General features: G+C 51.4%; 98 protein-coding genes, 2 tRNA genes and 1 pseudogene. 64 read left to right on the top strand and 37 right to left on the bottom strand.

The features are described 5' to 3' along the window. Positions 1 to 2: 2 nt before the first annotated feature. Together FQZ95_RS05165 and orn are read right to left on the bottom strand one after the other, a co-directional pair. A tRNA-Gly gene (locus FQZ95_RS05165) sits at positions 3 to 78 on the bottom strand. Positions 79 to 288: 210 nt separating this feature from the next. Then, on the bottom strand, positions 289 to 834 hold the full coding sequence (orn, locus tag FQZ95_RS05160) for an oligoribonuclease (RefSeq protein WP_001353514.1): 546 nt from the start codon (positions 832 to 834) through the stop codon (positions 289 to 291). A gap of 94 nt (positions 835 to 928) precedes the next feature. Between orn and rsgA the strand changes: the two genes are divergently transcribed. The 3 genes from rsgA to mscM all read left to right on the top strand — a co-directional run bounded on the left by rsgA (position 929) and on the right by mscM (position 6391). Then, on the top strand, positions 929 to 1981 hold the full coding sequence (gene rsgA, locus FQZ95_RS05155) for a small ribosomal subunit biogenesis GTPase RsgA (RefSeq protein ID WP_160529950.1): 1053 nt from the start codon (positions 929 to 931) through the stop codon (positions 1979 to 1981). A gap of 96 nt (positions 1982 to 2077) precedes the next feature. Beyond that, on the top strand, positions 2078 to 3046 hold the full coding sequence (gene asd / locus FQZ95_RS05150) for an archaetidylserine decarboxylase (protein ID WP_032185738.1): 969 nt from the start codon (positions 2078 to 2080) through the stop codon (positions 3044 to 3046). 21 nt (positions 3047 to 3067) lie between these two features. Continuing rightward, entirely contained in the window at positions 3068 to 6391 is a 3324-nt protein-coding gene (gene mscM / locus FQZ95_RS05145) for a miniconductance mechanosensitive channel MscM (RefSeq protein WP_160529949.1), read from the top strand. Positions 6392 to 6419: 28 nt separating this feature from the next. Here the strand turns inward: mscM and FQZ95_RS05140 are convergent, their stop codons facing one another. The 3 genes from FQZ95_RS05140 to epmA form a co-directional block, all read right to left on the bottom strand. Then, positions 6420 to 6734, bottom strand: coding sequence for a YjeO family protein (locus FQZ95_RS05140; RefSeq protein WP_160529948.1), 315 nt, complete (start codon positions 6732 to 6734; stop codon positions 6420 to 6422). Positions 6735 to 6831: 97 nt separating this feature from the next. Further along, the gene (yjeM, locus tag FQZ95_RS05135; protein ID WP_160529947.1) at positions 6832 to 8334 is read right to left on the bottom strand and encodes a glutamate/gamma-aminobutyrate family transporter YjeM; all 1503 of its coding nucleotides are present in this window, start codon (positions 8332 to 8334) and stop codon (positions 6832 to 6834) included. Positions 8335 to 8552: 218 nt separating this feature from the next. Further along, the gene (gene epmA, locus FQZ95_RS05130; RefSeq protein WP_000004771.1) at positions 8553 to 9530 is read right to left on the bottom strand and encodes an elongation factor P--(R)-beta-lysine ligase; all 978 of its coding nucleotides are present in this window, start codon (positions 9528 to 9530) and stop codon (positions 8553 to 8555) included. Between the two features lie 324 nt (positions 9531 to 9854). Here epmA and frdA point away from each other — a divergent pair, with 324 nt between their 5' ends. The 6 genes from frdA (at position 9855) to blc (ending at position 14984) form a co-directional block, all read left to right on the top strand. Then, entirely contained in the window at positions 9855 to 11663 is a 1809-nt protein-coding gene (frdA, locus tag FQZ95_RS05125) for a fumarate reductase (quinol) flavoprotein subunit (protein WP_001192973.1), read from the top strand. Continuing rightward, positions 11656 to 12390, top strand: a complete 735-nt coding sequence (gene frdB / locus FQZ95_RS05120) for a fumarate reductase iron-sulfur protein (protein ID WP_000829498.1) — start codon at positions 11656 to 11658, stop codon at positions 12388 to 12390. Before frdA ends, frdB begins: the two co-directional genes overlap by 8 nt. A gap of 10 nt (positions 12391 to 12400) precedes the next feature. Beyond that, entirely contained in the window at positions 12401 to 12796 is a 396-nt protein-coding gene (frdC, locus tag FQZ95_RS05115; protein WP_000208757.1) for a fumarate reductase subunit FrdC, read from the top strand. A 10-nt stretch (positions 12797 to 12806) separates the two neighbouring features. Beyond that, a complete protein-coding gene (gene frdD / locus FQZ95_RS05110; RefSeq protein WP_000609663.1) occupies positions 12807 to 13166 on the top strand; it encodes a fumarate reductase subunit FrdD in 360 nt (119 codons plus the stop codon). A 62-nt stretch (positions 13167 to 13228) separates the two neighbouring features. After that, positions 13229 to 14362, top strand: a complete 1134-nt coding sequence (locus FQZ95_RS05105) for a BlaEC family class C beta-lactamase (RefSeq protein ID WP_160529952.1) — start codon at positions 13229 to 13231, stop codon at positions 14360 to 14362. A gap of 88 nt (positions 14363 to 14450) precedes the next feature. Then, positions 14451 to 14984: a lipocalin Blc gene (gene blc, locus FQZ95_RS05100; RefSeq protein ID WP_001238369.1), complete on the top strand. Its 534-nt coding sequence runs from the start codon at positions 14451 to 14453 to the stop codon at positions 14982 to 14984. On the opposite strand, the gene sugE is transcribed toward blc, so the two are convergent. The 4 genes from sugE to efp all read right to left on the bottom strand — a co-directional run bounded on the left by sugE (position 14981) and on the right by efp (position 16473). Next, on the bottom strand, positions 14981 to 15298 hold the full coding sequence (sugE, locus tag FQZ95_RS05095) for a quaternary ammonium compound efflux SMR transporter SugE (protein WP_000118482.1): 318 nt from the start codon (positions 15296 to 15298) through the stop codon (positions 14981 to 14983). The genes blc and sugE overlap by 4 nt on opposite strands. A 174-nt stretch (positions 15299 to 15472) precedes the next feature. Beyond that, positions 15473 to 15619: a lipoprotein toxin entericidin B gene (gene ecnB, locus FQZ95_RS05090; RefSeq protein WP_000239596.1), complete on the bottom strand. Its 147-nt coding sequence runs from the start codon at positions 15617 to 15619 to the stop codon at positions 15473 to 15475. 110 nt (positions 15620 to 15729) lie between these two features. Beyond that, positions 15730 to 15855, bottom strand: coding sequence for a lipoprotein antitoxin entericidin A (gene ecnA, locus FQZ95_RS05085; RefSeq protein ID WP_000977757.1), 126 nt, complete (start codon positions 15853 to 15855; stop codon positions 15730 to 15732). A gap of 51 nt (positions 15856 to 15906) precedes the next feature. Continuing rightward, complete coding sequence (efp, locus tag FQZ95_RS05080; protein WP_000257278.1) at positions 15907 to 16473, bottom strand: elongation factor P; 567 nt, start codon at positions 16471 to 16473, stop codon at positions 15907 to 15909. A 41-nt stretch (positions 16474 to 16514) separates the two neighbouring features. On the opposite strand from efp, the gene epmB reads away from it, so the two are divergent. Both epmB and FQZ95_RS05070 read left to right on the top strand, forming a co-directional pair. Further along, complete coding sequence (gene epmB, locus FQZ95_RS05075; protein ID WP_000940518.1) at positions 16515 to 17543, top strand: EF-P beta-lysylation protein EpmB; 1029 nt, start codon at positions 16515 to 16517, stop codon at positions 17541 to 17543. Between the two features lie 234 nt (positions 17544 to 17777). Next, a complete protein-coding gene (locus FQZ95_RS05070) occupies positions 17778 to 18647 on the top strand; it encodes a YjeJ family protein (protein ID WP_160529946.1) in 870 nt (289 codons plus the stop codon). A gap of 49 nt (positions 18648 to 18696) precedes the next feature. Here FQZ95_RS05070 and FQZ95_RS05065 read toward each other — a convergent pair whose 3' ends face one another. The 3 genes from FQZ95_RS05065 to FQZ95_RS05055 form a co-directional block, all read right to left on the bottom strand. Further along, positions 18697 to 19050: a DUF4156 domain-containing protein gene (locus FQZ95_RS05065; protein ID WP_000558209.1), complete on the bottom strand. Its 354-nt coding sequence runs from the start codon at positions 19048 to 19050 to the stop codon at positions 18697 to 18699. A 137-nt stretch (positions 19051 to 19187) separates the two neighbouring features. After that, positions 19188 to 20834: a chaperonin GroEL gene (gene groL / locus FQZ95_RS05060; RefSeq protein ID WP_000729117.1), complete on the bottom strand. Its 1647-nt coding sequence runs from the start codon at positions 20832 to 20834 to the stop codon at positions 19188 to 19190. A gap of 43 nt (positions 20835 to 20877) precedes the next feature. Beyond that, entirely contained in the window at positions 20878 to 21171 is a 294-nt protein-coding gene (locus FQZ95_RS05055; RefSeq protein WP_001026276.1) for a co-chaperone GroES, read from the bottom strand. A gap of 275 nt (positions 21172 to 21446) precedes the next feature. On the opposite strand from FQZ95_RS05055, the gene yjeH reads away from it, so the two are divergent. Continuing rightward, on the top strand, positions 21447 to 22703 hold the full coding sequence (yjeH, locus tag FQZ95_RS05050; RefSeq protein WP_088541571.1) for an L-methionine/branched-chain amino acid transporter: 1257 nt from the start codon (positions 21447 to 21449) through the stop codon (positions 22701 to 22703). A 15-nt stretch (positions 22704 to 22718) separates the two neighbouring features. Here yjeH and FQZ95_RS05045 read toward each other — a convergent pair whose 3' ends face one another. Continuing rightward, the gene (locus FQZ95_RS05045) at positions 22719 to 23195 is read right to left on the bottom strand and encodes an FxsA family protein (RefSeq protein WP_001267448.1); all 477 of its coding nucleotides are present in this window, start codon (positions 23193 to 23195) and stop codon (positions 22719 to 22721) included. 336 nt (positions 23196 to 23531) lie between these two features. Here FQZ95_RS05045 and aspA point away from each other — a divergent pair, with 336 nt between their 5' ends. The 11 genes from aspA (at position 23532) to lysS (ending at position 38673) form a co-directional block, all read left to right on the top strand. After that, positions 23532 to 24968 (top strand): aspartate ammonia-lyase, encoded by a 1437-nt coding sequence (aspA, locus tag FQZ95_RS05040; RefSeq protein ID WP_000069437.1) that lies wholly within the window; start codon positions 23532 to 23534, stop codon positions 24966 to 24968. A 117-nt stretch (positions 24969 to 25085) separates the two neighbouring features. Further along, positions 25086 to 26387 carry an anaerobic C4-dicarboxylate transporter DcuA gene (gene dcuA, locus FQZ95_RS05035; RefSeq protein ID WP_000961959.1) on the top strand — a complete coding sequence of 434 codons (1302 nt, stop codon included), beginning with the start codon at positions 25086 to 25088 and terminating at the stop codon, positions 26385 to 26387. 114 nt (positions 26388 to 26501) lie between these two features. Continuing rightward, on the top strand, positions 26502 to 26840 hold the full coding sequence (cutA, locus tag FQZ95_RS05030) for a divalent cation tolerance protein CutA (RefSeq protein WP_000883400.1): 339 nt from the start codon (positions 26502 to 26504) through the stop codon (positions 26838 to 26840). Next, positions 26816 to 28513, top strand: a complete 1698-nt coding sequence (gene dsbD, locus FQZ95_RS05025) for a protein-disulfide reductase DsbD (RefSeq protein WP_160529945.1) — start codon at positions 26816 to 26818, stop codon at positions 28511 to 28513. The genes cutA and dsbD overlap by 25 nt, the downstream gene beginning before the upstream one ends. A gap of 36 nt (positions 28514 to 28549) precedes the next feature. Then, entirely contained in the window at positions 28550 to 29125 is a 576-nt protein-coding gene (locus FQZ95_RS05020) for a transcriptional regulator (protein WP_001188520.1), read from the top strand. A 106-nt stretch (positions 29126 to 29231) separates the two neighbouring features. Continuing rightward, positions 29232 to 29307: transfer RNA gene (locus FQZ95_RS05015), tRNA-Phe, on the top strand. A 631-nt stretch (positions 29308 to 29938) separates the two neighbouring features. Next, on the top strand, positions 29939 to 31477 hold the full coding sequence (gene cadC / locus FQZ95_RS05010; RefSeq protein ID WP_001187201.1) for a lysine decarboxylation/transport transcriptional activator CadC: 1539 nt from the start codon (positions 29939 to 29941) through the stop codon (positions 31475 to 31477). A 364-nt stretch (positions 31478 to 31841) separates the two neighbouring features. Next, positions 31842 to 33176 (top strand): cadaverine/lysine antiporter, encoded by a 1335-nt coding sequence (cadB, locus tag FQZ95_RS05005; RefSeq protein WP_000092915.1) that lies wholly within the window; start codon positions 31842 to 31844, stop codon positions 33174 to 33176. Between the two features lie 79 nt (positions 33177 to 33255). Then, on the top strand, positions 33256 to 35403 hold the full coding sequence (cadA, locus tag FQZ95_RS05000; protein WP_160529944.1) for a lysine decarboxylase CadA: 2148 nt from the start codon (positions 33256 to 33258) through the stop codon (positions 35401 to 35403). A 58-nt stretch (positions 35404 to 35461) separates the two neighbouring features. Next, complete coding sequence (gene dtpC, locus FQZ95_RS04995) at positions 35462 to 36919, top strand: dipeptide/tripeptide permease DtpC (RefSeq protein ID WP_105279063.1); 1458 nt, start codon at positions 35462 to 35464, stop codon at positions 36917 to 36919. Positions 36920 to 37155: 236 nt separating this feature from the next. After that, a complete protein-coding gene (gene lysS, locus FQZ95_RS04990) occupies positions 37156 to 38673 on the top strand; it encodes a lysine--tRNA ligase (RefSeq protein ID WP_000003806.1) in 1518 nt (505 codons plus the stop codon). A 118-nt stretch (positions 38674 to 38791) separates the two neighbouring features. Here the strand turns inward: lysS and ghoT are convergent, their stop codons facing one another. The 4 genes from ghoT to yjdI form a co-directional block, all read right to left on the bottom strand. After that, positions 38792 to 38965, bottom strand: a complete 174-nt coding sequence (ghoT, locus tag FQZ95_RS04985; protein ID WP_001173343.1) for a type V toxin-antitoxin system toxin GhoT — start codon at positions 38963 to 38965, stop codon at positions 38792 to 38794. 27 nt (positions 38966 to 38992) lie between these two features. Continuing rightward, entirely contained in the window at positions 38993 to 39289 is a 297-nt protein-coding gene (ghoS, locus tag FQZ95_RS04980) for a type V toxin-antitoxin system endoribonuclease antitoxin GhoS (RefSeq protein WP_000398619.1), read from the bottom strand. A gap of 228 nt (positions 39290 to 39517) precedes the next feature. After that, positions 39518 to 39790 carry a GNAT family N-acetyltransferase gene (locus FQZ95_RS04975; protein ID WP_115738400.1) on the bottom strand — a complete coding sequence of 91 codons (273 nt, stop codon included), beginning with the start codon at positions 39788 to 39790 and terminating at the stop codon, positions 39518 to 39520. A gap of 11 nt (positions 39791 to 39801) precedes the next feature. After that, positions 39802 to 40032: a 4Fe-4S mono-cluster protein YjdI gene (gene yjdI / locus FQZ95_RS04970; protein WP_160529943.1), complete on the bottom strand. Its 231-nt coding sequence runs from the start codon at positions 40030 to 40032 to the stop codon at positions 39802 to 39804. Positions 40033 to 40212: 180 nt separating this feature from the next. On the opposite strand from yjdI, the gene FQZ95_RS04965 reads away from it, so the two are divergent. The 5 genes from FQZ95_RS04965 to FQZ95_RS04945 all read left to right on the top strand — a co-directional run bounded on the left by FQZ95_RS04965 (position 40213) and on the right by FQZ95_RS04945 (position 46965). Next, entirely contained in the window at positions 40213 to 41844 is a 1632-nt protein-coding gene (locus FQZ95_RS04965) for a sensor histidine kinase (protein ID WP_001216471.1), read from the top strand. Further along, complete coding sequence (gene dcuR, locus FQZ95_RS04960) at positions 41841 to 42560, top strand: two-component system response regulator DcuR (RefSeq protein ID WP_000611290.1); 720 nt, start codon at positions 41841 to 41843, stop codon at positions 42558 to 42560. Before FQZ95_RS04965 ends, dcuR begins: the two co-directional genes overlap by 4 nt. A 567-nt stretch (positions 42561 to 43127) precedes the next feature. Continuing rightward, positions 43128 to 44468: an anaerobic C4-dicarboxylate transporter DcuB gene (gene dcuB, locus FQZ95_RS04955; protein ID WP_000899522.1), complete on the top strand. Its 1341-nt coding sequence runs from the start codon at positions 43128 to 43130 to the stop codon at positions 44466 to 44468. A gap of 77 nt (positions 44469 to 44545) precedes the next feature. Further along, complete coding sequence (fumB, locus tag FQZ95_RS04950) at positions 44546 to 46192, top strand: class I fumarate hydratase (RefSeq protein ID WP_160529942.1); 1647 nt, start codon at positions 44546 to 44548, stop codon at positions 46190 to 46192. 122 nt (positions 46193 to 46314) lie between these two features. Beyond that, positions 46315 to 46965, top strand: a complete 651-nt coding sequence (locus FQZ95_RS04945; protein WP_160529941.1) for a DUF2238 domain-containing protein — start codon at positions 46315 to 46317, stop codon at positions 46963 to 46965. Here FQZ95_RS04945 and melA read toward each other — a convergent pair. Further along, a complete protein-coding gene (gene melA / locus FQZ95_RS04940) occupies positions 46962 to 48317 on the bottom strand; it encodes an alpha-galactosidase (protein ID WP_000986594.1) in 1356 nt (451 codons plus the stop codon). The genes FQZ95_RS04945 and melA overlap by 4 nt on opposite strands. Before the next feature lie 258 nt (positions 48318 to 48575). Between melA and melR the strand changes: the two genes are divergently transcribed. The 7 genes from melR to pmrB all read left to right on the top strand — a co-directional run bounded on the left by melR (position 48576) and on the right by pmrB (position 58046). Further along, positions 48576 to 49508 carry a transcriptional regulator MelR gene (melR, locus tag FQZ95_RS04935; RefSeq protein WP_265743900.1) on the top strand — a complete coding sequence of 311 codons (933 nt, stop codon included), beginning with the start codon at positions 48576 to 48578 and terminating at the stop codon, positions 49506 to 49508. Between the two features lie 198 nt (positions 49509 to 49706). Then, the gene (gene adiA, locus FQZ95_RS04930; RefSeq protein WP_160529951.1) at positions 49707 to 51974 is read left to right on the top strand and encodes an arginine decarboxylase; all 2268 of its coding nucleotides are present in this window, start codon (positions 49707 to 49709) and stop codon (positions 51972 to 51974) included. 323 nt (positions 51975 to 52297) lie between these two features. After that, positions 52298 to 53059: a DNA-binding transcriptional activator AdiY gene (gene adiY / locus FQZ95_RS04925; protein WP_001217059.1), complete on the top strand. Its 762-nt coding sequence runs from the start codon at positions 52298 to 52300 to the stop codon at positions 53057 to 53059. A 136-nt stretch (positions 53060 to 53195) separates the two neighbouring features. Then, positions 53196 to 54533 (top strand): arginine/agmatine antiporter, encoded by a 1338-nt coding sequence (gene adiC / locus FQZ95_RS04920; RefSeq protein WP_000093154.1) that lies wholly within the window; start codon positions 53196 to 53198, stop codon positions 54531 to 54533. A gap of 103 nt (positions 54534 to 54636) precedes the next feature. Further along, complete coding sequence (gene eptA, locus FQZ95_RS04915) at positions 54637 to 56280, top strand: phosphoethanolamine transferase EptA (protein ID WP_160529939.1); 1644 nt, start codon at positions 54637 to 54639, stop codon at positions 56278 to 56280. Then, positions 56277 to 56945, top strand: coding sequence for a two-component system response regulator BasR (basR, locus tag FQZ95_RS04910; protein WP_032185719.1), 669 nt, complete (start codon positions 56277 to 56279; stop codon positions 56943 to 56945). Before eptA ends, basR begins: the two co-directional genes overlap by 4 nt. Beyond that, the gene (gene pmrB, locus FQZ95_RS04905; RefSeq protein WP_160529938.1) at positions 56946 to 58046 is read left to right on the top strand and encodes a two-component system sensor histidine kinase PmrB; all 1101 of its coding nucleotides are present in this window, start codon (positions 56946 to 56948) and stop codon (positions 58044 to 58046) included. Here the strand turns inward: pmrB and pmrR are convergent. The 4 genes from pmrR to crfC all read right to left on the bottom strand — a co-directional run bounded on the left by pmrR (position 58022) and on the right by crfC (position 63092). Further along, on the bottom strand, positions 58022 to 58111 hold the full coding sequence (gene pmrR / locus FQZ95_RS04900) for an LpxT activity modulator PmrR (protein WP_000797657.1): 90 nt from the start codon (positions 58109 to 58111) through the stop codon (positions 58022 to 58024). The two genes, pmrB and pmrR, sit on opposite strands and share 25 nt — an antisense overlap. A gap of 111 nt (positions 58112 to 58222) precedes the next feature. Beyond that, a complete protein-coding gene (gene proP, locus FQZ95_RS04895) occupies positions 58223 to 59725 on the bottom strand; it encodes a glycine betaine/L-proline transporter ProP (RefSeq protein ID WP_001298520.1) in 1503 nt (500 codons plus the stop codon). 263 nt (positions 59726 to 59988) lie between these two features. Next, the gene (locus FQZ95_RS04890) at positions 59989 to 60867 is read right to left on the bottom strand and encodes a diguanylate cyclase regulator RdcB family protein (RefSeq protein ID WP_160529937.1); all 879 of its coding nucleotides are present in this window, start codon (positions 60865 to 60867) and stop codon (positions 59989 to 59991) included. Continuing rightward, positions 60864 to 63092 carry a clamp-binding protein CrfC gene (gene crfC / locus FQZ95_RS04885; RefSeq protein WP_160529936.1) on the bottom strand — a complete coding sequence of 743 codons (2229 nt, stop codon included), beginning with the start codon at positions 63090 to 63092 and terminating at the stop codon, positions 60864 to 60866. The genes FQZ95_RS04890 and crfC overlap by 4 nt, the downstream gene beginning before the upstream one ends. A 401-nt stretch (positions 63093 to 63493) precedes the next feature. Here crfC and FQZ95_RS04880 point away from each other — a divergent pair, with 401 nt between their 5' ends. The 16 genes and pseudogenes from FQZ95_RS04880 to phnP all read left to right on the top strand — a co-directional run bounded on the left by FQZ95_RS04880 (position 63494) and on the right by phnP (position 75461). Further along, positions 63494 to 63829: a zinc ribbon domain-containing protein YjdM gene (locus FQZ95_RS04880; RefSeq protein WP_001300891.1), complete on the top strand. Its 336-nt coding sequence runs from the start codon at positions 63494 to 63496 to the stop codon at positions 63827 to 63829. A gap of 239 nt (positions 63830 to 64068) precedes the next feature. Next, on the top strand, positions 64069 to 64512 hold the full coding sequence (gene yjdN, locus FQZ95_RS04875; protein ID WP_001131334.1) for a VOC family metalloprotein YjdN: 444 nt from the start codon (positions 64069 to 64071) through the stop codon (positions 64510 to 64512). Positions 64513 to 64644: 132 nt separating this feature from the next. Beyond that, positions 64645 to 65433 carry a phosphonate ABC transporter ATP-binding protein gene (phnC, locus tag FQZ95_RS04870; protein ID WP_001193403.1) on the top strand — a complete coding sequence of 263 codons (789 nt, stop codon included), beginning with the start codon at positions 64645 to 64647 and terminating at the stop codon, positions 65431 to 65433. A gap of 24 nt (positions 65434 to 65457) precedes the next feature. Continuing rightward, on the top strand, positions 65458 to 66474 hold the full coding sequence (gene phnD, locus FQZ95_RS04865; protein WP_039021442.1) for a phosphonate ABC transporter substrate-binding protein: 1017 nt from the start codon (positions 65458 to 65460) through the stop codon (positions 66472 to 66474). 125 nt (positions 66475 to 66599) lie between these two features. Next, positions 66600 to 67296, top strand: a pseudogene (locus FQZ95_RS04860) (PhnE/PtxC family ABC transporter permease). A gap of 20 nt (positions 67297 to 67316) precedes the next feature. After that, positions 67317 to 68042, top strand: a complete 726-nt coding sequence (gene phnF, locus FQZ95_RS04855) for a phosphonate metabolism transcriptional regulator PhnF (protein WP_001400506.1) — start codon at positions 67317 to 67319, stop codon at positions 68040 to 68042. Further along, complete coding sequence (gene phnG / locus FQZ95_RS04850) at positions 68043 to 68495, top strand: phosphonate C-P lyase system protein PhnG (protein WP_115739063.1); 453 nt, start codon at positions 68043 to 68045, stop codon at positions 68493 to 68495. Then, the gene (gene phnH, locus FQZ95_RS04845) at positions 68492 to 69076 is read left to right on the top strand and encodes a phosphonate C-P lyase system protein PhnH (RefSeq protein ID WP_160529935.1); all 585 of its coding nucleotides are present in this window, start codon (positions 68492 to 68494) and stop codon (positions 69074 to 69076) included. Before phnG ends, phnH begins: the two co-directional genes overlap by 4 nt. Beyond that, positions 69076 to 70140 carry an alpha-D-ribose 1-methylphosphonate 5-triphosphate synthase subunit PhnI gene (gene phnI / locus FQZ95_RS04840; RefSeq protein ID WP_160529934.1) on the top strand — a complete coding sequence of 355 codons (1065 nt, stop codon included), beginning with the start codon at positions 69076 to 69078 and terminating at the stop codon, positions 70138 to 70140. Before phnH ends, phnI begins: the two co-directional genes overlap by 1 nt. Then, positions 70133 to 70978: an alpha-D-ribose 1-methylphosphonate 5-phosphate C-P-lyase PhnJ gene (phnJ, locus tag FQZ95_RS04835; protein ID WP_000002289.1), complete on the top strand. Its 846-nt coding sequence runs from the start codon at positions 70133 to 70135 to the stop codon at positions 70976 to 70978. The genes phnI and phnJ overlap by 8 nt, the downstream gene beginning before the upstream one ends. Beyond that, positions 70975 to 71733 (top strand): phosphonate C-P lyase system protein PhnK, encoded by a 759-nt coding sequence (phnK, locus tag FQZ95_RS04830; protein ID WP_097498322.1) that lies wholly within the window; start codon positions 70975 to 70977, stop codon positions 71731 to 71733. The genes phnJ and phnK overlap by 4 nt, the downstream gene beginning before the upstream one ends. A 176-nt stretch (positions 71734 to 71909) precedes the next feature. After that, complete coding sequence (gene phnL / locus FQZ95_RS04825) at positions 71910 to 72590, top strand: phosphonate C-P lyase system protein PhnL (protein ID WP_032304315.1); 681 nt, start codon at positions 71910 to 71912, stop codon at positions 72588 to 72590. Then, on the top strand, positions 72587 to 73723 hold the full coding sequence (gene phnM / locus FQZ95_RS04820; RefSeq protein WP_160529933.1) for an alpha-D-ribose 1-methylphosphonate 5-triphosphate diphosphatase: 1137 nt from the start codon (positions 72587 to 72589) through the stop codon (positions 73721 to 73723). Before phnL ends, phnM begins: the two co-directional genes overlap by 4 nt. Continuing rightward, entirely contained in the window at positions 73723 to 74280 is a 558-nt protein-coding gene (gene phnN / locus FQZ95_RS04815) for a ribose 1,5-bisphosphokinase (RefSeq protein ID WP_160529932.1), read from the top strand. Before phnM ends, phnN begins: the two co-directional genes overlap by 1 nt. Beyond that, positions 74267 to 74701, top strand: coding sequence for an aminoalkylphosphonate N-acetyltransferase (gene phnO, locus FQZ95_RS04810; protein ID WP_001110490.1), 435 nt, complete (start codon positions 74267 to 74269; stop codon positions 74699 to 74701). The genes phnN and phnO overlap by 14 nt, the downstream gene beginning before the upstream one ends. Position 74702: 1 nt before the next feature. Next, entirely contained in the window at positions 74703 to 75461 is a 759-nt protein-coding gene (gene phnP, locus FQZ95_RS04805) for a phosphonate metabolism protein PhnP (RefSeq protein WP_160529931.1), read from the top strand. Positions 75462 to 75495: 34 nt separating this feature from the next. Here phnP and yjdP read toward each other — a convergent pair whose 3' ends face one another. Together yjdP and FQZ95_RS04795 are read right to left on the bottom strand one after the other, a co-directional pair. Beyond that, a complete protein-coding gene (gene yjdP, locus FQZ95_RS04800; protein ID WP_000819739.1) occupies positions 75496 to 75825 on the bottom strand; it encodes a DDRRRQL repeat protein YjdP in 330 nt (109 codons plus the stop codon). A gap of 68 nt (positions 75826 to 75893) precedes the next feature. Continuing rightward, positions 75894 to 76211 (bottom strand): RpiB/LacA/LacB family sugar-phosphate isomerase, encoded by a 318-nt coding sequence (locus FQZ95_RS04795; RefSeq protein WP_001183291.1) that lies wholly within the window; start codon positions 76209 to 76211, stop codon positions 75894 to 75896. Positions 76212 to 76463: 252 nt separating this feature from the next. Between FQZ95_RS04795 and yjcS the strand changes: the two genes are divergently transcribed. The 7 genes from yjcS to yjcO all read left to right on the top strand — a co-directional run bounded on the left by yjcS (position 76464) and on the right by yjcO (position 86625). Continuing rightward, positions 76464 to 78449 (top strand): alkyl sulfatase YjcS, encoded by a 1986-nt coding sequence (yjcS, locus tag FQZ95_RS04790; protein WP_160529930.1) that lies wholly within the window; start codon positions 76464 to 76466, stop codon positions 78447 to 78449. Between the two features lie 208 nt (positions 78450 to 78657). Continuing rightward, positions 78658 to 78933 (top strand): YtcA family lipoprotein, encoded by a 276-nt coding sequence (locus FQZ95_RS04785; protein WP_001305715.1) that lies wholly within the window; start codon positions 78658 to 78660, stop codon positions 78931 to 78933. Between the two features lie 18 nt (positions 78934 to 78951). Then, the gene (mdtN, locus tag FQZ95_RS04780; protein ID WP_000446358.1) at positions 78952 to 79983 is read left to right on the top strand and encodes a multidrug efflux transporter periplasmic adaptor subunit MdtN; all 1032 of its coding nucleotides are present in this window, start codon (positions 78952 to 78954) and stop codon (positions 79981 to 79983) included. Beyond that, entirely contained in the window at positions 79983 to 82034 is a 2052-nt protein-coding gene (mdtO, locus tag FQZ95_RS04775) for a multidrug efflux transporter permease subunit MdtO (RefSeq protein ID WP_160529929.1), read from the top strand. The genes mdtN and mdtO overlap by 1 nt, the downstream gene beginning before the upstream one ends. Further along, the gene (gene mdtP / locus FQZ95_RS04770; protein ID WP_032185696.1) at positions 82031 to 83497 is read left to right on the top strand and encodes a multidrug efflux transporter outer membrane subunit MdtP; all 1467 of its coding nucleotides are present in this window, start codon (positions 82031 to 82033) and stop codon (positions 83495 to 83497) included. The genes mdtO and mdtP overlap by 4 nt, the downstream gene beginning before the upstream one ends. A gap of 197 nt (positions 83498 to 83694) precedes the next feature. Beyond that, positions 83695 to 85842, top strand: coding sequence for a formate dehydrogenase subunit alpha (gene fdhF / locus FQZ95_RS04765; RefSeq protein ID WP_089679047.1), 2148 nt, complete (start codon positions 83695 to 83697; stop codon positions 85840 to 85842). A 93-nt stretch (positions 85843 to 85935) separates the two neighbouring features. Next, positions 85936 to 86625, top strand: a complete 690-nt coding sequence (gene yjcO / locus FQZ95_RS04760) for a Sel1 family TPR-like repeat protein YjcO (protein ID WP_000719893.1) — start codon at positions 85936 to 85938, stop codon at positions 86623 to 86625. A gap of 78 nt (positions 86626 to 86703) precedes the next feature. Here the strand turns inward: yjcO and gltP are convergent, their stop codons facing one another. From gltP to nrfA, 8 genes are all read right to left on the bottom strand, one after another. Continuing rightward, complete coding sequence (gltP, locus tag FQZ95_RS04755) at positions 86704 to 88017, bottom strand: glutamate/aspartate:proton symporter GltP (RefSeq protein ID WP_000789589.1); 1314 nt, start codon at positions 88015 to 88017, stop codon at positions 86704 to 86706. 341 nt (positions 88018 to 88358) lie between these two features. Then, a complete protein-coding gene (gene nrfG / locus FQZ95_RS04750) occupies positions 88359 to 88955 on the bottom strand; it encodes a heme lyase NrfEFG subunit NrfG (RefSeq protein ID WP_105277334.1) in 597 nt (198 codons plus the stop codon). After that, complete coding sequence (gene nrfF, locus FQZ95_RS04745) at positions 88952 to 89335, bottom strand: heme lyase NrfEFG subunit NrfF (RefSeq protein WP_001032540.1); 384 nt, start codon at positions 89333 to 89335, stop codon at positions 88952 to 88954. Before nrfF ends, nrfG begins: the two co-directional genes overlap by 4 nt. Then, positions 89328 to 91046 (bottom strand): heme lyase CcmF/NrfE family subunit, encoded by a 1719-nt coding sequence (locus tag FQZ95_RS04740; RefSeq protein WP_105277333.1) that lies wholly within the window; start codon positions 91044 to 91046, stop codon positions 89328 to 89330. The genes nrfF and FQZ95_RS04740 overlap by 8 nt, the downstream gene beginning before the upstream one ends. Before the next feature lie 19 nt (positions 91047 to 91065). Further along, positions 91066 to 92022 (bottom strand): cytochrome c nitrite reductase subunit NrfD, encoded by a 957-nt coding sequence (gene nrfD / locus FQZ95_RS04735; RefSeq protein ID WP_000195167.1) that lies wholly within the window; start codon positions 92020 to 92022, stop codon positions 91066 to 91068. Further along, positions 92019 to 92690: a cytochrome c nitrite reductase Fe-S protein gene (nrfC, locus tag FQZ95_RS04730; RefSeq protein WP_032185690.1), complete on the bottom strand. Its 672-nt coding sequence runs from the start codon at positions 92688 to 92690 to the stop codon at positions 92019 to 92021. Before nrfC ends, nrfD begins: the two co-directional genes overlap by 4 nt. Then, on the bottom strand, positions 92687 to 93253 hold the full coding sequence (gene nrfB, locus FQZ95_RS04725; protein ID WP_001296647.1) for a cytochrome c nitrite reductase pentaheme subunit: 567 nt from the start codon (positions 93251 to 93253) through the stop codon (positions 92687 to 92689). Before nrfB ends, nrfC begins: the two co-directional genes overlap by 4 nt. Positions 93254 to 93298: 45 nt before the next feature. Next, a complete protein-coding gene (nrfA, locus tag FQZ95_RS04720) occupies positions 93299 to 94735 on the bottom strand; it encodes an ammonia-forming nitrite reductase cytochrome c552 subunit (RefSeq protein ID WP_160529928.1) in 1437 nt (478 codons plus the stop codon). A gap of 392 nt (positions 94736 to 95127) precedes the next feature. Here nrfA and acs point away from each other — a divergent pair, with 392 nt between their 5' ends. The 4 genes from acs to FQZ95_RS04700 all read left to right on the top strand — a co-directional run bounded on the left by acs (position 95128) and on the right by FQZ95_RS04700 (position 100729). Next, positions 95128 to 97086 (top strand): acetate--CoA ligase, encoded by a 1959-nt coding sequence (acs, locus tag FQZ95_RS04715; protein ID WP_088541550.1) that lies wholly within the window; start codon positions 95128 to 95130, stop codon positions 97084 to 97086. A 212-nt stretch (positions 97087 to 97298) separates the two neighbouring features. Beyond that, entirely contained in the window at positions 97299 to 97613 is a 315-nt protein-coding gene (locus FQZ95_RS04710; protein WP_001014565.1) for a DUF485 domain-containing protein, read from the top strand. Then, positions 97610 to 99259, top strand: a complete 1650-nt coding sequence (actP, locus tag FQZ95_RS04705; RefSeq protein ID WP_032185687.1) for a cation/acetate symporter ActP — start codon at positions 97610 to 97612, stop codon at positions 99257 to 99259. The genes FQZ95_RS04710 and actP overlap by 4 nt, the downstream gene beginning before the upstream one ends. Positions 99260 to 99436: 177 nt before the next feature. After that, positions 99437 to 100729 (top strand): pentapeptide repeat-containing protein, encoded by a 1293-nt coding sequence (locus FQZ95_RS04700; protein ID WP_160529927.1) that lies wholly within the window; start codon positions 99437 to 99439, stop codon positions 100727 to 100729. A 167-nt stretch (positions 100730 to 100896) separates the two neighbouring features. Here FQZ95_RS04700 and FQZ95_RS04695 read toward each other — a convergent pair whose 3' ends face one another. The 3 genes from FQZ95_RS04695 to soxR all read right to left on the bottom strand — a co-directional run bounded on the left by FQZ95_RS04695 (position 100897) and on the right by soxR (position 105056). Beyond that, positions 100897 to 102546 carry a Na+/H+ antiporter gene (locus tag FQZ95_RS04695; protein ID WP_000402207.1) on the bottom strand — a complete coding sequence of 550 codons (1650 nt, stop codon included), beginning with the start codon at positions 102544 to 102546 and terminating at the stop codon, positions 100897 to 100899. 150 nt (positions 102547 to 102696) lie between these two features. Then, the gene (gene ghxP, locus FQZ95_RS04690) at positions 102697 to 104046 is read right to left on the bottom strand and encodes a guanine/hypoxanthine transporter GhxP (protein WP_000106871.1); all 1350 of its coding nucleotides are present in this window, start codon (positions 104044 to 104046) and stop codon (positions 102697 to 102699) included. A gap of 545 nt (positions 104047 to 104591) precedes the next feature. Next, positions 104592 to 105056, bottom strand: a complete 465-nt coding sequence (gene soxR / locus FQZ95_RS04685) for a redox-sensitive transcriptional activator SoxR (RefSeq protein ID WP_000412424.1) — start codon at positions 105054 to 105056, stop codon at positions 104592 to 104594. A gap of 85 nt (positions 105057 to 105141) precedes the next feature. On the opposite strand from soxR, the gene soxS reads away from it, so the two are divergent. Then, positions 105142 to 105465, top strand: coding sequence for a superoxide response transcriptional regulator SoxS (gene soxS, locus FQZ95_RS04680; RefSeq protein WP_000019358.1), 324 nt, complete (start codon positions 105142 to 105144; stop codon positions 105463 to 105465). A gap of 2 nt (positions 105466 to 105467) precedes the next feature. Here the strand turns inward: soxS and pdeC are convergent, their stop codons facing one another. After that, positions 105468 to 107054: a c-di-GMP phosphodiesterase PdeC gene (gene pdeC / locus FQZ95_RS04675; protein WP_160529926.1), complete on the bottom strand. Its 1587-nt coding sequence runs from the start codon at positions 107052 to 107054 to the stop codon at positions 105468 to 105470. A 429-nt stretch (positions 107055 to 107483) separates the two neighbouring features. Here pdeC and FQZ95_RS04670 point away from each other — a divergent pair, with 429 nt between their 5' ends. After that, on the top strand, positions 107484 to 107765 hold the full coding sequence (locus FQZ95_RS04670; RefSeq protein WP_001295689.1) for a YjcB family protein: 282 nt from the start codon (positions 107484 to 107486) through the stop codon (positions 107763 to 107765). A gap of 99 nt (positions 107766 to 107864) precedes the next feature. Here the strand turns inward: FQZ95_RS04670 and ssb1 are convergent, their stop codons facing one another. Continuing rightward, positions 107865 to 108401, bottom strand: a complete 537-nt coding sequence (gene ssb1, locus FQZ95_RS04665) for a single-stranded DNA-binding protein SSB1 (protein WP_000168305.1) — start codon at positions 108399 to 108401, stop codon at positions 107865 to 107867. Positions 108402 to 108597: the final 196 nt, after the last annotated feature.

Genomic DNA, 108597 nt, shown 5'->3' with positions numbered 1-108597 from the left:
TTTGGAGCGGGAAACGAGACTCGAACTCGCGACCCCGACCTTGGCAAGGTCGTGCTCTACCAACTGAGCTATTCCCGCGTACTACTTAATTTTGCTTTCGTAATTTTCGCATTTCTGCGTCGTTACGGGAGGCGCATTATACGAGAAATCTTTTCCTCTGCAACCCCCCTAAAAATTTTTTTTTGAGTTTTTATCTCAAGTGCTGAAATTATCAGCAAGACGTTCAATTTAGCGTCAAAATCACGCCGCCGCAAGTGGATTCCGGCGCTTACGTGACCAGGAAAAATTTTACAGCTTGATAAAATGCTCGCGGTAGTAAGCCAGTTCTGCCACCGACTCACGGATATCATCCATCGCCTGATGCGTCCCCTGTTTGGTAAAACCATCAAGAATTTCCGGCTTCCAGCGGCGCGCCAGCTCTTTCAGTGTGCTGACATCCAGATAACGGTAGTGGAAGTAGGCTTCCAGCTCCGGCATGTATTTAAACAGGAAGCGACGGTCCTGGCCGATGCTGTTACCACAGATCGGCGATTTACCCGCAGGCACCCACTGTTTTAAAAATTCGAGCGTCGCCAGTTCCGCTTCCCGATCGCCCATCGTGCTCGCTTTCACGCGATCCACCAGCCCGCTGGCGGTATGAGTACGGACATTCCAGTCATCCATCAGCGCCAGTTGTTCATCGGACTGGTGTACTGCAATGGTCGGCCCTTCTGCCAGAATATTCAGGTTGGCGTCGGTCACCAGCGTGGCAATCTCAATAATGCGATCGCGCTCGGGATCCAGACCGGTCATCTCAAGATCGATCCAAATCAGGTTGTTTTCATTGGCACTCATGCTATTTTCCACCCATTCACAGTGACTATATTGATCCACAATTGCGTGTATCATAGATGTTTTGCCCATCAGGGGCGACCAGGAGTCAGTACGATTGAGTAAAAATAAACTCTCCAAAGGCCAGCAGCGCCGCGTGAACGCCAATCACCAGCGTCGTCTTAAAACGTCTAAGGAGAAGCCCGACTACGACGACAATCTGTTTGGCGAGCCTGATGAAGGTATCGTCATCAGCCGCTTTGGTATGCACGCTGATGTGGAATCCGCCGATGGCGACGTTCACCGCTGCAATATTCGCCGTACCATCCGTTCGCTGGTGACCGGCGATCGCGTAGTCTGGCGTCCGGGTAAACCGGCGGCAGAAGGCGTAAATGTCAAAGGGATCGTGGAAGCGGTGCATGAGCGCACCTCAGTGTTGACGCGCCCGGATTTCTACGACGGTGTGAAACCCATTGCTGCCAACATCGACCAGATTGTCATTGTCTCCGCGATTTTGCCGGAGCTGTCGCTCAATATTATCGACCGTTACCTGGTGGCCTGCGAAACCTTGCAGATTGAGCCGATTATTGTGCTCAACAAGATAGACCTGCTGGACGACGAAGGCATTGAATTCGTCAACGAGCAGATGGATATCTACCGCAATATCGGTTATCGCGTATTGATGGTTTCCAGTCATACTCAGGATGGACTGAAACCGCTGGAAGAGGCGTTGACCGGGCGCATCAGTATTTTTGCCGGGCAGTCTGGCGTCGGCAAATCCAGCCTGCTGAACGCGTTGCTGGGGCTGCAAAAAGAGATCCTGACCAACGACGTCTCGGATAACTCGGGGCTTGGTCAGCACACCACGACTGCCGCGCGGCTGTATCACTTCCCGCACGGCGGTGATGTGATTGATTCCCCAGGTGTGCGTGAGTTTGGTCTCTGGCATCTGGAACCGGAACAAATTACTCGGGGTTTTGTCGAATTCCATGACTACTTAGGTCTGTGTAAATATCGCGATTGCAAACACGATACCGATCCGGGCTGCGCTATCCGGGAAGCGGTTGAGGAAGGGAAAATCGCGGAAACCCGTTTCGAAAACTATCACCGTATTCTGGAAAGCATGGCGCAGGTAAAAACGCGTAAAAACTTTTCTGATACGGATGACTGACAATTAAGCTAACCGTCGTTAGAATCGTCCCCTTTTTTTCAGGATCCGGCATGTAGGCCGGATCAGGAACGACAAAACAATGGCCTGGAGGCTACCTTGTTAAATTCATTTAAACTTTCGCTACAGTACATTCTGCCGAAATTATGGCTTACTCGCCTGGCGGGTTGGGGCGCAAGCAAGCGGGCAGGATGGCTGACAAAACTGGTTATCGATCTGTTCGTTAAATACTACAAGGTCGACATGAAAGAGGCGCAAAAGCCGGACACCGCCAGCTACCGCACCTTTAACGAATTCTTTGTCCGTCCGCTGCGTGACGAAGTACGCCCAATCGATACCGATCCTAATGTACTGGTCATGCCTGCCGATGGCGTTATCAGCCAGTTAGGTAAAATCGAAGAAGATAAAATCCTGCAAGCTAAAGGCCACAACTACAGCCTCGAAGCTCTGCTGGCAGGGAACTATCTGATGGCGGATCTTTTCCGTAACGGTACGTTTGTGACCACTTACCTCTCCCCGCGTGACTACCACCGCGTACACATGCCGTGCAACGGTATTCTGCGTGAGATGATCTATGTGCCGGGCGATCTCTTCTCCGTTAACCATCTCACCGCTCAGAACGTGCCGAATCTGTTTGCCCGTAACGAACGCGTGATCTGCCTGTTCGATACCGAATTTGGCCCGATGGCGCAGATTCTGGTCGGGGCGACGATTGTTGGCAGCATTGAAACTGTCTGGGCGGGCACCATTACGCCGCCGCGCGAAGGCATCATCAAGCGCTGGACCTGGCCTGCCGGAGAAAACGACGGTTCTGTGGCGCTGCTGAAAGGCCAGGAAATGGGTCGCTTTAAACTCGGCTCTACCGTTATCAACCTGTTTGCACCGGGTAAAGTTAATCTGGTTGAGCAACTGGAAAGCCTGTCTGTCACGAAAATTGGTCAGCCACTGGCAGTATCTACCGAAACCTTTGTTGCGCCAGACGCAGAACCTGCCCCGCTTCCTGCTGAAGAGATCGAGGCAGAACACGACGCCAGCCCATTGGTTGACGATAAAAAAGACCAGGTCTAATCCATCAAAGGAAACGCTGACGTGCGCCTGATTATCACTTTTCTGATGGCCTGGTGCCTCAGTTGGGGGGCGTACGCCGCGACGGCCCCCGATAGTAAACAAATCACCCAGGAACTGGAGCAGGCAAAAGCGGCGAAACCCGCGCAGCCGGAAGTCGTAGAGGCACTCCAGTCCGCCTTAAATGCGCTTGAGGAACGAAAAGGTTCCCTTGAGCGCATCAAGCAATATCAAGAAGTCATTGATAATTACCCGAAACTCTCCGCTACTCTGCGCGCGCAATTAAACAACATGCGTGACGAGCCGCGCAGCGTTACGCCGGGAATGTCTACCGACGCGCTGAATCAGGAAATTCTCCAGGTCAGCAGTCAGTTACTGGATAAGAGCCGTCAGGCCCAGCAAGAGCAAGAGCGCGCCCGCGAGATTGCCGATTCGCTGAATCAACTGCCGCAACAGCAAACTGACGCCCGCCGCCAGTTGAATGAAATCGAGCGCCGCCTTGGAACGCTTACCGGCAATACCCCGCTTAATCAGGCGCAAAATTTTGCTTTGCAATCTGACTCTGCACGACTGAAGGCGCTCGTTGATGAACTGGAATTGGCGCAGCTGTCTGCCAATAACAGGCAAGAATTAGCGCGCTTGCGCTCAGAGCTGGCGGAAAAAGAGAGCCAGCAACTGGATGCGTATTTGCAGGCCTTGCGTAATCAGTTGAACAGCCAACGCCAGCTTGAGGCGGAACGGGCGCTGGAAAGCACCGAACTTCTGGCGGAAAACAGTGCCGATTTGCCGAAAGATATAGTCGCGCAATTCAAAATTAACCGCGAGCTGTCGGCGGCGTTGAATCAACAGGCGCAGCGGATGGATCTCGTTGCCTCGCAACAACGTCAGGCTGCCAGCCAGACGTTACAGGTCCGGCAGGCGTTGAATACGCTGCGTGAACAATCACAATGGCTGGGATCGTCCAACCTACTCGGTGAAGCGTTGCGGGCGCAGGTGGCACGGCTACCGGAAATGCCGAAACCACAACAGCTTGATACCGAAATGGCGCAGTTGCGTGTGCAACGGTTACGTTATGAGGATCTGCTTAATAAACAGCCGCTGCTACGACAAATCCATCAGGCCGACGGTCAACCGCTGACCGCCGAGCAAAACCGTATTCTGGAAGCACAGCTACGCACTCAGCGTGAGTTGCTGAACTCATTGTTGCAGGGTGGCGACACGTTACTGCTGGAGCTGACCAAGCTGAAAGTCTCCAACGGGCAACTGGAAGATGCGCTGAAAGAAGTGAATGAAGCGACGCACCGCTACCTGTTCTGGACTTCTGACGTGCGCCCGATGACCATCGCCTGGCCGCTGGAGATCGCTCAGGATCTGCGTCGTCTCATTTCGCTGGACACCTTCAGTCAGTTGGGCAAAGCCAGCGTAATGATGCTGACCAGCAAAGAGACGATTTTGCCGCTGTTTGGCGCGTTGATTCTGGTCGGTTGCAGTATTTACTCACGCCGCTATTTCACCCGTTTTCTTGAACGTTCGGCGGCGAAAGTCGGCAAAGTGACTCAGGATCACTTCTGGCTGACGTTGCGCACCCTTTTCTGGTCGATTCTCGTCGCATCACCGCTACCGGTGCTGTGGATGACGCTGGGTTACGGCTTGCGCGAGGCGTGGCCTTATCCGCTGGCGGTCGCAATTGGTGATGGCGTAACGGCCACCGTACCGCTGCTGTGGGTAGTGATGATTTGCGCCACCTTTGCCCGTCCGAACGGCTTGTTTATCGCTCATTTCGGCTGGCCACGCGAACGGGTTTCCCGCGGGATGCGTTACTACCTGATGAGCATCGGGCTTATTGTGCCGCTGATTATGGCGCTGATGATGTTCGATAACCTCGACGACCGTGAATTCTCCGGTTCGCTGGGACGGCTTTGTTTTATCCTCATTTGCGGTGCACTGGCGGTGGTCACCCTCAGCCTGAAAAAGGCCGGGATTCCGTTGTATCTCAACAAAGAAGGCAGCGGCGACAACATTACCAACCATATGCTGTGGAACATGATGATTGGCGCGCCGTTGGTAGCCATCCTGGCGTCGGCGGTGGGTTATCTGGCAACGGCGCAGGCACTGTTAGCAAGGCTTGAAACCTCAGTTGCCATCTGGTTCCTACTATTAGTGGTTTATCACGTTATCCGCCGCTGGATGCTGATCCAACGCCGCAGGCTGGCGTTTGACCGGGCGAAGCATCGCCGGGCAGAGATGTTAGCGCAGCGTGCGCGTGGCGAAGAGGAAGCGCATCATCACAGTAGCCCGGAAGGGGCAATTGAAGTCGATGAAAGTGAAGTCGATCTCGATGCTATCAGTGCACAATCCTTGCGGCTGGTGCGCTCAATCCTGATGTTGATCGCCCTACTTTCAGTCATTGTGCTGTGGTCAGAAATCCATTCCGCTTTCGGCTTCCTCGAAAATATTTCGCTGTGGGATGTCACTTCCACGGTACAGGGCGTGGAAAGCCTGGAGCCGATTACCCTCGGTGCGGTGCTAATTGCCATTCTGGTGTTTATCATCACCACGCAGCTGGTGCGCAACCTGCCCGCGCTGCTGGAATTGGCGATTTTGCAGCACCTCGATTTAACGCCGGGCACTGGTTACGCCATCACCACCATCACCAAATATCTGCTGATGCTGATTGGCGGGCTGGTCGGCTTCTCAATGATTGGTATTGAGTGGTCGAAATTGCAGTGGCTGGTCGCCGCGCTCGGTGTTGGTCTGGGCTTTGGTTTACAGGAGATTTTCGCCAACTTTATCTCTGGCCTGATTATCCTGTTCGAAAAACCGATTCGTATTGGCGATACGGTGACGATCCGCGATCTCACCGGTAGCGTGACGAAAATTAACACCCGCGCCACCACCATCAGCGACTGGGACCGCAAAGAAATTATCGTGCCGAACAAGGCGTTTATTACCGAGCAGTTTATCAACTGGTCGCTCTCTGACTCGGTCACGCGCGTGGTGTTGACGATTCCGGCCCCTGCCGATGCCAACAGTGAAGAAGTGACGGAAATCCTGCTCACCGCAGCGCGTCGCTGCTCGCTGGTGATCGACAACCCGGCACCGGAAGTCTTCCTGGTGGATCTGCAGCAGGGGATTCAGATTTTCGAGCTGCGTATTTACGCCGCTGAGATGGGTCACCGTATGCCGCTACGCCATGAGATCCACCAGCTGATTCTGGCTGGCTTCCACGCCCACGGTATCGATATGCCATTCCCGCCCTTCCAGATGCGTCTGGAAAGCCTCAACGGTAAGCAAACGGGGAGAACATTAACTTCTGCAGGCAAAGGTCGTCAGGCAGGAAGTTTGTAAGGTTTTGTGCCGGATGAACCCATCCGGCTCACAAACAAAACTGATAGCGCAGAAAAAACTGCCACAGCCAATAGCCGAAAATAGCCAGTGCGGTGGCGTACATAAACCAACCGCGTTTTTTTTGCCACAGCGTGAACCAAAGAAAGGGGAAAAAGAGCGGTAACGTTATTATCACACCAACATCTCGGGTATCGTCATCTTCGAGATACATCAACACATCGCAGACGTTGTTAATCCCGCGTCCATCAATCATCCACTCTTTGTCCAGCGCGGAGGTAATGGTTATCCAGAGGAACGCCACAATGAACCAGATGCAGCACAAGACAAACATGCGCGCACTCATGAGATAACCCGTAGTTTAATTTCGCTATAGCACATACGAAATCCCACTAATTCCCTGTCATTGCGCCCTATCGTCAGGCAGACGATAGGGCATCGGGTTATTCCACCGCCCACTGCGGATTTTTTGCCACTCTGCTGCAATAGTTCTGGTAAATCGCCATCGCTAACAGCGAGAAGAAGACAGGGCCGCCAATCATCCACAATGTGCTGTCCCAGTCTCCGGCTTCAACCACAGGCTGAATGATGGTGAACACGTTCGCAAATGTCACCACCAGTACGACAACCACTGTCGCAATCATTGCCGACATATGTGTTTTGAAAATCACAAACGGTCTGTCGAGATCCTGACGTGCTTTAAAGAACGGGAAAGCCAGTGCAAGGAACAGGTAAGGAAGCGTCATAGACACGTTCGCCATCAGCGTTAGCTTGTTAAAGAATGCCGATGCGGTGCCACCACCAAACGAAACCAGCAGGATGAAGACAGTAACCAACCCGCACTGCATCCACATCGCGATAGATGGCATGCCCATCGCATTCAGCCGCGTCATCGGTTCCGGCCACAACGCTTTCGGCGTCCCCTGGATGATAGCTTTCAACGGTGAATAGCAAAGCGTAAAGAACGCGCCAGTGTAAGCGAGGAACATCGAAAGTCCGGTAATACGCGCAAACCATACGCCCAGCGACAATGACGCTTCAGGTGACAAATGCAGTGCGTTACCCAGCGTCATCCCGAGGCTCTTCATCAGCACATAGGTAATATTGCCAAGGTTAACGGAACCATTACTTAATACCTGCTGCCAGTTTGTGCTGACGCCCCATAAAAATATTGCCAGCGAATAACCGATTGAAATAACAATAGCGGCAAAAACAATACCTTTGGCAAAGTTCTTTTCTGGATTTTCCGTTTTATCGACCAGACCACCAACCGCTTCAATTCCGCCATAGGCAAAAATAGCAAATACCACAAACGATAGCATCGCCAGACCGGACTGATAACCTGGATTCGGTGATGTCAGGAAATTAATATCCTGCGCGAAATGCCCACCATTTAATAACAAAATAGCAATGCTTACTAACAGCAATACTAAATTCAGGCACATTACTGCAATACCGCCCACCGCAGTAATGCGGGCAATTTTATTAATCCCTTTTGAAGCAACGACGGTGACCAGAATCATCCATGCCACTGCCAGCAGACCAACCACCTGCGTAGGTTCCAGTCCGGCAATACGCCAGTGCTGGGTCATGTCGCTACCGTAGAGAAATGTTGAGAACGGTACCCAAACTTTCGCGGAGGTGCTCACCATCCAGATGATATAAGAGGAAAACCACATAAACGTACCAATGAAGGCAAAACGGGGTCCGACACTATTATTCATCCAGGAATAGATACCGCCTTCTTCTTTGCGATACGCAGCGCCCATTTCAGCCATCATTAAGGCGAATGGAATAAAGAATAACAATGCAGAAAATATATAAAAGGGAATCGCACTATAACCCATTAAGTAATAAGCCGATGGGCTATTGGCAAATCCAAATACGGAAGTAAAGATCATCAATATGAGTCCTATCAGACTCATCTTTTTTATCGTGTGAGGCATGAAACCATCCTTCATTTCAGCGCGTGTATAAAACGCGCCCACTGAACTGCACCGCCCAACATTGAGCGGGCAGCGTAAAAACCAATACAGAATTGATACCTGGATGATATCAAATATCCAGTCTTAAATTGTGGCCTTTAGCGGAAAAATGAAAACATATGCTACAGAATGGCGCTCATCACGCCATTCTTCGCGGTTAATTCAGTAATTTTTCAGAATTATGCCCGGTCAACGCTAAAGGCGATGACTTCAGCCAGTGTCTCCGCGCCCAGCGCCAACATCACCAGACGATCAACGCCTAATGCCACGCCGGAACAGTCAGGCATACCGACTTTCAAGGCTTCAATAAGATTCTGGTCAATGGGGTGCTGCGGCAAACCGCGCGCCGCGCGCTTACGGTTATCTTGTTCAAAACGTTGTTGCTGCTCACGGGCATCCGTCAATTCATGGAAACCATTCGCCAGCTCAATACCTTTATAATAAACCTCAAAGCGTTCAGCGACCCGATGATCTTCGGTACTGATTTGCGCCAGTGATGCCTGGCTGGCCGGAAAGTGGTACACAAAGGTCGGTTTTTCTTTGCCAATATTTGGCTCTACGCCAAAGGTAAACAGCAGTTGTAGCAGCGTGTCGCGGTCTTCTTCGGTATCGGCAACGTTGCTCAAATCCAGTTTCGCTGCCACTTCCCGCAGTTGCGTTTTGTCGGCAGAGAGCGGGTCAATTTCCAGATAACGCAAGAAAGCTTGTTGATAAGAAAGACTTTCTGCTGCCGGGCAGTCAAGCACCTGTTGTAAGAGATCGTCCACCTCGTTCATCAACCGGTACATATCATAGTGCGGTCGATACCACTCCAGCATAGTGAATTCAGGGTTGTGATAACGCCCCATCTCTTCATTACGGAAGCTGCGACACAGCTGGAAAACCGGCCCACAACCGGCAACCAGCAGGCGTTTCATATGGTATTCCGGGCTGGTCATTAACCAGAGATTCATCCCCTGCGAATGCCCGGGGCCAACGAAACGCGTCTCAAACGGGACCAAATGAATATCGGTTACCGTCGCCTGGCTCATACAAGGCGTCTCCACCTCCAGCACTCCACGATCGGCAAAGAAACGACGGATCTCCGCCATAATCGCCGCGCGTTTTAATAAGTTAGGAATGGATGCGCTCGGCTGCCAGGATGCCGTTTCGCTCATAGTTAAATCTCCATTTTTTGACAAGGGCACGAAGTCTACTCGCAACGCGGCGGCGAGACAAATTTTACGCAGGTATCAATCAACGGTGGGCGGTGACTAAAAAAAGCACGATCTGATGGTTTAGTAATTAAATTAATCATCTTCAGTGATAATTTAGCCCTCTTGCGCACTAAAAAAATCGATCTCGTCAAATTTCAGACTTATCCATCAGACTATACTGTTGTACCTATAAAGGAGCAGTGGAATAGCGTTCGCAGACCGTAACTTTCAGGCACTTACCCTGAAGTACGGGGCTGTGGGATAAAAACAATCTGGAGGAATGTCGTGCAAACCTTTCAAGCCGATCTTGCCATTGTAGGCGCCGGTGGCGCGGGATTACGTGCTGCAATTGCTGCCGCGCAGGCAAATCCAAATGCAAAAATCGCACTAATCTCAAAAGTATACCCTATGCGTAGCCATACCGTAGCTGCAGAAGGGGGCTCCGCCGCTGTCGCGCAGGATCATGACAGCTTCGAATATCACTTTCACGATACAGTAGCGGGTGGCGACTGGTTGTGTGAGCAGGATGTCGTGGATTATTTCGTCCACCACTGCCCAACCGAAATGACCCAACTGGAACTGTGGGGATGCCCATGGAGCCGTCGCCCGGATGGTAGCGTCAACGTACGTCGCTTCGGCGGCATGAAAATCGAGCGTACCTGGTTCGCCGCCGATAAGACCGGCTTCCATATGCTGCACACGCTGTTCCAGACCTCTCTGCAATTCCCGCAGATCCAGCGTTTTGACGAGCACTTCGTACTGGATATTCTGGTTGATGATGGTCATGTTCGCGGCCTGGTGGCAATGAACATGATGGAAGGCACGCTGGTGCAGATCCGCGCTAACGCGGTCGTTATGGCTACCGGCGGTGCGGGTCGCGTTTATCGTTACAACACCAACGGCGGTATCGTTACCGGTGACGGTATGGGTATGGCGCTAAGCCACGGCGTTCCGCTGCGTGACATGGAATTCGTTCAGTATCACCCAACCGGTCTGCCAGGTTCCGGTATCTTGATGACCGAAGGCTGCCGCGGTGAAGGCGGTATTCTGGTCAACAAAAATGGCTACCGTTATCTGCAAGATTACGGCATGGGCCCGGAAACTCCGCTGGGCGAGCCGAAAAACAAATATATGGAACTGGGTCCACGCGACAAAGTTTCTCAGGCCTTCTGGCACGAATGGCGTAAAGGCAACACCATCTCCACGCCGCGTGGCGATGTGGTTTATCTCGACCTGCGTCACCTCGGCGAGAAAAAACTGCATGAACGTCTGCCGTTCATCTGCGAACTGGCGAAAGCGTACGTTGGCGTCGATCCGGTTAAAGAACCGATTCCGGTACGTCCGACCGCGCACTACACCATGGGCGGTATCGAAACCGATCAGAACTGTGAAACCCGCATTAAAGGTCTGTTCGCCGTGGGTGAATGTTCCTCTGTTGGTCTGCACGGTGCAAACCGTCTGGGCTCCAACTCCCTGGCGGAACTGGTGGTCTTCGGTCGTCTGGCCGGTGAACAAGCGACAGAACGTGCAGCAACTGCCGGTAATGGCAACGAAGCGGCAATTGAAGCGCAGGCAGCTGGCGTTGAACAACGTCTGAAAGATCTGGTTAACCAGGATGGCGGCGAAAACTGGGCGAAGATCCGCGACGAAATGGGCCTGGCAATGGAAGAAGGTTGCGGTATCTACCGTACGCCGGAACTGATGCAGAAAACCATCGACAAGCTGGCTGAGCTGCAGGAACGCTTCAAGCGCGTGCGCATCACCGACACCTCCAGCGTGTTCAACACCGACCTGCTCTACACCATTGAACTGGGTCACGGTCTGAACGTTGCTGAATGTATGGCGCACTCCGCAATGGCACGTAAAGAGTCCCGCGGCGCGCACCAGCGTCTGGACGAAGGTTGCACCGAGCGTGACGACGTCAACTTCCTCAAACACACCCTCGCCTTCCGCGATGCTGATGGCACAACTCGCCTGGAGTACAGCGACGTGAAGATTACTACGCTGCCGCCAGCTAAACGCGTTTACGGTGGCGAAGCGGATGCAGCCGATAAGGCGGAAGCAGCCAATAAGAAGGAGAAGGCGAATGGCTGAGATGAAAAACCTGAAAATTGAGGTGGTGCGCTATAACCCGGAAGTCGATACCGCACCGCATAGCGCATTCTATGAAGTGCCTTATGACGCAACTACCTCATTACTGGATGCGCTGGGCTACATCAAAGACAACCTGGCACCGGACCTGAGCTACCGCTGGTCCTGCCGTATGGCGATTTGTGGTTCCTGCGGCATGATGGTTAACAACGTGCCAAAACTGGCATGCAAAACCTTCCTGCGTGACTACACCGACGGTATGAAGGTTGAAGCGTTAGCTAACTTCCCGATTGAACGCGATCTGGTGGTCGATATGACTCACTTTATCGAAAGTCTGGAAGCGATCAAACCGTACATCATCGGCAACTCCCGCACCGCGGATCAGGGTACTAACATCCAGACCCCGGCGCAGATGGCGAAGTATCACCAGTTCTCCGGTTGCATCAACTGTGGTCTGTGCTACGCCGCGTGCCCGCAGTTTGGCCTGAACCCAGAGTTCATCGGCCCGGCTGCCATTACGCTGGCGCATCGTTATAACGAAGATAGCCGCGACCACGGTAAGAAGGAGCGTATGGCACAGTTGAACAGCCAGAACGGCGTATGGAGCTGTACTTTCGTGGGCTACTGCTCCGAAGTCTGCCCGAAACACGTCGATCCGGCTGCGGCCATTCAGCAGGGCAAAGTAGAAAGTTCGAAAGACTTTCTTATCGCGACCCTGAAACCACGCTAAGGAGTGCAACATGACGACTAAACGTAAACCGTATGTACGGCCAATGACGTCCACCTGGTGGAAAAAATTGCCGTTTTATCGCTTTTACATGCTGCGCGAAGGCACGGCAGTTCCGGCTGTGTGGTTCAGCATTGAACTGATTTTCGGGCTGTTTGCCTTGAAAAATGGCCCGGAAGCCTGGGCGGGATTCGTCGACTTTTTACAAAACCCGGTTATCGTGATCATTAACCTGATCACTCTGGCAGCAGCTCTGCTGCACACCAAAACCTGGTTTGAGCTGGCACCGAAAGCGGCCAATATCATTGTAAAAGACGAAAAAATGGGACCAGAGCCAATTATCAAAAGTCTCTGGGCGGTAACCGTGGTTGCCACCATCGTAATCCTGTTTGTTGCCCTGTACTGGTAAGGAGCCTGAGATGATTAATCCAAATCCAAAGCGTTCTGACGAACCGGTATTCTGGGGCCTCTTCGGGGCCGGTGGTATGTGGAGCGCAATTATTGCGCCGGTGATGATCCTGCTGGTGGGTATTCTGCTGCCGCTGGGGCTGTTTCCGGGTGATGCGCTGAGCTACGAGCGCGTTCTGGCGTTCGCGCAAAGCTTCATTGGTCGCGTATTCCTGTTCCTGATGATCGTTCTGCCACTGTGGTGTGGTTTACACCGTATGCACCACGCGATGCACGATCTGAAAATCCACGTGCCTGCAGGCAAATGGGTTTTCTACGGTCTGGCTGCTATCCTGACAGTTGTCACGCTGATTGGTGTCGTTACAATCTAACGCATCGCCAATGTAAATCCGGCCCGCCTATGGCGGGCCGTTTTGTATGGAAACCAGACGCTATGTTCAAAACGACGCTCTGCGCCTTATTAATTACCGCCTCTTGCTCCGCACTTTCCGCCCCGCAACAGCTCAACGAGATTGTGCATCGCACAATTACCCCGCTTATAGAGCAACAAAAGATCCCCGGTATGGCGGTGGCGGTGATTTATCAGGGCAAACCTTATTACTTTACCTGGGGCTATGCGGACGTAGATAAAAAGCAGCCCGTCACGCAGCAAACGCTGTTTGAGTTAGGCTCGGTCAGCAAAACATTTACGGGCGTGCTTGGTGGCGACGCTATTGCGCGAGGGGAAATCAACCTAAGCGATCCCGCAACAAAATACTGGCCTGAACTTACCACTAAACAGTGGAATGGGATCACACTATTACATCTTGCGACCTACACCGCTGGCGGCCTGCCATTACAGGTGCCGGATGACGTTAAATCCTCAAGCGACTTGCTGCGCTTCTATCAAAACTGGCAGCCTGAATGGGCTTCAGGAACACAACGTTTGTATGCCAACGCCAGTATCGGTTTGTTCGGCGCACTGGCTGTGAAGCCGTCTGGTTTAAGTTTTGAGCAGACGATGCAAACTCGTGTCTTCCAGCCTCTCAAACTCAACCATACGTGGATTAATGTGCCGCCCGCAGAAGAAAAGCATTACGCCTGGGGATATCGCGAAGGTAAGGCAGTGCATGTTTCGCCAGGAGCATTAGATGCTGAAGCTTATGGTGTGAAGTCGACAATTGAAGATATGGCCCGCTGGGTGCAAAGCAATTTAAAACCCCTTGATATCACTGAGAAAACGCTTCAACAAGGGATACAACTGGCACAATCTCGCTACTGGCAAACCGGCGATATGTATCAGGGCCTGGGCTGGGAAATGCTGGACTGGCCGGTAAATCCTGACATCATCATTAACGGCAGTGACAATAAAATTGCACTGGCAGCACGCCCCGTAAAAGCGATTACGCCCCCAACTCCTGCAGTGCGCGCATCATGGGTACATAAAACGGGGGCGACCGGCGGATTTGGTAGCTATGTCGCGTTTATTCCAGAAAAAGAGCTGGGCATTGTGATGCTGGCTAACAAAAACTATCCCAATCCAGCGAGAGTTGCCGCCGCCTGGCAGATTCTCAACGCTCTACAGTAAAATTTCATCGGGTCCGAATTTTCGGACCTTTTCTCCGCTTTTCCTTGCTGTCATCTACACTTAGAAAAAAACCAGTAAGGAAACATTTATGCGCCTGCTCCCTCTCGTTGCCGCAGCGACAGCTGCATTTCTGGTCGTTGCCTGCAGTTCTCCTACGCCGCCGCGTGGCGTGACAGTAGTGAATAATTTCGACGCCAAACGTTATCTCGGTACCTGGTATGAGATTGCCCGTTTTGATCACCGCTTTGAACGTGGACTGGAAAAAGTCACCGCAACATACAGCCTACGAGATGACGGCGGCCTGAATGTCATTAATAAAGGCTATAACCCTGACAGAGAAATGTGGCAGCAGAGTGAAGGGAAAGCGTACTTTACCGGCGCGCCTACCCGCGCTGCGCTGAAAGTGTCATTCTTTGGTCCTTTCTATGGCGGTTATAACGTTATTGCACTCGATCGGGAATACCGCCATGCGCTGGTTTGCGGCCCGGACCGCGACTACCTGTGGATACTCTCCCGCACGCCAACCATTTCTGACGAAGTGAAACAGGAGATGCTGGCAGTCGCGACCCGGGAAGGGTTTGATGTCAGTAAGTTTATTTGGGTACAGCAGCCCGGTAGTTAGTGAGTGCTAAGTTTCAGGCCAATAATCCCCAATACGATTAACGCCAGACTCGCCAGGCGCATCGGATTAGCGGACTCACCGAGCAGCACAATGCCGGTGATAGCCGCGCCGACTGCGCCAATCCCCGTCCACACAGCATAAGCCGTCCCCACCGGTAACGATTTCATCGCCCAGGCAAGTAACGCCATACTGACAATCATCGCCGTCACGGTAATAACACTTGGCGTCAAACGACTAAAGCCGTGGGTATATTTCAGGCCAACGGCCCATACCACTTCCAGCAGACCAGCAATAACTAAGATAATCCAGGACATATCAGGCTCCGGAGAATTGGGGCCGTCCCCGGTGAAAAGATGCGTTTGCAGGTCGTCCTGCAAAGCTAATGGTTGAACGGGTATTTTGCCAGGTGGCAGGGGAATTTCAACTATTACCTTAATGACTATCGCAAAAAAACAAACGGCACGACACAGCTGTCGTACCGTTATTGCTTATTGCTGTGCTTTTGTTGCTGCACCAGAAATCGCGTTACCGCCATCAGAGATATCTTCACCAACGCCACGCGTGGTGTTGCAAGCAGTTAATACTGTTGAAAGCACCAGAACAGAAAAGATCGCTGCAATTGTCTTCTTCACCATAACGTCTTCCTTTTAGGTAATGTTATTTATGTTTGCCTATAGCAAATTAATAATAGACAACATCGCCAAAAATGATGGAAATCTGATGATTTTTCGGAAGAGAAGAAAAATTAGCTGGCAGCGCGGGAGATGGAGTTGCCGAGATGTTTGATATCTTCACCGAAACCGCGAGCAGTGTTACAGCCCGTGAGCAGCGTGCTGGCAAGCAAAACAAGAACGATAAGGCGTTTCATCATCTCTGACCTGAATAAGTGATGGTGCAGCCTGCAGGCCGCACCACCACCGCATTACTTCACGCGAGAGACGTATTCACCAGAGCGGGTATCCACTTTGATGACTTCGCCGATTTGTACGAACAGCGGAACTTTAACCACAGCGCCAGTAGACAGGGTAGCCGGTTTGCCGCCAGTACCTGCGGTATCACCTTTCAGGCCCGGATCGGTATCCACGATTTCCAGTTCAACGAAGTTCGGCGGAGTAACGGAGATCGGCTGACCATTCCACAGAGTTACGATACACTCTGCCTGATCCAGCAACCATTTGGCGTTGTCGCCAATTGCTTTTGCATCAGCAGACAGCTGCTCGAAAGTTTCGTTGTTCATGAAGTGCCAGAACTCACCGTCGTTGTACAGGTAAGTCAGGTTCATATCGACAACATCAGCGCCTTCAGCGGAATCAGTAGATTTGAAGGTTTTTTCTACGCGAGTACCGGTCAGCAGACGACGCAGTTTAACGCGAGCAAATGCCTGGCCTTTACCCGGTTTTACGAATTCACTCGCTTCAACCGCGTAAGGTTCGCCGTCTAACATGATTTTAAGACCAGCACGAAAATCGTTGCTATAGTACGTTGCCATAAGGCCCTCTGAAATTTGTTAATTGGTAGCTAAGCCACAAAATGGCGCATATTGTAACCCTAAATACCCCATCCAGAGAAGATTGGTTAACGCAACTTGCCGATGTTGTGACCGATCCTGATGAACTTCTGCGTCTTTTGAATATAGACGCGGACGAAAAACTGTTGGCCGGACGCAGCGCCAAAAAGCTGTTTGCCCTGCGTGTGCCCCGCTCATTTATCGATCGCATGGAGAAAGGCAATCCGGACGATCCACTTTTGCGTCAGGTACTTACCTCGCAAGATGAGTTTGTCGTCGCGCCCGGATTCTCCACCGACCCACTGGAAGAACAGCACAGCGTAGTGCCAGGTTTGTTGCATAAATACCACAACCGGGCGCTTTTGCTGGTCAAAGGCGGCTGCGCGGTAAATTGCCGCTATTGCTTCCGTCGCCATTTCCCGTATGCCGAAAATCAGGGCAACAAGCGTAACTGGCAGACTGCACTTGAGTATGTTGCTGCGCATCCGGAACTGGACGAGATGATTTTCTCCGGCGGCGATCCGCTGATGGCGAAAGATCACGAGCTGGACTGGTTGCTTACACAACTGGAAGCCATCCCGCATATCAAACGTCTGCGGATTCACAGCCGTCTGCCGATTGTGATCCCGGCACGCATCACAGATGCGCTGGTTGAACGCTTTTCACATTCTACGCTGCAAATCTTGCTGGTGAATCACATCAACCATGCCAATGAGGTAGATGAAACATTCCGCCAGGCGATGGCTAAGTTGCGCCGGGTAGGCGTTACTTTGCTGAACCAGAGCGTTCTGTTACGTGGTGTGAACGATAACGCACAAACGCTGGCAAACCTGAGTAATGCGTTGTTCGATGCGGGCGTGATGCCGTATTACCTGCATGTGCTCGATAAAGTACAGGGCGCGGCGCATTTTATGGTGAGTGATGACGAAGCACGGCAGATTATGCGTGAGCTGCTGACGCTGGTATCTGGATATATGGTGCCGAAACTGGCGCGCGAGATTGGCGGCGAACCCAGTAAAACGCCGCTGGATCTCCAGCTACGCCAGCAGTAACTGATTAAACAGGGAAGTTTAATCTTTGCACGTTGCATAACCTTTAATTATTCATATATATTGCTGTTATTACTTTTTATATAACCAACACCAATAATTAACCTTTCTTTTCTGTTTATATAGAGTGAGCACGGCTATTTATGTTATTTTAACAACTATTACTACCAAGCCCATTTATCTGGCTTATAAATTAAAATTAATTATTTAATTGAGAAATGGTTAGGGAGAACCTACATGGCCATAAGCATCAAGGGAGTTAATACCGGTGTTATTCGCAAGAGTAATAATTTCATTGCACTGGCGCTGAAAATTAAAGAGCCTCGCAATAAAGAATCGTTGTTCTTTATGTCTGTCATGGAACTGCGCGACCTGCTGATTGCGCTGGAAAGCCGTCTGCATCAAAAGCATAAACTGGATGCTGATGCACGTCTTCAGTATGAGCAGACTCGCGATAAAGTTATTAAGAAAATGGCAGAAAATACCCCAGAAATTCTGGTTGATGAGCTTAAAAATGCCGATATTAATCGCCGAGTTAATATGCTGGAACTTACCGATAATCAGGGCGAAAATCTTAGCTTCGTATTAACGTTACATGACGGTAGCAAATGTGAGTTAGTCGTCAATGAGTTGCAGATTGAAATGCTGGCGCGAGCAATCATTCATGCAATTAATAATGCGGAAATGCGCGAACTGGCATTACGTATTACATCACTCTTAGATTTCCTGCCGTTATACGACGTTGACTGCCAGGACAATGGCAATCTGGAATATGACACCTATTCCCAACCGGAATGGAAACATAACTTGTTCAACCATTATCTGGCAGTGCTTTATCGCTTTAAAGATGAAAATGGCAAAGAGCAATTTAGCGGCGCGGTGGTGAAAACGCGTGAAGCAACGCCGGGTAAAGAAGTGGAGGCGATCACTCGCCGAATGCTTGATTTCAGCCCCAGACTGAAAAAACTCGCGGGTGTGCCATGTCAGGTCTATGTTCGCACCGTAGCGGCAAATAACACCCAACCGCTAACCCAGGATCAATGCTTACGCGCGCTGCATCACTTACGTGTTCAGTCCATCAGCAAAAGTGCACCACAAGCGAAATAATCTCATCTTTGCTAATGCGAGGCTGGAGTCATCCAGCCTCTGAATCACATCAATTCGGGCACTTATATACCTGGCCGATAATCTGGCTATCCGTCGGGACAAAACTGGACAACATTCCCTGCGACGGGCTGCTGATACCATAAATCACGTTACCACCCATTGCCGCTGCCTGGTTGCGCAGATCGTTTGCCGCACCACGCATAGAACCGCCTTCTTCACCGTGTTGCCCGGAAAGCCAGTTACTTTGCTTACCTGTCGCAGTACCAATCAGCTGGCACTCTGCGCCTGGCTGCTCGTCCACAATGCGTACACTCTGACCGGCAGCACTCAATTCGTTGCTGGAGCTACAACCCGCCATCAGTAGCGCGGCACCGACAATCCCTGCTAAGTATTTTACGTGCATGTTATTCCCCATAATCAATGAGCTGGACGCCACTCGCGTCGTCCGTGTCTGAATCTTATACTAGAAAGATGACCAAAAGAAAAACCCCCAGACATTTCTGCCCGGGGGTTTGTTTATTTCTGCGAGGTGCAGGGCAATTACATCATGCCGCCCATGCCACCCATGCCGCCCATACCGCCAGCAGCGCCTAAGTCAGCTGCATCGTTTTTCGGCAGGTCGGTAACCATGCACTCGGTGGTGATCATCAGACCAGCCACAGAAGCCGCGTACTGCAGAGCAGAGCGGGTTACTTTGGTTGGGTCCAGGATACCCATGTCGATCATGTTGCCGTATTCTTCGGTTGCTGCGTTGTAACCGTAGTTGCCGTCGCCGCCTTTAACGGTGTTAGCAACAACAGACGGTTCTTCGCCGCAGTTCAGGACGATCTGACGCAGCGGAGCTTCCATTGCACGCAGTGCAACTTTGATACCTACGTTCTGGTCTTCGTTCTGACCACGCAGGTCTGCCAGTTTAGACGCTACGCGGATCAGCGCAACACCACCACCAGCAACCACGCCTTCTTCTACCGCAGCACGGGTCGCGTGCAGGGCGTCTTCAACGCGTGCTTTTTTCTCTTTCATTTCAACTTCGGTAGCAGCACCAACTTTGATAACTGCAACGCCGCCTGCCAGTTTCGCTACGCGCTCCTGCAGTTTTTCACGGTCGTAGTCAGAAGTTGCTTCTTCAATCTGCTGACGGATCTGAGCAACACGGCCCTGGATTGCAGCTTCTTCACCCACGCCATCAATGATAGTGGTGGTGTCTTTGTTGATCACAACACGTTTAGCCTGACCCAGGTCTTCCAGGGTTGCTTTTTCCAGCTCCATACCGATCTCTTCAGAGATCACGGTACCGCCAGTCAGGGTTGCGATATCCTGCAGCATAGCTTTACGACGATCGCCGAAGCCCGGAGCTTTAACCGCAGCAACTTTCACGATGCCACGCATGGTGTTAACAACCAGAGTTGCCAGCGCTTCGCCTTCAACATCTTCAGCGATGATCAGCAGCGGTTTACCTGCTTTTGCAACGGCTTCCAGAACCGGCAGCATTTCACGGATGTTGGAGATTTTCTTGTCAGCCAGCAGGATGAACGGGCTTTCCAGTTCTACTGCGCCAGTTTCCGGCTTGTTGATGAAGTAAGGAGACAGGTAGCCACGGTCGAACTGCATACCTTCAACCACATCCAGTTCATCCTGCAGACCGGTACCGTCTTCAACGGTGATAACGCCTTCTTTACCGACTTTGTCCATCGCTTCAGCGATCAGTTTACCTACGGTTTCGTCGGAGTTAGCGGAGATGGTACCAACCTGAGCAATCGCTTTAGAGTCAGAGCACGGTACGGACAGCGCTTTCAGTTCTTCAACTGCAGCGGTAACAGCTTTGTCGATACCACGTTTCAGGTCCATCGGGTTCATGCCCGCAGCAACAGCTTTCAGGCCTTCAGTGATGATAGCCTGAGCCAGTACGGTTGCGGTGGTGGTACCGTCGCCTGCAGCGTCGTTCGCTTTAGAGGCAACTTCTTTCACCATCTGCGCACCCATGTTTTCGAACTTGTCTTCCAGTTCGATTTCACGAGCAACGGAAACACCATCTTTGGTGATGGTCGGTGCACCGAAAGATTTATCCAGAACTACGTTACGGCCTTTCGGACCGAGGGTAACTTTCACTGCATCTGCCAGTACGTTTACGCCGCGCAGCATTTTCACACGAGCGTCGTTACCGAATTTTACGTCTTTAGCTGCCATTATCTTTATTCCTTAAATTCGTATGTTCAGTGTCGTGCGCGGATTACGCTTCAACAATTGCCAGAATGTCGCTTTCGGACATGATCAACACTTCTTCATTGTCGATCTTCTCAGATTTCACACCGTAGCCATCGTTGAAAATAACGATGTCGCCAACTTTCACGTCCAGCGGCTTCACTTCGCCATTTTCAAGGATACGGCCATTGCCGACAGCCAGCACTTCGCCACGGGTAGATTTAGCCGCTGCAGAGCCGGTCAGAACGATGCCGCCAGCAGATTTAGTTTCAACTTCTTTACGCTTGACGATCACGCGATCATGCAATGGACGAATATTCATTGATAACTCTCCTTTGAGAAAGTCCGTATCTGTTATGGGTGACGCCGGACCTTACGTGGTTTCCCGGCTGGTGACCAGAGAAATGGGGGTGAGGCTTCGCCCCTTCAAGGGGGAAAATGAAAAAAAATTCTGATCAGCACAAAATCGGGTGAAAACACTGATTCACCTCACATTTCATCGCAATTTATTCATCGCCGTCATAAGCGAATCTGATTGTGCTACCATCGAAAATCTACGCAGTTGCCCAAGATTTGGGCGCAATCGGACATCAACCCATGAGTGGACTCAAACAAGAACTGGGGCTGGCCCAGGGCATCGGCCTGCTATCGACGTCATTATTAGGCACTGGCGTGTTTGCCGTTCCTGCGTTAGCTGCACTGGTAGCAGGCAATACCAGCCTGTGGGCGTGGCCCGTTTTGATTATCTTAGTGTTCCCGATTGCAATTGTGTTTGCGATTCTGGGTCGCCACTATCCCAGTGCAGGCGGCGTCGCACACTTCGTCGGTATGGCGTTTGGTTCGCGGCTTGAGCGAGTCACCGGCTGGTTATTTTTATCGGTCATTCCCGTGGGTTTGCCTGCCGCGCTACAAATTGCTGCCGGGTTCGGCCAGGCGATGTTTGGCTGGCATAGCTGGCAACTGTTGTTAGCAGAACTCGGTACGCTGGCGCTGGTGTGGTATATCGGTACTCGCGGTGCCAGTTCCAGTGCTAATCTACAAACAGTTATTGCCGGACTTATCGTCGCGCTGATTGTCGCTATCTGGTGGGCGGGCGATATCAAACCTGCGAATATCCCCTTCCCTGCACCTAGTAATATCGAACTTACCGGGTTATTTGCTGCGTTATCAGTGATGTTCTGGTGCTTTGTCGGTCTGGAAGCATTTGCCCATCTTGCCTCGGAATTTAAAAATCCAGAGCGTGATTTTCCTCGTGCTTTGATGATTGGTCTGCTGCTGGCAGGATTAGTCTACTGGGGCTGTACGGTAGTCGTCTTACACTTCGACGCCTATGGTGAACAAATGGCGGCAGCAGCATCGCTTCCAAAAATTGTAGTGCAACTGTTCGGTGTAGGAGCGTTATGGATTGCCTGCGTGATTGGCTATCTGGCCTGCTTTGCCAGTCTCAACATTTATATACAGAGCTTCGCCCGCCTGGTCTGGTCGCAGGCGCAACATAATCCTGACCACTACCTGGCACGCCTCTCTTCTCGTCATATCCCGAATAATGCCCTCAATGCGGTGCTCGGCTGCTGCGTGGTGAGCACGTTGGTGATTCATGCTTTAGAGATCAATCTGGACGCACTTATTATTTATGCCAATGGCATCTTTATTATGATTTATCTGTTATGCATGCTGGCAGGCTGTAAATTATTGCAAGGACGTTATCGGCTACTGGCGGTGGTTGGCGGGCTGTTATGCGTTCTGTTACTGGCAATGGTCGGCTGGAAAAGTCTCTATGCGCTGATCATGCTGGCGGGGTTATGGCTGTTTCTGCCAAAACGAAAAACGCCGGAAAATGGCATAACCACATAATCCGGCGTTTTGGCATTAATCCTGGCGATCGTCTTTATGATCAAGGCGGTCGCGCTCATCATCCTTTCGCTGGTACTCACCATCAAAAGTATTACCGCCACCGGTCCCGGCGCTAAAACCGCCGCCTGGCATGCGAGAAAAGCGCAAATGCGGCATCAACTTCACTGTCAGATGCTTTTGCACCGGCGGTAATAAAAGCAGAAGACCGAGGAAGTCGGTGAAAAAGCCCGGTAATAAAAGCAGCAAACCGGCAATGATCAGCGAAACACTTTTAATCATCTCCGCCGCTGGGTTTTCACCTGCCGCCATTTTTTGCTGCATCAGCACGAAATTCTTAAAGCCCTGGTTACGTACCAGTGACATACCAATAACTGACGTGAATATAACCAGCACGAGGGTCAGCAATACCCCCAATACATGGGCAACCTGAATAAAGATTGAAATCTCAATATAGACATAAAGGAAAATGGCAATAAAAGGTAACCAGCGCAAAGGTTTCTCCTGTAATAGCAGCCGGTTAAACCCGGCTACCTGAATGGGTTGCGAATCGCGTTTAGCTTATATTGTGGTCATTAGCAAAATTTCAAGATGTTTGCGCAACTATTTTTGGTAGTAATCCCAAAGCGGTGATCTATTTCACAAATTAATAATTAAGGGGTAAAAACCGACACTTAAAGTGATCCAGATTACGGTAGAAATCCTCAAGCAGCATATGATCTCGGGTATTCGGTCGATGCAGGGGATAATCGTCGGTCGAAAAACATTCGAAACCACATATATTCTGTGTGTTTAAAGCAAATCATTGGCAGCTTGAAAAAGAAGGTTCACATGTCAAACAACATTCGTATCGAAGAAGATCTGTTGGGTACCAGGGAAGTTCCAGCTGATGCCTACTATGGTGTTCACACTCTGAGAGCGATTGAAAACTTCTATATCAGCAACAACAAAATCAGTGATATTCCTGAATTTGTTCGCGGTATGGTAATGGTTAAAAAAGCCGCAGCTATGGCAAACAAAGAGCTGCAAACCATTCCTAAAAGTGTAGCGAATGCCATCATTGCCGCATGTGATGAAGTCCTGAACAACGGAAAATGCATGGATCAGTTCCCGGTAGACGTCTACCAGGGCGGCGCAGGTACTTCCGTAAACATGAACACCAACGAAGTGCTGGCCAATATCGGTCTGGAACTGATGGGTCACCAGAAAGGTGAATATCAGTACCTGAACCCGAACGACCATGTTAACAAATGTCAGTCCACTAACGACGCCTACCCGACCGGTTTCCGTATCGCAGTTTACTCTTCCCTGATTAAGCTGGTAGATGCGATTAACCAACTGCGTGAAGGCTTTGAACGTAAAGCTGTCGAATTCCAGGACATCCTGAAAATGGGTCGTACCCAGCTGCAGGACGCAGTACCGATGACCCTCGGTCAGGAATTCCGCGCTTTCAGCATCCTGCTGAAAGAAGAAGTGAAAAATATCCAACGTACCGCTGAACTGCTGCTGGAAGTTAACCTTGGCGCAACAGCAATCGGTACTGGTCTGAACACGCCGAAAGAGTACTCTCCGCTGGCAGTGAAAAAACTGGCTGAAGTCACTGGCTTCCCATGCGTACCGGCTGAAGACCTGATCGAAGCGACCTCTGACTGCGGCGCTTATGTTATGGTTCACGGCGCGCTGAAACGCCTGGCTGTGAAGATGTCCAAAATCTGTAACGACCTGCGCTTGCTCTCTTCTGGTCCACGTGCCGGCCTGAACGAGATCAACCTGCCGGAACTGCAGGCGGGCTCTTCCATCATGCCAGCTAAAGTAAACCCGGTTGTTCCGGAAGTGGTTAACCAGGTATGCTTCAAAGTCATCGGTAACGACACCACTGTTACCATGGCAGCAGAAGCAGGTCAGCTGCAGTTGAACGTTATGGAGCCGGTCATTGGCCAGGCTATGTTCGAATCCGTTCACATTCTGACCAACGCTTGCTACAACCTGCTGGAAAAATGCATTAACGGCATCACTGCTAACAAAGAAGTGTGCGAAGGTTACGTTTACAACTCTATCGGTATCGTTACTTACCTGAACCCGTTCATCGGTCACCACAACGGTGACATCGTGGGTAAAATCTGTGCCGAAACCGGTAAGAGTGTACGTGAAGTCGTTCTGGAACGCGGTCTGTTGACTGAAGCGGAACTTGACGATATTTTCTCCGTACAGAATCTGATGCACCCGGCTTACAAAGCAAAACGCTATACTGATGAAAGCGAACAGTAATCGTACAGGGTAGTACAAATAAAGAAGGCACGTCAGATGACGTGCCTTTTTTCTTGTGAGCAGTAACTTAAAAATAACAATCTAATATCAACTTGTTAAAAAACAAGGAAGGCTAATATGCTAGTTGTAGAACTTATCATAGTTTTGCTGGCGATCTTCTTGGGCGCCAGATTGGGGGGAATAGGTATTGGTTTTGCAGGCGGATTGGGGGTGCTGGTTCTTGCCGCTATTGGCGTTAAACCCGGTAACATCCCGTTCGATGTCATTTCCATTATCATGGCGGTTATCGCCGCTATTTCTGCCATGCAGGTTGCTGGCGGTCTGGACTATCTGGTTCATCAGACAGAAAAGCTGCTGCGCCGTAACCCGAAATACATCACGATCCTCGCACCGATCGTGACCTATTTCCTGACTATCTTTGCTGGTACTGGCAACATCTCTCTGGCGACACTGCCTGTTATCGCTGAAGTTGCGAAGGAACAAGGCGTTAAACCTTGCCGTCCGCTGTCTACTGCAGTGGTATCCGCGCAGATTGCGATCACCGCATCGCCAATCTCAGCAGCAGTGGTTTACATGTCTTCCGTGATGGAAGGTCATGGCATCAGCTACCTCCATCTGCTCTCCGTGGTCATCCCGTCCACCCTGCTGGCGGTTCTGGTGATGTCCTTCCTGGTCACTATGCTGTTCAACTCCAAACTCTCTGACGATCCGATTTATCGCAAGCGTCTGGAAGAGGGCCTGGTTGAACTGCGCGGTGAAAAGCAGATTGAAATCAAATCCGGTGCAAAAACGTCCGTCTGGCTGTTCCTGCTGGGCGTAGTTGGCGTTGTTATCTATGCAATCATCAACAGCCCAAGCATGGGTCTGGTTGAAAAACCGCTGATGAACACCACCAACGCAATCCTGATCATCATGCTCAGCGTTGCAACTCTGACCACCGTTATCTGTAAAGTCGATACCGACAACATCCTCAACTCCAGCACCTTCAAAGCAGGTATGAGCGCCTGTATTTGTATCCTAGGTGTTGCGTGGCTGGGCGATACTTTCGTTTCCAACAACATCGACTGGATCAAAGATACCGCTGGTGAAGTGATTCAGGGTCATCCGTGGCTGCTGGCCGTCATCTTCTTCTTTGCTTCTGCTCTGCTGTACTCTCAGGCTGCAACCGCAAAAGCACTGATGCCGATGGCTCTGGCACTGAACGTTTCTCCGCTGACCGCTGTTGCTTCTTTCGCTGCGGTGTCTGGTCTGTTCATTCTGCCGACCTACCCGACGCTGGTTGCTGCGGTACAGATGGATGACACGGGTACTACCCGTATCGGTAAATTCGTCTTCAACCATCCGTTCTTCATCCCAGGTACTCTGGGTGTTGCCCTGGCCGTTTGCTTCGGCTTCGTGCTGGGTAGCTTCATGCTGTAATGACCAATCGCGGGGCTTCAGGCCCCGCTTTCTTTCCCGCCGACTAACATCCTTCCCCCGTCCGTTGTATAGTGACCTCTCTCTTGCGGTTCCATCTGTTCTTGCGAGGTGTTTATGCTTGATGAAAAAAGTTCGAATACCGCGTCTGTCGTGGTGCTATGTACGGCACCGGATGAAGCGACAGCCCAGGATTTAGCCGCCAAAGTGCTGGCGGAAAAACTGGCGGCCTGCGCGACCTTGATCCCCGGCGCGACCTCTCTCTATTACTGGGAAGGTAAGCTGGAGCAAGAATACGAAGTGCAGATGATTTTAAAAACTACCGTATCTCACCAGCAGGCACTGCTGGAATGCCTGAAGTCTCATCATCCATATCAAACCCCGGAACTTCTGGTTTTACCTGTTACACACGGAGACACAGATTACCTCTCATGGCTCAACGCATCTTTACGCTGATCCTGCTACTTTGCAGCACTTCCGTTTTTGCCGGATTATTCGACGCGCCGGGACGTTCACAATTTGTCCCCGCGGATCAAGCCTTTGCTTTTGATTTTCAGCAAAACCAACATGACCTGAATCTGACCTGGCAGATCAAAGACGGTTACTACCTCTACCGTAAACAGGTCCGCATTACGCCGGAACACGCGAAAATTGCCGACGTGCAGCTGCCGCAAGGCGTCTGGCATGAAGATGAGTTTTACGGCAAAAGCGAGATTTACCGCGATCGGCTGACGCTTCCCGTAACCATCAACCAGGCGAGTGCGGGAGCGACGTTAACTGTCACCTACCAGGGCTGTGCTGATGCTGGTTTCTGTTATCCGCCAGAAACCAAAACCGTTCCGTTAAGCGAAATGGTCGCCAACAACGCAGCGCTACAGCCTGCATCTGTTCCGCAGCAAGAGCAGCACGCCGCGCAATTGCCCTTTTCCGCGCTCTGGGCGTTGTTGATCGGTATTGGTATCGCCTTTACGCCATGCGTGCTGCCAATGTACCCACTGATTTCTGGCATCGTGCTGGGCGGTAAACAGCGGCTCTCCACTGCCAGAGCATTGTTGCTGACCTTTATTTATGTGCAGGGGATGGCGCTGACTTACACGGCACTGGGTCTGGTGGTTGCCGCCGCAGGGTTACAGTTCCAGGCGGCGCTACAGCACCCATACGTGCTCATTGGCCTCGCTATCGTCTTTACCTTGCTGGCGATGTCAATGTTTGGCTTGTTTACCCTGCAACTCCCCTCTTCGCTGCAAACGCGCCTCACGCTGATGAGCAATCGCCAACAGGGCGGCTCACCTGGCGGTGTGTTTGTTATGGGGGCGATTGCCGGACTGATCTGTTCACCATGCACCACCGCACCGCTTAGCGCGATTCTGCTGTATATCGCCCAAAGCGGGAACATGTGGCTGGGCGGCGGCACGCTTTATCTCTATGCGTTGGGCATGGGCCTGCCGCTGATGCTAATTACCGTCTTTGGTAACCGCTTGCTGCCGAAAAGCGGCCCGTGGATGGAACAAGTCAAAACCGCGTTTGGTTTTGTGATCCTCGCACTGCCGGTCTTCCTGCTGGAGCGAGTGATTGGTGATATATGGGGATTACGCTTGTGGTCGGCGCTTGGTGTCGCATTCTTTGGCTGGGCCTTTATCACCAGCCTACAGGCCAAACGCGGCTGGATGAGCGTAGTGCAAATAATTCTGCTGGCATCAGCATTGGTTAGCGTGCGCCCACTTCAGGATTGGGCATTTGGTGCGACGCATACCGCGCAAACTCAGACGCATCTCAACTTTACACAAATCAAAACGGTAGATGAGTTAAATCAGGCGCTCGTTGAAGCCAAAGGCAAACCAGTGATGTTAGATCTCTATGCTGACTGGTGCGTCGCCTGTAAAGAGTTCGAGAAATACACCTTCAGCGACCCTCAGGTGCAAAAAGCTTTAGCAGACACGGTCTTACTTCAGGCCAACGTCACTGCCAACGACGCCCAAGATGTGGCGCTGTTAAAACATCTCAATGTCCTTGGCCTACCGACAATTCTCTTTTTTGACGGACAAGGCCAGGAGCATCCACAAGCACGCGTCACGGGCTTTATGGATGCTGAAACCTTCAGCGCACATTTGCGCGATCGCCAACCGTGAACGACACTTGCAGTGGGAAAGACGGAGGAAAATAGCGTGCAACGTGAAGATGTACTGGGAGAAGCCCTGAAATTATTAGAATTACAAGGGATTGCCAACACCACGCTGGAGATGGTTGCTGAACGTGTGGATTATCCACTGGACGAGCTACGCCGCTTCTGGCCAGACAAAGAGGCAATCCTCTATGATGCGCTGCGCTATCTTAGCCAACAGATAGATGTCTGGCGTCGTCAGCTGATGCTGGACGAAACGCAAACCGCCGAACAAAAGCTGCTGGCGCGTTATCAGGCGCTATCGGAGTGCGTTAAAAACAACCGCTATCCGGGCTGTCTGTTTATCGCTGCCTGTACGTTTTATCCCGATCCTGGCCACCCTATTCATCAACTGGCCGATCAGCAAAAAAGCGCGGCCTACGATTTCACCCACGAACTGTTAACCACACTGGAAGTTGACGATCCGGCGATGGTAGCGAAGCAGATGGAACTGGTGCTGGAAGGATGCCTGAGCCGGATGCTGGTGAATCGAAGCCAGGCGGATGTCGACACCGCCCACCGGCTGGCGGAAGATATCCTGCGCTTCGCCCGCTGCCGCCAGGGTGGCGCACTGACCTGACAGAAACACAGAAAAGAAGCGATTTGCCGCAATCTTAAGCAGTTGAATCGCTTTTACTGAAATTAGGTTGACGAGATGTGCAGATTACGGTTTAATGCGCCCCGTTGCCCGGATAGCTCAGTCGGTAGAGCAGGGGATTGAAAATCCCCGTGTCCTTGGTTCGATTCCGAGTCCGGGCACCAAATTCATATAAACGGACCTCCACGGAGGTCCGTTTTTCGTTTCAGGACGCCATGTGATTTAAGCGTTCTGCCTTCAAATCATTTCTAACAATCTCAACCAAATTTTCCCACATCGCCAGCATGTTGCGGGTATACCCCAGCTCTGGGAAATTTATCCCTAAGCTATGAATGACTCTCACGAAATGTCGTGCGGCTGCGTGATGCAGTTGAAAATCAAATGATGTCATCAAGAGCTTAACGGTATCGTTGCCGATGACATATATAAAGCACAACCTCGGGCAGAACGCCGACTGATGAGATTTTCTGAATGAGAACAAAGAGAAATGTATCAGTCCGCTTGCTCATGCAAAGACTAACAATCCATTAAAATAGTAAGCGCTCCGGGCAATTTTCCATGGATTATTTTCTGCACATTTTTCTTTAGCAAAGATGATGAATAATGATGGTAAGGTAAATTACTTCTGGTGCTCATTAAACTCCTTTCGTAATACTATGTAATCAAGAAGTTTATGGCGGGTAAAAATAACGTCTTACATTCACCAATAATATGTAAATAAACCCATCTATAGATGGTAAAAATAGGTCATGGCAATTATCATTGAACCATTCCCTTTTCGAATGAGTTTCTATTATGCAACAACCTGTAGTTCGCGTTGGCGAATGGCTTGTTACTCCGTCCATAAACCAAATTAGCCGCAATGGGCGTCAACTTACCCTTGAGCCGAGATTAATCGATCTTCTGGTTTTCTTTGCTCAACACAGTGGCGAAGTACTTAGCAGGGATGAACTTATCGATAATGTCTGGAAGAGAAGTATTGTCACCAATCACGTTGTGACGCAGAGTATCTCAGAACTACGTAAGTCATTAAAAGATAATGATGAAGATAGTCCTGTCTATATCGCTACTGTACCAAAGCGCGGCTATAAATTAATGGTGCCGGTTATCTGGTACAGCGAAGAAGAGGGAGAGGAAATAATGCTATCTTCGCCTCCCCCTATACCAGAGGCGGTTCCTGACACAGATTCTCCCTCCCAAAGTCTTAACATTCAAAACACCGCAACACCACCTGAACAATCCCCAGTTAAAAGCAAACGATTCACTACCTTTTGGGTATGGTTTTTTTTCCTGTTGTCGTTAGGTATCTGTGTAGCACTGGTAGCGTTTTCAAGTCTTGATACACGTCTTCCGATGAGCAAATCGCGTATTTTGCTCAATCCACGCGATATTGACATTAATATGGTAAATAAAAGTTGTAACAGCTGGAGTTCCCCGTATCAGCTCTCTTACGCGATAGGCGTGGGTGATTTGGTGGCGACATCACTTAACACCTTCTCCACCTTTATGGTGCATGACAAAATCAACTACAACATTGATGAACCGAGCAGTTCCGGTAAAACATTATCTATTGCGTTTGTTAATCAGCGCCAATACCGTGCTCAACAATGCTTTATGTCGGTAAAATTGGTAGACAATGCAGATGGTTCAACCATGCTGGATAAACGTTATGTCATCACTAACGGTAATCAGCTGGCGATTCAAAATGATTTACTGGAGAGTTTATCAAAAGCGTTAAACCAACCGTGGCCACAACGAATGCAGGAGATGCTCCAGCAAATTTTGCCGCATCGTGGTGCGTTATTAACTAATTTTTATCAGGCTCATGATTATTTACTGCATGGCGATGATAAATCATTGAACCGTGCCAGTGAATTACTAGGTGAGATTGTTCAATCATCCCCCGAATTTACCTACGCGAGAGCAGAAAAAGCATTAGTTGATATCGTGCGCCATTCTCAACATCCTTTAGATGAAAAACAATTAGCAGCACTGAATACAGAAATAGATAACATTGTTACACTGCCGGAACTGAACAACCTGTCCATTATATATCAAATAAAAGCGGTCAGTGCTCTGGTAAAAGGTAAAACAGATGAGTCTTACCAGGCGATAAATACTGGCATTGATCTTGAAATGTCCTGGCTAAATTATGTGTTGCTTGGCAAGGTTTATGAAATGAAGGGGATGAACCGGGAAGCAGCTGATGCATATCTCACCGCCTTTAATTTACGCCCAGGGGCAAACACCCTTTACTGGATTGAAAATGGTATATTCCAGACTTCTGTTCCTTATGTTGTACCTTATCTCGACAAATTTCTCGCTTCAGAATAAGTGACTCCCGGGTTGATTCATACTCGGGAATATTTGTTGTTGAGTTTTTGTATGTTATTGTTGGTATAATATGTTGCGGCAATTTATTTGCCGCATATTTTTTATAACAGAAATTTAACCGAAAAACATCTCTTAATTCATTGTAAATATTGAATGTTTATCTTTTCATGATATCAACTTGCGATCCTGATGTGTTAATAAAAAACCTCAAGTTCTCACTTACAGAAACTTTTGTGTTATTTCACCTAATCTTTAGGATTAATCTTTTTTTTTGAGTAATCTTGTCGCCAGTTTGGTCTGGTCAGTAAATAGTTACGCATCATGACCCGGACTCCAAATTCAAAAATGAAATTAGGAGAAGAGCATGAGTTCTGCCAAGAAGATCGGGCTATTTGCCTGTACCGGTGTTGTTGCCGGTAATATGATGGGGAGCGGCATTGCATTATTGCCTGCGAACCTTGCAAGTATCGGTGGTATTGCTATCTGGGGTTGGATTATCTCTATTATTGGTGCAATGTCGTTGGCTTATGTATATGCCCGACTGGCAACAAAAAACCCGCAACAAGGAGGCCCAATTGCTTATGCCGGAGAAATTTCTCCTGCATTTGGTTTTCAGACAGGTGTTCTTTATTACCATGCTAACTGGATTGGTAACCTGGCGATTGGTATTACCGCTGTATCTTATCTTTCCACCTTCTTCCCTGTATTAAATGATCCTGTTCCGGCGGGTATCGCTTGTATTGCTATCGTCTGGGTATTTACCTTTGTAAATATGCTCGGCGGTACCTGGGTAAGCCGTTTAACCACTATTGGTCTGGTGCTGGTTCTTATTCCTGTAGTTATGACTGCTATTGTTGGCTGGCATTGGTTTGATGCTGCAACTTATGCTGCTAACTGGAATACCGCAGGTACTACTGATGGTCATGCGATCATTAAAAGTATTCTGCTCTGCCTGTGGGCCTTCGTGGGTGTTGAATCCGCAGCGGTAAGTACTGGTATGGTTAAAAACCCGAAACGTACCGTTCCGCTGGCAACCATGCTGGGTACTGGTTTAGCAGGTATTGTTTACATCGCTGCGACTCAGGTGCTTTCCGGTATGTATCCGTCTTCTGTAATGGCAGGCTCCGGTGCTCCGTTTGCAATCAGTGCTTCTACTATCCTGGGTAACTGGGCTGCGCCGATGGTTTCTGCATTCACCGCTTTTGCGTGCCTGACTTCTCTGGGTTCCTGGATGATGCTGGTAGGTCAGGCAGGTGTGCGTGCCGCTAACGACGGTAACTTCCCGAAAGTTTATGGTGAAGTCGACAGCAACGGTATTCCGAAAAAAGGTCTGCTGCTGGCTGCAGTGAAAATGACTGCCCTGATGATCCTCATCACTCTGATGAACTCTGCCGGTGGTAAAGCATCTGACCTGTTCGGTGAACTGACCGGTATCGCAGTACTGCTGACTATGCTGCCGTACTTCTACTCTTGCGTTGACCTGATTCGTTTTGAAGGCGTTAACATCCGCAACTTTGTCAGCCTGATCTGCTCTGTACTGGGTTGCGTGTTCTGCTTCATCGCGCTGATGGGCGCAAGCTCCTTCGAGCTGGCAGGTACCTTCATCGTCAGCCTGATTATCCTGATGTTCTACGCTCGCAAAATGCACGAGCGCCAGAGCCACTCAATGGATAACCACACAGCGTCTAACGCACATTAATTAAAAGTATTTTCCGAGGCTCCTCCTTTCATTTTGTCCCATGTGTTGGGAGGGGCCTTTTTTACCTGGAGATATGACTATGAACGTTATTGCAATATTGAATCACATGGGGGTTTATTTTAAAGAAGAACCCATCCGTGAACTTCATCGCGCGCTTGAACGTCTGAACTTCCAGATTGTTTACCCGAACGACCGTGACGACTTATTAAAACTGATCGAAAACAATGCGCGTCTGTGCGGTGTTATTTTTGACTGGGATAAATATAATCTCGAGCTGTGCGAAGAAATTAGCAAAATGAACGAGAACCTGCCGTTGTACGCGTTCGCTAATACGTATTCCACTCTCGATGTAAGCCTGAATGACCTGCGTTTACAGATTAGCTTCTTTGAATATGCGCTGGGTGCTGCTGAAGATATTGCTAACAAGATCAAGCAGACCACTGACGAATATATCAACACTATTCTGCCTCCGCTGACCAAAGCACTGTTTAAATATGTTCGTGAAGGTAAATATACTTTCTGTACTCCTGGTCATATGGGCGGTACTGCATTCCAGAAAAGCCCGGTAGGTAGCCTGTTCTATGATTTCTTTGGTCCGAACACCATGAAATCTGATATTTCCATTTCAGTATCTGAATTGGGTTCTCTGCTGGATCACAGCGGTCCGCACAAAGAAGCAGAACAGTATATCGCTCGCGTATTTAACGCAGACCGCAGCTACATGGTGACCAACGGTACTTCCACTGCGAACAAGATTGTTGGTATGTACTCTGCTCCGGCAGGCAGCACCATTCTGATTGACCGTAACTGCCACAAATCGCTAACCCACCTGATGATGATGAGCGATGTTACACCAATCTATTTCCGCCCGACCCGTAACGCTTACGGTATTCTTGGTGGTATCCCACAGAGTGAATTCCAGCACGCTACCATTGCTAAGCGCGTAAAAGAAACACCAAACGCGACCTGGCCGGTACATGCCGTAATTACTAACTCTACCTATGATGGTCTGCTGTACAACACCGACTTCATCAAGAAAACACTGGATGTGAAATCCATCCACTTTGACTCCGCGTGGGTGCCTTACACCAACTTCTCACCGATTTACGAAGGTAAATGCGGTATGAGCGGTGGCCGTGTAGAAGGGAAAGTGATTTACGAAACCCAGTCTACTCACAAACTGCTGGCGGCGTTCTCTCAGGCTTCCATGATCCACGTTAAAGGTGACGTAAACGAAGAAACCTTTAACGAAGCCTACATGATGCACACCACCACTTCTCCGCACTACGGTATCGTGGCGTCCACTGAAACCGCTGCGGCGATGATGAAAGGTAATGCTGGTAAGCGTCTGATCAACGGTTCCATTGAACGTGCGATCAAGTTCCGTAAAGAGATCAAACGCCTGAGAACGGAATCTGATGGCTGGTTCTTTGATGTATGGCAACCGGATCATATCGATACCACTGAATGCTGGCCGCTGCGTTCTGACAGCTCCTGGCACGGCTTCAAGAACATCGACAATGAACACATGTATCTTGACCCGATTAAAGTCACCCTGCTGACCCCGGGGATGGAAAAAGACGGCACCATGAGCGACTTTGGTATTCCGGCCAGCATCGTGGCGAAATACCTCGACGAACATGGCATCGTTGTTGAGAAAACCGGCCCGTATAACCTGCTGTTCCTGTTCAGCATCGGTATTGATAAGACCAAAGCATTGAGCCTGCTGCGTGCTCTGACTGACTTCAAACGTGCGTTCGACCTGAACCTGCGTGTGAAAAACATGCTGCCGTCTCTGTATCGTGAAGATCCTGAATTCTATGAAAACATGCGTATTCAGGAACTGGCTCAGAATATCCACAAACTGATTGTTCACCACAATCTGCCGGATCTGATGTATCGCGCATTTGAAGTGCTGCCGACTATGGTAATGACTCCATATGCTGCGTTCCAGAAAGAGCTGCACGGTATGACCGAAGAGGTTTACCTCGACGAAATGGTAGGTCGTATTAACGCCAATATGATCCTTCCGTATCCGCCGGGAGTTCCTCTGGTAATGCCGGGTGAAATGATCACCGAAGAAAGCCGTCCGGTTCTGGAGTTCCTGCAGATGCTGTGTGAAATCGGCGCTCACTATCCGGGCTTTGAAACCGATATTCACGGTGCATACCGTCAGGCTGATGGCCGCTATACCGTTAAGGTATTGAAAGAAGAAAGCAAAAAATAATTAGCTCGTACAAGGGAAGTGGCTTGCCACTTCCCTTTTTTGCTCATAAGGAGAACACATGAAAACACCCTCACAGCCGCGCGCGATATACTATATCGTGGCGATCCAAATCTGGGAGTACTTCAGTTTTTACGGCATGCGTGCCTTACTCATTCTCTATCTCACCCATCAGCTTGGTTTTGATGATAACCATGCCATCAGCCTGTTCAGCGCATATGCATCTCTGGTTTACGTTACCCCTATTCTCGGCGGCTGGCTTGCCGACCGCCTGCTCGGCAATCGCACTGCAGTGATTGCCGGCGCGCTGTTAATGACCCTTGGCCATGTAGTGCTGGGCATTGATACAAATTCAACCTTTAGCCTGTATCTGGCGCTGGCAATCATTATTTGTGGCTACGGTTTATTCAAATCAAACATCAGCTGTTTGCTTGGCGAGCTCTACGACGAGAACGATCATCGACGTGATGGCGGTTTTTCGCTGCTGTATGCTGCGGGCAATATCGGTTCTATCGCAGCCCCCATCGCCTGCGGCCTGGCTGCTCAGTGGTATGGCTGGCATGTTGGCTTTGCCCTTGCGGGTGGCGGCATGTTTATCGGTTTGTTGATTTTCTTAAGCGGTCATCGTCATTTCCAGTCCACGCGTAGTATGGATAAGAAAGCGCTCACTCGCGTGAAATTTGCCTTACCAGTATGGAGCTGGTTAGTGGTGATGCTCTGTTTAGCCCCAGTATTTTTTACCCTGCTGCTGGAGAACGACTGGTCGGGATATTTGCTGGCGATCGTTTGCCTCATTGCCGCACAAATCATTGCCCGCATGATGATCAAATACCCCGAACACCGTCGTGCTCTTTGGCAAATAGTATTGTTGATGCTTGTCGGAACGTTGTTCTGGGTACTGGCACAACAGGGCGGCAGCACCATCAGCTTGTTTATCGATCGCTTTGTGAATCGTCAGGCATTCAATATTGAAGTGCCGACTGCGCTATTCCAGTCAGTGAATGCGATTGCAGTGATGCTCGCTGGGGTTGTTCTGGCCTGGCTGGCGTCGCCAGAAAGCCGCGGCAATTCAGCATTGCGCGTCTGGCTGAAGTTTGCCTTTGGCTTACTGCTGATGGCTTGTGGCTTTATGTTGCTGGCATTTGATGCCCGACATGCAGCGGCTGGCGGTCAAGCGTCAATGGGCGTGATGATATCCGGGCTGGCGCTAATGGGCTTTGCTGAACTCTTTATTGACCCGGTGGCGATTGCGCAAATCACGCGTCTGAAAATGTCTGGCGTATTAACCGGTATTTATATGCTGGCAACAGGCGCGGTTGCCAACTGGCTGGCAGGCGTCGTGGCACAGCAGACGACAGAGTCGCAAATTAGCGGAATGGCAATTGCAGCTTACCAGCGATTCTTTTCTCAGATGGGAGAGTGGACGTTGGCTTGTGTCGCGATCATCGTGGTATTGGCCTTTGCTGCCCGTTATCTGTTTAGCACGCCGACAAATATGATACAGGAGAGCAACGATTAACTGTCGTAAAAACAATTGGTTATGAATAAATTAACTTTCAGTTTATCACACTAGCAAATCGAGATTAATAAGTCATTTAAACCATTTTTATGGTTATTTATTAGTGATATCAACTTGAGGTAAGCGTTAGTTTCGATAAGATAAACTGAGTTATTAATAGTCGAGGCAGATAATACAGTGTACCGATCTGTCTCTTTATCTACGCTAAATTGAAAGCTGGATTTAGAGGAACCAAAATGTCTGAACGAGAAACACGGGGAGCCAATGAGGCTATTGATTTTAACGATGAACTGAGAAATCGCCGCGAAAAACTGGCAGCACTGCGTCAGCAAGGTGTGGCGTTTCCTAATGATTTTCGCCGCGACCATACCTCTGACCAGTTGCACGAAGAGTTTGATGCGAAGGATAACCAGGAACTGGAATCCTTAAACATTGAAGTCTCGGTTGCTGGCCGAATGATGACCCGTCGTATCATGGGGAAAGCCTCCTTTGTAACGTTGCAGGATGTCGGTGGCCGTATTCAACTGTACGTTGCACGAGATAGCCTGCCAGAAGGTGTTTATAACGATCAGTTTAAAAAATGGGACCTCGGCGACATTATCGGTGCCCGCGGTACGCTGTTTAAGACGCAAACGGGTGAGCTTTCCATTCACTGTACTGAGTTACGCCTGCTGACTAAGGCACTGCGTCCATTGCCGGATAAATTCCATGGCTTACAGGATCAGGAAGTCCGTTATCGTCAACGTTATCTGGACCTCATCGCTAACGATAAATCCCGTCAAACGTTTGTTGTCCGTTCAAAAATTCTGGCCGCTATCCGCCAGTTCATGGTCGCGCGCGGCTTTATGGAAGTAGAAACCCCGATGATGCAGGTAATTCCAGGTGGGGCATCTGCTCGCCCGTTTATTACCCATCATAATGCTCTGGATTTGGATATGTACCTGCGTATTGCGCCGGAGCTATATCTGAAACGTCTGGTTGTAGGTGGTTTTGAACGGGTATTCGAAATCAACCGTAACTTCCGTAATGAAGGTATTTCTGTTCGTCATAATCCGGAGTTCACGATGATGGAACTCTACATGGCGTATGCGGATTACCACGATTTGATTGAACTGACGGAATCACTGTTCCGCACTCTGGCACAAGAGGTACTGGGTACCACTAAAGTCACTTATGGCGAGCATGTGTTTGATTTCGGCAAACCGTTTGAAAAACTCACCATGCGCGAAGCAATCAAAAAATATCGTCCAGAAACCGATATGGCGGACCTGGATAATTTTGATGCTGCTAAAGCATTAGCTGAATCTATCGGAATTACGGTAGAGAAAAGCTGGGGGCTGGGACGCATTGTCACGGAGATCTTTGATGAAGTGGCAGAAGCACATCTGATTCAGCCAACCTTTATCACGGAATATCCGGCAGAAGTGTCACCGCTGGCGCGCCGTAATGATGTTAACCCGGAAATCACCGACCGTTTTGAATTCTTCATCGGTGGTCGTGAAATTGGTAATGGTTTTAGCGAATTAAACGACGCAGAAGATCAGGCGGAACGTTTCCAGGAACAGGTTAACGCTAAAGCTGCAGGTGACGACGAAGCCATGTTCTATGACGAAGATTACGTGACTGCGCTGGAATATGGTCTGCCGCCAACCGCGGGTCTGGGTATTGGTATCGACCGAATGATTATGCTGTTTACTAACAGTCATACTATTCGCGACGTTATTCTCTTCCCGGCGATGCGTCCACAGAAATAAATTTCATTTTAACGAACGAAGCAGTCAGACGACTGCTTCGTTCGTCGTTCCACAAATCCAGTTTCGAGGAGAGACGCTTCGTTTCAAGATAACCAGCGGGTCCACTCAACTACAGCTCCTAAAAGAGAGAAAAAAGTAATGCCACAGGCAGACTCATTGGCCAGGTTATTCCGACCAGAAATGCACTAAGTAAACGAATATGTGTTTTCTCATGTGAGATAAACCAGATAATGACAAAGGATATGTTCACACCAATCACATAAAAAATTAATATTTTAGAGAATAGTGCCATTTTTTATGTTCTTCTTATCCTTCCTGACTACTTGTAAAACTGACGGAAATAGTCATCAACGGTCATAATGTTGAGGTCAAAATCAATATCCGGTAAGTCTAAGCATTTGAGCCTGATTAAATCTTCGATTTCACTTGCGGCTAACGATGTCGTTATTGCGAAGGAATTTTCATTCAATTGTCGTGGTATCCCATATTCATCAGCCACGATAGAGGAGAAATTCATATCATACATCAATGATCTTAACCTTAAGAACACTGAGGAATAAGATGATGGATAATCAAAAGAAACAACATAAGTATTGAACTTGTTTTTACCTTCCATAATATGACTCCTATCAATATTAAACGCTCTGGGGACGCACAACTTATTAACCCCGATCGATGATTCTCATATAGGAGATATTCTTTTTTTTTTGCTCAGTAAAGGGGATGACTTGGGACAAGAAAACGCTCTCTCTGACCATTCTTTGTGCATCCCCCTACCCTTCAGATTCTCTCCTGCATCACACCGCGGAGAGCAAGAAAAATATCGTGACTCTGTACTCTCCCATCAACTGCGAATATCATCATACTCACGCGTTTTATCAAATTCGTGTTTCGCAAATGGGCATAGTGGGATAATTTTTCGTTTTTCCTGACGCATTTTTTCCACGACTTTCGCAACCAGCTGTTTACCAATCCCCTGTCCTTTCAGGCTTTCATCGACATCGGTATGTTCGATAATCGCTAAATTCTCGCCGGTCGGCACAAAGACAATTTCAGCGATTTGCTTGCCCTGTTCGTCATTAATGTAAAATTTATTGTGGCCTTCGCGTATTTCCATTTTACCCTCGCTTATTTATGACGGTATTTCAGCGCGCCACTCGGGCACGTATCAATCACTTTAACCACAGTGGCAACGTCGACTTCATCCGGCATGATCCACGGCTTTCGTTTGAGATTAAATAACTTGCCGTTGCCACGTACGCAATTGCCAGAATGCTGACATATTGCAGTGTTGAAATAGACCTCGATCTTTTCGCCGGTATAACAGCGATAACCCCCGTCCAGTAGCGCCTGATCCATGACCTTCCCTCTCTTATCAGTATGGTTTTCACTATAAGCATAGCCCCGGAATCTTCATACAGCACTGGCAGTTTCCGTTGCCAGAGTCTCTTCCCCTATATAGCCAATCATTCTTACTCCCTTTGAATTACCCGCCTCATCAGAGATAATGCTTAAGAAATTTGTCACACAAGGAAGCTGATGAGACATTCATTGCCCTACCGTATGTTACGCAAACGTCCGATGAAATTGAGTACCACTGTGATCTTAATGGTCAGCGCGGTACTGTTCTCGGTGCTATTGGTGGTGCATCTGATTTACTTCTCGCAAATCAGTGATATGACGCGAGACGGGCTAGCCAACAAGGCACTGGCAGTGGCGCGTACTCTCGCCGACTCGCCGGAAATCCGTCAGGGCTTGCAGAAAAAACCGCAGGAGAGCGGCATCCAGGCCATCGCGGAAGCCGTGCGCAAACGCAACGATCTGCTGTTTATTGTCGTTACCGATATGCAAAGTCTTCGCTACTCGCATCCTGAAGCCCAGCGTATTGGTCAGCCATTTAAAGGTGATGACATCCTTAAAGCGCTGAATGGCGAAGAAAATGTCGCTATCAATCGCGGTTTTCTGGCGCAGGCTTTACGCGTATTTACCCCCATCTACGATGAAAATCATAAACAAATTGGCGTGGTGGCGATCGGCCTTGAGTTAAGTCGCGTGACCCAACAGATCAATGACAGTCGCTGGAGCATCATCTGGTCGGTATTATTTGGCATGCTGGTCGGGCTGATTGGCACCTGCATTCTGGTTAAGGTACTGAAAAAAATCCTTTTCGGCCTGGAACCCTACGAAATCTCCACGCTGTTTGAGCAACGCCAGGCCATGTTGCAGTCTATCAAAGAAGGCGTCGTTGCCGTGGACGATCGCGGCGAGGTCACGCTGATCAACGATGCCGCACAAGAATTGCTGAATTACCGTAAGTCGCAGGACGATGAGAAACTGTCGACGCTAAGCCACGCGTGGTCACAGGTGGTAGATGTCTCGGAAGTGTTACGCGACGGTACCCCGCGGCGCGACGAAGAGATTACGATTAAAGATCGGCTATTACTGATCAACACCGTTCCGGTGCGCAGTAATGGCGTTATCATCGGTGCCATTTCAACCTTCAGGGACAAAACTGAAGTACGTAAACTGATGCAGCGACTCGACGGTCTGGTCAACTATGCTGACGCACTTCGTGAACGATCCCACGAATTTATGAATAAATTGCATGTGATTCTCGGATTATTGCATCTGAAGAGTTATAAGCAGTTGGAAGATTACATTCTCAAAACAGCCAATAACTATCAGGAAGAGATTGGCTCTCTGCTGGGTAAGATCAAATCTCCGGTTATCGCTGGTTTTTTAATCAGCAAGATTAACCGCGCGACCGATTTAGGCCATACGCTGATTTTAAACAGTGAAAGCCAGCTGCCAGACAGCGGCAGTGAGGACCAGGTCGCGACGCTGATTACCACGTTGGGAAATCTGATAGAAAACGCGCTGGAGGCATTAGGGCCGGAACCCGGTGGCGAAATTAGCGTAACATTGCACTACCGTCACGGCTGGCTGCACTGTGAAGTTAACGATGATGGACCGGGGATCGCACCCGACAAAATCGATCACATTTTTGACAAAGGTGTCTCGACAAAAGGAAGCGAGCGAGGCGTCGGTTTAGCACTTGTCAAACAACAGGTAGAAAATCTCGGCGGCAGCATCGCCGTGGAATCGGAACCCGGGATTTTCACACAATTTTTTGTCCAGATACCCTGGGACGGGGAGAGGTCGAACAGATGATCAATGTATTAATTATCGATGACGACGCAATGGTCGCGGAGCTGAATCGCCGATACGTGGCACAAATCCCAGGCTTTCAATGCTGTGGAACGGCCTCGACGCTGGAGAAAGCCAAAGAGATTATCTTCAATAGCGATACGCCTATCGACCTGATATTGCTCGATATCTATATGCAAAAAGAGAACGGGCTCGATTTACTGCCTGTTCTGCATAATGCGCGTTGCAAAAGTGATGTGATTGTTATCTCTTCCGCTGCCGATGCCGCAACCATTAAAGATTCGCTGCATTACGGAGTCGTGGATTACCTGATCAAACCCTTCCAGGCTACCCGCTTTGAAGAGGCGCTCACCGGCTGGCGGCAAAAGAAAATGGCGCTGGAAAAACATCAGTATTATGACCAGGCCGAGCTTGATCAGCTAATCCACGGCAGCAGCTCCAACGAGCAAGATCCTCGTCGCTTGCCAAAAGGCTTAACACCACAGACGTTACGCACGCTGTGCCAGTGGATTGACGCGCATCAGGACTATGAGTTTTCAACCGACGAGCTGGCTAATGAGGTTAACATCTCGCGTGTTTCCTGCCGTAAATATCTCATCTGGCTGGTCAACTGCCACATCTTGTTCACCAGTATCCATTATGGCGTCACAGGTCGTCCGGTTTATCGTTATCGTATTCAGGCAGAACATTACTCACTACTTAAACAATATTGCCAATAACGATCACGGTTATCTGTAAGTAATAATTATTACAGTAATGCAAAATATCCCTGGCACAAGTTACATCCTTCATCAGTAAAACTTGTGCCAGATCAAATATAATTACCCCTCTCTCACCGCTGAAATTAATATCTCTTCGGATGAACGGTGTTTTTAATTTCAAAACGCTAACAAAAGTTAATTAACTATTATGTCGCCCGCATTATGTGTATTTTTACCCACAAATGGGTAGTTAAGAATAATCTATAAACCTGATGATACCTACCCTGAGAACAAAAAATATACCGATAAATATCAATAAGATAGCAGCAAACAAAACATTAACATCTGCGTAGTACAAACTATAAACCCATCGCCAGAGAGTATTTCTCTCTGAAAAAACCGCTTATCACAGTGCATAAATTTGCCGCTGCTTTAATCAGCCAATATTCACTGTGAGGTATTTACTCAAGCCGGTAACGACCAAACGGATATTTAGTCAAGCTCTGAAAACAGTTCATACAAAACAGAACGTGACTGTGATCTATTCAGCAAAAATTTAAATAGGATTATCGCGAGGGTTTACACATGTTATTTACTATCCAACTTATCATAATACTGATATGTCTGTTTTATGGTGCCAGAAAGGGTGGTATCGCGCTGGGTTTATTAGGCGGTATCGGCCTGGTCATTCTGGTCTTTGTCTTCCACCTTCAGCCAGGTAAACCACCGGTTGATGTCATGCTGGTTATCATTGCGGTGGTGGCGGCATCGGCGACCTTGCAAGCTTCGGGCGGTCTTGATGTCATGCTGCAAATTGCCGAGAAGCTGCTGCGCCGTAACCCGAAATATGTCTCCATTGTCGCGCCGTTTGTGACCTGTACGCTGACCATTCTTTGCGGTACGGGTCATGTGGTTTACACCATTCTGCCGATCATCTACGACGTTGCTATTAAGAACAACATCCGTCCGGAACGTCCGATGGCGGCAAGTTCTATCGGTGCACAGATGGGGATTATCGCAAGCCCAGTGTCGGTTGCGGTCGTATCTCTGGTTGCGATGCTGGGTAATGTCACCTTTGATGGTCGCCATCTTGAGTTCCTCGACCTGCTGGCAATCACCATTCCATCGACGTTAATCGGTATCCTGGCGATCGGTATCTTCAGTTGGTTCCGCGGTAAAGATCTGGATAAAGATGAAGAGTTCCAGAAATTCATCTCCGTACCGGAAAACCGTGAGTATGTTTACGGTGATACCGCGACGCTGCTGGATAAAAAACTGCCGAAAAGCAACTGGCTGGCAATGTGGATCTTCCTCGGGGCAATCGCTGTAGTCGCACTTCTTGGTGCTGATTCGGACCTGCGTCCATCCTTCGGTGGCAAACCGCTGTCGATGGTACTGGTTATTCAGATGTTTATGCTGCTAACCGGGGCGCTGATTATTATCCTGACCAAAACCAATCCCGCGTCTATCTCAAAAAACGAAGTCTTCCGTTCCGGTATGATCGCCATCGTGGCGGTGTACGGTATCGCATGGATGGCAGAAACCATGTTCGGTGCGCATATGTCTGAAATTCAGGGCGTACTGGGTGAAATGGTTAAAGAGTATCCGTGGGCCTATGCCATTGTTCTGCTGCTGGTTTCCAAATTTGTAAACTCTCAGGCTGCGGCGCTGGCGGCGATTGTTCCGGTCGCGCTGGCGATCGGCGTTGATCCGGCATACATCGTGGCTTCAGCACCGGCTTGCTACGGTTATTACATCCTGCCGACTTATCCGAGCGACCTGGCAGCGATTCAGTTTGACCGTTCCGGCACCACCCACATCGGTCGCTTCGTCATCAACCACAGCTTTATTCTGCCGGGGTTGATTGGTGTGAGCGTATCGTGCGTCTTCGGCTGGATCTTCGCTGCGATGTACGGGTTCTTATAAATGCACTTTGCGTGCCGCCCGTGACTGCGCGGCACGCCATTTTCGAATAACAAATACAGAGTTACAGGCTGGAAGCTATGTCAAACAAACCCTTTATCTACCAGGCACCTTTCCCGATGGGGAAAGACAATACCGAATACTATCTACTCACTTCCGATTACGTTAGCGTTGCCGACTTCGACGGCGAAACCATCCTGAAAGTGGAACCAGAAGCCCTGACCTTGCTGGCGCAGCAAGCCTTTCACGACGCTTCTTTCATGCTCCGCCCGGCACACCAGAAACAGGTCGCGGCTATTCTTCAAGATCCAGAAGCCAGCGAAAACGACAAGTACGTGGCGCTGCAATTCTTAAGAAACTCAGAAATCGCCGCCAAAGGCGTGCTGCCGACCTGCCAGGACACCGGCACCGCGATCATCGTCGGTAAAAAAGGTCAGCGCGTGTGGACCGGTGGCGGCGATGAAGAAGCGCTGTCGAAAGGTGTCTATAACACCTATATCGAAGATAACCTACGTTACTCACAAAACGCGCCGCTGGACATGTACAAAGAGGTCAACACCGGCACGAACCTGCCTGCGCAAATCGACCTGTACGCGGTAGATGGCAACGAATACAAATTCCTCTGCGTCGCCAAAGGCGGTGGCTCTGCCAATAAAACGTATCTCTACCAGGAAACCAAAGCTTTGCTGACTCCCGGCAAACTGAAAAACTTCCTCGTCGAGAAAATGCGTACACTCGGTACTGCAGCCTGCCCGCCGTACCATATCGCGTTTGTGATTGGCGGTACGTCTGCGGAAACCAACCTGAAAACCGTCAAGTTAGCAAGCGCTCACTATTACGATGAACTGCCGACCGAAGGGAACGAACATGGTCAGGCGTTCCGCGATGTCCAGCTTGAACAGGAACTGCTGGAAGAGGCCCAGAAACTCGGCCTTGGCGCGCAGTTTGGCGGTAAATACTTCGCGCACGACATCCGCGTGATCCGTCTGCCACGTCACGGCGCATCCTGCCCGGTAGGTATGGGCGTCTCCTGCTCCGCTGACCGTAACATTAAAGCGAAAATCAACCGCGAAGGTATCTGGATCGAAAAACTGGAACACAATCCAGGCCAGTACATTCCACAAGAACTGCGTCAGGCTGGTGAAGGCGAAGCGGTGAAAGTCGACCTTAACCGCCCGATGAAAGAGATCCTCGCCCAGCTTTCGCAATACCCGGTATCCACCCGTTTGTCGCTCACCGGCACTATTATCGTGGGTCGAGATATTGCACACGCCAAACTGAAAGAGCTGATTGACGCCGGTAAAGAACTGCCGCAGTACATCAAAGATCACCCGATCTACTACGCGGGTCCGGCGAAAACGCCTGCCGGTTATCCATCAGGTTCACTTGGCCCAACCACCGCAGGTCGTATGGACTCCTACGTGGATCTGCTGCAATCCCACGGCGGCAGCATGGTCATGCTGGCGAAAGGTAACCGCAGTCAGCAGGTTACCGACGCGTGTCATAAACACGGCGGCTTCTACCTCGGTAGTATCGGCGGTCCGGCGGCGGTACTGGCGCAGCAGAGCATCAAGCATCTGGAATGCGTCGCTTATCCGGAGCTGGGTATGGAAGCTATCTGGAAAATCGAAGTAGAAGATTTCCCGGCGTTTATCCTGGTCGATGACAAAGGCAACGACTTCTTCCAGCAAATCTTCAACAAACAGTGCGCGAACTGCACTAAGTAACCTCTTCGGCCCAGCGCCTGGCAGCATGCTGCCAGGTGATCCCCCTGGGCCACCTCTTTTGCGATTGTAATTTCACTCTTGCTGGTGAATAGTCAGTATTTTCCCTGACTTGCGAACTCACCATGACCCGCACACTCAAGCCGTTAATTCTTAACACCGGCGCACTGGCGCTAACGTTAATCCTGATTTATACCGGCATTTCGGCCAATGACAAACTCACCTGGCTGATGGAAGTGACACCGGTGATTATTGTCGTGCCGCTACTGCTTGCCACCGCTAAACGTTATCCGTTAACGCCGCTGCTCTATACGCTCATTTTCTTTCACGCCATCATCCTGATGGTCGGCGGGCAATACACCTACGCGAAAGTCCCCGTTGGTTTTGAGGTGCAGGAATGGCTAGGGTTGAGCCGTAATCCGTATGACAAGCTGGGGCATTTTTTCCAGGGGCTGGTGCCTGCACTGGTGGCGCGAGAAATTCTCGTTCGCGGGATATACGTGCGCGGACGTAAAATGGTGGCGTTTCTGGTCTGCTGCGTGGCGCTGGCGATAAGCGCGATGTATGAATTAATCGAGTGGTGGGCAGCGCTGGCAATGGGTCAGGGAGCGGATGATTTTCTCGGTACCCAGGGCGACCAATGGGACACACAATCCGATATGTTCTGCGCGCTACTTGGTGCATTAACTACGGTGATATTCCTTGCTCGCTTTCATTGCCGCCAGCTACGGCGCTATGGCTTGATAACCAGAGCGCCGGAAGCGATTACCTCTTAACGGTGTAACCAGCCTGGCAGCCAGTCGCCGTGGGCGGCAATCAGGTCGTCAATAAGAGCATAGATTTCATCAATGCCCAGCACGGCAGCGGTATGTGGGTCCATCATCGCGGCATGGTAAACACGGTCGCGATTTTCTGTGAGAATGGCTTCCGTCAGCAGTGTCTGTACGTTGATATTGGTTTGCATCAGGGCGGCCAGATGCGAAGGTAGCGTACCGACTTTGGTCGGCTGAATGCCATTAGCATCAACTAAACAGGCCACTTCCACGCAACATCCTTGTGGCAGGTTATCAATCAAACCATCGTTACGGACGTTGCCATAAATCACACTCGGCTCGCCAGTCCAGATAGCGTTCATGATTGTGCTGGCATATTCCCGTGACGGTTTAATATCAATCCGGGAGGCGTTCTTATACTCCTCCAGCTCTTTATGCCAGTTTGCCAATTGTTCGACGCAGCGTTTCGGGTACTCATCCAGCGGCACTTTATAACGCTCAATCAAATCCTCACGACCAGGCTTAATAAACCACGGTGTATATTCAGCAAAATGTTCTGACGATTCCGTGACGAAGTAGCCCAGCTTTTTGAACATTTCATAACGCACAATATTCTGGCAGCGAGTATTGCCATGAATATTCGGCTTCGGTGCCTGCCCTGCGTCATACGCTGCCAGCAGTTCCGGGTAGAGATTCACGTAACTGCCGTCGGCGGTTTTGCGCTCCAGTTCCAGGTAAAACGCCATATGGTTGATACCTGCGCAACGGTAACGCAGCGTAGCCGGGTCGATATTGAGGTCACGCGCCAGCTCTTCCGCCGTACCCTGCACCGAATGGCACAGCCCCACCTGTTTGATATGTGGATAGCGGGCATACATCGCCCAGGTATTCATCGCCATTGGGTTAACGTAGTTGAGCATAGTGGCATCGGGGCAGACTTCCGTCATGTCCTCGCAAATTTGCCACAGATGCGGAATGGTACGTAGCGCGCGCATAATACCGCCCGGCCCCAACGTATCGGCAATGGTTTGTTCCAGACCGTGGCGCTTACAGACCTCAAAATCAGTCACCGTGCAAGGTTCATAACCGCCAATCTGAAATGCCACCACGACAAAATCGGCATCCTGTAAGGCTTCTTTCTGTTGGGTGTGGCAGGTGATTTTGCCACTGGCCCCCGCTGAATCCATCAGCTTGCGCACCACAATGTGCGACTCTTCCAGGCGGATGGGATCAATGTCCATCAGGGCAATATGCGCCGTTTTTAGCGCCTCGCGATGGAACACATCACCAAGAATATTTTTAACGAAAATCGTCGAACCAGCGCCGATAAATGTAATTTTAGGTGCAGACATCATGCAGATCTCCTGGCTTGCTTGAATAACTTCATCATGGCAGGCGAATCTGCAGAAAACCTCCGGCTTCCAGGCTGAGCATTCCCATAAACTCAGATCCTGTGTGAAGCATCAGAAAATCTGAGTTTATGGGAATAAATTAGCTGAAAAGCAGAGTTTTCGGCCTCATGGTACTCGGATGATCCCTTCGCCCCTCAGGCAAGAGGGCGAAAACCGTGCTCCCACTCGCAGTCATATTCCTACACTCCTGCCATAATTCTGATATTCCAGGAAAGAGAGTCATCCATGAATACAGATACTTTTATGTGTAGCAGCGACGAAAAACAGACCCGCAGTCCGCTGTCGCTGTATTCGGAATACCAGCGGATGGAGATTGAGTTTCGCGCACCGCATATCATGCCCACCAGCCACTGGCATGGTCAGGTTGAAGTGAATGTACCTTTCGATGGCGATGTGGAATACCTGATCAATAATGAAAAAGTGAGTATCAATCAGGGTCATATCACGCTGTTCTGGGCCTGTACACCGCACCAACTAACAGATATCGGAACCTGTCAGAGCATGGCGATTTTTAATCTGCCAATGCATCTGTTTCTCTCCTGGCCGCTGGATAAAGACCTGATAAACCACGTCACTCACGGTATGGTGATCAAATCACTGGTGAAACAGCAACTTAGCCCGTTTGAAGTGCGCCGCTGGCAGCAGGAATTGAACAGTCCGAATGAGCAAATTCGCCAACTCGCCATTGATGAAATTGGCATGATGCTCAAGCGATTTAGCCTCTCTGGTTGGGAACCGATTCTGGTCAATAAAACCTCGCGCACACACAAAAACAGCGTCTCGCGCCATGCGCAATTTTATGTCAGCCAGATGCTGAGCTTCATAGCCGAAAACTATGATCAGGCGCTGACCATCAACGATGTGGCTGAGCACGTCAAACTTAACGCCAACTATGCAATGGGGATATTCCAGCGGGTCATGCAATTGACGATGAAACAGTACATTACTGCGATGCGCATCAACCACGTTCGTGCGTTACTGAGCGATACCGATAAAAGTATTCTCGATATTGCCCTGACGGCAGGCTTTCGTTCGAGTAGCCGTTTTTACAGCACGTTCGGCAAATATGTCGGCATGTCACCGCAACAATACCGCAAACTTAGCCAACAGCGCCGCCAGACGTTTCCCGGCTAAAGACGATATCAGTATCAGCCAAAAAAATAGTTTAGCCGTCGATAATAAGCAGTGAAAATAAATCAAAATAATCACATAACATATTGTTTATAAAAATGAATATTTAAAAAATGTTTGTTTTTCATGCGCTTTACAGCCCGAAAAGGCCGGAAGATACTTGCCCGCAACGAAGATTCCTTCATAACCGGGTAAGCAATGATGAAAGTATTAATTGTTGAAAGCGAGTTTCTCCATCAGGACACCTGGGTCGGTAACGCCGTTGAGCGTCTGGCAGATGCTTTAAGCCAGCAAAATGTTACCGTGATTAAATCCACCTCCTTTGATGATGGCATTGCCATTCTCTCTTCAAACGAAGCCATTGACTGCCTGATGTTCAGCTATCAAATGGAACATCCGGACGAACATCAAAACGTCAGACAATTGATCGGTAAGCTTCATGAGCGCCAACAAAACGTGCCGGTCTTCCTGTTGGGCGATCGGGAAAAAGCCCTCGCCGCAATGGACCGAGATCTGCTGGAGCTTGTCGATGAATTCGCCTGGATTCTGGAAGATACCGCCGACTTTATCGCCGGACGCGCCGTTGCCGCAATGACCCGCTACCGCCAGCAGCTGTTGCCGCCACTGTTCAGCGCGCTGATGAAATATAGCGACATCCATGAATATTCCTGGGCAGCGCCAGGCCACCAGGGCGGCGTTGGCTTTACCAAAACACCCGCCGGACGTTTCTACCATGACTACTATGGTGAAAATCTGTTCCGCACCGACATGGGCATCGAACGGACTTCCCTCGGTTCTTTGCTTGACCATACTGGCGCATTTGGCGAAAGCGAAAAATATGCCGCACGCGTATTTGGTGCCGATCGCTCCTGGTCGGTAGTCGTCGGTACTTCCGGCTCTAACCGTACCATCATGCAGGCTTGCATGACCGATAACGATGTAGTGGTCGTTGACCGTAACTGCCATAAATCCATCGAACAAGGCTTGATGCTGACAGGCGCGAAACCGGTCTACATGGTGCCAAGCCGCAACCGCTACGGCATTATCGGGCCAATCTATCCGCAGGAAATGCAACCTGAAACCTTGCAGAAGAAAATCAGTGAAAGCCCGCTGACCAAAGACAAAGCCGGGCAAAAACCGTCTTACTGCGTGGTGACCAACTGCACCTATGACGGCGTGTGTTATAACGCTAAAGAAGCGCAGGATCTGCTGGAAAAAACTTCCGATCGTCTGCACTTTGACGAAGCCTGGTACGGCTATGCACGTTTCAACCCCATCTATGCCGATCACTATGCCATGCGCGGTGAACCTGGCGATCACAACGGTCCTACCGTTTTCGCCACCCACTCAACCCACAAACTGCTGAATGCGCTGTCACAGGCCTCTTACATTCATGTGCGTGAAGGTCGTGGGGCGATTAACTTCTCCCGCTTCAACCAGGCATACATGATGCATGCCACCACCTCCCCGCTGTATGCCATCTGTGCATCTAACGACGTGGCGGTGTCGATGATGGACGGCAACAGCGGCCTGTCACTGACCCAGGAAGTGATCGACGAAGCGGTTGATTTCCGTCAAGCGATGGCACGGCTGTATAAAGAGTTCACCCATGACGGTAGCTGGTTCTTCAAACCGTGGAACAAAGAAGTGGTCACCGATCCACAAACCGGCAAAACCTACGACTTTGCTGACGCGCCAACCAAACTGCTGACCACCGTTCAGGACTGCTGGGTAATGCATCCGGGCGAAAGCTGGCACGGCTTCAAAGATATTCCGGATAACTGGAGTATGCTCGACCCAATTAAAGTCAGCATTCTCGCACCGGGAATGGGTGAAGATGGTGAACTGGAAGAAACCGGTGTTCCGGCGGCGCTGGTCACTGCCTGGCTTGGTCGCCACGGCATTGTGCCTACCCGCACCACTGACTTCCAAATTATGTTCCTGTTCTCTATGGGCGTAACCCGTGGGAAATGGGGAACTCTGGTTAACACCCTTTGCTCCTTCAAACGCCACTACGACGCCAACACACCGCTGGCGCAGGTGATGCCGGAACTTGTTGAACAATATCCTGACACTTACGCGAATATGGGGATTCACGATCTGGGTGACACCATGTTTGCCTGGCTAAAAGAAAATAACCCTGGCGCACGGTTGAACGAAGCCTATTCCGGCCTGCCGGTGGCGGAAATCACCCCGCGTGAAGCGTACAACGCAATTGTCGATAACAATGTCGAACTGGTATCCATTGAAAATCTGCCTGGACGCATCGCGGCAAACTCAGTTATCCCGTATCCGCCAGGAATCCCGATGCTACTGTCTGGTGAAAACTTCGGCGATAAAAACAGTCCACAGGTAAGTTATTTACGCTCCCTGCAATCCTGGGACCATCATTTCCCTGGATTTGAACACGAAACTGAAGGGACTGAAATTATTGACGGTATTTACCACGTCATGTGTGTGAAAGCGTAACCACTATTCCGCTGAAGGCGTAATTGTTAAATAACATTACGCCGCCTGGCTTGAGGCCTTTTTAGTATGGCAACGTTTTCATAAAAATTGCTGCAAACAAAAATGTCATACTTTTTGCGCGGTCCCACCCCGCGCTTTTTTTCGCCTGTTATTTATCCTGTAAAAAAATATGTACATGAGAAATTACTATAAAAATTTGTAATATTAGTAAAACTCGTTATTTTTATGCATGTTTATATTCATCATACAATTATATAACCATTTCCCGGTATCGCTTTGCTTTAGCGAGAACTGGTCTTTTATTCGCACTCAGGAGTACATGTATGAGGATTTGCAGCGACCAACCTTGTATTGTTTTATTGACTGAAAAAGATGTCTGGATAAGGGTGAATGGGAAAGAACCTATTAGCCTTAAAGCTAACCATATGGCGTTATTAAATTGTGAAAATAATATTATCGACGTCTCCTCTCTTAATAACACTTTGGTTGCTCATATTAGTCACGACATCATCAAAGATTACCTCCGGTTTCTGAATAAAGATCTCTCGCAAATACCAGTATGGCAACGTAGTGCTACGCCCATCCTCACCCTGCCATGCCTGACGCCAGACGTCTTTCGCGTTGCCGCGCAACATAGCATGATGCCCGCTGAAACTGAGTCAGAAAAAGAACGAACACGTGCATTATTATTCACAGTGCTATCCCGTTTTCTCGACAGTAAAAAATTCCTTTCATTAATGATGTATATGTTACGTAATTGTGTAAGTGACAGCGTTTATCAAATTATTGAAAGCGATATCCACAAAGACTGGAATCTTAGTATGGTAGCCAGTTGTTTATGTCTTAGCCCAAGCCTGTTAAAGAAAAAGCTGAAAAGCGAAAACACCAGTTATAGCCAAATAATCACCACCTGCCGCATGCGTTATGCCGTCAATGAATTAATGATGGACGGTAAAAATATCTCTCAGGTTTCACAGTCGTGTGGCTACAACAGTACGTCGTACTTTATTTCTGTCTTTAAAGACTTCTACGGTATGACGCCTCTGCATTATGTTAGTCAGCACAGAGAACGCACTGTCGCCTGATTTTTAACCTTAACGAAGAGCTATATTAATAACGGCATCAGCGATAACCCGGTCGATAATAATTCAACTATCGAATGCAGGCGTATGATATGACGTAATTTATTGTCACGAAGCTCGCCTTCGCAGGAGTTTAATTATGTCTTCGGATGCTGATGCTCACAAAGTGGGCTTAATCCCCGTCACCCTGATGGTGTCGGGGAATATTATGGGGTCAGGTGTTTTTCTGTTACCTGCAAACCTGGCCTCCACTGGCGGGATTGCCATTTATGGATGGTTGGTGACGATTATCGGTGCGCTGGGGCTCTCGATGGTATACGCCAAAATGTCGTTCCTCGACCCAAGTCCTGGTGGTTCTTACGCTTACGCCCGCCGCTGCTTTGGCCCGTTTCTCGGTTATCAAACCAACGTCCTCTACTGGCTGGCCTGCTGGATCGGCAATATCGCCATGGTGGTCATTGGCGTAGGATATTTAAGTTACTTCTTCCCGATTCTGAAAGATCCACTGGTATTAACCATCACCTGCGTCGTGGTGCTGTGGATCTTCGTCCTGCTGAACATTGTCGGTCCGAAAATGATCACCCGCGTGCAGGCCGTTGCCACCGTGCTGGCGCTGATCCCCATCGTCGGGATTGCCGTATTTGGTTGGTTCTGGTTCCGTGGTGAAACCTATATGGCGGCATGGAACGTCAGCGGCCTGGGCACCTTCGGCGCGATTCAAAGTACCCTTAACGTTACGCTGTGGTCGTTCATCGGTGTGGAAAGTGCCTCCGTTGCCGCAGGTGTGGTGAAAAACCCGAAACGCAACGTCCCTATCGCCACCATTGGTGGGGTATTGATTGCCGCCGTTTGCTATGTACTTTCTACCACCGCGATTATGGGGATGATCCCTAATGCCGCACTGCGCGTTTCTGCTTCGCCATTCGGTGATGCCGCACGGATGGCGCTGGGTGACACCGCCGGGGCCATTGTTTCTTTCTGCGCAGCTGCGGGTTGCTTAGGTTCACTGGGCGGCTGGACATTGCTGGCGGGTCAAACGGCGAAAGCCGCTGCCGATGACGGGCTGTTCCCACCGATTTTTGCCCGTGTAAATAAAGCGGGTACGCCAGTGGCAGGGCTGATTATCGTCGGTATTTTGATGACCATCTTCCAGCTCAGTAGCATTTCGCCAAACGCGACTAAAGAGTTCGGTCTGGTTTCTTCCGTGTCGGTCATCTTTACACTGGTGCCATATCTTTACACCTGTGCGGCGTTACTGCTGCTCGGCCACGGTCACTTTGGTAAAGCACGCCCGGCATATCTGGCAGTTACTACCATTGCCTTCCTCTACTGCATCTGGGCCGTGGTGGGGTCCGGGGCGAAAGAGGTTATGTGGTCATTTGTCACCCTGATGGTCATCACCGCCATGTATGCGCTGAATTACAACCGGCTGCATAAAAACCCGTATCCCTTAGATGCACCAATAAGCAAAGATTAATTCCCCTTAATCCAGCAAACATAAAAGCCAACCTTAAGAACTTAAGGTTGGCTTAATTTTGCTTTGCGAGCATATGCGCACTTTGTTCGATGGAAACACCGTGATGTTGAAGCGCCTACTAAAAAGACCCTCTTTGAATTTACTCGCCTGGCTATTGTTGGCCGCTTTTTATATCTCTATCTGCCTGAATATTGCCTTTTTTAAACAGGTGTTGCAGGCGCTGCCGCTGGACTCGCTGCATAACGTACTGGTTTTCTTGTCGATGCCGGTCGTCGCCTTCAGCGTGATTAATATTGTCCTGACACTAAGCTCTTTCTTATGGCTTAATCGACCGCTGGCCTGCCTGTTTATTCTGGTTGGCGCGGCTGCACAATATTTCATAATGACTTACGGCATCGTCATCGACCGCTCGATGATTGCCAATATTATTGATACCACCCCAGCAGAAAGTTATGCGCTGATGACACCGCAAATGTTATTAACGCTGGGACTCAGCGGCGTACTTGCTGCGCTAATTGCCTGCTGGATTAAAATCAAACCGGCCACCTCGCGCCTGCGCAGTGTTCTTTTCCGTGGAGCCAATATTCTGGTTTCTGTGCTCCTGATTCTGCTGGTCGCCGCACTGTTTTATAAAGACTACGCCTCGCTGTTTCGCAACAACAAAGAGCTGGTGAAGTCCTTAAGCCCCTCTAACAGCATTATTGCCAGCTGGTCATGGTACTCCCATCAGCGACTAGCAAATCTGCCGCTGGTGCGAATTGGTGAAGACGCGCACCGCAACCCGTTAATGCAGAACGAGAAACGTAAAAATTTGACCATTTTGATTGTCGGCGAAACCTCGCGGGCGGAGAACTTCTCCCTCAACGGCTACCCGCGTGAAACTAACCCGCGGCTGGCGAAAGATAACGTGGTCTATTTCCCCAATACTGCGTCTTGCGGCACGGCAACGGCAGTTTCAGTACCATGCATGTTCTCGGATATGCCGCGTGAGCATTACAAAGAAGAACTGGCACAACATCAGGAAGGCGTGCTGGATATCATTCAGCGGGCGGGCATAAACGTGCTGTGGAATGACAACGATGGCGGCTGCAAAGGTGCCTGCGATCGCGTGCCTCACCAGAACGTCACTGCGCTGAACCTGCCTGGTCAGTGTATCAACGGCGAATGTTATGACGAAGTGCTTTTCCACGGGCTGGAAGAGTACATCAATAACCTGCAAGGTGATGGCGTAATTGTCTTACACACCATCGGCAGTCACGGCCCGACCTATTACAATCGCTATCCGCCACAGTTCAGGAAATTTACCCCTACCTGCGACACCAACGAGATCCAGACCTGTACCCAAGAGCAACTGGTAAACACTTACGACAATACGCTGGTCTACGTCGACTATATTGTTGATAAAGCAATTAATCTACTGAAAGAACATCAGGATAAATTTACCACCAGCCTGGTTTATCTTTCTGACCACGGTGAATCGTTAGGTGAAAATGGCATCTATCTGCACGGTCTGCCTTATGCCATCGCCCCGGATAGCCAAAAACAGGTGCCGATGCTGCTGTGGCTGTCTGAGGATTATCAAAAACGGTATCAGGTTGACCAAAGTTGCCTACAGAAACAGGCGCAAACGCAACACTATTCACAAGACAATTTATTCTCCACGCTATTGGGATTAACTGGCGTTGAGACGAAGTATTACCAGGCTGCGGATGATATTCTGCAAACTTGCAGGAGAGTGAGTGAATGAAAATTCTGATTGTTGAAGACGATACGCTGTTATTGCAGGGATTGATTCTGGCGGCGCAAACCGAAGGCTACGCGTGCGATGGCGTGACAACCGCGCGGATGGCGGAACAAAGCCTTGAGACCGGTCATTACAGCCTGGTGGTACTGGATTTAGGGTTACCCGACGAAGATGGGCTGCATTTTCTCGCCCGAATCCGGCAGAAAAAATACACCCTGCCGGTGTTAATTCTCACCGCCCGCGATACCCTTACCGACAAAATCGCCGGGCTGGATGTCGGTGCCGATGACTACCTGGTAAAGCCTTTTGCGCTGGAAGAGTTACATGCCCGTATCCGCGCCCTGCTACGACGCCATAATAATCAGGGCGAAAGTGAGTTGATTGTTGGCAATCTGACGCTGAATATGGGTCGCCGTCAGGTATGGATGGACGGTGAAGAGTTGATTCTGACGCCCAAAGAATATGCTCTGCTATCACGGTTAATGCTTAAAGCAGGCAGTCCGGTGCATCGGGAAATTCTCTACAACGACATCTATAACTGGGACAACGAACCCTCGACCAACACTCTTGAAGTGCATATCCACAATCTGCGCGACAAAGTGGGCAAAGCCCGTATCCGCACCGTGCGCGGCTTTGGCTATATGCTGGTCGCGAATGAGGAAAACTAATTGAATCTGATGCGTTTTCTGCGCCGACCAATATCGCTGCGCCAACGGCTGATATTGACCATTGGGGCCATTTTGTTGGTGTTTGAGTTGATCAGCGTCTTCTGGCTATGGCATGAAAGTACCGAGCAGATTCAGCTGTTTGAGCAGGCGTTACGCGACAATCGCAATAACGATCGCCACATCATGCGTGAGATCCGCGAGGCGGTCGCCAGCCTGATTGTCCCTGGCGTCTTTATGGTCAGCCTGACGCTATTTATCTGCTATCAGGCGGTACGCCGCATCACCCGCCCGCTGGCGGAGTTGCAAAAAGAGCTGGAAGCGCGCACCGCCGACAACTTAACGCCCATTGCCATTCACAGCGCCACCCTCGAAATCGAAGCGGTGGTTTCAGCGTTAAACGATCTGGTCAGTCGCCTGACCAACACGCTGGATAACGAAAGGTTGTTTACCGCTGACGTCGCGCACGAACTGCGAACGCCACTGGCGGGGGTGCGTTTGCATCTGGAACTGCTGGCGAAAACGCATCACATTGATGTAGCACCGTTAGTGGCACGACTTGATCAGATGATGGAGAGTGTCTCCCAGCTACTACAACTGGCGCGTGCCGGACAGTCATTTTCTTCCGGTAATTATCAACATGTAAAACTGCTGGAAGATGTCATTCTCCCCTCGTATGACGAACTCAGTACCATGCTCGACCAGCGCCAGCAAACCCTGCTATTGCCAGAGAGCGCCGCCGACATCATCGTTCAGGGTGATGCAACCCTGCTGCGGATGTTATTGCGAAACCTGGTAGAAAATGCCCATCGTTACAGCCCGCAAGGCAGCAACATTATGATTAAGCTGCAAGAAGATGGCGGAGCGGTCATGGCCGTTGAAGATGAAGGACCGGGTATTGATGAGAGTAAATGCGGGGAGTTGAGTAAAGCGTTTGTACGTATGGACAGCCGTTATGGCGGGATTGGTCTGGGTTTAAGTATTGTCAGCCGCATTACACAGTTGCATCACGGGCAGTTTTTCCTGCAAAACCGGCAAGAGACTTCTGGCACACGGGCCTGGATACGGCTGAAAAAAGATCAGTACGTGGCAAACCAGATATAAAGAAAGCTGCTGACCACCAGCACGCTGAACACGGTAGTTAAACTTTCATAAACACGGTTTTTCATTGCACTCTCCTCCGTTAACCTGGAGGAGAGTATGCGCGTCAGAGATTAAGTGAACCTTAAGAGTTCAATTGGCCTGATAAGACAGCATCACATCAGGCCATCCGTTTCAGCTTATTCATCAATTCGCGGATGCTGCTGCACCAGGCGGGTACGTTTCGCCTGCAAATCGGCAATCTCGTGGTCAATATCATCGATTTTCTGCTCGATATTATCGTAATGCTCGACGAGAATTTCCTTCGCTTCCTGTATATCTGACGCCGCCGGTGTCGCACCTTTCAACGGACGATTCGCCGTCTCTTTCATGGTTACGCCGGTGATTAAACCAACCACCGCCACTACCATCAGGTAATAGGCAGGCATCATCAGATTCTGTGAGCTTTCGACCAGCCAGGCCGCCAACGTTGGCGTCAAACCGGCAACCAGCACCGAAATATTAAATGCCGCCGCCAGCGCGCTGTAACGGATATGCGTCGGGAACATCGCTGGCAAGGTAGAAGCCATAACGCCCGTAAAGCAGTTAAGGATCACCGCCAGCATCAGTAACCCGGCAAAAATCAGGCCGATGACGTTACTGTTAATCAGAATAAACGCCGGGATCGCCAACACAAACAGTGCAACACTACCAAGTAGCACAAACGGACGACGGCCAAAACGGTCACTCAGCAAGCCCATCACCGGCTGGACAAACAGCATACCGATCATAATGGCGATAATAATCAGCACCCCGTGGTCTTCGGAGTAATGCAGGTTATGCGACAAATAACTCGGCATATAGGTCAGCAACATGTAGTAAGTCACGTTGGTGGCAATTACCAGACCAATACATGTCAACAGGCTGCGCCAGTATTTAGTGGCAATCTCTTTAAACGAGACTTTCGGGCCATCCTGCAAACCTTCGCGGTCGCCCTGTTCCAGTTTATCAACATGCTGCTGGAACGCCGGAGTTTCTTCCAGCGCATGGCGCAGGTAAAGCCCGATAATCCCTAACGGCAGAGCAATAAAGAACGGAATACGCCAGCCCCAGTCGAGGAAGTTCGCTTCGCCGACAATGGTCGAAATTAACACCACTACGCCAGCTCCCAGCACAAACCCGGCAATAGAACCAAAGTCCAGCCAGCTGCCCATAAAGCCACGTTTACGGTCAGGGGAGTATTCCGCAACAAATATTGACGCCCCGGTATATTCACCGCCGACCGAGAAACCTTGTGCCATCTTACAGATCAACAGCAGAATCGGTGCCCAAATACCAATCGTGTCGTAGGACGGTATTAAGCCAATACAGAACGTACTGATCGACATAATCACAATAGTGATAGCGAGGATCTTCTGGCGACCATATTTATCGCCCAACATACCAAAGAAGAGTCCGCCAAGCGGTCGAATCAGAAAGGGAACGGAGAAAGTGGCAAGTGCAGCAACCATCTGCACGCTGGGGTCAGCCCCCGGGAAAAAAACTTTACCTAATGCGTAAGCAACAAAACCATAAACACCAAAATCGAACCATTCCATTGCATTACCCAGTGATGCTGCGGTAATGGCTTTACGCAGTTTACCGTCATCAATAATAGTGACATCACGAAGGGTAATCGGTTTTACTTTTTTCCTTTTCAGCATAGCTTTCCTCGCAGAGTTGGCCCATTTCCGCAAACGCCAGAAAAATCAGCGCGACGGCCGCAAAAGGGGAGCGGGAATTGCAGGATGCAATCTCTGTAACAAGCGTAGCGGGTTTGCTTACACCCTCCGGTTAAGGAATGTACAATCAAACCAGTTGACGCCTGAATTGGGCAGTTAATGAGCTTTTTACCCTACCAGTGTTTAAATTTGTGATCAACTTCACACATGATTTTCGTTTAGGAGTCATTGATGTAACTGATTATTTACACCAAATTTACAGAGAAGATTTCCTCGACCATTGCCCCCGCCAGACGCTGCGCTGAACAGAGTCGTGGCATCCCCAGTGCGACAGTTTGCCAGCGTTGGGTCACTGACCAGCAAACGGGTTGTTTATCTGCCGTGGACCACTTTCCCAGCCAACTTAAAAAATCAGCATGATCCCCTCCCGTCGGAACGGTCGAAGAGGCAAACCACTGATGGTAATAGTGACGCGTGGTCGGTGCCGCATTGATACTCTCTGCCAGATGTTGTGTCGCTTTCTCGCGCAAATCACCCAGCAACAACGCCACCGCTTGCGGGCTTCCCAGACGGCAGGCATCGCCAAATGCCCCCCAGCGCAGTTCCTCCAGAACGATAAAACAGCGCCCAGGCAACGACCAGGCGTTATACGCACCAGCACGCCAGCGGGTAAAAATTTGCTCACTCTGATCACCGGCCTGTACCAGTAATCCTCGTTGCGTTAACGCCTTTTCCTTCCAGCGACAACGGGCTGAAAACAACTCATACAAGGCGGCAATTTGCTGGGGGAGCTCCGGGAAAGCAGAGTGCTGGCGGTGATCCATTTTTTGCAGCAGCGCCAGATGCTGCGCGATCTGCGTCAGCGCCAGATGACCGGGATCCAGCATCGACGCTAGTTTTTCCACCAATGTCAGACGCAGGCTAAGCGGCGCATTTAACATGCCGCCGTTCGTCCATGCCTGAAGCTGCACGCGCGCAAGAAGTTCCTGCATCAGTCGTTCACGAAACTGCTGCTGATGGGCTTGTGGATGGCGGGCATCATCGCCCTGCGCCAGATCCACTAAAAAGCGGGAATGAACCGACTCCAGCACGCGACCGGGGCCGTCCAGTAACGTCTTGGTCAATATCGTTCTGCCGTGAAAAGTGTTTGAATATCATCGCGTAACAGCTGAGCGTCGATGTAAATCCAGCCATGAGTCATCACAGTCTGCTGCAATTGCTGCTGCATCAGCCTGACCACCGATTCATTTTGTTGACGCAGAGCCAGACTTTCGCGTAAACGCGTCTGTAATTCCGTCAAACATGAAGCGAACTCAGCGAAAAAAGTATTCATGCCTGCCGTAACAGATTCATCGACCTGCTCTGCCAGAACTTTAGCCATTTGTTGGCAATAAAGATCGACTTCTGCGCTTAATGCTCGTTGCAACGCACTGTAATCAACCGTCTCTATCGGGGATTTCTCATTTCCCCGTCCCCAGTCTGGCTGATTCAACCAGCGCGAAAAAGTCTCACGCACAACGCCTAAACGCGTGCTCTGCTCGTCCATTGCGTCCTGGCGCGAAATGACTTCACTGAACAACTGGCGAGTGTTGAAGTGGGGAACTGCGCCGTGAAAAACAGGAAAATGAAACCCAGGACGAAACCCTGACTCGCTCAATTCCATTTTGACTTGTTGCTCAATGGGCCGAATAACATCGGTTAACACCCGGCAAAGAGTGGATTCAAGCTCGGCAAAACGCAGCGTAAAGTCGCGACTGATGGTGTTCTGCGCCGTCTGTAACAGTGTCTCACAGCAGGTACGAATCTCGCTTAATGACCCCGAATCATCCTGAAACAACGCGGCTAACTGGGCATTCACCGCATCTTGCTGTTGACGCAGAAAGAGGTTGGCGGAGGTCAGGGCCAGCTCGATTTCATGTTTAATCTCGCCGCTCACCTGAGCCTGATTGAGTTGAAATAGCTGCAAACTTTCTTCGATCTGGTGGATATTTTGCCGCAATTGTTCACAAGCGACGTTTAACCCGTGCGCACGAAAATCCAGGTATTCCCGCGCCTGCTGCGCGTAATTCAACAGTTTATGCGCGGCAGATCGCAGAGCATACAACGAGGCGTTAGCGTAAGCGGCATGAAGCAACGCCTGAATTGGCTGGGCGAACAGCGAATCTTCCCACAACTGATCGGCAGCATGACGAATATGTTCGAGGTCCGCCAGGTCGGCATGACGCCAGCGCCTGCCGAGCGCGGCATGGGCAAAATCTTCCACCCAGCGTTGTTGCTCTGGCGCGGGTAACTTACCGTTGTTGGCTAACTCATTACGCGCCCGATTCGCCAGGTAGCCCCACATCGACGACACTGGAAATATCTGCTGTGGCGTAATATAGCCTTTCATCAGCGTCCCGGAAATCAGTGCCCGCACCTGGTCGGCGTCGTCACTGTTACGATCCTGTTGATCGAACTTATTGACCAGCACATACAGCGGCACCGATTGCCCCACCGCCAAAATCGCCTCACGGACCTCTTCATCGGAGATCGATTTCAGTTGCGTATAATCCAGCACCGCCAGTACCGCCGAGGCGCGAGCCAGCTGCTGGTTAAGCATTTTTTGCAGATGCGGTTGCCCGGCTTCATTTGGCCCAGGGGTATCCAGTAACGTCAACTGACCGGGATAACTCTCCAGCCCCGCCAGATGGACAAACTCCACTTCAATCACGGGAATATGCTCAATGGCGGCGTAAGCAGAAAAAGGAAAATCGACGTCCAGCGCCTTCGCCAGTCGCACCAAATCATTCAAACTTTTCAGACAATGAAAAATAGGCTGGGCACCCAGATAATATTTTTCGAAAGCGACGCCATTTTCGATCCGCTGCATAAGCGCACGCATATCTTTATCTATTTCCAGCACATCGGTCAGATGCTTAATATCGCAGTCACGCAGGCGCTGTTGTAATTGTTGAATTAAACAGTCGATTGGCGCGACATGTGAAAAATGCAGTACCGGTTCTTTTTGCCCGGGCGTATGGCGAATAAGCGTCGGCAGCGCAGTCATTGGGCGATTGCGATTAGGCAGAACCTCCGTACCAACAATAGCATTAATGGTGGTTGATTTCCCTGCTTTCATAGTACCGACAATCGCCAGCACCATTTCCAGTCGGGAAATTTTACGCAACTCATTATTCAGCATCGCGTGACGTTCGGCGATATTAGGCTGACTCCAGGGTAAAGCCAGTTGTGGCGCATCGTCTCCGGGTACAGAGAGAGGCATTTTTTCCAGTAACTGCAACTGTTGGCGAGAAAGCTGTAACAGGCGTTCAGCCTCCTGACTTAACTCATACAGGGTCTGTGTGTACATAGAAAATTTTTCCTTAAAGCAAATTTTATTACTTTTATTTAGCCAGATTGTTTTTGAGTTCTGTTTTCGGCTTTTATAATTACTGCAAGAAATAATTTTATATTTAGAGTGTTGTTTTTTATTAGAATAAATAACGTCTTCCGATACGTTTAAAATGTCAGAAAGATAAAAATATCATTTGAATTAAAAAAAGAACAAGTAGAGCATTAACCTTATCTTAAATAATAAATGGAGGCAAAAAGATTATTTTCTTTTTGCGTTTCCTTTCAAATGAAAACGATCGTCGTCTAAAATCAGCAGTACCCCCGACAAACTCAGGGATTTTGTGTATAATTGCGGCCTTTTTCGGCAATCTGCCGTTTTTTGGCGCTTTTGCCCTGCTGACTTTTGAGGAAATCCACATGTCATTACCACACTGCCCAAAATGCAACTCCGAATACACCTACGAAGATAACGGCATGTACATCTGCCCGGAATGTGCCTACGAATGGAACGACGCAGAACCTGCACAGGAAAGCGACGAGCTGATCGTTAAAGATGCTAACGGCAATCTGCTGGCTGACGGCGACAGCGTTACCATCATTAAAGATCTGAAGGTGAAAGGTAGCTCTTCGATGCTGAAGATCGGTACCAAAGTGAAAAACATTCGCCTGGTTGAAGGCGACCACAACATCGATTGCAAAATCGACGGTTTTGGTCCGATGAAACTGAAATCTGAGTTTGTGAAAAAGAACTGATTGTATTGCTCAATGTAATATTGGCACATGATCGGTAGGCCGGATAAGGCGCTCGCGCCGCATCCGGCTACGGTGCCGACTGCCTGATGCGACGCTCGCGCGTCTTATCAGGCCTACAAATTCTCGCACCATCCGGCAACGGTGCCTAATGCGACGCTTACCGAGTCTTATCAGCCTCCGCTCATCTGTATAATTTTCGAACTACACTTAACTGGCTTCTCTTAACTGAGGTCACCATCATGCCGTTAAGTCCCTACCTCTCTTTTGCCGGTAACTGTTCCGACGCGATTGCCTATTATCAACGTACGTTGGGCGCGGAACTGCTCTATAAAATCAGCTTCGGCGAAATGCCGAAATCAGCGCAGGACAGCGCCGAGAACTGCCCTTCCGGTATGCAATTTCCCGATACCGCTATCGCCCATGCTAACGTGCGTATTGCCGGAAGCGATATCATGATGAGCGATGCCATACCGTCAGGAAAAGCCAGCTACTCCGGTTTTACACTGGTACTCGATTCGCAACAGGTCGAAGAAGGAAAACGCTGGTTTGATAACCTTGCTGCTAACGGAAAAATCGAAATGGCCTGGCAGGAAACTTTCTGGGCGCATGGCTTCGGCAAAGTCACCGATAAATTTGGCGTGCCGTGGATGATTAATGTCGTCAAACAACAACCAACGCACTAACCCGCCGGGAGGCCCGCCCTCCCGCACTGTCATCGAATTCCCGTTAACTCTTCATCTGTTAGTCACTTTTAGTTAACAAAATCGTCACGATAATCCGCCACGATGGAGCCACTTTTTTAGGGAGGCTGCATCATGCAAACGATTATCCGTGTCGAGAAGCTCGCCAAAACCTTCAATCAGCATCAGGCGCTGCATGCGGTTGATCTGAACATTCATCACGGTGAAATGGTGGCTTTGCTTGGGCCGTCCGGTTCCGGAAAATCCACCCTTTTACGTCATTTAAGCGGTTTGATTACCGGCGATAAATCTGCCGGTAGCCATATCGAGCTGCTGGGCCGCACAGTCCAGCGCGAAGGCCGCCTGGCCCGCGATATCCGCAAAAGCCGCGCCAACACCGGCTACATCTTCCAACAATTCAACCTGGTGAATCGCCTGAGCGTACTGGAGAACGTGCTGATTGGCGCGCTCGGCAGCACGCCATTCTGGCGCACCTGTTTTAGCTACTTCACCCGCGAGCAGAAACAGCGCGCGTTACAGGCGCTGACCCGCGTTGGCATGGTGCACTTTGCCCATCAGCGCGTTTCCACCCTCTCCGGCGGACAGCAGCAGCGTGTGGCGATTGCCCGTGCGCTGATGCAGCAGGCGAAGGTGATTCTGGCGGACGAACCGATCGCCTCGCTGGACCCGGAATCGGCCCGCATCGTGATGGATACCCTGCGCGACATCAACCAGAACGACGGCATCACCGTGGTGGTGACGCTGCATCAGGTGGATTACGCCCTGCGCTATTGCGAACGCATCGTCGCCCTGCGTCAGGGGCACGTCTTCTACGACGGCAGCAGCCAACAGTTTGACAACGAACGTTTTGACCATCTCTACCGCAGCATCAACCGCGTCGAAGAAAACGCGAAAGCTGCCTGACATCCCCATCATTGAGGAAAACGAATGAACGCTAAGATAATTGCCTCGCTGGCCTTCACCAGCATGTTCAGCCTCAGCACCCTGTTCAGCCCGGCGCACGCCGAAGAGCAGGAAAAGGCGCTGAATTTCGGCATTATTTCAACGGAATCACAGCAAAACCTGAAACCGCAATGGACGCCATTCTTACAGGATATGGAGAAGAAGCTGGGCGTGAAAGTGAACGCCTTCTTTGCCCCGGACTACGCGGGCATTATCCAGGGAATGCGCTTCAACAAAGTGGATATCGCCTGGTACGGCAATCTGTCGGCGATGGAAGCGGTGGATCGCGCCAACGGTCAGGTCTTCGCCCAGACGGTCGCGGCGGATGGATCGCCGGGTTACTGGAGCGTGTTGATCGTCAACAAAGACAGTCCGATCAACAACCTGAACGATCTGCTGGCGAAGCGTAAAGATCTCACCTTTGGCAATGGCGATCCTAACTCCACCTCTGGCTTCCTCGTCCCCGGCTACTACGTCTTCGCCAAAAACAATATCTCCGCCAGCGACTTCAAGCGCACCGTCAACGCCGGGCATGAAACCAACGCGCTGGCCGTCGCCAACAAGCAGGTGGATGTGGCGACCAACAACACCGAGAACCTCGACAAGCTGAAAACCTCCGCACCGGAGAAGCTCAAAGAACTGAAGGTGATCTGGAAATCGCCGCTGATCCCAGGCGATCCGATCGTCTGGCGCAAAAATCTTTCCGAAACCACCAAAGACAAGATCTACGACTTCTTTATGAACTACGGCAAAACGCCGGAAGAGAAAGCGGTGCTGGAGCGCCTGGGCTGGGCCCCGTTCCGCGCCTCCAGCGACCTGCAACTGGTGCCGATTCGCCAGCTCGCGCTGTTTAAAGAGATGCAGGGCGTGAAAGGCAATAAAGGGCTGAATGAGCAGGACAAGCTGGCAAAAACCAGCGCCATTCAGGCGCAACTGGATGACCTGGACCGCCTGAACAACGCGTTAAGCGCGATGAGTTCGGTGAGTAAAGCGGTGCAGTAATGTGCTCGATCGGTCCCCTCTCCCTTGAGGGAGAGGGTTAGGGTGAGGGGGAAATGCGCACGCTGGTGCCCTCACCCCGGCCCTCTCCCACAGGGAGAGGGAGAAAACATTAAACGGAGCCAAACATGCAAACCATCACCATCGCCCCACCCAAGCGCAGCTGGTTCTCGCTTCTGAGCTGGGCCATTGTTCTCGCCGTGCTGGTCGTCTCGTGGCAGGGCGCGGAAATGGCCCCGCTCACGCTGATCAAAGACGGCGGCAACATGGCAACCTTCGCCGCCGACTTCTTCCCGCCCGATTTCAGCCAGTGGCAGGATTACCTCACCGAAATGGCCGTCACGCTGCAAATCGCCGTCTGGGGCACTGCGCTGGCAGTCGTTCTCTCCATCCCCTTCGGCCTGATGAGCGCCGAAAACCTGGTGCCGTGGTGGGTTTACCAGCCCGTTCGCTGGCGTGCTGGCGCTGTTTATTCACACCACCGGCGTGCTCTCCAAGCTGCTTTCCGAAGCGGTGGAAGCGATTGAACCCGGCCCGGTGGAAGGTATTCGCGCCACTGGTGCCAACAAGCTCGAAGAGATCCTCTACGGCGTGCTGCCGCAGGTGATGCCGCTGCTGATCTCCTACTCCCTCTATCGCTTCGAATCCAACGTCCGTTCGGCCACCGTTGTTGGCATGGTCGGCGCTGGCGGGATCGGCGTCACGCTGTGGGAAGCGATTCGCGGTTTCCAGTTCCAGCAAACCTGCGCCCTGATGGTGCTGATTATCGTCACGGTCAGCCTGCTGGATTTCCTCTCTCAACGGTTGCGTAAGCACTTTATCTGATAAGCGAGGCATTGATATCTATGCACTTGTCTACACATCCGACCAGCTACCCAACACGCTATCAGGAGATAGCCGCAAAACTTGAGCAGGAGCTTCGTCAACACTACCGGTGCGGCGACTATCTTCCCGCCGAGCAGCAACTGGCAGCGCGCTTTGAGGTGAATCGCCACACCCTGCGCCGTGCCATCGACCAACTGGTGGAAAAAGGCTGGGTACAGCGCCGTCAGGGCGTCGGCGTGCTGGTGCTGATGCGCCCGTTCGATTACCCGCTCAACGCCCAGGCGCGTTTTAGCCAGAACCTGCTGGACCAGGGCAGCCATCCCACCAGCGAAAAACTGCTGTCGGTGCTGCGCCCGGCCTCCGGCCACGTCGCTGACGCGCTGGGGATCGCCGAGGGCGAGAACGTTATCCACCTGCGCACCCTGCGCCGGGTCAACGGCGTCGCGCTCTGTTTAATCGACCACTACTTTGCGGACCTCACCCTCTGGCCGACGCTGCAACGCTTCGACAGCGGCTCGCTGCACGATTTTCTGCGTGAGCAAACGGGGATTGCGCTGCGCCGCAGCCAGACGCGGATCAGCGCCCGCCGCGCCCAGGCCAAAGAGTGCCAGCGTCTTGAAATCCCGAATATGTCGCCGCTGCTGTGCGTGCGCACCCTTAACCACCGTGACGGTGAAAGCAGCCCGGCGGAGTACTCCGTCAGCCTGACGCGCGCCGACATGATTGAATTCACTATGGAGCACTGAATGCACGCAGATACCGCGACCCGCCAGCACTGGATGTCCGTGCTGGCGCACAGCCAACCGGCTGAACTGGCTAACCGCCTTAAAGCGCTAAACATCACCGCCGACTATGACATTATCCGCGCCGCCGAAACCGGCCTGGTACAGATTCAGGCGCGAATGGGTGGCACCGGCGAACGCTTTTTTGCTGGCGACGCTACGCTCACCCGCGCCGCTGTACGCCTTACTGACGGCACGCTCGGCTACAGCTGGGTGCTGGGGCGCGACAAACAGCACGCCGAACGCTGCGCGCTGATTGACGCGCTGATGCAGCAATCTCGCCACTTTCAAAACTTATCAGAAACCCTTATTGCCCCGCTGGACGCTGACCGTATGGCACGCATTGCCGCACGCCAGGCCGAAGTGAACGCCAGTCGGGTCGACTTCTTTACGATGGTTCGCGGAGACAACGCATGACCCTGGAAACCGCTTTTATGCTTCCCGTGCAGGATGCCCAGCACAGTTTTCGTCGCCTGTTAAAGGCCATGAGCGAGCCGGGCGTGATTGTCGCCCTGCATCAGCTCAAACGCAGCTGGCAGCCGCTGAATATTGCCTCTACCAGCGTGCTGCTGACGCTGGCTGATAACGACACGCCGGTATGGCTTTCCACGCCATTAAGTAACGATATCGTCAGCCAGAGCCTGCGTTTTCATACCAACGCCCCGCTGGTCAATCAGCCGGAACAGGCGACCTTCGCAGTGACGGATGAGGCGATTGCCAGCGAGCAGCTCAACGCCCTTTCCACCGGCACCGCCGTTGCGCCGGAAGCCGGTGCGACGTTGATTTTACAGGTCACCAGCCTGAGCGGCGGGCGCATGCTGCGCCTTACTGGCGCGGGTATTGCCGAAGAACGAATGATCGCCCCGCAGCTGCCAGAGTGCATTCTGCACGAACTTACCGAGCGCCCGCACCCGTTCCCGCTCGGCATCGACCTGATCCTGACCTGCGGCGAGCGCATGCTGGCTATCCCGCGAACCACTCATGTGGAGGTGTGCTGATGTACGTTGCCGTGAAAGGGGGCGAGAAGGCGATCGACGCCGCCCACGCCCTGCAAGAGAGCCGACGCCGGGGCGATACCGATTTGCCTGAACTGAGCGTCGCCCAGATTGAACAGCAGCTTAACCTCGCGGTAGATCGCGTGATGACCGAAGGCGGCATTGCCGACCGCGAACTGGCCGCACTGGCGCTGAAACAGGCCAGTGGCGATAACGTTGAAGCAATTTTCCTGCTGCGCGCCTACCGCACGACGCTGGCAAAACTGGCGGTAAGCGAGCCGCTCGACACCACCGGGATGCGTCTCGAACGCCGTATCTCCGCCGTTTATAAAGACATTCCTGGCGGCCAGCTGCTTGGCCCGACCTACGACTACACCCATCGCCTGCTGGATTTCACCCTGCTGGCGAATGGCGAAGCGCCGACGCTGACCACCGCCGACAGCGAGCAAGCCCCATCGCCGCACGTTTTCAGCCTGCTGGCGCGTCAGGGGCTGGCGAAGTTTGAAGAGGATAGCGGCGCACAGCCGGATGACATCACCCGTACACCGCCGGTTTACCCTTGCTCTCGCGCCTCCCGCCTGCAACAGCTCATGCGCGGCGACGAAGGCTACTTGCTGGCGCTGGCCTACTCCACCCAGCGCGGATATGGTCGCAATCACCCCTTCGCAGGTGAAATCCGCAGCGGCTATATCGACGTGTCGATTGTGCCAGAAGAGCTGGGATTTTCAGTAAACGTCGGCGAACTGCTGATGACCGAGTGTGAAATGGTCAACGGTTTTATCGACCCGCCGGATGAGCCGCCGCACTTCACGCGCGGCTACGGGCTGGTGTTCGGCATGAGCGAGCGCAAAGCGATGGCAATGGCGCTGGTTGACCGTGCGTTGCAGGCTCCGGAGTACGGCGAGCACGCGACAGGCCCGGCGCAGGATGAAGAGTTCGTGCTGGCGCATGCCGACAACGTCGAAGCCGCAGGCTTTGTCTCGCACCTCAAACTCCCGCACTACGTCGATTTCCAGGCCGAACTGGAGCTACTCAAACGTCTGCAACAGGAGCAGAACCATGGCTAATCTGAGCGGCTACAACTTTGCCTACCTCGACGAGCAGACCAAACGTATGATCCGCCGCGCCATCTTAAAAGCGGTGGCGATCCCCGGTTATCAGGTGCCGTTTGGCGGGCGCGAGATGCCGATGCCATACGGCTGGGGAACTGGTGGTATCCAGCTTACCGCCAGCGTGATTGGCGAAAGCGACGTGTTGAAGGTGATTGACCAGGGCGCGGATGACACCACCAACGCGGTGTCGATTCGCAACTTCTTTAAGCGCGTGACCGGGGTAAATACCACCGAACGCACGGACGATGCGACGCTTATCCAGACGCGCCACCGCATCCCCGAAACGCCGCTGACCGAAGATCAGATCATTATTTTCCAGGTGCCCATCCCCGAACCGCTGCGCTTTATCGAGCCGCGCGAAACGGAGACCCGCACCATGCACGCGCTGGAGGAGTATGGCGTGATGCAGGTGAAACTGTATGAAGATATCGCCCGCTTCGGTCATATCGCCACCACCTACGCCTATCCGGTGAAGGTGAACGGACGCTACGTAATGGACCCATCGCCGATCCCGAAATTTGATAACCCGAAAATGGACATGATGCCCGCCCTGCAGCTGTTCGGCGCAGGGCGCGAGAAGCGCATCTATGCGGTGCCGCCGTTTACCCGCGTGGAAAGTCTCGATTTCGACGATCACCCGTTCACCGTTCAGCAGTGGAATGAGCCATGCGCCATCTGCGGATCGACCCACAGCTATCTCGACGAAGTGGTGCTGGATGACGCCGGAAACCGCATGTTTGTCTGCTCCGATACCGATTATTGCCGCCAACAGAGCGAGGCGAAAAGCCAATGAATCAACCATTACTTTCGGTCAATAACCTGACCCACCTTTACGCGCCGGGCAAAGGCTTTAGCGATGTCTCTTTTGATTTATGGCCGGGGGAAGTGCTGGGCATCGTCGGGGAATCCGGCTCCGGGAAGACCACGCTGCTGAAATCAATCTCCGCGCGCCTGACGCCGCAGCAGGGGGAGATTCACTATGAAAACCGTTCCCTCTATGGCATGAGCGAAGCCGACCGCCGTCGCCTGCTGCGCACCGAATGGGGCGTGGTGCATCAGCATCCGCTCGACGGCCTGCGCCGCCAGGTCTCGGCAGGCGGCAATATCGGCGAGCGGCTGATGGCGACCGGGGCGCGTCATTACGGCGACATTCGCGCCACCGCGCAAAGGTGGCTGGAAGAGGTGGAGATTCCCGCCAACCGTATCGACGACCTGCCGACCACCTTTTCCGGCGGTATGCAGCAGCGTTTGCAGATTGCCCGCAACCTGGTGACGCATCCGAAGCTGGTGTTTATGGATGAACCGACCGGCGGGCTGGATGTATCGGTGCAGGCGCGCCTGCTCGATCTGCTGCGCGGTCTGGTGGTGGAGCTGAATCTGGCGGTGGTGATTGTCACCCACGATCTGGGCGTCGCCCGCCTGCTGGCGGACCGTTTGCTGGTGATGAAACAGGGGCAAGTGGTGGAGAGTGGGTTAACCGACCGCGTGCTCGACGACCCGCATCACCCGTATACCCAGTTGCTGGTGTCATCGGTTTTGCAGAATTGAATGCAACACCGTGCGCGCTGATCCCCTCACCCCGGCCCTCTCCCGGAGGGAGAGGGAGAAAACCGGCGCAATATTCAACACCGCGCACAATCGGTCCCCTCGCCCCTTCGGGGAGAGGGTTAGGGTGAGGGGCAATGCGCGCACCGCTCCCCAATATGCGAACCACGAGGCGAAAAATGATTAACGTACAAAACGTCAGTAAAACCTTCATCCTGCACCAGCAAAACGGCGTGCGCCTGCCCGTCTTACAACGCGCCTCGCTCACCGTCAACGCAGGCGAATGCGTGGTGCTCCACGGCCATTCCGGCAGCGGGAAATCGACCCTGCTACGTTCGCTGTACGCCAACTATCTGCCCGACGAAGGGCAAATCCAGATTAAACACGGTGACGAATGGATAGACCTGGTCACCGCCCCAGCGCGCAAAGTGGTGGAAATCCGCAAAACCACTGTCGGCTGGGTAAGCCAGTTTCTGCGCGTCATCCCGCGTATTTCGGCACTGGAAGTGGTGATGCAGCCGCTGCTCGATACCGGCGTTCCGCGTGAAGCCTGCGCCGCTAAAGCCGCCCGATTACTGACGCGCCTGAACGTGCCTGAACGCCTGTGGCACCTGGCACCATCGACCTTCTCCGGCGGCGAACAGCAGCGCGTCAACATCGCTCGTGGCTTTATCGTCGACTATCCGATTCTGCTGCTGGATGAACCCACCGCCTCGCTGGACGCCAAAAACAGCGCCGCGGTGGTGGAACTGATCCGCGAAGCTAAAACCCGCGGCGCAGCCATCGTCGGCATCTTCCACGACGAAGCCGTACGCAATGACGTCGCCGACCGCCTCCACCCAATGGGAGCCTCTGCATGATTATCAATAACGTCAAACTGGTGCTGGAAAACGAAGTGGTACACGGTTCGCTGGAGGTGCAGGACGGCGAAATTCGCGCCTTTGCCGAAAGCCAGAGCCGCCTGCCAGAGGCGATGGACGGCGAAGGCGGCTGGCTGCTGCCGGGGCTGATTGAGCTGCATACCGACAACCTCGATAAATTCTTCACTCCGCGCCCAAAAGTGGACTGGCCTGCCCACTCGGCGATGAGCAGCCACGACGCGCTGATGGTGGCGAGCGGCATCACCACCGTGCTGGATGCCGTGGCGATTGGCGACGTGCGCGACGGCGGCGATCGGCTGGAGAATCTGGAGAAGATGATCAACGCCATCGAAGAGACGCAGAAACGCGGCGTCAACCGCGCCGAGCACCGTCTGCACCTGCGCTGTGAACTGCCACATCACACCACGCTGCCGCTGTTTGAAAAACTGGTGCAGCGCGAGCCGGTCACGCTGGTGTCGCTGATGGACCACTCACCGGGCCAGCGCCAGTTCGCCAATCGCGAGAAGTATCGCGAATATTACCAGGGCAAATACTCGCTCACCGATGCGCAGATGCAGCAGTATGAAGAGGAACAACTGGCGCTTGCCGCACGCTGGTCGCAGCCGAATCGCGAAACCATCGCCGCAATGTGCCGCGCGCGACAAATTGCCCTCGCCAGCCACGATGACGCCACGCACGCGCACGTTGCCGAATCCCACCAGCTTGGCAGCGTAATCGCCGAATTTCCCACCACGTTCGAAGCGGCGGAAGCTTCGCGCAAGCATGGCATGAATGTATTGATGGGCGCGCCGAATATTGTGCGCGGCGGTTCGCACTCCGGCAACGTGGCGGCCTGTGAACTGGCACAGCTTGGTCTGTTGGATATCCTCTCTTCCGACTACTACCCCGCCAGCCTGCTCGATGCGGCATTTCGCGTCGCCGATGACGAGAGCAACCGCTTTACGCTGCCGCAGGCGGTGAAGCTGGTGACTAAAAATCCGGCCCAGGCGCTTAATCTTCAGGATCGCGGGGTGATTGGCGAGGGCAAACGCGCCGACCTGGTGCTGGCGCATCGCAAGGGCAACCACATTCATATCGATCACGTCTGGCGTCAGGGTAAAAGGGTGTTCTGATGACGGGAAAACTGATTTGGTTAATGGGGGCCTCTGGCTCCGGAAAAGACAGTCTGTTGACGGAACTCCGCCAGCGGGAACAAACTCAGCTACTGGTAGCGCATCGCTACATCACGCGCGCCGCCAGCGCCGGAAGTGAAAACCATATCGCCCTGAGCGAGCAGGAGTTTTTTACCCGCGCGGGGCAGAACCTTCTGGCCTTAAGCTGGCACGCCAACGGCCTGTATTATGGCATCGGCGTCGAGATTGACCTCTGGCTGCACGCTGGATTTGACGTGGTGGTCAACGGCTCACGCTCCCATCTGCCGCAGGCGCGGGCGCGCTATCAATCGGCGCTGCTGCCCATTTGTTTACAGGTTTCGCCAGAGATCCTGCGCCAGCGCCTGGAAAACCGTGGTCGTGAAAATGCCAGTGAAATTAACGCCCGGCTGGCGCGCGCTGCCCGCTATACTCCTCAGGATTGTCTTACGCTCAATAATGACGGCAGCCTGCGCCAGTCGGTCGACAAGCTGCTGACGCTGATTCATCAGAAGGAGAAACACCATGCCTGCTTGTGAGCTTCGCCCGGCCACGCAGTACGACACCGACGCAGTTTACGCGCTGATTTGTGAGCTAAAACAGGCGGAGTTTGACCACCACGCGTTTCGCGTGGGGTTTAACGCCAATCTGCGCGATCCGAACATGCGCTACCATCTGGCGCTGCTGGATGGCGAAGTTGTCGGCATGATCGGCCTGCATTTGCAGTTTCATCTGCATCATGTCAACTGGATCGGCGAAATTCAGGAACTGGTGGTGATGCCGCAGGCGCGCGGTCTGAACGTCGGCAGTAAATTACTGGCATGGGCCGAAGAAGAAGCCCGCCAGGCCGGGGCCGAAATGACCGAGCTTTCCACCAACGTCAAGCGCCACGACGCGCACCGTTTCTATCTGCGCGAAGGCTACGAGCAGAGCCACTTCCGCTTCACCAAGGCGCTGTAACATGAGCCTGACCCTCACACTTACTGGCACTGGCGGCGCACAGGGTGTTCCCGCATGCGGCTGTGAGTGCGCGGCCTGCGCCAGAGCGCGGCGCTCACCGCAGTATCGCCGCCAGCCATGCAGCGGCGTCGTGAAGTTTAACGACGCGATCACCCTGATCGACGCCGGGCTGCACGATCTCGCCGATCGCTGGTCGCCCGGATCGTTCCAGCAGTTTTTGCTGACGCACTACCATATGGATCACGTGCAGGGGCTGTTTCCGCTGCGCTGGGGCGTGGGCGATTCGATCCCGGTCTACGGCCCGCCGGATGAACAGGGCTGCGACGATCTGTTTAAACATCCGGGCCTGCTTGATTTCAGCCACACGGTGGAGCCATTTGTGATGTTTGATTTGCAGGGATTACAGGTCACGCCGCTGCCGCTCAACCATTCGAAACTCACATTCGGTTACTTACTGGAAACGGCGCACAGCCGGGTGGCGTGGCTATCTGACACCTCTGGCCTTCCGGAAAAAACGCTGAAATTTTTACGCAATAATCATCCGCAGGTGATGGTGATTGATTGCAGTCACCCGCCGCGCGAGGATGCGCCACGCAATCACTGTGATTTAAACACCGTGCTGGCGCTGAATGAGGTTATCCGCTCGCCACGGGTGATTCTGACGCATATCAGCCATCAGTTTGATGCGTGGCTGATGGAGAACGTACTGCCGTCAGGGTTTGAGGCGGGGTTTGATGGGATGGAGATTGGGGTGGAGTGATGGGTGAGGGGCGATGCCTGCTCTAAACTCAACATCACCGCCCATACTCATCTTCCATTCTCCGCTCTTCATCTTCTAGCTGCCGACGCTCCTGATCCAGCTGGCGCTGGCGATCGTCCAGCTGCCTGCGGCGATCTTCAAACTGGCGGCGGCGATCGTCATATTGTCTGCGCCGATCGTCGTTCACTTCACGCTGCCAGCCGTCGTCGCGCGAATCTTCATAGTCTCGCCCACGGTCAGGGTTATAAGCATCGTTAATCGCCTGCTGAATATTGCCAATGGTGTCGTCGATAATATCGGCCTGGGCCGGAACGGTGGACAGCGTGAGCAGGGTGAATAAAAGAAATAGCGGAAAACGTTTCATTAGCCAACCTCAAAAAGAAACTCTATCCACATTAGTCATTACTCATCCATGCAAGTAGTGGATGAATCTCAATTTTTCCGCTGCTCTATTGCCGTAATCGCCTCCACGCGTTGTTGATGACGACCGCCTTCGTACTGCGCGCCCAGCCACGCATCCACAATCATTTTTGCCAGTTCGAGGCCAACCACTCGCGAACCAAAAGCCAGTGCAACTTCACTGGCGTAATGCGGATAATCAGTGCGCTCTGACGACCTGGTTTCTTTATCAATCCCCTCACTCATTGACCATGAATAAAAGGCTGGCACAGCAACGCAGAATCCTGCGGTGCCAGCGACATGACCGCCCATTGCTCCGGTACGTTTTTTAATAAGAAACACCGGTTGCATTGATTAATTGTGCTCAGTATTTGCCGAAGTACAATATATATAATAAATATATAAAACACCTCATATTATTTACAGAGATAATGAATTCGCGTACTTTTCCCTCTTCAGCACAAATGCCTAATAAAATGGCTCGTTCCGCTCACACTTCCACTTATTAAAGTCGCAAATTCCCAATTATGATAACGCCAGCTTTAAATGACGTATTTTGCATGGATTACATATTTACGACACAAATGATAAATGGAGATTTATATGAATAACTCTCGGTTATTCCGTTTGAGCAGGATTGTTATTGCGTTAACTGCCGCCAGCGGCATGATGGTAAATACCGCTTACGCAACAGATGAAGCGAAAGCCGCGACTCAATATACCCAGCAGGTTAATCAGCATTACGCAAAATCATTACCGTTTAGCGATCGTCAGGACTTTGACGATGCCCAGCGTGGATTTATCGCCCCGCTGCTGGATGAAGGTATTCTGCGTGATGCTAACGGCAAAGTTTACTACCGCGCGAATGATTACAAATTTGATATTAATGCCGCTGCGCCGGAAACCGTAAACCCCAGCCTGTGGCGTCAGTCGCAAATCAACGGCATTTCTGGCCTGTTCAAAGTCACCGATAAAATGTATCAGGTGCGCGGCCAGGATATCTCTAACATTACATTCGTGGAAGGCGAGAAAGGCATTATTGTTATCGACCCGCTGGTAACGCCGCCTGCCGCAAAAGCCGCACTTGACCTCTATTATCAACATCGTCCACAAAAACCGATTGTTGCTGTGATTTATACTCACAGCCACACCGACCACTATGGCGGCGTGAAAGGCATTATCTCTGAAGCGGATGTTAAATCCGGCAAAGTGCAGGTGATCGCTCCGGCAGGCTTTATGGACGAAGCCATCAGTGAAAACGTGCTGGCGGGTAACATCATGAGCCGCCGTGCGCTCTACTCTTACGGTCTGTTACTGCCGCACAACGCGCAAGGCAACGTGGGCAACGGCCTGGGCGTGACGCTGGCAACGGGCGACCCGAGCATTATTGCGCCAACCAAAACGATTGTCAGAACTGGCGAGATGATGGTTATCGACGGTCTGGAGTTTGACTTTCTGATGACTCCGGGTAGCGAAGCTCCAGCCGAAATGCACTTCTATATTCCGGCCCTGAAAGCCCTGTGTACCGCCGAAAACGCCACGCATACCCTGCACAACTTCTACACCCTGCGCGGCGCGAAAACCCGCGACACCAGCAAGTGGACAGAGTATCTGAACGAAACGCTGGATATGTGGGGTAACGACGCGGAAGTACTGTTTATGCCGCACACCTGGCCGGTCTGGGGCAATAAGCATATCAATGATTATATTGGTAAATATCGCGATACTATCAAATACATTCACGACCAGACCCTGCACCTGGCGAACCAGGGTTACACCATGAATGAAATTGGCGACATGATTAAGCTGCCACCTGCGCTTGCCAATAACTGGGCCAGCCGCGGCTATTACGGTTCTGTCAGCCACAACGCCCGCGCGGTGTATAACTTCTATCTTGGCTATTACGACGGTAACCCGGCTAACCTGCATCCGTATGGTCAGGTGGAGATGGGTAAACGTTACGTGCAAGCTCTGGGCGGTTCTGCCCGCGTTATTAACCTGGCGAAAGAAGCGAACAAGCAAGGTGATTATCGCTGGTCGGCAGAACTGCTGAAACAGGTGATTGCCGCCAATCCGGGTGACCAGGTGGCGAAGAATCTGCAAGCAAATAACTTTGAACAGTTGGGTTATCAGGCCGAGTCCGCCACCTGGCGCGGTTTCTACCTGACCGGCGCAAAAGAGCTGCGCGAAGGGGTGCATAAGTTCAGCCACGGCACCACCGGTTCTCCGGACACCCTTCGCGGGATGTCGGTCGAAATGCTGTTCGACTTTATGGCCGTTCGCCTCGATAGCGCGAAAGCCGCAGGTAAGAATATCAGCCTGAACTTCAATATGAGCAACGGCGATAACCTCAACCTGACGCTGAACGATAGCGTGCTTAACTACCGTAAAACGCTGCAACCTGAAGCCAACGCCTCTTTCTACATCAGCCGTGAAGATCTGCACGCCGTGCTGACCGGACAAGCCAAAATGGCCGATCTGGTGAAAACGAAGAAAGCCAAAATTATTGGCAATGGCGCGAAACTGGAAGAAATTATTGCCTGTCTGGATAATTTTGATTTGTGGGTGAATATCGTAACCCCAAATTAATGCCACTCACTTTTGGGGGCGCTTAAGCCCCCAAAAGCATTTATTTTAAAAATACATACAACAAATTAATACATAAAATATATAAGTTATGAATGCGGTGGCTGAATAAAGCTATTTTTATTCATCGAGAAAATAGCCATACTGACGCCTTCAATGGATATTGATATTCACTACAGATATTGTTCGCAGCAGACAGGATGTATTTAATATGCCAACAGTTCTCTCTCGCATGGCGATGCAACTCAAAAAAACAGCCTGGATAATTCCCGTCTTCATGGTTTCGGGATGCTCATTATCTCCGGCAATCCCGGTGATCGGCGCTTATTATCCCAGCTGGTTTTTCTGCGCCATTGCCAGCCTTATTTTGACGCTCATCACGAGGCGAATTATTCAGCGGGCAAATATCAATCTGGCATTTGTCGGAATTATTTATACCGCCCTTTTTGCTCTCTACGCCATGCTGTTCTGGCTGGCATTTTTCTAATCTATTTGAGACGCGCTCATGGAAAGTACGCCGAAAAAAGCTCCTCGCAGTAAATTCCCTGCTCTGTTAGTGGTTGCGTTGGCGCTGGTTGCCCTTGTTTTCGTTATCTGGCGCGTAGACAGTGCGCCATCAACTAATGACGCCTACGCGTCAGCAGATACCATTGATGTGGTGCCGGAAGTCAGCGGTCGCATTGTAGAACTGGCGGTCACCGACAACCAGGCGGTGAAACAGGGCGATTTGCTGTTCCGCATCGACCCGCGCCCGTACGAAGCCAATCTGGCGAAAGCCGAAGCCTCCCTCGCGGCGCTGGATAAGCAAATTATGCTCACCCAGCGTAGCGTTGACGCACAACAGTTTGGTGCCGACTCGGTTAATGCCACGGTAGAAAAAGCCCGTGCCGCCGCGAAACAGGCCAGTGATACATTACGCCGCACCGAGCCATTACTGAAAGAAGGTTTCGTCTCAGCGGAAGACGTTGATCGTGCAAGAACGGCGCAGCGCGCCGCAGAAGCCGATCTTAACGCCGTATTGTTGCAGGCGCAGTCAGCCGCCAGCGCCGTCAGCGGCGTTGATGCACTCGTTGCCCAACGTGCAGCTGTTGAAGCGGATATCGCCCTGACCAAACTGCATCTGGAAATGGCGACCGTTCGCGCGCCGTTTGATGGCCGGGTCATTTCCCTCAAAACCTCGGTTGGGCAATTTGCTTCTGCCATGCGCCCTATTTTCACCCTAATCGACACCCGTCACTGGTACGTGATCGCCAACTTCCGCGAAACCGATCTGAAAAATATTCGCTCGGGTACACCCGCAACGATTCGCCTGATGAGCGACAGCGGCAAAACCTTCGCAGGTAAAGTGGATTCGATTGGCTACGGCGTGCTACCGGATGACGGCGGCCTGGTGCTGGGCGGCCTGCCGAAAGTGTCTCGTTCTATTAACTGGGTCCGCGTTGCCCAGCGTTTTCCGGTCAAAATCATGGTTGAAAAACCTGACCCGGAAATGTTCCGCATCGGCGCTTCGGCAGTCGCTAATCTTGAGCCGCAATAATGAGCGCGCTCAACTCCCTGCCATTACCAGTGGTCAGGCTGCTGGCGTTCTTTCATGAAGAGTTAAGCGAGCGGCGACCAGGCCGCGTGCCGCAGACTATGCAACTCTGGGTAGGCTGCTTGCTGGTGATTCTGATCTCGATGACTTTTGAGATCCCTTTTGTGGCGTTATCACTGGCAGTGCTGTTTTACGGTATTCAGTCGAACGCGTTTTACACCAAATTTGTCGCGATCTTGTTTGTGGTCGCCACGATGCTGGAAATCGCCAGCCTGTTTTTGATCTACAAATGGTCATATGGCGAACCGTTGATCCGATTGATCATTGCCGGACCGATCCTGATGGGCTGTATGTTTTTGATGCGCACCCATCGGTTGGGGCTGGTTTTTTTCGCCGTCGCCATTGTCGCCATTTACGGGCAAACATTCCCCGCCATGCTCGACTATCCGGAAGTGGTCGTGCGCTTAACCCTGTGGTGTATTGTTGTCGGCCTCTACCCGACGTTATTGATGACGTTAATCGGCGTGCTGTGGTTTCCCAGCCGCGCTATCACGCAGATGCATCAGGTGCTTAATGATCGGCTTGATGATGCCATTAGCCACCTGACGGACAGCCTCGCACCGCTACCCGAAACGCGGATTGAAAGAGAGGCGCTGGCGCTGCAAAAACTCAATGTCTTTTGCCTCGCGGACGATGCCAACTGGCGAACTCAGAGCGCATGGTGGCAAAGCTGCGTGGCAACGGTAACCTACATTTACTCGACGCTGAATCGCTACGATCCCACCTCTTTTGCTGATTCTCAGGCAATTATTGAATTTCGGCAAAAATTAGCCTCAGAAATCAACAAACTGCAGCATGCCATTGCCGAAGGTCAGTGCTGGCAAAGCGACTGGCGGATCACTGAAAGTGAAGCGATGGCGGCACGGGAATGTAACCTGGAGAATATCTGCCAGACATTGTTGCAACTGGGTCAGATGGACCCGAATACGCCGCCAACGCCCGCCGCCAAACCGCCATCAATGGTCGCCGATGCTTTTACCAATCCAGACTATATGCGCTACGCGGTAAAAACGCTGCTCGCCTGTTTGATCTGTTACACCTTCTACAGCGGCGTGGACTGGGAAGGCATTCACACCTGTATGCTGACCTGCGTGATCGTCGCTAACCCCAATGTCGGTTCGTCGTACCAGAAGATGGTGTTGCGTTTTGGCGGGGCTTTTTCCGGCGCAATTCTGGCGCTGTTATTCACGCTACTGGTCATGCCCTGGCTGGACAATATTGTCGAATTGCTATTTGTGCTGGCACCGATTTTCCTGTTGGGCGCATGGATTGCCACCAGCTCTGAACGCTCTTCTTATATCGGCACACAGATGGTGGTCACCTTCGCGCTCGCCACGCTCGAAAACGTTTTTGGCCCGGTGTACGACCTGGTGGAAATTCGCGATCGCGCCCTGGGTATCATCATTGGTACCGTGGTGTCCGCGGTGATTTACACCTTTGTCTGGCCTGAAAGTGAAGCGCGCACACTGCCGCAAAAACTGGCTGGCGCGCTGGGTATGTTGAGTAAAGTAATGCGGATCCCACGCCAGCAGGAAGTCACGGCTCTGCGCACTTATCTGCAAATTCGTATAGGTCTGCATGCGGCGTTTAATGCCTGTGAAGAGATGTGCCAACGCGTGGCGCTGGAGCGTCAACTGGACAGCGAAGAACGCGCGTTACTGATTGAACGTTCGCAAACGGTTATTCGTCAGGGCCGCGATATTCTTCACGCCTGGGATGCAACCTGGAACTCGGCGCAGGCGCTGGATAACGCACTACAGCCGGACAGAGCAGGTCAGTTTGCCGACGCACTGGAGAAATACGCCGCCGGTCTGGCAACCGCACTCAGTCGTTCTCCTCAAATAACGCTTGAAGAAACACCCGCCTCGCAGGCCATCCTGCCGACCTTATTAAAACAGGAGCAACACGTCTGCCAGCTTTTCGCCCGCTTGCCAGACTGGACAGCCCCGGCATTAACGCCCGCCACGGAACAGGCACAAGGAGCCATGCAATGATCAATCGTCAACTTTCACGCCTGCTGTTATGCAGCATTCTCGGCAGCACGACGCTGATTTCCGGCTGTGCCCTGGTACGTAAGGATTCTGCGCCTCATCAACAGCTCAAACCGGAACAAATCAAACTGGCCGATGATATTCATCTTGCCAGCTCCGGTTGGCCGCAGGCGCAGTGGTGGAAACAACTCAATGACCCGCAGTTGGATGCTTTGATCCAACGGACGCTAAGTGGTTCACACACCCTCGCCGAAGCGAAACTGCGGGAAGAAAAAGCGCAGTCGCAGGCCGATTTGTTAGATGCCGGTTCACAATTACAGGTCGCAGCGTTAGGGATGCTCAACCGCCAACGTGTCTCGGCGAACGGCTTTTTAAGCCCTTATGCTATGGATGCGCCAGCACTGGGTATGGACGGGCCGTACTATACGGAAGCCACAGTCGGTTTGTTTGCCGGACTGGATCTTGATTTGTGGGGTGTGCATCGCTCAGCGGTTGCCGCCGCCATTGGCGCGCATAATGCAGCGCTGGCAGAAACCGCAGCAGTAGAGCTATCGCTGACCACGGGCGTAGCGCAGCTTTATTACAGTATGCAGGCCAGCTATCAGATGCTCGATCTGTTAGAACAAACACGCGATGTGATTGATTACGCGGTGAAAGCGCATCAGAGTAAAGTGGCGCACGGTCTGGAAGCGCAAGTGCCTTTCCACGGCGCGCGGGCACAGATTCTGGCGGTCGATAAACAAATTGCTGCCGTTAAAGGGCAAATCACCGAAACGCGAGAATCTCTGCGTGCATTGATTGGCGCAGGAGCCAGCGATATGCCGGAGATCAAACCGGTGGCATTACCGCAAGTCCAGACCGGTATTCCGGCGACACTCTCTTATGAGTTGCTCGCCAGACGCCCGGATCTGCAAGCCATGCGCTGGTATGTTCAGGCGTCATTAGATCAGGTGGATTCCGCGCGGGCGCTGTTCTACCCGAGCTTTGATATCAAAGCATTTTTCGGCCTTGATGCCATCCACCTGGATACCTTATTCAAAAAAACCAGTCGCCAGTTCAATTTCATTCCTGGTCTGAAATTACCGCTGTTTGATGGTGGACGGTTGAATGCCAATCTCGAAGGCACGCGCGCCGCCAGCAACATGATGATTGAACGTTACAACCAGTCAGTACTGAATGCGGTGCGCGACGTTGCCGTCAACGGCACGCGTCTGCAAACGCTCAACGACGAGCGGGAGATGCAGGCAGAACGCGTAGAAGCAACGCGCTTCACCCAGCGCGCTGCCGACGCCGCCTACCAACGCGGCTTAACAAGTCGCTTACAGGCCACCGAAGCCCGGTTGCCGGTGCTTGCCGAAGAGATGTCATTACTGATGCTGGACAGCCGCCGGGTGATCCAAAGCATTCAGTTGATGAAATCGCTGGGCGGCGGGTATCAGGCAGGTCCCGTCGTCGAGAAAAAATAAAATGTCAGCCGCGTGATGGCTGTCACGCGGTATTTCGTTTCGTCACGTCAAAACTGACGACAGCCTGTTTTTCGTCAGAGTTTTGAACAAATAGTGCCCGTAATATCAGGGAATGACCCCAAATAAAATGTGGCATAAAAGATGCATACTGTAGTCGAGAGCGCGTATGCGTGATTTGATTAACTGGAGCGAGACCGATGAAAAAAGTCGTCACGGTTTGCCCCTATTGCGCATCAGGTTGCAAAATCAACCTGGTCGTCGATAACGGCAAAATCGTCCGGGCGGAGGCAGCGCAGGGCAAAACCAACCAGGGTACCCTGTGTCTGAAGGGTTATTATGGCTGGGATTTCATTAACGATACCCAGATCCTGACCCCGCGCCTGAAAACCCCCATGATCCGTCGCCAGCGTGGCGGCAAACTCGAACCTGTTTCCTGGGATGAGGCACTGAATTACGTTGCCGAGCACCTGAGCGCCATCAAAGAGAAGTACGGTCCGGATGCCATCCAGACGACCGGCTCCTCGCGTGGTACGGGTAACGAAACCAACTATGTAATGCAAAAATTTGCGCGCGCCGTTATTGGTACCAATAACGTTGATTGCTGCGCTCGTGTCTGACACGGCCCATCGGTTGCAGGTCTGCACCAATCGGTCGGTAATGGCGCAATGAGCAATGCTATTAACGAAATTGATAATACCGACTTAGTGTTCGTTTTCGGGTACAACCCGGCGGATTCCCACCCTATCGTGGCGAATCACGTAATTAACGCTAAACGTAACGGGGCGAAAATTATCGTCTGCGATCCGCGCAAAATTGAAACTGCGCGCATTGCTGACATGCACATTGCACTGAAAAACGGCTCGAACATCGCGCTGTTGAATGCAATGGGCCATGTCATTATTGAAGAAAATCTGTACGACAAAGCGTTCGTCGCTTCCCGTACAGAAGGCTTTGAAGAGTATCGTAAAATCGTTGAAGGCTACACGCCGGAGTCGGTTGAAGATATCACCGGCGTCAGCGCCAGTGAGATTCGTCAGGCGGCGCGGATGTATGCCCAGGCGAAAAGCGCCGCCATCCTGTGGGGCATGGGTGTAACCCAGTTCTACCAGGGCGTGGAAACCGTGCGTTCTCTGACCAGCCTCGCGATGCTGACTGGTAACCTCGGTAAGCCGCATGCGGGTGTAAACCCGGTTCGTGGTCAGAACAACGTGCAGGGTGCCTGCGATATGGGCGCGCTGCCGGATACGTATCCGGGATACCAGTATGTGAAAGATCCGGCTAACCGCGAGAAATTCGCCAAAGCCTGGGGCGTGGAAAGCCTGCCTGCTCATACCGGTTATCGCATCAGCGAGCTACCGCATCGCGCAGCGCATGGTGAAGTGCGTGCCGCGTACATTATGGGCGAAGATCCGCTACAAACTGACGCGGAGCTGTCGGCAGTACGTAAAGCCTTTGAAGATCTGGAACTGGTCATCGTCCAGGACATCTTTATGACTAAAACCGCATCAGCGGCGGACGTTATTTTACCGTCCACCTCGTGGGGCGAGCATGAAGGCGTGTTTACTGCGGCTGACCGTGGCTTCCAGCGTTTCTTCAAGGCGGTTGAACCGAAGTGGGATCTGAAAACGGACTGGCAGATTATCAGTGAAATCGCCACCCGTATGGGTTATCCGATGCACTACAACAACACCCAGGAGATCTGGGATGAGTTGCGTCATCTGTGCCCGGATTTCTACGGTGCGACTTACGAGAAAATGGGCGAACTGGGCTTCATTCAGTGGCCTTGTCGCGATACTTCAGATGCCGATCAGGGGACTTCTTATCTGTTTAAAGAGAAGTTTGATACTCCGAACGGTCTGGCGCAGTTCTTCACCTGCGACTGGGTAGCGCCAATCGACAAACTCACCGACGAGTATCCGATGGTACTGTCAACGGTGCGTGAAGTCGGTCACTACTCTTGCCGTTCGATGACCGGTAACTGTGCGGCACTGGCGGCGCTGGCTGATGAACCTGGCTACGCACAAATCAATACCGAAGACGCCAAACGTCTGGGTATTGAAGATGAGGCATTGGTTTGGGTGCACTCGCGTAAAGGCAAAATTATCACCCGTGCGCAGGTCAGCGATCGTCCGAACAAAGGGGCGATTTACATGACCTACCAGTGGTGGATTGGTGCCTGTAACGAGCTGGTTACCGAAAACTTAAGCCCGATTACGAAAACGCCGGAATACAAATACTGCGCCGTGCGCGTCGAGCCGATCGCCGATCAGCGCGCCGCCGAGCAGTACGTGATTGACGAGTACAACAAGTTGAAAACTCGCCTGCGCGAAGCGGCACTGGCGTAATACAGTCCTTTCTACAGCCTCCTTTCGGAGGCTGTTTTTTTATCCATTCGAACTCTTTATACTGGTCACTCCCTACCCAATCGTATTATCAAAATGAAAAAAATTATCGCATTGATGTTGTTTTTGACATTCTTTGCCCATGCGAACGGCTCCGAGCCTGGCAGTCAGTATCTCAAGGCTGCAGAGGCTGGAGACCGACGCGCACAATATTTTCTTGCCGACAGCTGGTTTAGCTCCGGCGATTTGAGCAAAGCCGAATATTGGGCACAGAAAGCCGCCGACAGCGGTGATGCTGATGCCTGCGCGCTGTTGGCGCAGATCAAAATCACCAATCCGGTCAGTCTGGACTATCCACAAGCAAAAGTTCTTGCAGAGAAAGCGGCGCAAGCAGGCAGTAAAGAAGGTGAAGTGACGCTGGCGCATATTCTGGTGAATACTCAAGCGGGTAAACCGGATTATCCAAAGGCGATTTCGCTGTTAGAAAACGCCTCGGAAGATCTGGAGAACGACTCCGCCGTCGATGCCCAAATGCTGCTTGGTTTGATTTACGCCAACGGCGTGGGCATTAAGGCCGACGATGACAAGGCAACCTGGTATTTCAAACGCAGCTCTGCGATTTCCCGAACCGGTTATTCCGAGTACTGGGCGGGAATGATGTTCTTAAATGGTGAAGAAGGTTTTATCGAGAAGAACAAACAGAAGGCGCTGCACTGGCTGAACCTGAGCTGTATGGAAGGGTTTGATACCGGGTGTGAAGAGTTTGAAAAATTAACTAACGGTTAATGTAGGCCTGATAAGACGCGGCAAGCGTCGCATCAGGCATCCACACATTGCCGGGTGTATGTCCCCGGCAATCCTCAATTATTGATCCGCAGTTTTATCAAATTTGCCCAGCACTTCGCGCTCATAAGCCAGCGCTTTCTTACGGTCAAATTTGTGTTCCCACTTGGCAATCACCAGCACCGCCAGCGCATTACCCACCACGTTCAGCGCAGTACGCGCCATGTCGAGGATACGGTCAACACCGGCAATAAACGCCAGACCTTCCAGCGGGATCCCTACGCTGCCCAGCGTTGCCAGCAACACCACAAACGACACGCCCGGCACGCCAGCAATCCCTTTCGAGGTCACCATCAGCGTCAGCACCAGAATGATTTCCTGCCAGATGGACAGGTCAATACCATACAGTTGAGCGATGAAGATAGCGGCAATACTTTGATATAGCGTTGAACCATCAAGGTTAAAAGAGTAACCGGTCGGCACCACGAAACTGGTGATCGACGCCGGTGCACCGTAGGCTTCCATCTTCTCAATAATTCGCGGCAGCACGCTTTCAGAACTGGCAGTGGAGTACGCCAGAATCAGCTCATCTTTCAGAATACGAATCAGGATCCAGACGCTTAACCCGCACAGGCGCGCCACAATTCCCAGCACTACCAGCGCGAAGAACAGAATGGCGAAATGCACCAGCAGCACCAGTTTCGCCAGTGGCCACAGAGACGAGAAACCAAAGTTAGCCACCGTCACCGCAATCAGCGCAAACACACCCACTGGCGCATAACGCATCACCATGTGAGTCACTTTAAACATGGTTTCAGAGATGGAGCGGAACACGGTCACCAGCGGTTCACGATGCGTCGCGGGCAGGGAGGAAAGCCCCAGACCAAACAGCACCGAGAAGAAGATGATCGGCAGCATTTCGCCTTTCGCCATCGACGCCACAATGTTCGTCGGTACCAGCGACAAAATCGTGCCCATAATGCCGTGGGAACTGCTTTGTACCGCTTCCGTAGTGCTCTGATATTTCGAGATATCGACGGTCGCCAGCTGCGACATATCCACCCCGGCACCGGGCTGGAAGACGTTCGCCAGAGTAATCCCCAAAATGATGGCGACGGTGGTGATCACCTCGAAGTAAATAATGGTTTTCGCGCCAATACGCCCGAGCTGTTTGGCATCACCAACACCCGCGATACCCACCACCAGCGTGGAGATCACAATCGGCACAACAATCATTTTGATCAGATGGATGAAGATATCACCCGCCGGAGAGAGCAAATTGACGACCAGCCAGTCGCGACTGTCGCTATGATAGTGCAGGTAGCTTCCCAGGAGAATGCCCAGCACCATAGCAAACAGAATCTGCCAGGCCAGGCTGAATTTTATATTTTTCATCAGAATAACTTCCTCAATGGAGCGCCGTTCCCCGTTCAGAAACGCGAGAACGTGACATACTGCCAGGGCATGAATTGTGTTGCGTTGGTTTGTAGATTTTTTTAACGCTTATGATCAGTATCATTTGCGCGGTATGTTGCGCAACCCTTTAACAACAGAGCTTTTCGCTGCATTAATGCATAATAACGCGAGTTTATGGCAGGATTAATGAATAACCATTTGTTATGGAAAGATTTTTATTTGTTTAATCTGCAATAATACTGATTGGTGATTATTTTTGGCAGATGTTCATTCGATTATTTTTTATGCAGCTCAATAACATAATCTTCATCGCCAGATGATTAATCCGATCTCCGCTGCAACAGTTTCGCCATATTAATCGACTCGACCAGCTGTGTCCGGTTGATCCGGGGTGAGTTGAGATCCATCACTTTTTGCCATAGTTCGATGGCTTGCGCGTAATTCGCCTGCATAAACGCATCTGAAGCCAGCAGCATCAGAGCGGTGATTTCGTTAGAGTCCAGCGCGAGGGCTTTGTCGATCAGTGTGCGAGTCTGGGCGGTCATATGCTGGCTGGCCTGGTAATAAAGCACCGTCGCCAGCGCCGCATACAGTTCAGCGTTTTCACCACGTAGTCGCAACGCCTGACGGTACGCCAGCAGCGAATTGCTGTAATCGTTTTGCCACAGATAATACTCGCCCAGTAACGCCCATTGTTCGCTGTTTTGTGGATTAGCGCGGATTTTATCCTGCAATGCCTGAAGCTGCGCTTCCGGGGTTTGCTGGCTGGCAAACTGATGTAGCGGATCGCGCTGACGCTGATACTCCGCACGTACCGCCTGCCATTTTGGGCTTAACAGATAACTGCCGATACAGAGAAATACCATCAATATCGTGAGTGTTGTCAGCATTTTCACCGGTATTTGAGGCTGTTTCATCGCTTCGCCCTTACCCGCCAGAGGATCAGTATCATCAGCAGTAACAACACCACTGGCAGCGCCCACAACACCAGCGTCTGACCGGTTAACGGTGGGTTATAGCGAACAAAATCTCCGTAGCGTTCGGTCATCCAGCCAATGATTTCGACTTCACTTTTCCCCTCCGCCACCATGCTGTAAACCTGATGGCGCATACTGACTGCCACCGGCGCATTGGATTCCAGTAAGTTCTGATTCTGGCACTGCGGGCAGCGTAACTGGCTGGCAATAGTTAACGCCTGTTCCTGTTGTTGCGGATTGGCGAATTGCCAGGTGTCTACAACCTGAGCGCGCGCAAAACAGGTAAATAACAGCAGTAGCGTGAGAAGCCCTTTATTCATCGCGCTTCCTCCCCCGCCATCCGCTTAACAATGCGCCCGCAATCATCAACAATCCTCCCCCCCAGATCCAGCGCACACCGCGTTGTACATACAAACGAAAAGCGTAACGATCCGGTCCGGTTTTCTCGCCCATGACCGCATACCAGTCATGGATGCCGTTCCAGCGAATTGCCGGTTCCATCATTTGCTGACGACGTGCTTCGTAAAAACGCCGCTCCGGCGTCAGTTCACCAATGCGTTGCTGATGGTCAAACAGCGCCACTATCGCTTTTTCGCTGGTGTAATTACCTTTGGCTTGCAGATCGAGGCGCTCAAAACGGAAGGTATATCCTGCCAGAGTCACCTGCTGACCCGGCTGTAAATTCAGGCTGATCTCCTGACGGCTGACGCTTGAAACCACGATCCCCGCGGCAAATAACAGCACACCCGCATGCGCCAGCAGCGCCGGAAGCTGCACGCGTTTGCCAGAGACAAACGTCGCCAGCACAATCACCACCAGCATCAACAGACCAAACGGTAACGTCGCGCGGTTAAAATACGGCGCGCCAACGGAGAGGCGTCCCCAGCCCAGCAGGCCGTAAATCATCGGATAAAGCGTTCCCACCAGCACGATCAGTAGCACTGCGCAAAACAGCAACAGCGTAGCGAGGATTAACATTTCCCGCGATAACCCCGAAAAATGCACCGCCGGGCCACCGTCCCGCGCTCGCCAGCCATACAGAGCCAGAGACACAAGGCTAATCAACGCAAACAGGCTGAACAACGGCACGGCGCGGACGTTATCCAGTGCGAACGCATGAACCGAAACCAGAATGCCAGAGCGGACAATTAAGGTGCCCAGCAGCGACAGCATCAGAGTAACTATCGCCAGTAACAGCGACCAGTGGCGGAAAATCCCCCGCTGGCGTGTCAGGGACAAACTGTGCAGCAGCGCAGTGGCAGAAAGCCAGGGTAATAAAGAGGCGTTTTCCACCGGGTCCCAGAACCACCAGCCGCCCCAGCCCAGTTCGCAATAGGCCCACCAGGAACCAAGGATGATCCCCGCAGTTAATGCCCCCCAGCCTGGTAGTGCCCAACGCCAGCAAATTCGGGCGCTGACACCATCAAACTCGCCGCGCAGTAGACTCGCCAGCGCCACACTCGCCGCCACCATCAAACCACCATAGCCGAGATAAAGCAGCGGCGGATGAAAGATAAGACCGGGATGTTGCAGCATCGGATTGAGATCGCGGCCTTCGATTGCTGGTGGAAATATCCGCACGAAGGGATCGGACCACAGCACCACAAACAGTAGCAGTGCGGCGAGCATGAGAGATAAAACGGCTAGCGTCAGCGGAAATAGCGGATCGGTTTGCTGCCGATAATGCCAGGCAAACAGCGCGCTCCACGCGGAAAGGAGTAGCACCCAAAGTAGCAGCGAACCTTCATGCCCTCCCCACACTGCCGCCAGTTTGAGTTCCCACGACAGCAGGCTGTAGCTATGTTGGGCGACATAAATGACCGAGAAATCGCTGATGAGAAAACAATACGTCAGTACGCCAAAGGCGAGCAGCAGGAGCGCGAACTGCGCCAGAATGCCGATGCAAGTGAGTCGCATCATGGCAGGCCAGCGCAACCGCACTCCCGCAAAGGTTGTCAACGGGGTCAACACGTTGACCCCAAGACTTAACAACAACGCCAGAAAACCGACTTCAGGAAGGAATACGTCCAGAAACCACCTCTTTTCTGGCTTACGCCACCGTTAACTGCCCGGCGTAGAGAATGAAAAAGCGCAGCATCAACACCCCGACCAGGCTGGCCCCACACGCTGCCAGCACGGCAGGAATGCCGGAACTGCGATTGACCCACGGTTTGAGCAACATTGGCACAATCAGCCCCAGCCCGGCGACACCAAGCCAGAACCACCACGTCCAGAAACCGCCGCCCAATGCCGCCACCAGCGCACGCACTTTACCGTCATCGCCCAGGGCCAGACCGACGAAAAACGCCACCAGCAGGAAGATTTCGCCCCATACCACAGGGATTTCCATCCGGTGAACAAAGTGCGCTTCCGTGGAATGCGGGTTACTGCGTTGGCGTATCGCCATGGCGATCAGCGCCACCGCCGCACCGGACGAGATGCCGGAGAAGAGGAACAGCACCGGCAGGATCGGGTTATTGAGGAACGGATACGATTTCAGCGCCGACAGCAGAAAGCCGGTATAAGCCCCCAGCAGCACCGCCAGCACTAGCATCAATGTTTCCAGTCCGCGATGAACGGGCGTCAGCAGACTCAGAACCTTTTGTACGATCCCCAGCTTCGGCAACCAACGTTGTTGCAGGGCAAGCAAATCATGTTCAAAGATTTTCGCCAGCCACAACACCAGCACCACCATGTAGAGCTGAAACAGCATCACCCCCATCGACATCACCGAGGTAAAACTGTAATGGAACATCAGCTTCCAGAAGGTCCACGGTCTTGTCAGGTGGAAGACGAGAATCAACAGACCGAGGATCACCGCGCCAGGCCCGACAATCAGCGTGGTTCGCAGCAACGTACTGTCTGCACCACCCGCCTGCGGGTAGAAGCGACGTAACAGCACGGCCAGCGTCACCAGACCGGCAGAAATACCAATCAAAAACAGGTAGATGGCAATCGGCCAGTCCCACACCAGCGATTCAAAATGAAATGCGGAAGTCTGCGTCATTGGCTCACCTCCCCGTATTTAAACGGTACGCGGTACAGCTTCGGTTTGGTTCCCAGCGCCAGCTTGTAGCGGTAAGTGGGCTTCTGGCGTAGCAGTTGTGAAATCTCACTGTTGGGATCGTCCAGATTGCCAAACGTCAGCGCCTTCGTTGGGCAAGCCTCAACGCACGCGGGCAACTTACCGGCCTGCAAATTGGTCTTACGGCAGAAATCGCATTTGTCCGCCGTCTTCGTGACCGGATGGATAAAGCGCACGCGGTACGGACAGGCGGCGATGCAGTACTGACAACCGACGCAGAGATCCGGGTTAACATCGACAATCCCGCTGGCAGCATCGCGAAAAGACGCACCCGTTGGGCAGACGTCAACGCACGGTGCATGGTCGCAGTGCTGGCAAGACTTACGAAAGAAGCGATATTTCACATCAGGAAATTCGCCCTGCGGCTCGCTACGAATAATTGTCAGGCGCGAGACGCCTTCCGGCACATTGTTCGCTTCCCGACAAGCATCCATACAGGCAGTACAGCCGATGCATAACGACTCGTCATGCACCATGCCGTAACGCACCCCATTGATATTCAACGTTTTCGCCACCACGCGTCCTGCGGTGCCGCTGACGGCTGCCAGCACGCCGACGCCGGTGAGAAACTGGCGACGAGACCAGGTCATGGCTGCTCCTTAAGCAACGGAACAGACGCCGGGTTAAAGTTCGGATTGGTGCGCTGATCGCTGTGGCAATCGACGCAAATCTTAATCCGTCCTTTGTCACTTAACGTCTGCATCGTATCTTGCTGTGGATGCAGGGAATGGCAGCTGGCGCACGCCACTTTGGTTACGTGGACATCGTGCGGCCAGAACGCTTTTTGCAACTGTTCCGGCAGATGGCAGGACATACAGACGCTGTTCTGCTCTCCAACCTTGTACATCGGCTCGTTAAAGCGCATCACATCTTTCACCCCTTCGCGGTGTTGCGGTGATGGCTGGCCGTGACAGTTGGTGCAGGTGACCGGCAGTTTGTTATTCGGGTTGATAACGGAAGCATGTTTGCCATGCATACCTTCGGTATCTGGTTTATGACAGTCCAGACAGGCGGCATCCGGGTTACGCTGCTGGGTAACTTCGTAGCGATCACCAGATGCCTGCGCCGCAGGGGTAGCGGTAATTCCGTTCAGGCTCCACAACAGGCCCGACGCCAGCACCCCGGCAGTTAATAACGAACGTAATACGCTCATATTCACTCCATTGTGTTTTCCGCCCCTTGCGAGGCGGAACGGGGGTTATTGGCTTAACAGACCGTTTTTACGTGCCTGCTCTTCCCACTGCGGGATCACCGTTTTGATGAAGTCCTGCTTCTCAGCCTTGATTTGTTCCATGTTCAGGCCAATGGCCTGCTGGGCTTTCTCTTTGGTCGAGATATCCGGGATCGGGATTTCATGGGTAATGCCTTTGGTTGCCAGTAAACGCGCCAGTTTGGTACGCGCATCCGCGGCTTTATCCATCGCCGTACCGAGCATCCGCAGACCTTCTTCCGGTGCGTGCATATGAATGCCGTGGGAAGCGATCGCCAGATCCCAACGCCACTGAGCATGACGGATATCGTCCTGAATCGGTTTCATTTCGGCTTCCGTTGCGCCTGCATCCAGCGCCGCTTTCGCTTCGAAGTGAGCGTGAACCAGTTGATCTTCAACCTTGATTTTCAGGTCGTTAATCGACTGCTTACGTTCCGCGACAACTTTTTGCAAAGCAGCTTTGTCTTGGGTATGGCAGTTCGCACAAGTCTGGGCGAAGTTATCAAACGGATTACCAATTTTATGGTCGGTGTAGAGTTTGCCTTCGGCGTTCTGCACTTTTGGCATATGGCAGTCGATACAGGTCACGTTGTTTTTACCGTGAATGCCCGCTGTCCAGGTTTCATATTCCGGGTGCTGCGCTTTCAGCATTGGCGTTTTCGACAGGGAGTTAGTCCAGTCAGAGAAGGCAATTTTGTCGTAATACTGCTCCATATTTTCGACTTTCATGCCGTCATCCCACGGGAATTTAACGGCTTTGTTTTTGCCATCGAAGTAATACTCCACATGGCACTGACCGCAGACCATCGATTGCTGGTCGAAACGTCCGGCTTTCTCAAAAGGTTTACCAATGGATTCCATCGCGCGAGCAGCATACGGACGGGAAAGGGTTAACTCCGGTTTGCCTTTGGCGAACTCTGGTGAGGCAGTGTTATGGCAATCGGCACAACCTAAGTTGTTGACGATTTCCGGGCCGCCGCGCGCCCATTTACCGTGGAAGTAGCCATCTTCGCCGTCTTTCTGGATCAGACGCGCCACATCCGGGCTTTTACAACTCCAGCATGCCATCGGTAGCGGACCATCTTCAGCGTTTTTCGGCGCACCGGTACGCAGGGTTTCACGAACATCGGTTACCGCAAAGGCATGTCCGCGCGGCTTGTTGTAATCGCGCGAGAAAGGATACCCCGCCCACAGAATCACCAGTCGTGGATCTTCCGCCAGGGCGTCAACACGCTCTGACTGTTCCGAGGTGGCTTTCCAGGAGAGATATTGATCGGGATGCTGCGGGGCAAAGGTTTCATTCTTCGCTTCCACAGTTACAGGTTTTGCGGGAGCAGCCGTTTGTTCAGCGTGAACAGAAGTGAAAAAGAAAAAAGGAATCAATAAGCTGAAGATACGGCGTGCGTTTATTTTTATCCTTGTCATAGGGGCTTCATCCGAATTGCGCCATTGTTGCAATGGCGGTTTTTATTGTTTTTCACGACAGTAACCGCACCTACACTGCCATGACATTGCTCGCTCCTATGTGTAACAAATAACCACACTGTGAATGTTGTCTTTAATCAATTGTAAGTGCATGTAAAATACCACTTTAGAGTTAGTCAGTATTTTCCTCTTTTTCAACGGCATGCATAACTGCATGTTCCTCAAAGAATTAATCAACTTTTGTTGCTGACCTTCAAAAATTATCCTGCCGTTTATTTGCACAATTCTACTTTTGCGTGATCTGTCGCCCAAATACTAAACAAAACTGCCAATACCCCTACATTTAACGCTTATGCCACATATTATTAACATCCTACAAGGAGAACAAAAGCATGAGTCAAATTCACAAACACACCATTCCTGCCAACATCGCAGACCGTTGCCTGATAAACCCTCAGCAGTACGAGGCGATGTATCAACAATCTATTAACGCACCAGATACCTTCTGGGGCGAACAGGGAAAAATTCTCGACTGGATCAAACCGTACCAGAAGGTGAAAAACACCTCCTTTGCCCCGGGTAATGTGTCCATTAAATGGTACGAGGACGGCACGCTGAATCTGGCGGCGAACTGCCTTGACCGCCATCTGCAAGAAAACGGCGATCGCACCGCCATCATCTGGGAAGGCGACGACGCCAGCCAGAGCAAACATATCAGCTATAAAGAGCTGCACCGCGACGTCTGCCGCTTCGCCAATACCCTGCTCGAGCTGGGCATTAAAAAAGGTGATGTAGTGGCGATTTATATGCCGATGGTGCCGGAAGCTGCGGTCGCAATGCTGGCCTGCGCCCGCATTGGCGCGGTGCATTCGGTGATTTTCGGCGGCTTCTCACCAGAGGCCGTTGCCGGACGCATTATCGATTCCAACTCACGGTTGGTGATCACTTCTGACGAAGGTGTGCGCGCTGGGCGCAGTATTCCGCTGAAGAAAAACGTCGATGACGCGCTGAAAAACCCGAACGTCACCAGCATTGAACATGTGGTGGTACTGAAGCGTACTGGCGGAAAAATTGACTGGCAGGAAGGGCGCGATCTGTGGTGGCACGATCTGATTGAGCAAGCGAGCGATCAGCACCAGGCGCAAGAGATGAACGCCGAAGATCCGCTGTTTATTCTCTATACCTCCGGTTCTACCGGTAAGCCGAAAGGCGTGCTGCACACTACCGGCGGTTATCTGGTGTACGCGGCGCTGACCTTTAAATATGTCTTTGATTATCATCCTGGCGATATCTACTGGTGCACCGCCGATGTGGGCTGGGTTACCGGACACAGTTATTTGCTGTATGGCCCGCTGGCCTGCGGCGCGACCACGTTGATGTTTGAAGGCGTACCGAACTGGCCGACGCCTGCCCGTATGGCCCAGGTGGTGGACAAGCATCAGGTCAATATTCTCTATACCGCGCCCACGGCGATCCGCGCGCTGATGGCAGAAGGCGATAAAGCGATCGAAGGCACTGACCGTTCGTCGCTGCGCATTCTCGGTTCCGTAGGCGAGCCAATCAACCCGGAAGCGTGGGAGTGGTACTGGAAGAAGATCGGCAACGAGAAATGTCCGGTGGTCGACACCTGGTGGCAGACCGAAACTGGCGGTTTCATGATCACACCACTGCCTGGTGCTACCGAGCTAAAAGCAGGTTCTGCAACGCGTCCGTTCTTCGGCGTGCAACCGGCGCTGGTCGATAACGAAGGTAACCCGCTGGAAGGGGCTACCGAAGGCAGCCTGGTGATCACCGACTCCTGGCCGGGTCAGGCGCGTACATTGTTTGGCGATCATGAGCGTTTTGAACAGACCTACTTCTCCACCTTCAAAAATATGTATTTCAGCGGCGACGGCGCGCGACGTGATGAAGATGGCTATTACTGGATCACCGGGCGTGTGGACGACGTGCTGAACGTCTCCGGTCATCGTCTGGGAACAGCGGAGATTGAGTCGGCGCTGGTGGCACATCCGAAGATTGCCGAAGCCGCTGTCGTCGGTATTCCGCACAATATTAAAGGTCAGGCGATCTACGCCTACGTCACGCTTAATCACGGGGAGGAACCGTCACCAGAACTGTACGCAGAAGTCCGCAACTGGGTGCGTAAAGAGATTGGCCCGCTGGCAACGCCAGACGTGCTGCACTGGACCGACTCCCTGCCAAAAACCCGCTCCGGCAAAATTATGCGCCGTATTCTGCGCAAAATTGCGGCGGGCGATACCAGCAACCTGGGCGATACCTCGACGCTTGCCGATCCGGGCGTAGTCGAGAAGCTGCTTGAAGAGAAGCAGGCTATCGCGATGCCCTCGTAACTCTCAATTGCCGGATGCGATCCGGGCAACAAGTCGGAAACGATTTGTAGGCCTGATAAGACGCGACAGCGTCGCATCAGGCATTGATTGCCGGATGCGGCGTATAACGCCTTATCCAGCCTACATTCGGCGAGGGTTACCTGGGCGTTAACCCGCTCCCATAAGGGCGCGGGAATTAAAACAATCCCTACATTACCTCTGGAGAATCTGTGATGAATGGCACTATTTATCAGCGGATAGAAGACAATGCGCATTTCAGGGAGTTAGTCGAAAAACGGCAACGGTTTGCCACCATCCTGTCGATTATTATGCTGGCAGTTTATATCGGCTTTATTTTACTGATCGCCTTCGCGCCCGGCTGGCTGGGCACTCCGCTGAATCCGAACACCAGCGTCACACGCGGTATTCCGATTGGTGTTGGAGTGATTGTGATCTCCTTTGTTCTCACCGGTATCTACATCTGGCGGGCGAACGGCGAATTCGACCGTCTTAATAATGAAGTCCTGCATGAGGTACAAGCATCATGAAAAGAGTTCTGACGGCGCTTGCCGCCACACTCCCTTTCGCAGCTAACGCCGCGGATGCTCTTAGCGGGGCCGTAGAGCGCCAGCCAACAAACTGGCAGGCAATTATTATGTTCCTGATTTTCGTCGTGTTTACGCTCGGCATTACCTACTGGGCGTCAAAACGCGTACGTTCGCGTAATGACTACTACACCGCAGGCGGCAATATCACCGGTTTCCAGAACGGGCTGGCGATTGCCGGGGACTATATGTCTGCCGCCTCATTTTTGGGTATCTCCGCGCTGGTGTTTACCTCCGGCTATGATGGTTTAATTTACTCGCTGGGCTTCCTGGTGGGCTGGCCGATCATTCTGTTCCTGATTGCCGAACGTCTGCGTAACCTCGGTCGCTACACCTTTGCCGATGTAGCCTCGTACCGTCTGAAACAGGGGCCTATCCGTATTCTTTCGGCCTGTGGTTCTCTGGTGGTGGTGGCGCTTTACCTTATCGCCCAGATGGTGGGGGCAGGTAAACTCATCGAGCTGCTGTTTGGCCTTAACTATCACATTGCGGTAGTGCTGGTCGGCGTGCTGATGATGATGTACGTCCTGTTCGGCGGCATGCTGGCGACCACCTGGGTACAGATTATCAAAGCTGTGCTGTTACTGTTTGGTGCCAGCTTTATGGCCTTTATGGTGATGAAACACGTCGGCTTTAGCTTCAACAATCTGTTCAGCGAAGCGATGGCGGTACACCCGAAAGGTGTCGATATCATGAAGCCGGGCGGATTGGTGAAAGATCCCATCTCCGCGCTGTCTCTGGGTCTGGGGCTGATGTTTGGTACGGCTGGTTTGCCGCACATTCTGATGCGCTTCTTTACGGTCAGCGATGCCCGCGAAGCGCGTAAGAGCGTGTTCTACGCCACCGGATTTATGGGCTACTTCTATATCCTGACCTTTATTATCGGCTTTGGCGCGATCATGCTGGTCGGTGCGAATCCGGAATATAAAGACGCGGCGGGCCATCTGATTGGTGGTAACAACATGGCGGCAGTTCACCTGGCCAATGCGGTGGGCGGCAACCTGTTCCTCGGCTTTATTTCAGCGGTTGCTTTCGCCACCATTCTTGCGGTGGTTGCGGGACTGACGCTGGCAGGCGCTTCCGCGGTTTCGCATGACCTGTACGCTAACGTCTTCAAAAAAGGCGCGACTGAACGAGAAGAACTGCGAGTATCGAAAATCACCGTCCTGATTTTGGGCGTGATTGCGATTATCCTCGGCGTGCTGTTTGAGAATCAGAACATCGCATTTATGGTGGGCCTGGCGTTTGCCATCGCGGCGAGCTGTAACTTCCCGATCATTCTGCTTTCCATGTACTGGTCGAAACTGACCACCCGTGGCGCGATGATGGGAGGCTGGCTGGGGCTGATTACCGCAGTGGTACTGATGATTCTCGGCCCTACCATTTGGGTACAGATCCTCGGTCACGAAAAAGCCATCTTCCCGTACGAATACCCGGCGCTGTTCTCTATCAGTGTGGCATTCCTCGGCATCTGGTTCTTCTCGGCAACGGATAATTCAGCGGAAGGTGCGCGCGAGCGTGAACTGTTCCGTGCGCAGTTTATCCGCTCCCAGACCGGCTTTGGCGTTGAGCAAGGCCGCGCGCATTAATCTCTACCCTTCCCCGGTCGCTTGATCGGGGAATACTCTTCCTCTCCAATATGCATCACCTTTTCTAATAATATTAAACAAATAAACTCAATAAAAAATGAGCGATTTTTGACAGTCGTAGAAAAAGATAATGCAGAGAATATGCCTTTTCTTTCTTGTTAATTATAAGGATATTTTATGCGCTATAATGGTTTAAATAATATGTTTTTCCCTCTTTGCCTGATTAACGATAACCACCCTGTCACAAGTCCATCACATACAAAGAAAACAAAATCAGATAATTATAGCAAACATCATAAAGACACGTTAATTGACAATAAAGCCCTCTCTCTTTTCAAAATGGATGATCATGAAAAAGTGATAGGCTTGATTCAGAAAATGAAAAGAACTTATGATACTTTACCATCAGGAAAAATCACTAAAGAAACTGACAGGAAAATTCATAAATATTTTATAGATATAGCTTTATATGCAAGTAATAAATATGACGATAGAATTACGAGAAGAGTTTACCTTAATAAAGATAAGGAAGTGTCAATTAAGGTAGTGTATTTTATAAATAATGTCACTGTCCATAATAATACTATCGAAATCCCACAGACAGTAAATGGTGGTTACGATTTTTCACACCTTAGCCTGAAAGGTATCAGGATGAAAGATGAAGATTTATCCAATTCGGATTTTGCAGGTTGCAGACTACAAAATGCTATTTTCCAGGGCTGTAATATGTATCAAACGAATTTTAATTTTGCCATAATGGAAAAAATAATTTTTGATAATTGTATTCTCGATGACTCAAATTTCGCTCAGATAAAAATGACTGACGGAACTCTAAATGCATGCTCCGCTATGCATGTTGAATTCTTCAATGCAACAATGATTAGAGCTAAAATTAAAAATACCTTCCTTGACTATTCAAATTTTTATATGGCGTACATGGCTGAGGTGAATCTTTATAAAGTAATAGCGCCATATGTTAATTTATTTAGAGCCGACCTTAGTTTCTCTAAACTCGATTTAATTAACTTTGAACATGCTAATCTTTCTCGCGTCAACCTGAACAAAGCAACCCTCCAGAATATAAACTTAATTAATAGCAAACTCTTTTTTACGCGGCTGACAAATACGTTCCTCGAAATGGTTATATGTACCGATTCTAATATGGCTAATGCTAATTTTAATAATGCCAATTTAAGCAATTGCCATTTCAACTGTTCTATTTTAACAAAAGCCTGGATGTTTAATACCCGTTTCTATCGGGTTAATTTCGATGAGGCTATCGTCCAGGGAATGGGCATATCCATTCTCCGTGGGGAGGATAATATTCCCATTAATAGTGATATCCTGATAACACTACAGAAACTCTTTGAAGAGGATTGTGCCACTCATACTGGCATGTCACAAACTGAGCATAATATTCAGGAAGTGTCTATGAATACCACTGAAGATACTATGCAATACGCAGATTGAGATTAAGCCGAAGAATAGCCAATGAATTGACTTTAAAAGAGAGATACTCACGGACTTCTGACTTATTTATTTTAGAATCATGAATGTTAGCCCGAGGTAATCTGAAAAAGGTGCAAAAGATTGCACCTTTTTCAGATTACCTCGGGCCTGGTTACGTCGCTTTCGGCTTACTGATTTTCCTCAATCAACAACGCTTCAAGCAAATCGAGATCGTGCAATAATTTTTGCAGAGTTTCGTTACTGATCTCCCGCGTGGCGCGCAGGTGGTACAGTTCAGCACGTTCAGAACGCAATGCCGCCAGACGGAAGCGACGCTCAAGGTTCTCTTCCTGCACGGAACTTTCAACGTCGTTACGTCCATCGGCGCGACGACGCAGGTTACCAATGACGCGAGAACTGACCTCCGTGAGCAGCTGGTTATCGATATTCTCTTCGGTATCCGCCGCCAGACGCTCCTCCATTTTCTGGATTGCCACAATCGCCACTTCTGCCGTTGCCGCTCGCGCAATACGCTCCTCTTTCAACTGCTGCGAATGGTCTGCGACTTCAATGTGTTGCAGCAGAATGGGCAACATCACCACGCCGACAAACAGCGAAAAGAGAATGACGCCAGCCGCCAGGAACACCAACTCATAGCGCGCCGGGAAGACGTTGCCATCCGGCAAGAGCAGCGGGATAGAGAGCACACCGGCTAGTGTGATCGCCCCACGCACCCCGGCAAAAGACGCAATCAGGATTTCTCGTGTGGTCCACGAACCAAACTCCATCGGCTTCTTCTTCAGGAAGCGGTTGCTGAACTTTTTCATCGTCCACAGCCAGCCGAAACGGACCAGCATCAGCGCCGCATAAATCAGAATGATATCGGTAAACAGCATCCAGATTTCGACGTTAGGGTCGATTTCTGCCGCCATCAGCGACGTCTCCAGAATACCCGGCAGCTGCAGACCTAACAGCAGGAATACCATGCCGTTGAAGACAAATTCCAGCATCGCCCAGGTGCTGTTTGCGCGCAGGCGCATCGCCAGCGGCGCACGGCGCATTACACCGGAGCGGGTGATGGTCATCCCAGCGGCAACCGCAGCAAGAATACCGGAAACGCCAATATGTTCGGCAATCAGATAAGAAGCGAATGGCAGCAGGAACAGCAGTACAATCTGCGTCGCGGGTTCATCACCGCCCCAGCGGCTGAGGAATCGCAGCGAACGACCATACAGCCAGCTCACCACAAAACCGGCGAGAATACCGCCAATGGCCACTTTCATAAATTCCACCGTTGCACCGCCGACGGTGAAGATCATCGTCCCCATCGCCACTGCCACAGCAAACTTTAATGACACCAGGCCGGAGGCGTCATTCATCAACGCTTCGCCCTGCAAAATACCCATGATTTTTTTCGGGATGCGCCCTTCGCCAACAATACCGGAAAGCGCCACAGCATCGGTCGGAGAAAGCACCGCCGCCAGCGCAAAGGCGGGAATCAGCGGAATGCCCGGCACCACCCAGTAAATAAGGAAGCCAATGCCAACCACGGTGACCACCACCAGCGCCAGCGCGAGGCCGAAAATCTCCCGACCATGTTCGAGAAATTCACGGGTCGGCGTTTTCCAGCCATCTGCGAACAGCAACGGCGGGATAAACAAGACTAAAAAGAGTTCAGGATCAAACTCCACATGCAAACCAAACGTCGGCCACGCCAGTAGCGCACCGATGGCGATTTGCATAAGCGGAAGCGGGATCTGAAAGGGCATGACACGAGTGACCACCCCGGACAGCGAGACCACGAGGGTCATTATCAGTATGGTGAAGAAGATTTCCATGCGTTCCCTGTTTGCGATGTTTTTTATGATCTGAGAAAGGCGTTATGCCTGAATTCTCATTTTTTCAGAATATCGCAAAAGCTCACACAATGTGCGGAGAAAATAAAAACGGGCAGCCATTGCCACCCGTTTTCAGAATCTTATTAAAGCTTAGATAGCCCAACCGCCCGCATAGAAGGTCACCAGCGCCACGGCGATGACGACCGTACCGATGTTCAACTTGCGCCATTCTCCGGAAACCAGACGACCAATCACCAGAGTCGCGAAGCCGATCATGATGCCTGTTACGATGTTACAGGTCAGTACGATGAATACTGCTGTTACCAGGCCCGCCATCGCATCAACAAAATCAGCAAAGTCAATTTTCGCCACATTGCTCAGCATCAGCAGGCCAACGTACATCAGCGCCGGAGCCGTTGCGTAACCCGGAACGAGGTAAGAGAGTGGAGAGAGGAACAGAATCAGCAGGAACAACACGCCAACGGTGATAGCCGTCAGACCGGTTTTTCCGCCCGCCGCTGTACCCGCCGCAGACTCGATGTATACCGCTGCCGGAGCTGCCCCCACCAGACCAGAGAAAACACTGCTCATGGAGTCGGTGGTCAGTGCTTTCCCGCCGTCGATAATTTGCCCGTCTTTATCCAGCAGGTTTGCCTGGCCGGCGACGGCCCGGATGGTTCCGGTGGCATCGAAAACAGCAGTCATCACCAGTGCCAGCACGCTCGGCAGAACCACAGGGTTCAGCGCGCCCATAATGTCCAGGCTGCCAATCAGTGAATTGCCGTTTTCATCGCTCAATGAAGGCATAGCGAAAACGCCGGAGAAATGGACGTTAGGATCGAAGATCAAACCGACAATTGAGATACCGATAATGGTCAGCAGAATGCCACCAGGGACTTTCAGTTTTTCCAGGCCGATGATCACCGCCAGACCTACCAGTGACATAATCACCGGGAAGGTCGCGAAATCACCCAGCGCAACGGGCAGACCATCAAGCGGGTTTTTAATCACCAGACCGACACCATTAGCGGCAATGAGCAGCAGGAAAAGACCGATACCGATCCCCGTGCCGTGCGCCACACCGTGCGGCAAGTTGCGCAAAATCCAGCTACGAATACCCGTGGCAGAAATTATCGTAAACAGCACACCCATCAGGAACACGGCACCCAGCGCGACAGGTACGCTAATATGTTGCCCCAGCACCAGACTGAATGCGGTAAACGCCGTCAGGGAGATGGCGCAACCAATCGCCAACGGCAGATTAGCCCACAGACCCATCACGATAGAACCGAGTCCGGCAACCAGACAGGTCGCAACGAAAACTGCCGCAGGCGGGAAGCCCGCTTTACCCAACATGCCTGGAACGACGATAACCGAGTAGACCATCGCCAGAAACGTTGTTAACCCGGCAACCACTTCCTGACGGACAGTGCTTCCACGTTGTGAAATTTTAAACCAGGCGTCGAGTGAACCGCCGGTACGCGCTGATGGCGTAGACATAAGAAAACATCCCCTGAGAGTTTAATTTTCGTCAAGATGCGTGGCGGACAATCCCCTGCCAGCGAAACGTTATCTTCCTGCTCCAGGTTTGCGACAAATTGGTGCGTCGCAAAAACGCAAACGTTTAGCTCCGCGCATACAAAACGGGTGGTAAAAAAAGCAAACGATTATCCGGCGATCATAGCGGCTTTTTCAACCGAAGTTTGCTGCTTTTTTCTCTTTTATTGTCTTGACGATGAAAAACCAGGCAATTGATGCGCAAACGTTATCGTCGATGCGCAAGATTGCAGCGTTATCGAACCGTATACCGTTCAGGATTGCGATAAAAAATCGTCTGAGATGACAAAAATATTGCGGCTAAAAAGTGTACTTTTACACTGGCGAAGAAACGCCGGTAACATACAATTAAAGCATCAACACCAACCGGAACCTCCACCACGTGCTCGAATGAGGTGTGTTGACGTCGGGGGAAACCCTCCTGTGTACCAGCGGGATAGAGAGAAAGACAAAGACCGGAAAACAAACTAAAGCGCCCTTGTGGCGCTTTAGTTTTGTTCATCTTCCAGCAAGCGTGCGCCGGTACCTTCTTCTCCTAATCGGTCGCCCGGGTTACGCAACGGGCAATCACTGCGCGAAAGGCAGCCACAACCAATACATCCATCCAGTTCGTCACGCAGCGCCACTAAGGTATGAATGCGCCGATCCAACTCTTCTCGCCATTGGGACGAAAGCTGTTTCCACTCTTTCGCACTTAACGTATGCCCTTCGGGCAACACGCCAAATGCTTCACGAATGGTCGCCAGCGGAATGCCAATACGCTGAGCAATTTTGATGATTGCGACATATCGCAACACATCACGTTTATATCGCCGCTGATTGCCACTATTACGGATACTGCTAATCAACCCTTTGCTTTCATAGAAATGCAGCGCCGATACCGCCACACCGCTGCGTTTTGCCACTTCGCCGGGGGTTAGCAGCGCTTTAATGCGGGGTAATTTCTTTTCCATAAATCGCTTTACCTCAAGTTAACTTGAGGAATTATACTCCCCAACAGATGAATTAACGAACTGAACACTGAAAAGAGGCAGATTTATGTCCCATCAGAAAATTATTCAGGATCTTATCGCATGGATTGACGAGCATATTGACCAGCCGCTTAACATTGATGTCGTCGCAAAAAAATCAGGCTATTCAAAGTGGTACTTACAGCGGATGTTCCGCACGGTGACGCATCAGACACTTGGTGATTACATTCGCCAACGCCGCCTGTTACTGGCCGCCGTTGAGTTGCGCACCACCGAGCGTCCGATTTTTGATATCGCAATGGACCTTGGTTATGTCTCGCAGCAGACTTTTTCCCGCGTTTTCCGTCGGCAGTTTGATCGCACTCCCAGCGATTATCGCCACCGCCTGTAGTTTTATTGCCTGCGCGTTAACCCCCGCGCGGGTAATTGCTCCATCCATTGCATAAACACCTGCGGCGGCATCGCCTTCGCAAAGAACCATCCCTGGCAATAACGCACGCCGCGTTTACGCAACCAGTTAACCTGATCCTCAGTTTCTACCCCTTCTGCGATCGTTTTTAACCCCAGACTGTGCGCCAGCTCGATGATGTGTTCCGCAATCAAATGACTGGTTTTATGGGTGGTCAGCGTCTCAACAAACGATTTATCGATTTTCAAAATATCGACATTCAATGATTTAAGGTTATGCAAGTTAGAGTAGCCAATACCAAAATCATCAATTGCCACTTCGTAACCAGCCTGGCGGAAAGCCAGAATAATTGGTGTCATTTTGTCGACATCAAGAAATGCATGTTCAGTCACTTCAAATTTAATTTGCTGTGGACGCACCGCGTATTGCTCTGTTTTCTGATTGGTTCGCGCTATCAACCGTGACGTATGAAAATCGGAGGCCGACAGGTTAATAGAAACATAGCGATCGGCATGTGTTGCCAGGTACGCGCCCAGATCGCGGAAGACATTATCAATAACATAATCAGTTACCTGTCCGATCATTCCCTCCTTTTCTGCCAGCGGAATAAACTCTGCCGGATTCATTACTTGCCCCTGCTCACCAGGCCAACGTAACAATGCTTCAGCGCCGATACATTTTTCTGTTTTGATATCGATTATTGGCTGGTAATAAAGGCAAAGTTGATGTTTTTCGAGGGCGCGTTGCAATTTGCGTTTGGGAGACAAATAGTTTTGTCGAATACGTAGCCAGAGTAATAACAGAACAAGACTCCCCAAAATACCGGCGGGTAACGCAAAAATAAGATGATTATAAAAATGCGCTATAAGACGTTGATATGAAGTCGCAACAATGGCTGCAATTGGGCGTTTTGTCGAATAAACTGTCGCATATAAATAGCCATTTCTTTGTACGGTTAAATCATTCAAATGAATCAGTGGAGAAAACGTTGCTGCCGAGGCCTCGTTGCTTAACGAGAAAAAGGTTTTCGTTACCGTATCATACACACCCCATTGCAATGTCGGATCATCAGACATCACTTCACTCCAGAAGAGAGGGTTGATGACCGCCACATAATTTCCCCGCTGCATATAGGTCATTTTATAGCCAGAGAAAAAAGGCGTATCGCGGTAATAATAGATAGAAACGTTAGGTTCACGCTTATAATCGGCCGGTGCAATCGTATAACCGTTTACAGGCGCTATCAGCGATGAGCATAAAAAATGGTTATCACGGGCATAGATCAATTCATTAATATAAAGATAGCCACGAATAATATTCAACATTCGCTTTTGATGGGCCGGAGTGCAAACTTGCCCCTGATAGCGTTCTGCTGCATCGCTCACTAAATCTGCCTGGCGAATGACCAGCTCGGATTTATCCAGCGCCAGCTGAGCAAAAGTTTGGAGCTGACTATTCACTTCTGATTTTGCCCAAAGGAAGGCAATCCATAGCGACAGAATGATGGGAAAGAGAACTAAAAAGATAATGCCCGGCAACGCCAGTAATTGGTGTCGTGCACGATGACTCATTGCTATCAATTTCCTGCCTGTTTATACCCGGTCATTGCAAGGCGAGAACCCTGGTTATCGACGTCTTTAGATAAATCTTACGGTATAAATAGCACTTTTGCCTGATTTGAAATTGATACCTTTTTAATCGTCACCTGAATAAAAATAATTCATTGATATTCAAAATTAATTTTCTACAGGAATACAGAGGCGGCGGGAAGATATACCCTTAATGCCCCTGAAAAACCACATAATCTGTACAGCAATAAAAGTCACGTCCTAATATGGCTAACAAACAATCAATTGTGATATAGTTCACAAAATTAATGAAACAAAAAGAGTGTTTCATTTTTGTGTTCTGCAAGCCCCGCGATAGCCAGAGTGTACCACGCCTCCCGTGAACAACGCCGCGCTGTCCAGGGCATCGGCTCTTTTCAGAGGAATTGTTTGATGGCTACCCTCACCACTGGCGTGGTTCTTCTTCGCTGGCAACTTCTTAGTGCCGTAATGATGTTTCTGGCCAGCACACTCAACATCCGTTTTCGTCGGTCTGATTATGTCGGGCTTGCAGTGATCAGCAGCGGTCTGGGCGTGGTTTCCGCCTGTTGGTTCGCAATGGGGTTGCTTGGCATCACAATGGCGGACATCACCGCCATCTGGCACAACATCGAGTCGGTGATGATAGAAGAGATGAATCAGACACCGCCACAATGGCCAATGATTTTGACTTGATATGTAGAAGCCTCCATAACGGAGGCTTCTTTTTTTATGGCTGGCAGATGCTTTAATCATCCACCTTAAAACAATATAACCTATTGTTTTAATGACAAATCAGAACGGAATATCGTCATCAAAGTCCATCGGCGGCTCATTAGACGGTGCTGCCGGAGCAGACTGCTGCGGGCGAGACTGCGCGCCGCCGCTGAACTGATTGCCGCCCTGCGGCTGCTGAGGCTGACCCCAACCGCCCTGCGGCTGACCACCACCGATATTGCCACCTGCAGGAGCGCCACCACCCTGACGACCACCCAGCATCTGCATGGTGCCGCCAACGTTTACCACGACTTCTGTGGTGTAGCGATCCTGACCGGATTGATCGGTCCATTTGCGGGTACGCAGCTGACCTTCGATATAAACCTGAGAACCTTTACGCAGATATTCGCTGGCTACTTCTGCCAGTTTGCCGAACAGCACAACGCGGTGCCATTCAGTCTGCTCTTTCATCTCGCCGGTCGCTTTATCACGCCAGGATTCGGAAGTAGCCAGCGTAATGTTGGCAACTGCGCCACCATTTGGCATGTAGCGTACTTCCGGGTCCTGACCCAGATTACCAACGAGAATAACCTTGTTTACGCCTCTGCTGGCCATGTTCGTGTCTCCTGAAAAAAAATCGTTCTGAATAAGTGTAAACGCGCGATTGTACCATTACCAATAGCGCTTTTACTATGTTGTGACCTCGGTTCAGGGAAACAAACCTGGCCAGACATTGTTACACAACACTCCGGGTAATGCATTCCAATACTGTATATTCATTCAGGTCAATTTGTGTCATAATTAACCGTTT

This window comes from Escherichia sp. HH41S, assembly GCF_009820115.1.
GTDB lineage: Bacteria > Pseudomonadota > Gammaproteobacteria > Enterobacterales > Enterobacteriaceae > Escherichia > Escherichia coli_F.
The sequence above is the reverse complement of the archived record's forward strand: the minus strand, read 5'-3'. Positions and strand labels throughout refer to the sequence as shown.

Bases quoted from the DNA above. Each gene is read 5' to 3' on its own strand.
- basR (WP_032185719.1), top strand. From the start codon at position 56,277: ATGAAAATTCTGATTGTTGAAGACGATACGCTGTTATTGCAGGGATTG.
- ghxP (WP_000106871.1), bottom strand. From the start codon at position 104,046: ATGTCTACGCCATCAGCGCGTACCGGCGGTTCACTCGACGCCTGGTTT.
- ecnB (WP_000239596.1), bottom strand. From the start codon at position 15,619: ATGGTGAAGAAGACAATTGCAGCGATCTTTTCTGTTCTGGTGCTTTCA.
- FQZ95_RS04945 (WP_160529941.1), top strand. From the start codon at position 46,315: ATGACCCGCACACTCAAGCCGTTAATTCTTAACACCGGCGCACTGGCG.
- FQZ95_RS05070 (WP_160529946.1), top strand. From the start codon at position 17,778: ATGGCCATAAGCATCAAGGGAGTTAATACCGGTGTTATTCGCAAGAGT.
- cadB (WP_000092915.1), top strand. From the start codon at position 31,842: ATGAGTTCTGCCAAGAAGATCGGGCTATTTGCCTGTACCGGTGTTGTT.
- yjeM (WP_160529947.1), bottom strand. From the start codon at position 8,334: ATGCCTCACACGATAAAAAAGATGAGTCTGATAGGACTCATATTGATG.
- nrfG (WP_105277334.1), bottom strand. From the start codon at position 88,955: ATGAAACAGCCTCAAATACCGGTGAAAATGCTGACAACACTCACGATA.
- actP (WP_032185687.1), top strand. From the start codon at position 97,610: ATGAAAAGAGTTCTGACGGCGCTTGCCGCCACACTCCCTTTCGCAGCT.
- FQZ95_RS05065 (WP_000558209.1), bottom strand. From the start codon at position 19,050: ATGCACGTAAAATACTTAGCAGGGATTGTCGGTGCCGCGCTACTGATG.
- pdeC (WP_160529926.1), bottom strand. From the start codon at position 107,054: ATGAGTCATCGTGCACGACACCAATTACTGGCGTTGCCGGGCATTATC.
- phnO (WP_001110490.1), top strand. From the start codon at position 74,267: ATGCCTGCTTGTGAGCTTCGCCCGGCCACGCAGTACGACACCGACGCA.
- nrfB (WP_001296647.1), bottom strand. From the start codon at position 93,253: ATGAGCGTATTACGTTCGTTATTAACTGCCGGGGTGCTGGCGTCGGGC.
- mdtP (WP_032185696.1), top strand. From the start codon at position 82,031: ATGATCAATCGTCAACTTTCACGCCTGCTGTTATGCAGCATTCTCGGC.
- dcuR (WP_000611290.1), top strand. From the start codon at position 41,841: ATGATCAATGTATTAATTATCGATGACGACGCAATGGTCGCGGAGCTG.
- eptA (WP_160529939.1), top strand. From the start codon at position 54,637: ATGTTGAAGCGCCTACTAAAAAGACCCTCTTTGAATTTACTCGCCTGG.
- phnF (WP_001400506.1), top strand. From the start codon at position 67,317: ATGCACTTGTCTACACATCCGACCAGCTACCCAACACGCTATCAGGAG.
- yjdN (WP_001131334.1), top strand. From the start codon at position 64,069: ATGCCGTTAAGTCCCTACCTCTCTTTTGCCGGTAACTGTTCCGACGCG.
- blc (WP_001238369.1), top strand. From the start codon at position 14,451: ATGCGCCTGCTCCCTCTCGTTGCCGCAGCGACAGCTGCATTTCTGGTC.
- soxR (WP_000412424.1), bottom strand. From the start codon at position 105,056: ATGGAAAAGAAATTACCCCGCATTAAAGCGCTGCTAACCCCCGGCGAA.
- FQZ95_RS04880 (WP_001300891.1), top strand. From the start codon at position 63,494: ATGTCATTACCACACTGCCCAAAATGCAACTCCGAATACACCTACGAA.
- ghoS (WP_000398619.1), bottom strand. From the start codon at position 39,289: ATGGAAGGTAAAAACAAGTTCAATACTTATGTTGTTTCTTTTGATTAT.
- cadA (WP_160529944.1), top strand. From the start codon at position 33,256: ATGAACGTTATTGCAATATTGAATCACATGGGGGTTTATTTTAAAGAA.
- FQZ95_RS04785 (WP_001305715.1), top strand. From the start codon at position 78,658: ATGCCAACAGTTCTCTCTCGCATGGCGATGCAACTCAAAAAAACAGCC.
- FQZ95_RS05105 (WP_160529952.1), top strand. From the start codon at position 13,229: ATGTTCAAAACGACGCTCTGCGCCTTATTAATTACCGCCTCTTGCTCC.
- nrfA (WP_160529928.1), bottom strand. From the start codon at position 94,735: ATGACAAGGATAAAAATAAACGCACGCCGTATCTTCAGCTTATTGATT.
- yjeH (WP_088541571.1), top strand. From the start codon at position 21,447: ATGAGTGGACTCAAACAAGAACTGGGGCTGGCCCAGGGCATCGGCCTG.
- adiY (WP_001217059.1), top strand. From the start codon at position 52,298: ATGAGGATTTGCAGCGACCAACCTTGTATTGTTTTATTGACTGAAAAA.
- nrfF (WP_001032540.1), bottom strand. From the start codon at position 89,335: ATGAATAAAGGGCTTCTCACGCTACTGCTGTTATTTACCTGTTTTGCG.
- phnG (WP_115739063.1), top strand. From the start codon at position 68,043: ATGCACGCAGATACCGCGACCCGCCAGCACTGGATGTCCGTGCTGGCG.
- phnJ (WP_000002289.1), top strand. From the start codon at position 70,133: ATGGCTAATCTGAGCGGCTACAACTTTGCCTACCTCGACGAGCAGACC.
- dcuB (WP_000899522.1), top strand. From the start codon at position 43,128: ATGTTATTTACTATCCAACTTATCATAATACTGATATGTCTGTTTTAT.
- phnL (WP_032304315.1), top strand. From the start codon at position 71,910: ATGATTAACGTACAAAACGTCAGTAAAACCTTCATCCTGCACCAGCAA.
- FQZ95_RS04695 (WP_000402207.1), bottom strand. From the start codon at position 102,546: ATGGAAATCTTCTTCACCATACTGATAATGACCCTCGTGGTCTCGCTG.
- frdC (WP_000208757.1), top strand. From the start codon at position 12,401: ATGACGACTAAACGTAAACCGTATGTACGGCCAATGACGTCCACCTGG.
- frdD (WP_000609663.1), top strand. From the start codon at position 12,807: ATGATTAATCCAAATCCAAAGCGTTCTGACGAACCGGTATTCTGGGGC.
- FQZ95_RS04795 (WP_001183291.1), bottom strand. From the start codon at position 76,211: ATGCAACCGGTGTTTCTTATTAAAAAACGTACCGGAGCAATGGGCGGT.
- acs (WP_088541550.1), top strand. From the start codon at position 95,128: ATGAGTCAAATTCACAAACACACCATTCCTGCCAACATCGCAGACCGT.
- sugE (WP_000118482.1), bottom strand. From the start codon at position 15,298: ATGTCCTGGATTATCTTAGTTATTGCTGGTCTGCTGGAAGTGGTATGG.
- mdtO (WP_160529929.1), top strand. From the start codon at position 79,983: ATGAGCGCGCTCAACTCCCTGCCATTACCAGTGGTCAGGCTGCTGGCG.
- epmA (WP_000004771.1), bottom strand. From the start codon at position 9,530: ATGAGCGAAACGGCATCCTGGCAGCCGAGCGCATCCATTCCTAACTTA.
- dcuA (WP_000961959.1), top strand. From the start codon at position 25,086: ATGCTAGTTGTAGAACTTATCATAGTTTTGCTGGCGATCTTCTTGGGC.
- aspA (WP_000069437.1), top strand. From the start codon at position 23,532: ATGTCAAACAACATTCGTATCGAAGAAGATCTGTTGGGTACCAGGGAA.
- frdB (WP_000829498.1), top strand. From the start codon at position 11,656: ATGGCTGAGATGAAAAACCTGAAAATTGAGGTGGTGCGCTATAACCCG.
- orn (WP_001353514.1), bottom strand. From the start codon at position 834: ATGAGTGCCAATGAAAACAACCTGATTTGGATCGATCTTGAGATGACC.
- FQZ95_RS04710 (WP_001014565.1), top strand. From the start codon at position 97,299: ATGAATGGCACTATTTATCAGCGGATAGAAGACAATGCGCATTTCAGG.
- ssb1 (WP_000168305.1), bottom strand. From the start codon at position 108,401: ATGGCCAGCAGAGGCGTAAACAAGGTTATTCTCGTTGGTAATCTGGGT.
- nrfD (WP_000195167.1), bottom strand. From the start codon at position 92,022: ATGACGCAGACTTCCGCATTTCATTTTGAATCGCTGGTGTGGGACTGG.
- yjcS (WP_160529930.1), top strand. From the start codon at position 76,464: ATGAATAACTCTCGGTTATTCCGTTTGAGCAGGATTGTTATTGCGTTA.
- FQZ95_RS04975 (WP_115738400.1), bottom strand. From the start codon at position 39,790: ATGGAAATACGCGAAGGCCACAATAAATTTTACATTAATGACGAACAG.
- cadC (WP_001187201.1), top strand. From the start codon at position 29,939: ATGCAACAACCTGTAGTTCGCGTTGGCGAATGGCTTGTTACTCCGTCC.
- FQZ95_RS04700 (WP_160529927.1), top strand. From the start codon at position 99,437: ATGCGCTATAATGGTTTAAATAATATGTTTTTCCCTCTTTGCCTGATT.
- phnP (WP_160529931.1), top strand. From the start codon at position 74,703: ATGAGCCTGACCCTCACACTTACTGGCACTGGCGGCGCACAGGGTGTT.
- proP (WP_001298520.1), bottom strand. From the start codon at position 59,725: ATGCTGAAAAGGAAAAAAGTAAAACCGATTACCCTTCGTGATGTCACT.
- dtpC (WP_105279063.1), top strand. From the start codon at position 35,462: ATGAAAACACCCTCACAGCCGCGCGCGATATACTATATCGTGGCGATC.
- phnH (WP_160529935.1), top strand. From the start codon at position 68,492: ATGACCCTGGAAACCGCTTTTATGCTTCCCGTGCAGGATGCCCAGCAC.
- FQZ95_RS05055 (WP_001026276.1), bottom strand. From the start codon at position 21,171: ATGAATATTCGTCCATTGCATGATCGCGTGATCGTCAAGCGTAAAGAA.
- crfC (WP_160529936.1), bottom strand. From the start codon at position 63,092: ATGTACACACAGACCCTGTATGAGTTAAGTCAGGAGGCTGAACGCCTG.
- phnK (WP_097498322.1), top strand. From the start codon at position 70,975: ATGAATCAACCATTACTTTCGGTCAATAACCTGACCCACCTTTACGCG.
- nrfC (WP_032185690.1), bottom strand. From the start codon at position 92,690: ATGACCTGGTCTCGTCGCCAGTTTCTCACCGGCGTCGGCGTGCTGGCA.
- fumB (WP_160529942.1), top strand. From the start codon at position 44,546: ATGTCAAACAAACCCTTTATCTACCAGGCACCTTTCCCGATGGGGAAA.
- yjdP (WP_000819739.1), bottom strand. From the start codon at position 75,825: ATGAAACGTTTTCCGCTATTTCTTTTATTCACCCTGCTCACGCTGTCC.
- FQZ95_RS04670 (WP_001295689.1), top strand. From the start codon at position 107,484: ATGGCTACCCTCACCACTGGCGTGGTTCTTCTTCGCTGGCAACTTCTT.
- gltP (WP_000789589.1), bottom strand. From the start codon at position 88,017: ATGAAAAATATAAAATTCAGCCTGGCCTGGCAGATTCTGTTTGCTATG.
- soxS (WP_000019358.1), top strand. From the start codon at position 105,142: ATGTCCCATCAGAAAATTATTCAGGATCTTATCGCATGGATTGACGAG.
- FQZ95_RS05140 (WP_160529948.1), bottom strand. From the start codon at position 6,734: ATGAGTGCGCGCATGTTTGTCTTGTGCTGCATCTGGTTCATTGTGGCG.
- pmrR (WP_000797657.1), bottom strand. From the start codon at position 58,111: ATGAAAAACCGTGTTTATGAAAGTTTAACTACCGTGTTCAGCGTGCTG.
- phnN (WP_160529932.1), top strand. From the start codon at position 73,723: ATGACGGGAAAACTGATTTGGTTAATGGGGGCCTCTGGCTCCGGAAAA.
- cutA (WP_000883400.1), top strand. From the start codon at position 26,502: ATGCTTGATGAAAAAAGTTCGAATACCGCGTCTGTCGTGGTGCTATGT.
- FQZ95_RS04965 (WP_001216471.1), top strand. From the start codon at position 40,213: ATGAGACATTCATTGCCCTACCGTATGTTACGCAAACGTCCGATGAAA.
- efp (WP_000257278.1), bottom strand. From the start codon at position 16,473: ATGGCAACGTACTATAGCAACGATTTTCGTGCTGGTCTTAAAATCATG.
- ecnA (WP_000977757.1), bottom strand. From the start codon at position 15,855: ATGATGAAACGCCTTATCGTTCTTGTTTTGCTTGCCAGCACGCTGCTC.
- ghoT (WP_001173343.1), bottom strand. From the start codon at position 38,965: ATGGCACTATTCTCTAAAATATTAATTTTTTATGTGATTGGTGTGAAC.
- melA (WP_000986594.1), bottom strand. From the start codon at position 48,317: ATGATGTCTGCACCTAAAATTACATTTATCGGCGCTGGTTCGACGATT.
- phnC (WP_001193403.1), top strand. From the start codon at position 64,645: ATGCAAACGATTATCCGTGTCGAGAAGCTCGCCAAAACCTTCAATCAG.
- yjdI (WP_160529943.1), bottom strand. From the start codon at position 40,032: ATGGATCAGGCGCTACTGGACGGGGGTTATCGCTGTTATACCGGCGAA.
- dsbD (WP_160529945.1), top strand. From the start codon at position 26,816: ATGGCTCAACGCATCTTTACGCTGATCCTGCTACTTTGCAGCACTTCC.
- lysS (WP_000003806.1), top strand. From the start codon at position 37,156: ATGTCTGAACGAGAAACACGGGGAGCCAATGAGGCTATTGATTTTAAC.
- epmB (WP_000940518.1), top strand. From the start codon at position 16,515: ATGGCGCATATTGTAACCCTAAATACCCCATCCAGAGAAGATTGGTTA.
- phnM (WP_160529933.1), top strand. From the start codon at position 72,587: ATGATTATCAATAACGTCAAACTGGTGCTGGAAAACGAAGTGGTACAC.
- phnD (WP_039021442.1), top strand. From the start codon at position 65,458: ATGAACGCTAAGATAATTGCCTCGCTGGCCTTCACCAGCATGTTCAGC.
- phnI (WP_160529934.1), top strand. From the start codon at position 69,076: ATGTACGTTGCCGTGAAAGGGGGCGAGAAGGCGATCGACGCCGCCCAC.
- adiC (WP_000093154.1), top strand. From the start codon at position 53,196: ATGTCTTCGGATGCTGATGCTCACAAAGTGGGCTTAATCCCCGTCACC.
- groL (WP_000729117.1), bottom strand. From the start codon at position 20,834: ATGGCAGCTAAAGACGTAAAATTCGGTAACGACGCTCGTGTGAAAATG.
- yjcO (WP_000719893.1), top strand. From the start codon at position 85,936: ATGAAAAAAATTATCGCATTGATGTTGTTTTTGACATTCTTTGCCCAT.
- adiA (WP_160529951.1), top strand. From the start codon at position 49,707: ATGAAAGTATTAATTGTTGAAAGCGAGTTTCTCCATCAGGACACCTGG.
- mdtN (WP_000446358.1), top strand. From the start codon at position 78,952: ATGGAAAGTACGCCGAAAAAAGCTCCTCGCAGTAAATTCCCTGCTCTG.